Origin of the sequence: Oceanobacillus timonensis, assembly GCF_900166635.1 — a bacterium.
GTDB classification, from domain to species: Bacteria; Bacillota; Bacilli; order Bacillales; family Amphibacillaceae; genus Oceanobacillus; species Oceanobacillus timonensis.
This window is the reverse complement of sequence record NZ_LT800497.1, coordinates 3,732,828-3,848,170: the sequence shown is the minus strand read 5'-3', so window position 1 is coordinate 3,848,170 and position 115,343 is coordinate 3,732,828. Positions and strand designations below refer to the sequence as shown.

Below are 115,343 nucleotides of genomic sequence, written 5' to 3'. Positions count from 1 at the left end.
TAGATAAGGTCATCTGATGACCTTATCTATACATACTATCTGAAAGCGCTTCATTGCATAAGGGGGAATTTGTTTGTACTTGTTTTTGGCATTAGTTGCAATTATTGCACCGTTTATGTTTTTAGTTCTTTTACGCATGTCGGCGATGAAAGGAATGTCATTAAGTGCAGTAATTGTCATTGCCGTAGCGATGATTTTTTGGGGGATGGAAAGCAATGTTATTTTATCGTCCGTTTTTCAAGGGGCGCATAAAACATTAACGATTTTATGGATTTTGTTTGGGGCACTCGTATTACTTAATACACTCCGTAAAACCGGGGCAGTTGATCGAATTAATCAAGGTTTTCAGAGTATTTCAGAAGATATGCGTGTACAGGTAATTATCGTTGCCTTTTTGTTTGGCGGAGTCATTGAAGGAGCAGCTGGTTTTGGGACACCGGCAATGGTAACAGCGCCATTAATGGTGGCTTTGGGTTTCCGGCCGGTTGTTGCAGCAACATTGGCTTTGATTGCTGACAGTGCACAGGTAGCTTTTGGAGCTGTTGGTACACCGTTAGCAGTAGGGCTAAGTAACATACCGGGTGCTGATGCTGCTTTTTTTAATGCAGTCGGTGTACGGATAACATCATTAGATGTTTTTGCAGGGACATTTATACCTTTTATTCTCATTGTTATCATGACCTTATTTTTTGGAGAAAACAGAGGGTTTAAATATGCGCTGCCAATGCTTCCGTGGACGCTTCTGATTGGAGTAACCTATACCTTATCTGCACTGTTTTATGCAGTGGTATTTGGACAGGAATTTATATCTATTCTAGCTTCGTTAACAGGGCTGGTAGTGGCAACCGTTACAGCCAAAAAAGGCTGGCTGCTTCCAAAAACAGCATGGAAAGAAGCGATGCGCCTCGGCTTTAAGGTGAAGACAGATGAGCATACGATGCGTATTGGATCAGCTTGGATGCCTTATGTTATTGTGGTTGCCTTGTTATTAATGACGAGAATTATCCCTTGGCTGCAAGAATTTACACAGACTGCCATTGATTTTACCTGGACAACGATTTTTGGTGTGGAGGGTGTGGATTCCGATTGGGAGTTTTTGCATTCACCGGGAACCATTTTAGTCATTGCAGCAATTATATCGGTATTTATCCATCGCAAATCGATTGGTACTTTTTTCAGTGCATCGAAGGATTCGCTAGCAACGATGCAGACAACTGCGATTTCTTTAGTAGCTACTTTAGCGATGGTACATGTTTTTACAAATTCAGGAATCAATACAGAAGAATTGGTCAGTATGCCGCAGTATATTGCTGAGAGTATGGCAGAACATTTAGGATTCATATGGATGTTTGTAGCTCCATTTTTAGGTGAATTGGGTTCTTTTATTACGGGAAGTGCGACTGTATCTACGTTAACTTTTTCACCAATTCAATACAGTGTGGCAAATCAATTAGGTTTAGATGTTAATACCGTGATGGCTGCTCAAGCAATGGGGGCTGGCGCTGGAAATATGATTTGCGTGCATAATGTCGTTGCAGCAAGCGCTGTCGTAGGTTTAAGCGGTAAAGAAGGAGATATTATCCGAAAAACGCTGATTCCGGCCATTTTCTATGGACTGGCGATAGGCGTTGTTGGGTTTATTGCCATTGCATTTTTTGTCTGATAAAACAAACCTTCATTGATGAGGAAGTTTTACAGCCCGTTTTTTGTGATGGTACAGGAAGACTTTAAAAACCTCTGGGAATGGATTAAAATAGATTCACGAACCAGAGGAGTTGACAAAATGGAGTATAAGCGTATAAAAACTGAAAAAATATATGAACAAGTCGCAGATTCATTGATCAATATGATTAAAGATGGAAAATTGAAGTCAGGCGATAAGCTGGATTCTGTAGAACAGCTGGCCAAAAGTTTTGGAGTGGGGCGTTCTGCAATTAGGGAGGCGCTCAGCGGACTCCGCTCGATGGGGTTAATCGAAATGCATCAAGGTGAGGGGACGTATGTAAAAGCATTTGATGCGGAGCGTTTTACTTTACCTGTCAGCACGGCCTTTTTGATGAAGCAGAATGATGTGAAAGAATTGTATCAGGTCCGTAAAATTTTAGAAGTTGGCACTGCCGCATATGCTGCAGAGAGCCATACAGGCAAGGACCTGGAAAAAATGGAACAGGCGCTACAGATGATGATAGATGCAAAAGGAAATGAACAGCTTGCCGAGCAGGCGGATGCTGATTTTCATATGGCTGTAGCGCAGGCAACGCAAATGAATTTACTGATTCATTTAATGGGGAGTGTTTCCGAATTAATGTCCGAAACGATTCGTGAAACACGACGGGTTTTATTGTACACAAAAGACCGGTCACATATTTTATATGATGAGCATGAACGTATCTATCAAGCAATCAAAAATAGACAAACCAATGAAGCCAGAGAAAAAATGTATGAGCATTTAGAAAATGTAGAACAACTGCTATTTCAAGAACTTGATAAGAAGTAAACCCTCGTTCATGTCATGATTTAATAGAAGAGGTGGAGGAAATGAAAGTATCTTTGTTCATAACATGTGTCAGTGATATTGTTTTTGCAGATGTTGGTAAAAATACCGTGGAATTATTAGAGCGTCTAGGCTGCGAAGTAGATTTTCCAGCAGCACAAACTTGCTGTGGACAACCTGCGTATAACAGCGGTTATTTAAGTGAAGCGAAAAAAGCGATGAAACAGATGATAAAGGCCTTTAAAGATTCGGAGTATGTGGTTGGACCATCCGGTTCTTGCGTTGGCATGCTTCGAGAATATCCAAATGTATTCAAAGGAGATCCGGAATGGGAGCAGCCAGCGATAGCGTTAGCTAATAAATCGTACGAGGTGACGCAGTTTATTGTGGATGTCTTAGGTGTAACGGATGTCGGTTCTACATTTGAGGGAAAAGTGACTTATCATCCTTCCTGTCATATGACTCGTATCTTAGGCGTGAAGGACGCACCAGCTAAGCTGCTTCAAAACGTGAAAGGAATTGACTTTGTAGAACTGCCGATTAAAGAAGACTGTTGTGGGTTTGGCGGTACATTTGCAGTGAAAAACGCAGATATATCAGAGGAAATGGTGAAAGAAAAGTCGCAGCATGTATCGGAAACAGGAGCAGAGTACCTTGTCGGCGGTGATATGGGGTGCTTAATGAATATCGGCGGTCGTATGCGCAGAGAAGGGAAAGACGTGAAAGTCATGCATATCACGGAAATTTTAAATACACATGCCAACGAACAGGGAGGCGTAACAGTATGAGCATAAAAATTAGTGAAACTCCTTATAAGGAACGAATTGATCAAGGGATTGACAACGATTTTATGCGACAAGCCGTTTCCTCTGCACAGGGAAGGTTCCGGGATGGACGTTTAACCCAGGCGGAAGAGCTGGGCAATTGGGAAGATTGGCGCCAGCTCGGTTCGGAAATCCGCTCTCATACATTGGAAAACATTGATTACTATTTATATCAGCTCAGCGAAGAAGTAGAAAAACGCGGCGGGAATGTCTTTTTTGCAGAGACGGCAGAAGAAGCGAATGAATACATTGAGAGTGTAGTGAAAAAGAAAGAAGCGAAAAAGGTAGTTAAAACAAAATCGATGGTTACGGAGGAAATTGGTTTAAATCAAACATTAGAACAAACAGGTGCAGAGGTGGTGGAATCGGATTTAGGAGAATGGATTCTGCAATTGGATGAGGATCCGCCATCCCATATCGTAACCCCTGCCCTGCATAAAAACAGGCAGCAAATTCAAGATACTTTCCGGGGTAAGAAAGGCTATGAGCAATCAGATACACCGGAAGAATTAGCTTCATTTGCCAGAGAACAGCTGCGGCAGGATTTCTTATCCGCGGATGTAGGCATTACCGGCTGTAATTTTGCTATTGCTGAATCCGGTTCCGTGACACTCGTGACGAATGAAGGGAACGCGGAAATGGTGACTTCTTTACCGGATACGCAAATCAGCGTGATGGGAATGGAAAGGCTGGTGCCAACCTGGGAGGATATGGAAGTGTTAGTCAGTTTACTGACGAGAGCGGCTGTCGGCCAAAAGCTGACCAGTTATATTACAACCATCACAGGTGCACGGCTGGAAGAGGAAATTGATGGGCCGGACGATTATCATCTGGTTATTGTTGATAATGGCCGTTCTAAAATTTTAGGAACGGAATTTCAATCGGCGCTTCATTGTATACGCTGTGCAGCTTGTATTAATGTATGTCCTGTGTATCGTCATGTCGGCGGACATGCATATAACTCTATTTATCCGGGGCCGATTGGCGCTGTATTAACGCCGCTTTTGGATGGCTATGAGGATCATAAAGAATTGCCATATGCCTCCTCTTTATGTGCGGCTTGTACGGAAGCATGTCCGGTGAAAATCCCATTACATGAACAATTAATCCGGCATCGTGAAATTATTGTAGAAGAAGAGAAAAAATCTCCTGTTTCCGAAAAAATCATGATGAAAGGCTTTGCGCAATGGGCATCCAATCCAGCAGCGTATAAATTAAGTACGAAAGTCGCAAGAACGGCATTAAAGCCATGGACAAAAGCGGAATATGTAGAACATGGTCCAGGGCCGTTAAAAGGATGGACAGATTCCCGCGACTTCCCGGCACCAGGAAAGCAATCTTTCCGCAGCTGGTGGAACCAACGTCAAAAAGGAGGAGAAGCATAATGGCTATTCAAAATCGAGACTCCTTCCTGAGCAACCTTGCAGCAAATTTGGGCCGACCGCAAAAAAGAGAAGGCGTGAGCCGACCAGAATACAGTGTTCAACCGCAATATGAGGTTTTTAAAGATTATTCTACGGAAGCACTTATTGAAGTGCTTAAAGAGCATTGTAAAGTAATTCATACCGATTTTGTCCGAACAGACAAAAGGAATTTGCAGGATGCATTGAAGAAAATAGTAGATGGCTATGAGGCAACGTCTATTATCGCGTCGAATGATAAGCGTAATCCGGAGTATGGACTGGATAAAGCTTATGAAACTTTTGCGAAAGAGGCAGATGTACACATATGGGATGCAAGTCTTGGCAAAGAAAACCAAGTGATTGCCGAAAGAACAGACGTCGGTATTTCCTTTAGTGATATCACGCTTGCGGAATCAGGAACAGTTGCATTGATGACTAATAAAGATAATGGGCGCTCCATCAGCTTAATGCCGACATGTTATATTGCCATTATTCCGAAAGAAACCATCGTTCCAAGGATGACACAGGCGGCAGAGAAGATTCATCAAGAGAATGAAAAGGGCGTTGTTCCTCCTTCCAGTGTTTGTTTTGTAACCGGACCGAGTAATAGTGCAGATATTGAAATGAATCTGATTGTTGGTGTGCATGGGCCGGTAAAAGTAACCTATGTTGTGGTGGATGATTAAGGCAGGAAATGTTCCTTGTTTCATAGAAAAAGCTTCTTCCGATGGGGAGAAGCTTTTTTCGAAAAGTGCGTGCACCAACCAAGCTGGAAATAACCATGAACGGTATATATCGTTATACCGTCCCGTCTGAAGGTCAATAAGAAAACAACGTGAATCTATTTCTTTCCCTGTATTACTATATTTAAAGAAAGTTGGATAAAAAGTAAAATGACCCTACAAAAATTTTAAAATCACGGTATAATTAGGAAATAAGAGTCCGGTCTAAATGCCTACATTCTGAAGAGATAAAAAAGAAACAGGACGTGGGAAGGTTAAACGGACATTCTCTTATGAATGATTGTGTACTATATCTATCTTTAATAACTGGGAAAGAGGTATCTTTATGAAGGAAAAAGAATACACGGGGTTTTGGGATGGTCAATTATTTGAAATTATCAATGCTGAGGGGAAAAAATATTTCACACAACTGATTCGAAACGAGTCTGAATTAATCATTCAACGACCTGTAAATAAACAAAATGTATCCATGCTTATTGAAAATGGCATGCCTGTGACGGTATATTTTTATGAAGATGAAAAAGGGTTACATAAATTTGACGCTATCATCCATCGTCAACAAAATGGAAAGACTTCTATAACGAAGCCTGACAAGGAAGCAATACAAGTTGTGCAGCGAAGACAGTTTTTCCGGGTGAAAGCGATGGAAGACATGCAGCTGACGTTGCCTCCTGCTGAAGCGTCGGATGAGCATTCCGAGGAAAATGAAAACGAAACAATCACCGTTACAACGCATGATATAAGCGGCGGTGGGGTTGCCTTCCTTACACGTTCTCAATTAGTGGAATTTGGCGATAAGGTTACAGGAACATTATATTTGAAAACAAGAAAGGAATCGCAAATGGTTGCATTTCGTGGTAAAATTGTAAATGTTATGAAACAACCCAATGGTATGTTTAAAAATGCTATCGAGTTTATAGAAATGAGAGAAGGAACACGATCAAAGATTATCCAATTTTGTATTTCCAAACAAATAGAAGTGCGTAATAAATTAAAAGGGTAGTCCGTCTTTTTCTGTAAAATGAGCCGGAATTTATTTTTTTAACTTAAAAGAAGGAATTTTTAATTTTCATGTCGAATATACAAAGAATATAAGGAGGGCTGGTTTATGTCGTTAAAAGTAGGATCAATTAATCAGGAGTTAGATGTCTATATTGCACAAAAGGAAGATATGAAAGCCATACTCCGCTTGTTAAAAGGTGTGACAACATGGTTGAAGAAAAGCCGGCTGAAGCAATGGGAATTTCTAGATCAGGATGAGGAAGATCCGGAAGTAAGACAGTCCGTTGAAGACGGGTCTACTTTTGTTGTGAAAGAAGGCGACGAGATAATTGCCACATTCACCTTAAATGAAATGCAGACCCCTTGGGATAAAAACATTTGGGGCCAATCCAGCGAGGATGCTTTTTATATGCATCGTCTGTCTGTGGATTATGATCACATCGGACGAGGATTGGGAAAACCGATTGTCGAGTGGATGGAAGCTTATACAAAAACACAAGGGATGCGCCGTATCCGATTGGATTGTGTAGAAAGCAATACTAAGCTGAATCAAATATATAGAGGCTTCGGTTACGATTATAAAGGCACAAATCATGAACATTGCAGATACGAAAAGATTTTATGATTTATCATTGCAGTTTTGAACCTCTCCGTCATCTTCTGTTATTTATTTAGAACTATACTATCACCACAAGATATCGTCTGACCGTTTACCTTGTTTTAAATAAGGTTACTGTCAGATACATAGTTTTCAAAGATAAAGCATGTTTTTATAAATATGCTTTTTTCATTAGCTGTTAATTGGAGAAATGAAGGAAGTGATATGTTGAAACAGAATAAATATGATGAGCGCCATTTTTTTCAAGCATATGCTGACATGGACCGTTCTAAGAAAGGGTTGGAAGGTGCTGGAGAATGGCATATATTAAAAGAGATGCTCCCGAGTTTTCAAGGAAAGCATGTCTTAGATGTAGGCTGCGGATTTGGATGGCATTGCCGATATGCGAGGGAACAGGGAGCAGCATCTGTGACAGGGACCGATATATCGGAACGAATGCTTGCCCGTGCGGAAGAATTAACCGATGATTCTGGTATTTTGTATGTACAGCAAGCAATCGAGGATATGGATTTTCCGGAAGCATCATTTGATGTTGTAATCAGTTCGCTTGCATTTCATTATATCGAATCATTATCCGATGTATTTCAAAAGATTCATCGAGTTTTGAAGCCTGGGGGGAGTTTTGTTTTCTCTGCAGAGCATCCGATTTTTACAGCAAGAAAAGAACAAGATTGGATTTATGACCAATCAGGAGAACCTGTTTATTGGCCGGTGGATGATTATCAGATCGAGGGAAAAAGGGAAGCTTCCTTTTTAGATGAAACAGTGGTAAAGTATCATCGTCCTGTGTCGGTATTTATGAATGATTTAATCCGGGCAGGGTTTGATATTTTACGAGTAGAGGAATCCGTGCCATCCGAAGAAATGCTTCAACAGATACCGGAAATGAAGCATGAATGGCGCAGACCGATGTTTTTAATGATTGCAGCAGAGAAGAAAGCTTTTTAACGGGCAAGCAGGAAGAAATGGAAGCAGAAATGATAGGTGATATTTGAATATAAGGTAATGAAATATGAAAGGAGAAGACAGTTCAGATGTCTTCTCCTTTTTGTGGTTCCATTTTTAAATCATGGACATATGCTGATAGGAGATTAAGGAAAGGTAGGTAACAGACCAAATATGTATTATCATCCTTTTTATCAGCAGCAGATGGACCGAATGAATCCAAATGCACATCAAGGAAATCCGCACGATGAACAAACAGCTGCTATCGTAGCGGAAACATTGCAGCGAGAGGTATCGTTGCTCCCGCTATATTTTCAAACAGTGGAGCCATTAAGGCATGACGCATCTGCACAAGGACTTGTATACGCTGTGCAATCCAAAAATCAAATAGCTGCAGGTCTGGAGCGGACTTATCAATATCTTACCGGCCAGCAGCTGGATATAAGACAATCAGAGCCTGCACAAGAGAAAAATGCCAGTATCGAATGGATGTATGAGCAAGCCCTTCAAGGCTATGAGGAAAACTATCGTAAGAGTGAGCAAGTCAATGAACCTTATTCCAAACAGCTGCTTTATCAGCTGGCGATGGCAGATTACCAAATTGCCAACTCTTTAGCAGGGTTTCTAGAAGTGCATCAAGCATATCCAATGTCTTCCCGTGTTACCGATCATGGAGGAAATCCGTTCATTATTGATATTGAAAATGCTGCAGAAAACAATACCAATTATCGAACTGCCTTGTGGACAGGAGAACATTTGCAGGTTACGTTAATGAGTATTCCGGTGGGAAGCGATATCGGCTTAGAGATGCATCCGGATACGGATCAATTTTTACGTGTTGAAGAAGGGGAAGGGACGGTACAAATGGGGAATCGGCAGGATAATCTGACGATTCAGCAGCATGTGGAAGAGGATAGTGCAATCATGGTTCCTGCTGGTACATGGCATAATATTACGAATACAGGGGATGAAGCTTTAAAATTGTATACGGTTTATGCACCGCCGCATCATCCGTTTGGGACGGTGGAAAGAACGAAAGAAGCAGCAATGCAGGCAGAAGGATAGAGATATCTTAGTAAAAGAGCAGACGCGCATGAATACATGTTCGTCTGCTTTTGTGTGTTATCACCCTATCCAAAAGGTGGCCAGCCAAGCTATCAGTGGTATTGTTCCCAAAGCAAGCAATGTGGAAAATACCGATGTAACAACGGCTTCCTGCTCTTTATCTGTATAACGAGAAAAGAGAACAGCAGAAAGCATAAAGGTTGGCATGGAAGCAAGGATGACTAATATATTTTTGAGCAATGTTTCTATTGGCAAGAAAGACAGTATAGCCATGACCAGTACTGGCAGAATGAGCAGTTTCCAGACTAAAGGCATCCATAATTCGCGGAAAAATAACGTCTGTTTGCTGCGGAAAAGATCTGGCAGACTGAATCCGACGTAAAGCATCGCCATGGGACCAGCCAGCGCTGAGAGCATGCCGGCCAAATCTTTCATTAAAACAGGAGCTTCCCAACCGCTGAAAGCAAAAATAAGACCAAAACTGATGGCAATCAACGGCATATTCACCAATGCTTTTAGGTGCCTCCATTCAAATCGGTCTTCACTTTGTAATAAATAGATTCCAAGGGAAAAGACAACAACATCCAGCCCTGCATCAAAAATAGCAGCAAGTAAGCCGCCTATTGGTCCAAAAATGGCAGCGCATAATGGAATACCAATAAAGCCGGAGTTGCCGATAGCGGCAAGTAAAGCAATCTGTTTTGATTTTGTGAGCGAAAAGCCGATAATTTTCGCAAATAAGAAACAAATACCAATAGCAGAAATATTGAAACTGACGCTGAAAATAAACATGAGCACCACTTGATGCAATACGTCATCCGTTAATTCGGTGTTAAAGACCCCATTTAAAATAATAAATGGAACAGCAACGTTAATAATAACGCTCATGAACAGTTGTTTTGCTTCATATGTAATCGTGTTTTTTAAGGCTACCAATGCGCCAATAAATAAAATAATTCCCATCATTATAACTGTTAAGGCAACTGTAGTAACATCCATGGTATTCTCCTTTGAATCTAAAAAAATGGTACACTATATTCATTGTATAATTATTAATATTAGAAGAAACACCAGAAAGAAACAAGCCTATTTGATAATAAGGAAGTGAAAAATATGATTCGTCAGCTACGTAGAGAAGAAGCATTACCTATGGAGTTATTATTGCTCGCCGATCCATCGCAAAGATTCATCCGAGATTATACCTCCCGGGGCACCTGCTATGTATTGGAAAAAGAGGGGAAGGTCATTGGTGTTTACGTTTTGCTGCCGACCAGGCCGGATACGATGGAACTTGTTAATGTCGCTGTAGATGAGACTTCTCATGGACAAGGATGGGGAAAACAACTGGTATTGCATGCTATTCAAGAAGCAAAACAGCAAGGGTACCGTACGCTGGAGATTGGAACGGGAAATTCAGGTGTGAACCAGCTAGCACTGTACCAAAAATGTGGTTTTCGAATGGTTTCCATTGATCGAGACTTCTTTTTGCGTCATTATGAGGAGCCAATTTTTGAAAATGGCATGCAGGTTGTAGACATGGTGAGGCTGGAAATGGATTTGGTGTAGAAAAATACAGAAGGTAAACTTAGGAGGTTTCTCATCAAATTCTCATTTTTCTCTAAGGACATTGTAAGGCGCTACCCAGTAAACTGGTAATTGTAAAGAAATCAAGGAGGTTTGACAAATGAAGACCATTTTACTAACTGCAGCGACGGGAGCATTATTATTTACTGGAGTCTATGCCAACACAGGAGAAGCAGAAGAAATGACAGAAGATAATGAGCCAACGACATTTGAAAAGGAAACAAATGGAAGTGCACAGGAAGAAATGGAAGTAATTCAAAATCAATTGCCATCGGGAAATGATTCAGTACAAGTGATTGAAGATAATCCGTATAAACGTATTTTATTTATTGGTGATGCGGATGAACAGAAAAAATATAAGACGATTTATATCAAGGATACAAATCGCTTAAAAATAATTGATTTAAACGGTGGGCAAATTTTTAATGAAATCATTTAAAACAAGGTAAGTGCAACGAAGGTTGTTAACCAGAAAGGTGGTAACAACCTTCGTTTTCTTATATTATTTAAAAAAGTCTTGACCTTAACGCTGCGTCAATCTCTATAGTAAGAATGGAAAGGAGGGAAAACAATGAAGTATCCCATCAAACAAGTAGCGGACATGTCGAATATCAGTACACGCACACTCCGGTATTATGATCAGATTGATTTATTAAAACCTGCAAGCTATTCCGATGCAGGGTATCGGCTGTATGGAGAAGAAGAAATAAACCGGCTGCAGCAAATTCTTCTTTACCGCTCGATGGGAATGAAACTAGAACAGATTCAAGCGGTGCTGGATGATCCAGCTTTTAATACCTTGGCAGCTTTAGAAGCGCATCAGCGTAAATTAGAAGCGGAAAAGCAAAAAATAAATCAATTGCTGACGACAGTCGAAAAAACCATTCAATATACAAAAGGAGAGATTACGATGACAGCGGAAGAAAAATTTGAAGGATTGAAAAAGGAACGATTGGAGGAAAATGAAAAGTTATATGGCGAGGAAATCAGAGAAAAATATGGGAAGGAAACCGTTGAACAATCAAATAAAAAATTTATGAATCTTAGAGAAGAAGATGTTCAAGAGATGCAAAGGATAGAACGTGCATTATTTACGAAATTGGAACAATTAGCAGAAACAAAAGATCTGGAGGCACCGGAAGCTAAAGAAACGTATGAACTTCATAAAAAATGGCTGATGTATTCCTGGCCAAATTATTCTGCAGAAGCGCATAAAGGATTGGCGCAAATGTATGTAGCGGATGAACGGTTTGCAAAATATTATAATGAAGGTGCCGGAAAAGAAGCGGTTCAACTTCTTCATGATGCCATTGTGAAATATGCGAAAGATTAATCAGAATCCAAACGGAAAGGGGAAACTCTTTCCGTTTTTTGCACTCAAGAGCATAAGGGATTCTAAGAAAGCAAAACACACTTTCAAGGCTCCCTTTAACGAATGCCTTCGTTTTCTTTAGTGTCATGAAACTTTTTTCTTTTCTCCTGCGTAGTAGAAACGATAAAATATAAGAATCACAAAGGAGATAAACGATGCAGGAAACACTTTTGAATTTCCAATGGGAATGGTTTATCGCAGCGGAGATACTTTCGGTTGTGATGCTGTTATTATTTGGAGTTACCCGATACCTGTTGAATAAACGAAATTGGAGTACAGTCTTTATCAGTTTCTTTTTGATCCTGTTTATATTGGAAGCGGTGCTGGCCTTGTATATTTATCGACTTACCGGAGAAATCAGCACATTCCAGATAATCGTTACCATTTTTGTGCTGTATGCATGTACATTTGGAATTGCCGATTTTAAACGTCTGGATCGCCAGATGCGGAAAACAATCGGCAAGTGGCGTGGTGTTTCTCTTTTGACGGAAAAAGATGTCCAGTTGATGAAACGGCAGCAGAATCCCGAATACATTGCCCGGAAGAATCGTATTAGCGCCATGATTCATCTTGCTGTTTTTGTTAGTGTACAGGCAGGATTATGGATTTATGGGGCAGGCGGTATAGAGGGAGCTATATCCTATGTAACGGATTTTTCCTGGGTGGAAGCAGACGATTACCAACAGTCACCTTATCATAGTGAAACAGCATTTGCACTATCTAAACTTTGGGGGCTCATTTTTATCGTTGATTTTATTTATTCCTGGTCGTACACCTTTTTTCCGAACAAATCAAAAGAATAGGTTCTGCCTTATTTGATATTCCTATTTTTTTGGTTATAATATTTTGAAATTATACATTATTTATTGGGTCCGTTTTTGGTTGAATGATATGCGATGGAAAAAACGTTATGTTACCTGATGGATATACAAGTGATCTTGCTGTGTTCTCTATTGTTTCTGAAAAGGATATCTTCGGAACATAAACAAAAAAAGATGAATGCTTTTATTAAACAGACAGGCTAAAATAGACATAGAAGGAAACCCTAAGATAGAAGTTGATAAATGAGCTTGTCCAGCAGGGTTTGTGAAGGCAAAAAGAAGGGAAACAGCATTACAGGGAGTCGCTCGGAATCAAAAGAAGGGGCAGGGGTGACAAATGTTTTGAACCATCTTAGGAAAGCATTCTTTTTTTAGAAAAAGTCGTTAGTCTTCAGGAAATTTGAAGAAAACGAAACGGAGTATACCCTGTCTATCCCAATTATATCGATGGAACGATGTTGTTGTATCTTTATCTATTTGGTAATAAAATAGAAAGCGATAAACTACGGGAGGAAGTCAAAAATGAATTATATCGATGACAGCTTAATGCTGCATACAGACCTTTATCAAATAAATATGGCGGAAACGTATTGGTATGATAATATACATAATCGCAAGGCAGTATTTGATTTATACTTTCGTCAGCTTCCATTTGGCAATGGTTATGGTCTTTACGCCGGTTTAGAAAGGATTATCGAGTATCTGCATAATTTCAATTTTAGTGAATCGGACTTAACTTATTTAAAAGAATTGGGCTATAAAGAAGATTTTCTAGCGTATTTACGCGAACTACGGTTTACAGGTTCTTTGAAATCGATGCGGGAAGGGGAAGTTGTTTTTGCAAACGAGCCGATTATCCGTGTGGAGGCACCATTAGCAGAGGCACAATTGCTGGAGACTGCCCTGTTAAACATTGTGAATTATCAAACGTTAATTGCCACCAAAGCCTCACGTATCCGACAGTTGGTAAGAAACAGCCCGGTAATGGAGTTTGGTACAAGAAGAGCCCAAGAGATGGACGCGGCTGTCTGGGGTACGAGAGCAGCGTACATTGGCGGTTTCAATGCAACAAGCAATGTCCGGGCAGGGAAATTATTCGGAATTCCAGTGTCAGGAACGCATGCACATTCGATGGTACAAGCGTACCGTGATGAATATGTTTCCTTTAAAAAATATGCAGAACGTCATCGGGAGTGTGTATTTTTAGTAGATACTTACGATACCTTGAATTCAGGTGTACCTAATGCAATTAAAGTAGCCAAAGAATTAGGGGATAAAATTGATTTTAAAGGGATTCGGATTGATAGCGGAGACTTGGCTTATTTATCCAAAGAAGCAAGAAGAATGCTTGATGCAGAAGGATTTAAGCATGCGAAAATTTACGTCTCTAATGATTTGGATGAATATACTATTGCCAGCCTGCAAGCCCAGCATGCAAAAATTGATGTGTGGGGAATTGGAACCAAATTGATAACAGCATATGATCAGCCGGCACTTGGTGCAGTATATAAATTGGTATCCATTGAGGATGAACAGGGAGATATGGTGGATACGATTAAACTATCCGGCAATCCGGAAAAGATGACAACACCAGGCAAGAAAAAAGTGTACCGGATTATCAACAGATGTAATCATCATAGTGAAGGCGATTATCTGACGTTAGAAGAGGAGGAACCGGAGAAGGAAGACGAAATTATGCTTTTTCATCCGGTGCATACGTACTATAAGAAAATGGTTTCGAATTTTGACGCAGTGAATTTACATCAGGATATTGTAGTGGATGGAGACATCGTTTACGAATGTCCAAACTTGCTCCATGTACAGAATTATGCCGTAAACCAGCTTCAGCTATTTTGGGATGAGTATAAGCGTACAAACTATCCGGCTGAATATCCTGTCGATTTAAGTGTGAAACTATGGAACAGTAAGATGGAACATATTGAAAAAGTTAAAAAAGAAGTAGGACAAAATCAAACGCGTTAAGTTTTAGGGTGGTGCATGTTGCGTGTACCGCTAAAAGGCCGTTGTACTACAAATAAATGGATATGGTTTTTAATAAAGGAGTGTCTTTAAATGAAAGAATTGCAGCAATCGGTTATTCATACATTACATGTAAAACCGGAAATCGATCCGAAAGAAGAGATTCGCATCCGTATTGATTTCATGAAGGAATATCTGCATAAATTCAGTTTTTCGAAAGGCTTTGTGCTCGGGATATCCGGAGGGCAGGATTCTACATTGCTTTCGAAACTGGCACAATTAGCGATAGATGAATTAAACGAGGAGCAGGAAGCATCACCTTATCAATTTATCGGTGTCGAATTGCCTTATGGAGAGCAGGGCGATGCGGATGACGTGGCTGATGCAATTCAATTTGTCCAGCCTTCAAAGATGCTTACGGTGAATATCAAAGAAGCAGTAGATGCAAGTGTGAAATCATTACGTGATGCAGGTGTCGATATCAGCGATTTTCTAAAAGGAAATGAAAAAGCAAGAGAACGTATGAAGGCGCAATACAGCGTGGCCGGAGTGCATAATTGTTTCGTATTAGGGACCGATCACGCAGCGGAAGCAATTACCGGATTCTTTACCAAGCACGGGGATGGCGCTTGTGACTTGGCACCGCTGGAGGGATTAAATAAGCGTCAAGGAAAGCAAATCTTGAAAGAGCTGGGATGTCCCGAACATCTCTATCTAAAAAAACCGACTGCTGATTTGGAAGATGAACGTCCAGCTTTAGCTGATGAAGAAGCATTAGGGGTCACCTATGATGAACTTGATGATTATTTAGAAGGAAAAGAAGTATCCCAAGAAGCGAGAGAAGTCATTGAAGGTCACTATATTAAGACAATGCATAAGCGGGAACCGATTGCCTCTATCTATAATGATTGGTGGAAATAATAACAGAGGGCGGATAGTGTATTCGTCCTTTTTTGCTCTTTATTGGAGTGAAAACCAGACATATTGAGCTATTGAGGAGAGGATGAACCAGAGATGAAGTATGTTATTGGTGTTGATTTAGGAACGAGTGCTGTGAAACTGCTTTTGATGAACCAGAAAGGGCAGTTGGTTCAAGAGGTAGCTAAAGAATATCCATTAATGCAAGAGAAAGCCGGGCATAGTGAACAAAATCCGGAAGATTGGGTGGAGCAGGCTATTTCTGGTCTTAACGAACTTACGGACAGTTTTACTGGTGATGTGGCGGATATTGAAGGAATCAGCTTTTCCGGACAGATGCATGGCCTGGTTTTATTAGATGACTATAAGGAAGTGATTCGCCCGGCAATTTTATGGAATGATACACGTACAACCGTAGAATGTCAGGAAATCACGGAACGTGTCGGGAAGGACAAACTTCTGCAACTACCTAAAAACATCGCGTTGGAGGGGTTTACATTACCGAAAATGGAATGGGTTAGAAAACATGAACCTGAAAATTATGAACAAGCAAAGCTGTTTTTATTGCCCAAAGACTATTTGCGGTTTCGTTTAACTGGAGAGCTGCATATGGATTATTCTGATGCTGCTGGAACATTGTTATTAGATATGGAGGATCGTTCGTGGAGTAAAGAAATGTGCGAAGCCTTTGATATTCAACCTGATTTTTGTCCTCCGCTGGTTCCTTCTCATGCGATGGTTGGAAATATCAAGAAAGAGATAGCAGAGCAAACCGGTTTATCCGAGCAAATAAAAGTGTTTGCAGGTGGTGCGGATAATGCTTGTAGAGCGATTGGCGCCGGTATCCTGGAAGAAGGGGAGACGATGGCCAGTTTAGGTACTTCCGGTGTTGTTCTATCCTATGAGGATGCTGGAGATAAATCATTTGCAGGAAAGGTACATTACTTAAACCATGCTGCTCCAGATGCGTACTACACGATGGGGGTTACACTTGCTGCTGGTTACAGTTTATCGTGGTTTAAGAATACGTTTGCAAAAGATGTGCCGTTTGATGATTTATTAAATAAAGCAGCAGACGTACCGGTGGGAGCAAATGGACTTTTATTTACGCCTTATCTCGTTGGAGAACGGACACCTCATGTTGATTCCACCATCCGCGGCAGCTTTATTGGTATAGACAGTTCGCATAACATGAAGCATTTTACAAGAGCTGTGATGGAGGGAATTACGTTTTCTTTAAATGAATCGGTAGAAATTTTTAGAGAAAACGGAAAGGTTATTGATCGCATTATTGCCATTGGTGGCGGTGCAAAAAGTGATATATGGCTGCAAATACAGGCAGATATATATAATGCCGCAGTAATTAAGCTGAGCAGTGAACAAGGACCAGGAATGGGGGCTGCGATGCTGGCTGCATATGGATCGGGTTGGTTTTCATCTCTGCAGGAATGTGCTGCTGTTTTTCTGGAAAAAGAAAAAACGGTGGAGCCTATTCCGGAAAATGTAGAGAAGTATAAAGACCTTTTTGCATTATATCAATCTATTTATACATCAACCAATCAAATCAATAAGGATTTAATGAAATATCGAAATAATGATGAAGGATAGTCATTCATCACATGCTTCTCACTTTCTGAATATCCTGTAATGGTATGTGAAAGAGGAAGGTGGAGAGGCATGGATACATTATTTACACTGGCATACGAGATTGGTTCATTGTATATTATTGTAGCAATCGGCTGGTTTATCCGGCGGAAGGGATTTATTTCGGAGGATGGTCAGCGTGCGTTTACCACCCTATTATTATATGTCGCTTTGCCTTGTCTGATTATTAGCTCCATGCATATGCCTTTCCAATATGAACAGGCTTATGGTGCCTTTATTATGTTTGTCCTTTCCATTTATATCATGGGAGGGACTCTTTTTTTAAGCCGGTTTATTACTAAAAAAATGACATTGCCGATGGAACGGAAGGCAGTGTTTGAAAATGTTATTCTGTTTGGAAACCAAGGATTTATCGGTATGGTGATTATTCTGCAACTGTTTGGGCAGGAAGGCGTGCTATTTGCTTCGGTGTTTAACCTGATTTATTTTATTCTGATATGGACCTATGCGATTTATATTATGAATCCAGAAGGGCTTCCGGTTTCCAAAGCGATGTTTATTTTCAAAAATCCCGGTTTTTTAGCAACGGTAGTTGGTTTTATTTTATTTATCTTTCCTATTCCCATTCCTGCTTTTATTATGGGGCCTATAGAAACGATTGGTCAGATGACTGTACCGCTATCGATGATTATGATTGGTATGATGATTTCAAGCGTTACTTTTTCGAAAGCACTGGTGTATATGAAGGATATCTTTGTTTATCTTGCTGTTGTTATTCGATTATTCATTTATCCGCTCCTCTTTTTTCTGCCATTATTATTCTTTCGCATGCCGTTTGAATTATTTATGATTGCTTGTCTGCTTTCTGCTACGCCGAGCCCGGCAACGATAAGCATGTATGCCCAAGTGTATGGAGGGGACGTGGAATTTTCAGCGGTGGTTGTGTTCTTCTCTACACTCTTGTCGGTTGTCAGTATTCCGCTTGTTTACTTGGTGTTTTTGTTTATGATTTAGAAAATGGCTATTACTCCATTTATCATTTCAAACACTAAAAACTTGCAGAGAAAATACCTGCTTTCTCTGCAAGTGGGTGGCGTCTGCTTTTAATATAACGATTGATTTCGTTCTCAGTAAAACCATAGTTAACATGGTTTCCTAACAAACAGGTGAATCGAGTTTAATTCGATACAGGATCCAATATTTATTCCGAGCTAATGTGATAACCATTTTCAAAAAAGTGGGTTAAGGCAACAGCGATTGCTCCAATAATGGTGGAATCTGAACCTAATTCAGAAAATAGAATATCTAACCCTTTATTATGATCAGGTAAAACGCTGGCACGGAGCGTTTCATTCAAAGAAGGTTCTACCCACTCTTTTAGTTTGGTGATATCTCCCCCTATGAGAACATTTTTGGGGTTTAAAACATTAACAAGACTGATGAGACCTATACCTAAATATTGGCCTATTTCTTCTATCTCTTTTATGACGAATTGATTACCTTGACTGGCCAATGATTCTAAGAATTCAACGGAAAGTTGTGAAAAAGGACTTGCATGTAATTGTTCTGTCACTTCAGAAACGCTCGAAAGTTTTTTTAATAAAGCATTGGTCGAAGCATACATTTGCCAACACCCTTTGCTTCCACAAGAGCATTTTTTGCCATTATATTTAACGATAAGATGTCCTGCCTCTCCGGATAATCCATTGTACCCGCGGAATAATTCATTCTTAATCGTGACAGCACTGCCTATGACATTACTAACACTTACATATAAGGTATCCGTTAAAGCGTTATGCTTATCAAACTGTTTTTCTCCAATCAAGCCTACCCTTGCCTCATTATCTACAACACATGGAATTTGAAATGTATCAACAATCATTTGTCTCAAGTCTACATCGTTCCATTTTAAAGATGGTGCTTTTAAAACCGTACCATTCGCATCGACCATACCGGGGAAACCAATACCGATACAAGTAATTTGAAATATACTTTCTTGAACATATTCCTGCATCTCTTTTATGGATTCAATAATCTTTTTTATAATAAACTTAGGTGTTTTACTAGTCAATTCCTTCGTAAAACGTTTGACTATTTTTCCGTTTAGGTCAGCCAATGCTACTTCTAATAATTTCGATTTAACAGTGATACCAATAACAAAGCCAGAATCTCCCTTGATGGTATACATGGTTGGTTTTCTGCCTCCAGATGAAATTCCTTCACCTAATTGTTTAATAATGGAAGCTGCTTCAAGTTCATTAACTAATCGAGATACTGTCCCGCGATTAAGCCCGGATTTAGTGACAATATCAGGCTTTGAAAGAGGAGAGTGTTCTCTTATGATACGTAATATTAATGCTTTATTAATTTTTTTGACTAAATACTGGTCTGCCGTAATAGTTTCCACTTTAAATATCATTCCTTTCAATGTGTTAGAGGCATAATAATGTAATGAATAATGAATCGTTAACAAAATGAACATACGATAATTGGGTAAACAGATTTGATGTAAAGACAGAATGTAAAATTTCATTCCCCTTTTAATAGTGAAATTTTCCTTTTTTTAACATAAAATGAACGGGTGAGCGAAATTTTATTCTTTAATAACAAACATATATATTAGTCTGTATGTACCAATATTAGTATAAAGACGGAAGTATCGTGTTAAACCTACTTTCTCTGCACATGATGACATAGTCTTAGAATGATTATATAGATGTTACATATAAAAGAGTAAAATTCGCTGTATGTTTTGTGTTCATTGTAAATGAATCCATAAGATTTTTAAATTATATTTTAGATGTAACTTTATGTAAAAAATGCAAGATGCATCATTCTATATAACAATTATATGCATTTTTTCGTGGTATTTACAATGAAATGATTTATTCAAACAGACATTTAGACGTTAAAAATACTGTATATAAGCGCCTTAAAAGATAAATTTTAAAATTTTTTTATATAAAATTAGTTCTTCCCATGGAAAAACAAAGTTAGGTGTGTTAGTATTAATCCACTGAACATTTTCGTTCAGATTGTAAGCCTTTTCTTTATTGCTGGCAATCATAGAAGATAAGGCAACTATGTAGTGTCAATAAAATATGAAAACGCTATCTAATTTTTGGAGTTTATCATAAAGTTCTCTATAAGCATGGGTTATGACATAAAAAGATAGCTGTTCCATACGGTGTTAAGCTATATCGTTTATTATATTTGTTACTTAACGTAATGCTTGAATGGGAAACAACGATTTTGATTCCATCATTCGATAGGTTTTCTGAATTCCTTGTACCAAAAACTTATAAAAATAGGAGGACTGCAAATGCGTATTAAATTTGGATGTCATACGTCAACTTGGGAGCTAGATTATGATAAAGAATCAGACTACCTTGATGACGTAATAGATACTGTAAGTAATGCAGGTTTCCAAGGAGTAGATGTTCAAGTTGCCATGCTGGGAAGGTATCAAAACGATCCGGAAAAATTAAAACAAGCATTAGATGAAAGAGGTATTTCTTTAGCGGCATTAACAGTACCTTTCACTTGGGCTAATGATGAAGAAACGCAAGAGGAAAGAGAACGAGCCGATTATTATATTGATTATCTGACAAACTTTCCTGGGGCAGTGATGAATCTGCCATCGCGTGTCGGACCGAATAGAGATCATTTATTGGAACGTCAAAAGCAAATTATCGCTTGTGCAAATGCTGTCGGAAAAAGAGCATATGAAAAAGGCGTACAAGCATCTTTCCATCCGGCTTCTCCAGAAACATCCTATTTCCGAACAAAAGCCGATTACGATGTGTTGTTTGAACTGTTGGATACGTCTTATATGAGTTATACACCGGATGCCGGACATATTAAAGCTGGCGGGATGCGGCCAGAAGATATTATCGAAGACAATCTTTCTATTATCAAACATGTTCATTTTAAAGATCGTTCCAACAATAAAGAGTGGAAGGAAATGGGAACAGGAGATATTGATTTTCCTTATATCGTACAAACACTGAAAGATAGTGGTTATCAAGGGTGGATAATGATTGAAGAGGAAACCGAAGAAGCTGCGGAAGATCCGAATAAGGTTATTTTAAATGTTGGAAAATATGTTGAGGAAAAATTGAAACCGATTGCAAATGGAGTTGAGGAAAATGACTAATCGATTTATCCCTTCTTTGCTAATACCAGAAATTTTCTTTCCGGTAAAAGACAAAGCGGGATTTACAGCAGATATAATGAAACAATTATCAGAGGAAGGTTTTTATCGTGCTTTCGAAATTGGAGATGTATCTCAGGTTGCTGAACGGAAGCAGATTGCTGATTTAGCAACAGAAAATCAATATGAGATAACACAATGGTTAACTTTTTTGATTGATAAAAATGGGTTAGATGTTTCCTCCACTGATTCCAAATTAAGAAAAGAATCCGTGAAACAACTAACAGAAAGCATTTATGGAGCAGCAGAGTGTGGAGCATCCAATATTGCTTTTGTAACGGGAGCAGACCCGGGGGTTAAGTTGCGAAAAGATGCCATGGAAGGCTTATACGAAAGTGTATGTGAAATTTGTGAAGAAGCAGCTGCCTATCATATGAATGTTTTAGTAGAGCCGCTGGATCGTGACGCTCATAAAAAAAGAATAATAGGACCAACAAATGAAGCGGTGGGATTCATTCATCGAGTAGAAAAACAATATAAAAATATTGGTTTGGCATTTGATACCGCACATGCAGCGCTAAATGGCGAAGATATTCATGAAGCTTTGGAAGAAGCAAAGCATGAGACGCATCAAATTCATTTTTCCAATGCCGTTCTGGACAAGAAGAATCATTTATATGGTGATAATCATATGCCGCTTGGAGAACCAGGGTTTTTAACAATCGATAAGATAGCGTCTGCCTTAAGAAAAGCAGACGAACTTGGCATTAAAAAAGAAGAAGGATTACGTGTGGCAGCAGAAGTAAGAGGAAGAGATGCGGATAATTATCTGAATAATGAAAGAGAAACAAGAAAGATATTGAAAAACGCTCTTGATATTGTTCGTGACCAAAATGTAATGCATTAAACGTTACTATATTTTCATTTAAGTTTCTAAAGAAATTTATTATAAAAGAGGCGAGATACATGGAAATAAAGAAATTTTTAGAGCGAATACCTGGTGGAATGATGGTCGTCCCCCTCTTGCTGGGCTCAGTAGTTAATACGGTGGCTCCTAATGCTTTAAGAATAGATGGTTTTACGCAAGCGCTATTTGTAGACGCTGTTCCGGTTTTAGCTGCATTATATCTTGTCTGTGCCGGTGCACAATTGAATCTTCGAAGCTTTGGAACAAGTGTTGCAAAAGGGGTAACGCTCTTAGCGATAAAATGGCTGGTAGCTATCATATTCACTGTAATAGCGATCACATTTGCTGGAGAGTCTGGGCTTTGGTTAGGACTGGCTCCTTTAGCTATCATGGCTGCCATGTCAAATAGTAATGGAGCTATGTATATGGCTGTAGCATCACAGTACGGTAAACAAGACGATAAAGCTGCTTATTCCATATTAGTTTTAAATGATGGTCCACTCTTATCAATGTTAGCTTTTACTGTATTAGGTGTTATGGGATTTGTGGAAGGTATGTTCTCTATTATGCCGTTCATATCTGTTTTAATCCCGTTATTAGTAGGTACGGTATTAGGTAATTTAGATGAAAAAATGAGAGACTTTTTTGTTAGCGGCAGTGATATGATCATACCCTTCCTGGCTTTTGCTTTAGGGATGGGAATAGACTTATCATCAATACTCGAAGGTGGATTAAGCGGAATACTTTTAGGTCTGATGACGTTAGTATTCACTGGCGGCGCTGCTTATTTTGTATTTAAATTATTTAAATGGAATCCCATTGTTGGTGCTGCAGAGGGAACAACCGCTGGAAATGCAGTAATGGTACCAGCGGTAATCGCATCAGCCAATCCGGCTTTTGCTTCTCTTGAAGCTATAGCAACGGTACAAGTAGCAGCTGCTGCGGTAACCACAGCAATATTACTACCAATTGCTCTAACCTTATTAGTGAAGCTTACTGGTGCTCAAAAGAATGTATCGCCAAAAGAGGATGAGGTAACAAATGATATAACTTCTGAAAAAATTAATTAACAATAGAAGAATATAATAAATGAGGAGAGATTGACATGTATACAATGAATTTATCAAACTTAGAGAACTTTATATTAGAATCTTTACAGGCTGTCGGGGTGGACGAAAAGGAAGCTGAAATCTGTGCAAAAAATATTAGCTTTGCAGACAAGCAAGGTACTGATACGCACGGTATTATGCGAGTTCCTGTTTATATTGAACGACTCCAGTCTGGAGCATTTAACGCCAAACCGGATACTAAATGGGCGAAAGAAACAGAAACAATAGGCGTATTAGATGCAGATAACGGCATGGGGCATTATCCAGCTCAGTTAGCGATGGAAAAAGCAATTGAAAAAGCAAAAGAAAAAGGAATTGGTTTTGCAACTTTATATAATGGCAATCATATTGGCGCAGGAGCATGTTATGCACAAATGGCTGCTGAACAAGGGATGATTGGTTTTATTACGACGAATGCGGGATCATTAATGGCTCCTTCAGGAGGAAAAGAAAGGGTTTTAGGAAATAATCCTATATGTTTCTCCATTCCACGCAGAGGGAAAGAACCGATTACACTAGACATTGCAAATAGTGTCGTTGCTGGTGGAAAACTTCAACTAGCCAGTTCAAAAGGAGAAGATATTCCATTAGGCTGGGCTTTAGATACAGAGGGGAATCCAACTACAGATCCCGATAAAGGGCTGGAAGGAACGCTGGTACCTATTGGCGGACATAAAGGGTATGGATTAACGTTAGTCATGGATATTTTAGCTGGTGTATTATCAGGCGCAAATTATAGTAAAAATATATCTCTGTTGGACTATGATAAGCCGAATAAAGTTGGTTGTACGATGATTGCAATAAATATTAATGAGATTATGCCAGTAGATAGATTTTATGATAGATTAGATGACTTCACGGATATGATTGTAAACTCTGAAAAAATTGATGAAAATGGACATATTTACTTGCCGGGTGAAATTGAAACCATGACAAAGAAAAAAAGATTAGAAACAGGAGTAGATATTGCTGACAGTCTTCACGAAGAATTAATTCAACTTTGTAAAGATTTAAACCTGGATAAAGAGAAATATGGGTTGTAAGTTGACTATATGACTTATAACCAGAAATAGAAAGGGCTAAACGGACAGAGAAAAAAGAGCTGCTGCAAAATGCATGATAGGCATTTTGCAGCAGCTCTTTTCCTTTAATGAACACCATATTAAAACTCTTCATAAACAGCCGGATCCTGATCTTTCAAACGTCCATCAGTCTTTGTCAGGCTATTAATCATTGTCATCTCTTCATTATTCAGTTCAAAGTCAAAGATAGAGATATTTTCCTTTTGGCGAACTGGTGATGCTGATTTTGGAATTGCGACCGCGCCCAGTTGATAGTGCCAGCGGAGAATAATTTGCGAAATCGTTTTATGATGCTTTTCGGCAATTTTTTGTAATGTTTCATCTTGCAGCAGGTCACTTGCTCTGGATAGAGGGCTCCATGATTCTGTTACAATACGATGATCCGTGTCCCATTTTAACTGTTCTGCCTGATTGAATCGCGGATGTAATTCAACCTGATTCACCGTTGGCAGGATACCCGTCTCTTTTTCAAGCCGTTCTAAATGTTCCGGTAAGAAGTTGCATACACCGATGGAACGGATATAACCAAATTTTTGGGCATCAATTAATGCCTGCCAAGCTTCCACATAGTTATCCTGAATCGGATTTGGCCAATGAATTAAGTATAGATCATAATAATCCAGATTGGCCCGGAATAGAGATTCCTGGATGGTCACAATCGCATCATCATAGTGATGATAACGTCCAGGCAATTTGGATGTGATCACTAATTCTTCACGCGGAACAGAACTTCTGCGAACTGCTTCGCCGACAGTAGCTTCATTTTCGTAATTATACGCTGTATCGAGTAAGCGATAGCCGTTTGTAATGGCCGTATTAATTGCCTGTGCGCCTTGTTGTCCTTTCAGCTTGTACGTACCAAAGCCGACAGCAGGAATTTGAACACCGTCATGTAATGTGATTTCTGGAATTTGATTTGTCATCTGTATATACTCTCCCTTCGCTTATACTTTAAAGACTACCTTTCTGATGAGGAAAATTCAAACAATTTGATTTTTTGTTTTATATATGAATTCTCTGTTGACTGCTTTAAAGAATTACAGCTAACTCTATGAAAATACTAAAAACACCCGCTAAAAATAGAAAGAGCGTAATCCATTCCAGTTTACCAAACCCTTTCATAGCAACCTTTTTATCAGGAGACCGCGGATTAAAATAAACCTTGCAATACATTCCCAAATTTTTATTGGGAATCACTCCAACTGTCGTCGTTAATGAGTCCATTGATGTGACATAATACATTTCTTCATTGTATTTCAATAAAATTCGGTAATTATAAGTAACCATTCCGTGGGTTCCTCTACCTCCACGGACATAACCTACAATTTTTCCTTCCACTAGTTTACCAGTTAAGACACTCTTTAACCTTAAGAAAATAATAAACATAGCAACAATACAAAATAATAAACCGATAAAAGCCAATCTTTTCTCATCCTTCTTTTAATGTATTTCTAGAAATATGTATCTTCTATTATTGCATTTCTTAATTCATTTGAATAACGAGATGTAAAAAATTGCTTGTGAAAGAAAAAACGCTTACCAGATAAAAGGAAGAGAAGCGCGAAAGGAGGCAGGTATCATTCCAATGCGCTTGGTAAAGCGTGTCGTAAAGGTCCCGATGCTTTGCTGGCCGATTTCAAGACCGATATCGCGGATTGGAAAAGCCGTGTCTAACAATAATGTCATGGCGAGCTGTAGACGTAAACTGGAAATAAAGTACATCGGTGATACGCCAATCTGCCGTTTGAACATACGGGAAAAATGAAATGGACTGTAAGCTGCTTCATCAGCAAGCACGTGGAGTGAAAGATCCTGGTCCAAATTTTGCTGTATAAATACAATGGAATCCTGAACGGTCTTATTCGGGGTCAGCATTTTAAAAGCCTCCTTTTATATTGAGTATAGCTGAAAATAAGAAAATATCTATAAAATATTAGAAATTTAAATCATTTTAAACAGTTTTCCTAATTTTAGTGAGATTGACGATAGATTGCGGGTAACAAAACAACAGACTGGGAAAAGTTGCATGGATCACAAAAATTCTATATAATGAATATAATTTACGAAAGAAACGGAGGTGTAGAGATGTTTTTAGGACTTGAGAAAACGTGCGGAGAATGGATGGAATTCTTATATTACTGCCGTGCGAAATTTGCGCTATTTGCTGCCTGCGGGATACGTATGTCTTCATTTAGCAATTTAATAGCAAATACGAAAGCAAAAAAGCATCTCTGCATCGGGTAAAGTACGGTTAACGGAAATAAAGTGACATCTGAAAGCACACAGGGAGGTATGCTCTTTGTGTGCTTTTTTACTGTCTTTATCTTCGGCAGAGAAGATAAAGGAGAATAAAAATGATTTGTCAATTGAATCAAGTAAAGAAAATGTACGGTGGAAATATTATATTTGAAGATTTGTCGCTGGAAGTAAAAGAAAAGGAACGCATTGGTATTGTTGGAAGAAACGGTGGAGGAAAAACGACGCTGTTGCGATTAATGGCGGGAATTACGAAGCCGGATGAAGGAAATATTCATTGGAAGAAAGCAACAACGATTGGTTATTTAGAGCAAATTCCTGAACAGGGAGAGGGAATGCTTGTATTTGATGTGTTGAAGCAGTCGAACAAAGAGATTGTAGGACTGGAAAAACAAATGAAAAAATCAGAGCAAATGATGGAGCATCCGTCCTTAGAACAGGAGATGATGGAAAACGTCAAGGCTTACGGAGAGGTGCAGGAGCGTTTTACCGTTCTTGGCGGATATGAATTAGAAGCAAATATTAACCGGATTGCGACTGGTTTGCAAATTCATCCATTGCTGCAGATGCCCTTTGACCAAATTAGCGGCGGTGAAAAAACAAAAGTCGGTTTAGCGAAAATCCTTCTCCAAAACCCGGATTTATTGTTATTAGATGAACCGACAAACCATTTAGATTTGCAGGCTGTAGAGTGGCTTGGAGAATTTCTGAATACCTATGAGGGAACGGTGGTCATCATCTCCCATGACCGCTATTTTCTTGATGAAGTTGTGGAGCGGATTTTAGATTTAGAAGATGGAGATCTGGCTGTGTATCATACGAATTTCTCTGGTTATGTGAAGGAAAAGGAAGAGCGGCTGCTCCGGGAGTTTCAGGCTTATGAAGAGCAACAGAAGAAAATCAAAAAGATGAAGGAAGCGATTAAACGTTTGAAAGAGTGGGCAAACCGGGCTAATCCACCCAATGAAGGGTTGCATAAACGGGCAAAAAATATGGAACGTGCTCTGGAACGGATGGAAAAAATAGAAAAACCAGGGTTAAACCGAAAAAAGATGCAAATGGACTTGGATAGCTCGGATCGAAGTGGCAAAGATGTGATTATAATGAAGAATGTTCAAAAGCAATTTGCGGAAAAACTCCTTTTTAGTGATGTAGATATGCACATCCGTTATCAGGATCGAGTTGCCATCATCGGGGAAAATGGAACAGGAAAATCAACACTGATCCAGCTGATGCTCGGTAATGTCCATCCGGATGAGGGGGAAGTCATGATTGGCAGTAATGTAAAGTTCGGATATCTGTCCCAGCATGTGTTTCATGATATTGACCCAAAACAGACGGTGCTTGAAACGTTTCGTGAAGCAATTTCTGTAACAGAAGGAAAGGCAAGACATATCTTGGCAAAGTTTCTTTTCTACGGGGAACATGTTTTTCGGAAAGTAACGCAGCTGAGCGGCGGTGAAAAAATGCGTCTGCGTTTAGCACAGCTGATGCATCAAGACATCAATACGCTCATACTGGATGAACCGACGAATCATTTAGATATTGATTCCAGAGAAGTATTAGAGGAGACGCTGGAAGGATTTGCGGGAAGCCTGATTGCTGTCAGCCACGATCGTTATTTCCTGGATAGGCAATTTGATTATTTATATTGGATAGAAAATAAGCAGATTACAAAATATCCGGGGAATTATTCATGGGCGAAAGAAAAAAGGAAAGAGCAACTAATGGAAAAACAAGAGGAATCGCCTGCATCTCATAAAAAAACGAGTAATCATACGAAAAAATCGTATAGAATCATAGAGAATCCGTCAATAATAATAGAGAAGCTGGAACAGCAAATTGAAACGTTAGAAGCGGAAATTTATGCGATTGAGCTGAAGATGGCAGGGACGGCAGAGATAGAAGAACTACAGCATCTACAGGAGCAGAAAGCGTATCAAGAAGAAGAAAGACAAAAAGCTTATGAAAAGTTGCTAGTTTTAGAGAATAAAGGAAAAAAATGAAGAGCCAGGTAGAGATTCCTGTCGTTTTTTACGATATAATAGAAGTAACTTAGAATTTTTGGAAAAAGAAGGTGCTACATTGAAATCCGTTAACGATAAAATAGACTTATTTAAACGTTTTTTCTTAAACAACCGTTTTGTTGTATTTTTGGTCATCTTATTGTTAATTGGCTTAAACATACTTATTTTCACACATATTTCATTTGTGTTTACGCCATTTGTAGTGCTTTTGAAAACAGTATTGCTGCCAATTATTTTATCAGCTATTTTATATTATTTGCTGAATCCGATTGTGAATTACCTGGAAAAGAAAAATGTGAAGCGAATCTATTCGATTTTTGGATTATATCTGGTTATTATTGGGATTTTAACGATTTTCATCAGCTCTGTCTTTCCTTTTTTAAGAGAACAGATTACGAGTTTCATCATGAGTCTGCCTCCTTTTATTTCTGATATTGAGACGATGGTCAATAACTTTATCGGCGGAAATTTTATAAACCAATTTCAATTAGTAGAATATATTGATTTGCAGGGGTTTGCAACGCAAATATCGGATCGGTCACTGGATATTGTAAATAGTGCTTTTTCCAATATCGGCAACGTGATTGGAGCTGTTACAGATATTGTTTTAGCAGTTGTAACACTGCCATTCATCTTGTTTTATTTATTGAAAGATGGTGAAAAGCTGCCGGGATATTTTATAAAATTTTTACCAGTATCGATGAGAAAACCAACCTTTGTGATTCTGAAGGAAATGAATCATCAAATCAGCAGCTTTATACGTGGACAGATTATTGTCGCCTTCTGTATAGGCGTACTAATGTATATTGGGTTTACCATTATCGGATTGGAATATGCCCCGGTGTTGGCGTTAATTGCTGCTTTTACTAACGTTGTTCCATATCTGGGGCCGGCAATCGCCATCACGCCAGCATTAATTATTGCAATTGTGACTTCCCCGTTTATGGTGATTAAACTGATTATGGTTTGGACGATTGTACAGCTGGTAGAGGGAAAGTTTATCTCTCCGCAAATTATGGGAAGAAATCTGCGCGTTCATCCAATTACGATTATCTTTATTATCCTGACATCCGGAAAGTTATTTGGAATTGTCGGTATTCTATTAGCTGTCCCCGGTTACGCCCTTCTAAAGGTATTTGTGACGCATGTTTTTGAGTTCTTTAAAATTCGAAGTCACTTGTATGAAGAAGATATGGAAGTGGAGAAAGGCATGGAAAACAACACGCAAAAATGAATTGATAATGAACAATAAGCTGTTCGGCAGTTGTTATAAGTTGTTGCAAAATGCCAAAAAACCCTTGGGCTTTAGAAGTCCAGGGGTTTTTAATTTCCAGTAAAATCCGTTTTATGCATATTTAGTTATATATACCAGCAACACATTAACAATCTGAATGACAGGAATTTATAAAAATATAAATAAGAATGGAGCCTTGAAAAATCCTGTAATATCACTATTTCACGGAGGATTTCTCTGTTTAATGAAACCAACCTCCCAGCTAAATAAAAAAATGAAGTTATTGACAGCGTTTTATTTTTGGTATAAGGTGTTTAAAGACAAGTTAAGGGTTGTGTCGGAGATGAAGTTCACACAGTAAATCGTTTTCATGAAAAAGAAAACGTTTCTATCTGTGTGAGCTTTTTTATTTGTCATTTATTCTTAAAATGCTTGTTAAAATCAATAGATTATTCTATTTAGCAAAGGGGATTAGAACATGACTGAATTTTTGGCTGAGTTAATTGGCACAATGATTCTTGTTATCTTAGGTGTCGGTGTTGTTGCCGGGGTAGAATTAAAAAAGTCAAAAGCAGAAGGCGCCGGATGGGTATTGGTTTCTTTAGCCTGGGGGTTAGCCGTAACGATGGGGGTTTATGCCTCAGGAAATGTATCTGATGCTCATCTAAATCCTGCAGTAACATTAGGGTTTGCCGCAATTGGTGATTTCCCGTGGGATAAAGTGCCAGCATATATATCAGGACAGATGATTGGTGCGATTATCGGCGCAATCATTGTTTACTTCCAGTATCTTCCGCATTGGAGAGAGACAGAAGATAAAAGTGCTAAACTGGGTGTGTTTGCGACAGGACCGGCTGTAAGAAGTTATCCTGCCAACTTAGTTAGTGAAATCATTGGAACATTTGTATTGGTACTAGGACTGTTGTTCATCGGTGCAAACGAATTCACAGAAGGATTGAATCCGGCTGTTGTCGGTTTATTAATTGTTGCTATCGGCATGTCTCTGGGCGGCCCTACCGGTTATGCGATTAATCCAGCGAGAGACTTAGGTCCGAGAATTGCACATGCTATTTTGCCGATTATCGGTAAAGGTGATTCAGATTGGAGCTATGCATTAATTCCTATTATTGGTCCAATCGTCGGCGGCGTGTATGGTGCATTTTTCTATAGCGCTATGTTTGAAGGAAACATGGGCGCAGGTTTTTGGATAACGTCTGTTATTGTTATCATTACATTGGTTGTAGCATTCTTAAATGAGCAGCGACGAGATAAGCAGGCTGTTTCATAAAGAAGAATAAAATAAGTTATTTTAGGGTAAGTAATAAATAGAATAAAAACCTGAACTTTGAACAGGAAAAATTTTAAATATAAAAAATGGAGGAATCAGGGATGGCAGAGAAATATATTCTTTCAATTGACCAAGGAACAACCAGTTCACGTGCAATTGTATTTGACAATAAAGGGGAAATTGTCGATACGGCACAAATCGAATTTAAACAGTACTTTGATAAACCAGGCTGGGTAGAGCATGACGCGAATGAGATTTGGACATCTGTGCTTGGTTGTATTGCAGAAGTGCTAAATAAAACAGGTATCGAGGCAAGTCAGATTGAAGGGATTGGCATTACCAACCAGCGCGAGACAGCAGTCGTATGGGATAAAAACACAGGCCGGCCGATTTATAGAGCTGTTGTCTGGCAGTCTCGTCAAACAGAACCTATTTGTAAAGAGTTAAGAGAACAGGGTTACGAGGATACATTCCGGAGTAAGACAGGTCTTTTGATTGACCCGTATTTCTCAGGAACGAAAGTAAAATGGATACTGGATAATGTAGAGGGAGCAAGAGAAAAAGCAGAAGCTGGAGATTTATTATTCGGTACAATTGACTCCTGGCTTATTTATAAGTTTTCCGGTGGGCAAACCCATGTGACCGATTATTCCAATGCTGCAAGAACATTAATGTTTAATATTTATGATCTAAAATGGGATGATGAGCTGTTAGATATTCTAGATGTGCCGAAATCCATGCTTCCAGAGGTGCGCCCGTCTTCGGAAGAATATACAAAAACCGTATCTTATCATTTCTTTGGTGCAGAAGTTCCTGTTGCAGGTGTTGCAGGCGACCAGCAAGCTGCTTTATTTGGTCAGGCTTGTTTTGAACAAGGTATGGCGAAAAACACGTATGGCACAGGCGGTTTCTTATTAATGAATACAGGAGAAAAACCTATAGAGTCTAAGAACGGCCTATTGACTACTATTGCCTGGGGTGTTGATGGAAAAGTTACTTATGCATTGGAAGGAAGTATTTTTGTAGCCGGATCTGCCATTCAGTGGCTGCGTGATGGTTTAAGAATGATTGAATCAAGTCCGGAAAGTGAAGATTTTGCAACACGTGTCGAGTCAACGGATGGTGTGTATGTTGTACCAGCTTTTGTTGGTTTAGGAACACCATATTGGGACAGTGATGCACGAGGTTCTGTATTTGGTTTAACCAGAGGAACGAAAAAAGAGCATTTTATCCGTGCGACATTAGAATCACTCGCTTATCAGACCAGAGATGTTATCGAATCCATGGCTGCAGATGCCGATATGGAATTAAAAACGCTTCGTGTTGATGGCGGCGCGGTGAAAAATGATTTCTTAATGCAGTTCCAAAGCGATATGATGGATGTTGACGTAGAGCGCCCTGTGATTCAGGAAACAACAGCGCTCGGCTCTGCTTATTTGGCTGGATTAGCTGTCGGCTTCTGGGATAGCCAGGAAGAAATTGCTAAGCAATGGAAAGTCGAGAAAACATTCCAAGATAAAATGGACAACGAACAAAGCGATAAATTATATAAAGGATGGCAAAAAGCTGTCGAAGCAACTCGTGTGTTTAAGTTGGAAGACTAATATTTAAAAAGCAGTTCCTTCTTTCTTTTAACAAATGTGTACAGTTTGTGAAAATCAGATGATAACACAGGAATATTCGTTCAGAGCTTTCTTTACTAAAGAAAGCTCTGGACGTTTTTTATGAGCTAAAATCTTTATCTCACAATTGTTCATTGAAAGGATAAAAATATAGGGAAAAATAGAAGCAAAAAAGAAATTATTGAAATAATCTGCTTTTAAAAAATGTATTTAAACGTAATAGATGATAAATAAGAAAATGAGTGACCAGGTGAATTCCTGGTTTTTTATGGTTGAAAAAAGAAAGAAAAGATGATTTAATATGTATATTGTTTATATAGTATATGTACAATTTTGTGTTAGGGGTGAAACATGAAACAATCTTCTAAAAATCGTGCATGGAAAGGCTGGTTAAGTACGGCAACAGGGTTGATTGGTATACAAATCCTGCTTGTTATTTTTGACAGGATAGGCTGGAGTCCGAATCTACGTGATGATAATTCCCTGTTGATGCGAATGAGGGATAGTGTCATGGAGTCAACATGGTTCAATGACTTTTTCCACTTTCACACATCTGATATTTTTAATTTTATTACTCTTCTTAGCGTGGTTATTATTGTGTTGCAAACGATTTTTTTGCTACTTTCCAATGTTTTCAAAAGAGACTGATCCATCAGTTATTCTTAACCTGACTATTTACCGAAATGGAGGAGGAAGCGGATGAAAGCGTGGTTCATTCAGGTTGGATTTTTTATAATTCTCAATTTAATATTGATAATTATGGATGCTACACCTTTTGTTACAGAATTTGAACTCGGTAAATTTTGAAATGAAATGCTGCAGAAAGAGATTTTTACGAAATGGTTTCATTTTTACGAAACATCATTTTTTAATGTAGTTTTACTGTTTGCAACCATTCATATAATATTATTTCCTTTTTACCAAGTTATCTTTAAAGTTCGAAAGGATAAATAAGTATCTGTTTGGGATTTTTTATAAGAAAATTGGCTGGTATGGTGAATAAGATGTATATGAATCTAATTCAAACCAATCATGAAGAATGGATAAAACCAGATGGTCAATGAATGATGAATGTCTAAAACAATGAAAATGATATCGAATATAGCATTTGGAAGACTTTTCATCGCTTTCATTCTGTTTTATTTCCTCTTTATAACTTTAATAATTCTAATTATAGTATGCAGACGATAATTCCTTTTTTCCTTCTCCATTCGACCCGATATTTTCATTGTAGCTTGACGAAATTATCAAATCCTTTTTATACTGTGTATAATGTAGATATACAATCAGAAAAAGAGGTATGGACATGCAAATTATCATATCAAACAGCTCCAAGGAGCCGATCTATGAGCAGATTTTAAAGCAAATTCAAACAGCAATCCTGTCAGGCGATTTGGCGGAAGGGGATGCATTGCCCTCCATCAGACAGCTGGCGAAAGATTTGAAAATAAGTGTGATTACAACAAAACGAGCCTATGAAGAACTGGAAAATGCGGGATTTATTTACTCAATCGTAGGAAAAGGATCGTTTGTAGCGGAACAAAATTTAGATGTGATCCGGGAGAAAAAATTACGAGTGATTGAAGAACAGTTGAGTGCAGTGATTACCAATAGTAAAGAAATTGGCTTGCCTTATGAAGAACTGCAGGAATTATTAAAGCTGTTGTATGAGGAGTGATGGGAATGGAAAATGTAATCGAACTTCACGGTGTAAACAAAGCATTGAAAGCATTCACAATACATAATATGAATTTACAAATAAAGCAGGGCTTTGTAACTGGATTTATTGGTTCTAATGGCGCCGGGAAGTCAACGACGATGAAGCTCATTATGAATCTGCTGCAGCCGGATAATGGAGAAGTAAGTGTATTTGGTCTGGATTATGCCAGGCATGAAAAGGAAATCAAGAATCGTATCGGCTTTGTTTATGACAGCAATATATTCTATGAATCACTGAATTTAAAGGATATCAGCAAGATTGTTGCGCCGGCATATACCCATTGGGATCAAAAGCAGTTTCATTCGTATGTGAAGCAGTTTGAATTACCCTTGAATAAGCCGATGAAGAAATTTTCTAAAGGGATGCAGATGAAAGCATCGATTGCGATGGCTCTTTCGCATGATGCGGAGCTAATTATCATGGACGAGCCGACAGCCGGGCTGGATCCGACATCTCGCCGCGAGCTTTTAGATATTTTCCAGGATGTCATGGTAGATGGAAAGCGTACTATTCTTTTCTCGACACATATCACAAGTGACCTGGACCGGATTGCCGATTATATTGTGTTGATTGATGAAGGGGAGATTCGCTTTGATAAGCCTGTCTACGAACTGCAGGAGCAGTATGCCATTGTGAAGGGAAGCACGGAATTGCTTGATGCGGATACAGAGGGGTTTTTTATAAACATAGAACGTTCGCCTAACGGCTTTCAGGCGTTGACAAAGGATGCGGCGAAAGTGGAAGAAGTATTTGGCGACCACGTTGTGATTGAAAAAGCATCTTTAGAAGAAATCATGTTCTATATGAAAGGAGCAGATAAACGATATGATTAATTTAATCCGGAGAGATTTGATTATACAGAAATTTCAGTTGTATTTATTTTTACCTTGCATTCTTGTCTTTATTTTTGCGGGTTCACACATGTCAGCTTTTGTTATCTTTATATTTGCAGGATTTTTCATTCCGATAAATGCCTATTCGTATGATGAAAAAGTAGAAACCAATATTTTACTGAATTCGTTGCCTTATTCCCGTACACAAATTGTTGCTTCCAGGTATATTGGCGCCATTTTCTATATGGCGGCATGTATTGGAAGCACAACAGCACTTTTTCATGTATTTAACCGTCCTTTTACATGGGCTGATGCAGCAATTGGAGCTGGTATTACACTTATTTTGTTCGCTCTTGCTTTTCCATTGTTCTATTTATTGAAGCCCGGACATATTGGAACAGCAGTGGTGATAGGAATCGTTTTATTAGCTATATTAAGCGGGCCGGCAACCAGATTTATTGGAGAGTATGTTACACCGGTTGCAGATTTCTTCGCTAACACATCGACTGTTACCCTTTATGGAAGCGGTTTGGGGATCATTGCTGTGTTATATGCAGCTTCTTGGTTATGCAGTCACGTTATTTATCAACGGAAAGCTTTTTAAAAATTAAATGAGAGTAGACGCTAATTAGAGATCTCAAGCTTGAAGCTGAGGTCTTTTTTTGTGTGAAAAACATTTTTACGTTGCAAAGATAAGAAAAGCATGTTTTAATAATGTGTATAGTGTTAATATAGTATATATACAATAAACGAAATAAATACAAAATCAAGAAAGGAGTAATACGTGTGGAAAATATTGTTGAATTTAAGAATGTAACCAAACAATTTAAAGATTTTTCCTTGGAAAATATCCATTTACAAATAAAACAAGGACATGTAACAGGGTTTGTCGGGGCAAATGGAGCAGGGAAATCAACCACGATGAAGCTGATGATGAATCTTCTGCGGCCAGATAATGGAGAAGTAAAGGTCTTTGGAATGAATTATTCGGGTAACGAGAAAGCGATTAAAGAGCGTATGGGCTTTGTTTATGACAGCAATGTGTTTTATGAAAGCTTGAATTTAAAAGATATCAAGCGCATTGTTGCGCCGGCTTATAAAAATTGGGATGATCAGACATTCTATCACTATATCAAGTTATTTGAACTGCCTTTAAATAAAGCCATTAAAACATTTTCGAAAGGAATGCAGATGAAAGCTTCTTTGGCAATAGCGTTATCTCATGATGCAGAATTTATTATGATGGATGAGCCGACTGCAGGGTTAGATCCGGTTTTCCGGAGAGAGTTGCTGGATATCCTGCAGCATATGATGGATGACGGAAGACGTACTCTATTCTTTTCGACGCATATTACCAGTGATTTAGAACGGATTGCGGATGATATCGCATTTATTCAGAATGGGAAACTGCTTTTTAATGATTCGTTGGAAGATGTTCAGAAACGGTATGCTTTGGTCAAAGGAAGTATTGATTTGCTGAATCGGGAAACAGAAGATATCTTTATCAAGGTGGAGCGTTCTGCTTATGGTTTTCAAGCTCTAACCGATGATGCAAGAGAGGCTAAAGCGTTACTTGGTGATCGTGTCGAGATTGAAGAAGCTACATTGGAAGATATTATGTATTATGCGAAAGGAGAAGGGCACCAGTATGTTTAATTTAATAAAAAAAGATATTATTATCCAAAAAACGCAGCTTCTCCTATTTGTTCCGCTGATTATTTTCCTTGTTTTCTTTGCTTATAACCTTAGTCCAATTCTTATTTTTCTGCTAGCCAGTACGTTTATACCGGCAAATGCCTATGTTTATGATTCTCTGACTGAATCAAACATGCTTCTTAATTCTTTACCATATACACGTAAGGAGATTGTTGCTTCCAGATATATTGGTGCTGTTGTCTATATGGTTATATCGATTGCGCTGGCGGGAGTAGTGCTATATCTGACTGATTTTGGCTTTGGAATCGAGGATATGGCTATAGCAGCGGGATTATTCTTTACTTTTGCAGCTTTTGCCTTTCCTTTATTTTATATTTTAAAACCTGCTTATATCGGGATAGCAATCTTTATTGGAATGATTGTGTTAGCAATAGGTTTTCAACCCGCTTCCCGTTTCCTAGCAAAGCATCTTACAACAATAACAGATTTTATTGCAAGCTTATCAACAACAACGCTTTATCTGAGCAGTGCAGCTATAGCGCTTGGTTTATACCTCATATCCTGGTTAGCCAGCCAATGGATTTATCAACGTAAAGTATTTTGAATATAAAGGAATAATGTGTATGAAAGAGAGGGAGAAGAAACATGCTTTTACTAGCAGAACAGCTTTTCTTATTATCGATTGATCCAAAAACAAACAAAGCTTATGGACGTGCTTCCTCCGCATTGCCCTATAGTTTAAGCGGTGCTTTGCTGGCAGAACTAATGCTGGAAGGGCAGGTGGAGATGCATCGTTCTAAAATAGAAATCGCTTATACAGAAGCAAAAGTGGAAGACCCGCTCTTAAGAGAAACACTAGAGATGATACAACAAAAAAGTAAAAAAACGCCAAAATATTGGGTTTCTGCATTGAAACGTTCGCACAAAAATATCGCACGTAAAATCGCGAATAAGTTAGATCGAGCTGGAGCAGGTAACATGGAAGAGAATCGGATTTTAGGCATTTTTCCATCTTATACCTACAAGTTTAAGCAGACGGATTTTATCAAAATGATGAAAGAAAGCTTTCAGGAAGTTTTAGAAAAAAGGGATAAGCAGAAGCCTTTAGAAAAAGAAGAAGAGCGGGTAGTTGTCCTTATGTCATTAGTCCATGTCAGCAGCTTGCTCCGTATCGTATTTCCAGATCGGAAAGAAGCAAAGCGGGCAGAAAAACAAATCAAGCAGCTGAGTAAAAATCTGCCTGTTTCCAAATCTGTGAAAGCAACAATTGATTCGATGAATGCAGCTATTTTTGCAGCATCTTCCACTGCTTCTAGGAATTAAGGGAACTGGCTGATATGTAAAAAGCAGGTCTAAGCTTCGAGCTTAGCCTGCTTTCATTAAATTTTAATCATCCACTTCCACATGCAGTTGTTCTCCAGACTCCGCATCAATATAAACATCCACTTCCTGGGATCCCCTATCTTCAAAATTAATTTCGTATACCGGGCTGCCATTTTCAAATTCTAAAGACCAGCTTCTTGCAGTGATGCCTTCTGCTTCGGAAGCTTCTGAAGCTGTAGATAAGGCTTCTTCTGCAGTGATATAATCATCCAGCATTAATTCCTCATAACGGTCATCTGCATCCTGCTGTTCCTGCTCCTCCGCTATGATTTCGCCGGACGGATTGATTTCAGCGGAATATTCCATGGAATCATCGAAACCGTCAATATCGTAGACAAGCTCTCCTCTTTCTTCATCTAATTGAATAGAGGAAACACGTGTATCCGGGAACTTTTCCTGAAAGGCGCTGATCGCATCTTCTACACTTAAAGATACGTTAGTAAGGTCAACAGCATCATTTTCTGATGCACCATTATTATCATCATTGGTGTTGACATCATCCGTATTTTCATCGTCTGTATTCGTATCTTCATTATTATCGTTTGCATTTTCGCTTGTATCTGAATCGTTTGTTGCGTTATTTTCTGTATTGCTGTCATCGCTTGTCCCGCAAGCTGCTAAAGTGATGGAAAGAAGCAGTGTCAGGCAAAGAAGAAATCTTTTTTTCATGATGAGTCATCCTTTCCAATCTCTATGAAAGAGAGTTATTTAACCTCATAATACCCAATTAAAAAAGAATCAAACCAAAAAATAGGTATTTCTATTTTCTTGAATATGTCTATACACTAATTTGTACGAAGACAAATGTTTTATGCATAGAAAAACACCCATTTCTTTTAAAAGAGATGGGTGCGAGAGTAGATAGAAGTATACATATTATTTTGTTGCTGAATTGCGTTTATGCTTGGATATCATACGGTACTCAATTAAAAGCTCTCCGACAATGGCGAATAAGAAAACAGGAAGGGCGTAAAAGATATTCGTCAGAATCCAGATAATAAGAAAAATTCCCAGTGTTCCAATCCATAACGCTCCCGACAGCATTCCGCGTTTTGTTATTTCTTCTGTATCCTTATAATATCCTGCGTAAGCTTCGTGATAGCGTTCATGCTCTTGCATTAACCATGGCTTGAATCGCTTCTTCTCGGTAAGAATTAAAAAGGCGATAATCAATACACCAGGTAATACAAAAGGAATCAACATACCCAGAATAGCGGCGGGGTCGCTACTTTCCATAAAGTATTGTGAACTGGAGATGGATATTCCAAATAAGATGACGCCAACAGCAAGAGCGTAAATAAGTGCCCGTTTCCAATTCATCGGATATTTCGCTGTTGTTTCTGTTGTTAATCCTAAATAAGTTAAGGCAGCTCCAGCAGGTACAACAAATGGAAGAAAGGAGGAAATAGCAATGAATAAATGATTTCCTGTTGAAAAATAAGTGATCATGGCTGTAATAATGCCAAACAATAGCACTCCAACAGAAAGTGTATATCCAATCGCATAGCCTGCAGACAGCTTTGGTTTCGTATCAATATACATTTTCCCAATAATTTCTTTTCGCTTCTCTCTACTTAAATCATCAGCGATAGCTGTAATGTCGCCTAATTCTGAAACGGCCTCTGCAAATGCCTCATCAGATGATTTTCCTTCCTTTTCTAAATCCTGCACCCGGTCTTTTAAATTCATGACGATCTCTTCTTTAAAATCTTCAAGCTCTGGTGTGGTTTCGTATCCTTGAAACAAATCATCAACATAGTGTTTAATCATCATGTTAATCGTCCTCCTTCTTTAATAATCGATTTAAAATACGCTGCGTAAATTCCCAATCGGCAATATTCTGTTTATATTGGGTGCGTCCTCTATCTGTAATCCGGTAATACTTTCTCCGGCCACCCTGGCTTTCATCTCCCCAATAGGCGACAATGCATGCATCCTTTTCCAATCGTTTATAGCTGGAATAAAGGGTGGCTTCTTTTAATTGATATAAGCCATCTGTCCGATCCAAGATTGTTTTATAAATTTGGTATCCATAAGCATCGTTTTCTATTAGAATGCCCAACACAATCGTATCTGTATGTCCGCGTAATAAATCTGCTGAAATTCTTCCTTCCAACAAAATCCCTCCTAGCTTTACAACGAATTATCTTCATTTATTAATATATATTAGGTTTAGTACTATGACAGTCCAAGTAATTGTTAATACAAACATATTACTATGACAGTCATGGTATGTCAATAAAATATTCTATTATAATGACGTATATGCCAATTTTTTTACTTCCAAATCCGAAATAATAGATTTTCGTATTTGGAAGAACACGTTATAATAGGGAAAGAAGGAAGGGAATTATATGATATTTTTATTCCTGAGAACGTTCGCAATAGGCCTCTTGGGAGCTGTTGTCTTTTCGATCTTTGGCCTGCCGCTTCCCTGGCTGCTTGGCCCGATGATTGTGACATTATTGTTTCATTTAAAAGCATCCTGGAAAATGGTATGGGATTCAACTTTTCGTAATATCGGATTGGTTATTGCTGGGTACACAATTGGTTATGCTTTTACATTAGAAGCGCTGCAGGATATGGTAAACTATTTTCCAATGATGATTATCATTAACATTATCTTTTTTGTTTTATTTTTAGGCATCAGTTTTTTGGTTTCAAAATGGGCAAAGCTGGATATTGGGACAGCAATGGCTTGTTGTGCTCCGGGAGGATTACAACAGGTAGTTGTTTTTGCGGAAGAGCAAAAAACGTTGAATATAACCGTAGTAACTTTTTACCAAGTCATGCGATTGCTGGCGATTATTACATTGGTTCCGTTTATTGTTTCCAGTAATAATGGCGGTGCAGCATCTGATAATACAGGAGAAAGTTATTCACTGATTTTATTCGGTTTATTGATTCTATGCTACATAGTGGGAATGGCCTGCAAGTTAATCAAAGTACCTACTGCCTATTTATTAGGACCTGTTTTCTTTATTATGATTTGTAATCTATTATCGATTCAGGTACCGGTGATGCCGGAAAATTTACTACATATTGCTCAACTTTTTATTGGGATTTATGTAGGCTTATTATTGGAGCGGGATAAGCTGAAGAAAATGAAGTCACATATTGCGTATGCTATCGGCTCATGTGTCATTTTAATTAGTGTGGCTTTTTTTATTAGTGAATGGATGGCGCATCAATTTATGGATTTTGCGACCAGCTTTTTAAGTGTTGTGCCGGGCGGTGTGGATCAAATGGGAATTATCGCAGCTTCGATTCAGGCAGAAGTAACGGTAGTGACCTCTTTCCAGTTGTTCCGGATTATATTTTTATCCGTTATTATCATACCGTTTGTTAAATATATGGTCGGGCGCGACCAGAAAAAAGTCAGGGAGCAGTAGTAAAAGAGGTGTTCAGAGTGATTCAAATTGGTTTAACAGGATGGGGAGACCACGATTCTATATATGCAGATGATACAAAAGCACATGAAAAATTACAAGAATACAGCAGTCATTTTCCAGTGGTAGAATTAGACGCCTCCTTCTATGCGGTGCAGCCTATTCGTAATATGGAAAAATGGGCAAAGGAGACACCGGAGAATTTTCAATTTATCGTGAAAGCCTATCAGGGAATGACAGGGCATGATCGGGAGGGAAAGGAAGACCCTTTTAAAACGAAAGCAGAAATGTTCCAGGCTTTCAGAGAATCGATTGAGCCGCTTCAGAGAGCTGGGAAGCTAGGAGCTGTTTTGTTTCAATTTCCACCGTGGTTTGATTGCAGGAAAGAAAATGTACAGTATATCCGTTATTGTAGGCAGCAAATGAAGGATATTCCAGTTGCGTTGGAATTTAGGCAGCGGTCATGGTACGAAGAAAGATTTCAGCAGCAAACTTTGGATTTTATGAAGCAGGAGGGCTGGATTCATACCATTGCTGATGAACCGCAGGCTGGTGAAAAATCAGTGCCATTTGTACCTGTTGTAACCACAAAAGATAAAGCTCTTATCCGATTGCATGGAAGAAATGTTCATGGATGGAATTATTCAGGTAATGCCAATTGGCGAAAAGTCCGTTATTTATATGAATATAATGAGCAGGAATTAACTGCAATGGCTGAAGAAGTGAAAAAACTGGAAAAGCAGTGTAAAGAAGTTATTATTCTATTTAATAATAATTCGGGTGGACATGCGGCTGGTAATGCGAAACAGCTGCAGCAAATGTTAGGCATTGAATTTGATGGATTGGCCTCGCAACAGCTGGGCTTGTTCTAATGAGATTGTTTTAAGAAGATAAAAAGATAATTAAAATAAAAAAGGGATTAACGCATCATAGGTTAGTCCCTTTTTTCATTGAAATAACTTGTGCCGGATCTTTTTTGCGTATTTATGAAAAATACTGCTTTTATCCAGTTTACGTTCTTTGGTTAATGTGTGAAAAGCTTCTTGTTTTTCAGATTGATCCGCTTGCTTTTCGCCGTCTGTTGCAATTTTCATTAAATCCCTGTGCGATATATACTGTTTTTGATTTTCCTGCTCCTCTGATAGATAGCCTGCCCGTTTTAAGATACGGAAAGATTGTTTCACTTCTTCAGGCAATCCTGCAAATTCATCACGCAAATCTAATTGTTCTCCTTTGCCAGGCAAATGATCGAATTCGCCATCATCCACTGCTTTTTTAATTTGCTCTTCTACAAAGTGATACATAATAGTCCTCCCTAAAGCCATTTCATTCCTAAAGCCATTTCATTTTTAGTATGATGGACGTGAGGAAAAAGTTCAACTAAAGATTATTATCGATATGATTGATGATTTGCTGTACAGCTTGTTCTCCTTTGTGTTTCCAGTAATGGAATTCCTCTTCATGGAGGAGGTTTTGAAATAAATTGGAGCCCTGGCAAGCAGTGGATTGAGTGATCTTTGGGTTTCCAAATTCAATATGAGCAGATGGTTGATCCTGTTCTTCTTGCAATAGTTGAAAAGGGAGAGATAAGTACAGTTTTTCTTTTGCCTGACTGGAAAGAACCCCATTAAAAAAGGCATGTTGTTTACTCTCTCTGTCTATATGAAAGCCCAGTTCCTCTAAATGAATCTGTAATTTTCTCAAAATACCTCTTTTTCCAGGCATATTGGTATCTAACGCAATCATTTTTAGCTTCTCCTTTATGATTCTTTTAGAAGCAGTTTTGCCGTAAATGGAGCGAAACATACAGGAAGATAGAAGAAGACCGGGCAGAAATAAATATTTTTTAAGATACAACATCAAGAATCAAAGTCCTTAAATAGAAGAGAGGAAATCAGAAAAAAGAAGCAGAACCTGTATTAGAGGAAGCAGGGGAAGGATATGAAGCGCATGTTGGTAAGAAAAGGGACAGCATGCGCTTTTATTAAAAATGAAATCGCCGTACAATTTCGTTCTTCATTGTTTTCTCTGAAAATAATACCATTCCAATTAATGTTAACAGTGCATATAAAGCGGTGGTTGCACTCGGCCATAATACTGTGGACCAGGAACTTAAGAATAGAATAACGGGAAGAAAGCCGAGAATGACCATGGCTGACATATATCCAATATATTCCCGCCATTTCATTGGTTTTCGCAATACAATAATCGTTACAAGCACGGTGGCAAGCGTAACGAGAAAGGGAATGACATAATGTATGGACCATTTCGAACTTCCGGATGCTGCGTCTAGAATAAATAGCATCACAGAGAGTGCGATAACTTGAAGAACAACCTTGGAACCGATATGAGCTCTGGAAAGAATGGTATGATTTACTGTTAATAAACCATACAATACAGGGCCTAGCACATATAAAAACCATAACCTTTCCGGGTTAGCCAGCAAATTAATAAGTAAACTTATACTGACAGCAGAGATAGCAATAAATAAGACAAGCCTTTGAGCGAAACGGCGTCGTTGGATTTTAGTTTCATAAATAGGATAATATGCATTATCACCAGCTTTATGAGAAAGCTTATGCTTACATAATGGACAGTATTGCTGTCTGGTATAGGTTTTGCAATTTGTGCAATAATGTTGCATTGTTTTCACCTGCTGTCATTGGAGTATACTTCTATCTCCAAATTGTATATCTTTGAAAGTTCTCTGAAAAAAGTACGAATAATATCCGCTTCTTTGATCATTCTCGCAAATGAAATCACAAGTTCATCACCAACAGCTATCATCGCTCCATTCATGGGGCTTTTCTTTGTCGGATATAAAACGAGTTCCATATGAGAAATGTGTGACTTCATAGAATCAGGAAGCTGTACCTTCCCCAGATTTGTCAATGTCATTGTTTTGGTACGTTCACTGAAACTTCTATATCCATAACGGATTGCATGGTATTTTAATGGAAGCGGGATAAATCTTGCTGCCAGTCTTGTCTGCCATTTTACCCGATCATTAATCGTTTGCTGCAAGCTTTCTTTCCGTATTTTTTCCCGTAATTGTTTGGATATTTCTGAGATAATTTCTTCTAAAGTTGTTTGCTCTGTTACAGCCATGCCAATATTGACGACACCAAAAAAATTACGAAGTGTATTGGAAGGGAAGAGATTTCTTAAGTTAACAGGGATAGCAATTTTTATTTCTTCTTGGTAAGCCCGAAATTTAAGTCTTTCCCTATAGATTGCTGCAATAAGCAGTGCAGAAATAAAAGCAGTAATGGTGGTTCCGTGTGCCTTAGCAAGCTGGTGTACCTTTTCCGCACTCATTTTCCCGTGGACAACTACTGTCTGGTCTATTGCTCCGCCGCGAATTTGATAGGAAGATACTTCTTTGAATTTTTCCGGTTTTTCATCTGTTCCATAGTTTTGATAACTGTCGTCTCGCTCGAAATAGCTGGGCTCATCCTGGATATTAATCAGTTTACTCTGATAATTTACATCTTCACCCAAGTGAATGAGATAATGATAAACCAGTGCGTTAACAAATTCGAAAGCACCTGTACCATCAGTAACAGAATGAAAGAATTCAACAGCAATCCTTTTTTTATAATACATCACACGTATTAAGAATCCATTTGTCTCTATAGGATCCATAGGTGCACACGGATATTGATTTTCGTACTGGACAAAAAGTTTCTCCTTATTTTCCACAAGAAAATCCCAAAACACCCCCTTGCTGAGCTTTACTGCAAACATTGGAAGGCGTGTAATGACATCATCAAGTGCAAGTTGCAGCTTATCAGGCTGTATGGTTTCCTTCATGACCGCAGCAAGCCGGAAGACCGAAGAATTTGTCGGTTTGGATACAGCATGAAACATTTTCCCTGCATTATCAAGTTTGTACCATTCAGTCATCTTTTGAACCTCTCTTGCGAATATTTTCCGCGTGTATATTATTTTTACTCAAGTAAAACGACTTTTTTATAAGCTATATTTTTAACTTTAACAGATGGTGTCCTTTTTTTACACTATGAAAAGATTAATTTTGTAAAATAACTTGCAAGTATCTTATTCCTATTTATAGGGGTGTCATGAAAAAGAGGAATCAATACGATATTACTTCCTCTTTTTCATGTCTCTTTAAACCAATGTTATCCTCACACTGCCAATATCTTTGTAGCTGGCGAGGTATTTTCCTGCTTCTGCTTTAAACGGTGGAATAAACGTTCCTGAAGATACTACCATGCCTTTTTGCAATGATTGCTTATGCTCAGCTAATTTCTTTATAAGCCATGTAACAGCATAAACAGGGTTACCTAATACGGCATCAGAGCGGCCGGTATGGGTTGTGTTTCCGTTGAATTGTAAATCCAGTTCAATTGCACTTAGTTTCTCTAATTCAGGGCAAGGTACAGGGTCACCAACAACAATTCTGCCTGTTGCGGTATTGTCAGATAGTAAATCGATTAGTGAAAAATGAGGGAACCAGTCGATATACCTTGCATCTGGAATTTCAATGCCCGGAGCAACGGATGTTTTTTCGATAATTTCCTGTGCATCTGCGTCTTCAGATATGTCTTCATGAATAAAAAACATCAGTTCCGGCTCTATTAAGGGGGAGAATAAGTGTGACAAAGCATATTCAGAATCTCCCTGCAATACTTGCGATGTAAGAATGGTGCCATAGGCAGGTTCATTCGTATCGGCAATTGCTTGTGTCTCCGCACTGGTCATACTGATTTTATAGCCGGCAATTGCATCCCCTTCCTGAATACGTTTCTTAATAAAAGCATGCTGCACATGATAGGCTTCTTCTTCAGTGATAGAATAGGTATCACGGATAAAGGGCACAGGCTGCCTAGTGCGGTAAGCCGTTTCAATATGTGTAAAAATGTCAGAAATAACGCTCATCATTCATATCTCCTTTTCGCTTTCGTTTCTTTCTAAAATAGTTGAAGTTTTTCAATTCGGCGTATGGCTTCACGAATGCGTTCATTTTCAACGAGTAATCCGACCCGGATAAACCCTTCCCCAGCCTTACCGAATCCGTTTCCGGCTGCGACGGCTACATCCGCTTGCTCTAATAGATAATCAGCAAATGCTTCGCTCGTAAAATTTGTTGGAACTGGGAGCCAGGCAAAGAAAGATCCTTTTGGGGCAGTTACATCCCAGCCGATACGTCTGCATTCTTCTATTAATGTGTTTCGACGCTGTTCATAGAGCGCCACAAGAGAGGCTACAGAATGTTGGTCGCCTGATAGAGCTTCTGCAGCAGCTTTTTGAATTGCCGGGAAAAGACTGACAAATAAGTGATCTTGCAGAATTTGAATGGCTTCAATCATATCTTTATTTCCAGCAGCAAAACCGACACGCCAGCCTGCCATATTATAGGTTTTGGACAAGGTGTACAATTCGACACCGACATTTTTTGCACCTTCTGTTTGCAGGAAGCTTACTGGTTTATACCCATCAAAACCAATGGCCCCATAAGCGAAATCATGTACAACGGCAATATCATGTTCTTCCGCTAATGCAACTGTCTCCTCAAAAAAAGCGTTGCTTGCAACTGCTCCGGTCGGGTTATTCGGATAATTCAAATATAACAGCTTAGCAAGTCTCTTTTGCTCATCTGATAATGCGGCATAGTCCGGTAAAAAATGATTTTCTTCTAATAAAGCAAAGGTATCATACGTCACATCTGCTAATGGCACGCCGGATAAGTAATCTGGATAGCCAGGGTCGGGCAACAGCATTAATTCCCCTTTATCCATGACCGCCAAAGGGAGTTCTACCAATCCGATTTTACTCCCAAATAGCACAGCAATTTCGGAATCAGGATCTAAATCAACATGATATTCCCGTTTATAAAATTTGGCGGCTGCTTGTTTGAGTTCATCCGTACCGCGGAAAGGAGAATATTTATGGGTAACAGGATCTTCTGCACTTTCCTGCAGGGCACGGATAATATGCGGTGGCGTGGGCTGATCGGGATTGCCTTGTCCTAAGTTAATAATATCCCTTCCTTCTTTGACAGCAGCAGCTACTTTACTGGCCAGAGATGCAAAGAATTGGGAAGGAAGCTGTTCTACACGACGAGATAATTTCATCATTTATCAACCTCTTTATCCAATTTTGTGAAATTTGTATTTCTTTCAATGGTATAAGCTTGAAAAGAGAATGTCCATAAAAATACAAAGAAGCTTTATTGAGAAGGGCGGTGTTTACAGCCGTACGATCTACAAAACAAAGACTGAGAACTGAGCGTCAAGTCGCACTATCTCTGCACCTTGCATCCAGTTCACACTACGATAATCTAAAATCGCATTGAATCGCTTTTGCAGATTGCATCATTTCTCATTCTTTCCATTGCATTTTATTTTTGAAAGTAGTAAGATAGCTTTTGTGTCAAATTACGTCAAATAATTAGATAATTCCAAGAATTTTTGGTTTGGAGATAGGAGGAATAAAATGAATACCAAACTGCGACCAGGTAATTACTTAGCAATTGCATTTATGTTATTTGCGTTATTTTTTGGAGCAGGAAATTTGATTTTTCCCGCTCAATTGGGGCAATTATCAGGAGATAATATTATTCCAGCTACGGTTGGCTTTTTAATAACCGGAGTAGGACTGCCTTTTCTCGGCATTATGGCAATGGGCTTTTCTGGAAAAAATAATCTTCAGGAGCTTGCAAGCCGTGTTCACCCTGTTTATGGACTTTTATTTACAGCGCTTCTTTATTTAACAATTGGACCATTTTTTGCGGCTCCAAGAACAGGAACGGTTGCTTATGAAGTCGGAATTGGGCCTTACGTAAGTGAAGGTTCACAATCTACGGTTCTATTGATTTTTACAGGCGCATTTTTCTTGATTGCGTTACTTTTTTCATTGTTCCCGTCAAAAATCGCCGATAATCTCGGGAAATTTTTGGCGCCTGTTCTCGTTGTGTTACTGCTTATTTTATTAGCAGTCGCACTTTTTAATCCGATGGGGTCGATCCAATCTCCGGATGCAACATATCAATCATCCGCCTTCTTTAATGGATTTTTAGAGGGGTATAATACGATGGATGCTTTAGCTGCGCTGGTATTTGGAATCATTATTATTAATGTGATAAAAAGTTTTGGTATCACAAATAATAATCAAATTTTGTCCGCTGTTACGAAGATTGGCTTAACGTCAACCGCTTTACTTGTGATTATCTATGTAGGTATCTCTTACTTAGGTGCAACGAGCGTGACAGAATTAGGTGTATTTGATAATGGTGGTCCTGTATTAAGCGGCGCCGCAGCACATTATTTCGGTACATTCGGGTCTATCTTACTGGCAGCAATTATTATTTTAGCTTGTTTGACTACAGCTATAGGATTAATTACCGCAAATGCGGAATATTTCCATTCCTTAATTCCTGCGATTGCTTATAAGCCGTGGGTGTTTTTCTTCGCTATTTTAACATTCGTTGTAGCTAACTTTGGTTTGGAAAATATTATTACATTTTCTACGCCAGTGCTGATGTTCTTGTATCCGCTGGCGATGGTATTAGTGTTATTAACATTTGTATCACCGTTTTTTGATCATTCACGTATCGTATATATTCCAACAATCGCCGTTACGTTCATTTTCGGTATCATCGATGGTCTGGTAGCACTCTTTGAGTCGCTGCAGGCCGATTTACCGGGATGGTTAAATACAGTCTTGGAAGCACTGGATGTCCTGCCGTATTACGCAGAAGGCTTGGGCTGGCTGTTACCGGCAGTTGTTGTGGCAGTTATTATGATTATTGTGACGAAAGTAAAAAAATAAGATGAAACAAAACCTGACTGTCAGATGAAAAATCTTTCAGTCAGGTTTTTTAAACTCTCCATTGCCTGCAATACCATAGAAAAACAGTTTCATTAATTCTTCTGTTAAAGGAACAAGCTGTTCGATAGCATCTTTTACCATGGTTCTGTCTGATTGACCTTTTATTTGTTGAGCTAATGCAACCGCATAGAATATCCTACTAGCGGAGGCGGACCGTTTTGACTCCTGAGGGATTAGCACCATCTGAAGATCCACTTTTGCCAAGTGCTCTTCTTGGCAAAAGTTAGCTGAAGAGCGTGCCCCTAGGAAAGCAAAACGGTCCGCCGTAGCGGTCGCCATACACTTTACCTTCTATTCTTTGCCAACAGACTGTATGAACCCTCGTTCCGATGGAAAGGAAGTTACTTTTTAAAGAGCGAAAGTTGAGTTATGATATAGAAAATATTTCCAAAGTATCTTAAGATTTTTTTCTTAATTTGTCATTTAGTATATAAATTTCTTAGCATAAGTAGTAAAATAACAAAATTAGAATGTTTTTGATACTGCAATCATTTGTAAAATTCCAATTCAAAATAGACTGAAAAATAAATCTGTTTTGTGGTTTTTAGATGAAGAACGTGTCGGATACATTCTAAAACAAGTGACGTAGAGTTTTGTTCCTCTGCTTGCTGCATTTTTAGTGAAAATCTTAGAAAGAAGGTATGGAAATTGACAGAACTACGCAGCGATATGATTAAAAAAGGTGTGGATCGTGCACCGCATCGAAGCCTGCTGCATGCTGCAGGAGTAAAAACAAGAGATTTGGGAAAACCATTTATACTGGTGGTCAACTCGTATATAGACATTGTTCCTGGACATATTCATTTACAAGAATTTGGAAAAATTGTAAAAGAAGCAATTCGTGAAGCGGGTGGCATTCCATTCGAGATGAACACCATTGGTGTGGATGATGGGATTGCAATGGGACATATTGGAATGCGATATTCCTTGCCGAGCCGGGAGCTAATTGCTGATTCAGTAGAAACTGTGGCGAATGCGCACTGGTTTGACGGCATGGTTTGTATTCCCAATTGTGATAAAATTACGCCAGGAATGCTAATGGGAGCGCTGCGGGTGAATATTCCATCTATCTTTGTCAGTGGTGGTCCGATGAAGGCTGGTACAGATAGTGCGGGTAACCCGCTTTCTCTGACCTCTGTTTTTGAAGGAGTAGGAGCTTATCAATCCGGCCAAATTGATGATGCCAGATTGCTAGAGTTAGAACAAAATGCCTGTCCGACATGCGGATCATGTTCCGGGATGTTTACTGCAAACTCAATGAACTGTCTGGCAGAAGGAATTGGATTGGCGCTTCCGGGAAATGGGACCATTCTTGCTGTGGCAGAAGAACGGAAAGAATTTGTGAAACGTTCTGCGAGACAATTAGTAGAATTAATCAAGAAAGATATTAAACCGCGTGATATTGTAACTGAAGAAGCAATTGATAATGCTTTTGCATTGGATATGGCAATGGGCGGATCCACGAATACGGTATTACATACATTAGCTTTAGCACATGAAGCTGGAGTAGATTATCCGCTGGAACGTATTAATGAAGTAGCAAACCGGGTACCGCATTTGGCAAAAGTTGCCCCAGCATCCAATTATCATATTGAAGATGTGGACAGAGCAGGCGGAATCAGTGCGATTATTCATGAATTATTGAAAAAACCGGGTGCATTTCATGGAGACAATCTCAGTGTATCTGCGAAAACGATTCGGGAAAATGTTCAGGATGCGGAAATCTTGGATGAAGATGTGATTCATACGCTGGATAATCCACATTCCGATCGGGGCGGACTTGCTGTGTTATTTGGGAATCTTGCTCCTAATGGTTCTATTGTCAAAGTAGGTGCCATTGATCCGGAAGTCGGCGGCTATTTTAAAGGGCCAGCTATCTGCTTTGACTCACAGGAAGAAGCATTAGAGGGAATTGAATCTGGTAAAGTCGAAGAAGGGCATGTTGTTGTGATTCGTTATGAAGGTCCTAAAGGTGGACCGGGCATGCCGGAGATGCTTGCCCCGACTTCCCAGATTGTAGGACGAGGATTAGGTGCAAAAGTTGGTTTAATTACGGACGGACGTTTCTCGGGGGCATCCAGAGGAATTTCTATTGGTCATATCTCACCAGAGGCTGCGGAAGGCGGTCCCATTGCGTTTGTAGAAGATGGGGACGTGGTTGAATTAGATCTTGAGAATCGTGAAATGAATCTGCTGGTTTCTGAAGAAGCATTTGAAAAACGCAAAGCAAATTGGAAAGGTTTTGAGCCAAAAGTGAAAAAAGGATGGCTTGGCCGTTATTCGAAATTGGTTACTTCTGCGAATACTGGCGGAGTAATGGAAATATAAGAGAAGCAAAAGGGAATGAGAAACGAAGATCGTACATGCGATATTATATTCATTAAAAAGCTGCGTCACAGTTTATTGTTGTGACGCAGCTTTTTCATTGTATATCGTATTAACGATAAACGTCTAACTGGAATAGTATAAATAACCGAATACGATTTGAATCGAGAGGTTGAGGTTATATGGAAGACAAAAAGAATAAGCATTCTATGCATTCAGAACAAGAAGACATTCAAATTTCTTACAGTTTAATATTAGCTTTGGTTGGCGGGCTGCTGGCTACTTTGGGGGATGCTATAAGCACTTATGCTGCGGGGTTAGCGATTGATGAATTTTTACAGGAAACCGAAGAGCAAAATGATAAAGACAGGCAGCTGGAAGAAAGGCTTGCGTCCATAGAAAGGAAATTAGATGCTTTTCAGGACAAAATGGAATAACCGAATGGCGGAGTACAATTGTATACCTTGGGCAGTTAATGTTTATTGTTCCAAATCATGTTCGTCAGAATAGATTATTATTAAATCATCTCAAGGCAGGCAGTTTCATATGAATCATAATCTGAAAGCTTTATTTGGCTCATGGGATGCAGCGATAGGCACCTTTCTCTCTGCTATAGCCAGTACTCCTTCCTTTAAACAAAATGAAGTGCTGCAAATGAATTTGGACTTATTAGGAAATGTCATGCAAGCTACAGGCAGTGCTTTAGCAGCTGATAGTGAAAAAAATCTTACTTTAAATAAAATCGGGAACCAAGTACAAGCAATTGGAAACGCTACCGTGATTAGCGGGATAGCTATCCCATTTAATGAAGAAACAAAAAGAAAAGTAACAATCCAGGGAAATTTATTTCAAGCTGTTGGAAGCAGTATGGCTCTTCCTGATTTATTGGATACAAATGAGATATCTATGGATACACTATATGATATTTACGGGGCGTTCCTTCAAGCAATTGGAAATGCTTTGCAAGGTTTATCAGGTATTATCGAGCTGCAAGGAAAACGAGGAGAAAATATGGACTTTGCCGGCAGTTGGATACAAACTATTGGTGTTTTTATTCAGGCGCTGGTACAAAATAAACATTAAAATATCCACTATGAAATGCCTTTTTCTCTCTTGTGCCATGAATTTGCATCTCTGTAATAGATTCTTTTCTCCATTCCATTATGTCAACACATGATACTGTAAAGATATTCGTAATGAAAAGGGTTAGATATCTATTTTTTTAATTGTTATAGTGGGGAGAAGGAGTATAAAGAATGATTGGATACGCATGTAACGATGGGATAGTAAAAGTGGAACATATGGAAGCTAAGAAAATGTGTATCTGAAAGAGGAAGCTTAAAAAAGGTTATTTGAGGTGTTTAGTAGCTGTATTGTCAATAGTCTTGTATAAATCATGGGAAAAAGTAGTATGTTAATATAAAGAAGTGAATGAAAATCGAATGCATAGAAGGATGATGACAATGATTCCCGCACAACCAGCTATCACCCGAAAAAGTATCGGAATGTTATTACGTCTTATTGCTGTTGTATTTTCCAGTGTAGCAACCATTCTATCAACCATATTGCCGCTTTTATTTTATACAGATTTGTCAGCAGGCGCTGTAATGGGTGTTGCTTCTGTACTATTAATCGGCGCTGTGTGTATTCACGGCATGTTGACGCATACCTTAAATGATATTGCCGATTATCAATCCGGCACCGATCAATATAGTCCAGGCATTCTATCCGGAGGAAGCAGAGTACTACAGACAGGTACCATGTCTGTAGGGATGCTGAAGCAATTAGGGATTTGGATGACAGCTTTTCTGCTGGCGATGGCTGTACTGTTTGCTTTCCTTGGACTTACAGAATTTGCAGTATTGACCTTTATTGGTATTTGGGGCGCCGTATCTTATTCATTAAGGCCATTTCAATTTGCTTATTATCCGTTTGTAGGAGAATGGCTCAGTTTATTTCCAACGATGCTGATGTTGGGAATTGCTGCTCCTTGGATTTTACTTGGACAAGTTCCTGTTTGGGCATGGCAGAACGGGCTTATTAATGCCATCTGGTGTATGGCTTGGGTAATGGTTCATCATATTCCAGATCGGCATGCTGATCGAAAAGCAGTCCCTTTTAAGCAAACCTCCGTTGTCTGGGCAGAGAACATTTTCGGAGCAAGAGGTGCAAAATTACCTGCGATGCTTTACTTTATTATCGTTGGTTTGTTCCTGCTTTGGACAGCTTTAACACGTCCAGTTGGAGCCATTGGTGCTGCCATTCTCCTCGTTTATGCGATCTATCTTATGATTAAAATGGATATTGATGATATAGAGAAAGTAACAAATGATGAGAAAAAGCTGCTATTATCTGCTTTTGCCACTGCTATATGGCTTGGACTGTTTATTTAAAGGAAAGAATAGATCAATCGCTGTTTCACAGTGAAACGAAACAAGTTGTTCTTAAATGGATTTTTTATAAAGATTTCTTTTTAGGTTCATATCGAATTGCTTCATGAACACGATATGGGTAAGGCGCTCCTTCTATATGAAAATATTCAATAATAATTTTATTGAAAATAGGATGAATGTTTCCGTTTTCCTAGTATAATGACATATAAGGAGTGTTTTGGAATGGAAAAGAGGAAATATCATAAAACAGATTTTTATTTTTGGAAAATTACTTTATGCTTAGCAGCGGCTTCTTTTTTTATATTTGCAAGTCTGTATGTGGTTCAACCATTATCGCCGGTTTTTGCCAGAGATTTTAACGTGTCTGTGTCAGAAGCTACTTTGCCTTTATCCATGAACGTTTTTGGATTAATTCTTGGATTAATTATCCTTGGATTTTATTCGGACCGGATTGGCAGGGTTCCGCTTATCAAGTATTCCTTGCTTGTTTCCGTTATTCTGTTTTTTTTCATTGCAATGACAGATTCTTTTGCTTTTTTTATTTTGATGCGATTCATCCAAGGTTTTGCTATGGCTGGTTTGCCTGCAGCATCGCTTGCTTATATCAATGAAGAGATTGACCGTTCAAGTATAGGAATTGCAACAGCCTTATACATAGCTAGCAATGCTTTTGGAGGAATGGTAGGTAGGGTCGTGGCCAGTTATCTCATTGAAGACCTTGCTTGGCAGACGATATTTTATATTTTTGCAGGGGCAGGTGTGTTGATTGCGGCCGTCGTCATCATCTTTCTTCCCAAATCGCAATTCTTTGAATACAGTTATCTTCCATTTCGAAAAGACATCGAAGGAATGGTTTTTCATATCAAAAACCCGGTCATGCTTTTATTTTTCGGTATGGGAATTATTTTTCAAGTTTCGTTTACTTCTGTATGGACGTATTTGCCGTTTTATTTGGAAGGAGACCCATTCTTTCTTTCCCCTCAGGCGATTTCATATACTTTTCTAGCGTATGGATTTGGCGTTGTTGGTGCTCCAACTGCCGGATGGCTTGCCGGTTCGTTAGGGCTGAATAATGTTCGTATTGCTGGAATCATTACATTATCTGCAGGGATTTTCATGACAACCATTGTATCGCTGCCATGGATTATTGCCGGTTTATGTGTGATTTGTCTGGGATTTTTTACCGCTCATTCGTTAACGGCGACATTTGTAACAGAGCAGGCAACGCATCATAAGGGGAGTGCCTCCAGTTTGTATCTTGTGTCCTACTATATTGGTGTAGCGTTTGGCAGTACGGCAGTGGGGCCTATTTGGAATCAAGCGGGATGGCATGCGCTCGTATGGCTTGCGGGGATATTGCCGATAGGTTATTTGATTTTTGTTACACTTGTGCAAAAAGGAATAAGTAAAACAGCCTCCAGTAGTTAATGCACCTTCATTCGATAAATAGAAGAAATAAAGCAGCGCCATTGAAAGTAGAATATGCAGCATGAAAAAACCGGACAAAAATCGAATGTCCGGTTTTTTAGGATTATCTGAAGCTTTCTGGATAACTTCCTATATCAATCCCTAAGAACAAAGGAACCAATACATAAACGGTTAGAGTAACTAAAATAATTCCTAGAATATTTAAGGCAAATCCTGCTTTGGCCATCTCTGGAGTACGCAGATAACCGGATCCGAAAACAACGGCATTTGGCGGCGTTGCTACAGGAAGCATAAATGCACAGGATGCAGCTAATGACGCAGCGAACATTAAGACGAACGGGTGCACATCAATGGCTGCTGCCAGTGCTGCCATAATTGGAAACATCATCGTCGCTGTTGCTGTATTGGATGTAATTTCCGTTAAGAAATTAACAAGGGCAGTTACAGCCAGAACAATAATGATGAGATGGACTCCCTGTAATGCTGTTAATTGTTCTCCGAGCCACTCGGATAGTCCAGATGAAGTGAATCCGGCAGCAATAGACAACCCGCCGCCAAATAGGAGCAAAACACCCCAAGGAAGTTTGGCGGCACTGTTCCAGTCAATTAAATGGTCTCCCTTTTTATTCTTGGCAGGAATTAAAAACAAGATAATGGCAGCTGCCAAGGCAATGATAGCGTCATCAATATTCGGATTAAGTTTATCAAGGAAGAACGAACGGGAAATCCAAGCTAATGCCGTTAAAATAAAAATGACAAAAACAGCTTTTTCTTCATAGGACGCAGATCCGAGTTTCTTCTTTTCATCATCGATTATTTTCTTTCCTTCAGGCAATTTTTTCGTTTTTAAAGGAAAAGCAATTTTTGTTAAATAGTACCAGACAATAAAGATAAATATCCATGCAAATGGTACCCCGAATAACATCCATGAAGCAAAAGATAAATTAACCCCGTACATCGTATTCACAGATCCTGCCAATATGGCATTTGGCGGTGTACCAATTAATGTAGCCATGCCACCAAGAGAAGCAGAATATGCGATACCAAGCATCAATGATTTTCCAAATGCAAAGTTCTTTTTGGAAGATTCCACACCGGTTTCTTGCTTGATTGTATCCGAAACCTGGTAAATAATAGCTAATCCAATCGGCACCATCATCATGGCCGTTGCACTATTGGATATCCACATCGATAAAAACCCTGTGGCAACCATAAAACCAAGAACAATGCGATCGGTATTTGTCCCCATCAAAGAGATGATATTAATAGCGATTCTTCTATGTAGATTCCATTTTTCCATCGCCAGTGCCAATACAAAACCGCCCATAAATAAGAAAATGGTGTCGTCTCCATAAGCAGAAGTTGTTTCTCCGAGGTCCAAACCGTTTGTTAAAGGAAATAAAATAATCGGCAGTAATGCTGTGGCTGGAATCGGTATTGCTTCCGTCATCCACCATATAGCAATCCAAATAGTACTGGCTAAAACAGCCTGTCCTTCTCCGGACAGCCCTTCCGGAGAAACGAATAATAAAATAATCAAAAATAATAGCGGACCAGCTATTAGACCTATAAGTTGTACTGGAGAATAAGTGCGCTTTTCTTTATCCCCGTTGCCATTGTTATCTCCGTTTCCGTTACTTCCTCCACTGGCATCATCAGGCTTGCTCCATTTCTTCTGTTCCGTAATGCTTCCTGGTTTAATGAAAAATCGAAACATATCTTTTATCTGATCATGCTTTTCCCAAAGCCAATTCCAAGTAGTGGTAATCATCCTTTTCACTCCTTTATAGTCTAAATCTACTAAAATTGTAAACGTATTCATTATGAAAATCAATGAATACGAAATGACGTTTTGGACTTCTTAAAACATTTGACAAGAGCCTCCATTATAAAAAGAATTTTGATGCTGATTGGACACCAGAAAGAGAATAATTGCTAGGTGTGTAGACAGAAAATACAATCGTTTTTGACCGTGGTTTTTAAGAAAGTGTTCCCTTAAGTAGTAAAGCCAAGCATACAAAAATAAATGCATTTTAATTTGGTGGATGAATTGACAAAATAGAAAGAACAGGCTATTATAAATAAATATATATATATTGTGAAAAATTTCACAAACTATAATGGATCGGTGTCAGCAACAAATAAAATAGAAAGAAGGGATGGATTGTATGTTAGTTAAACTATTGGAACCTTTACATGTGTCAGAGGCGCTTATTGAGAAGTTAGCGGAGCCTATTAGAGAGAAAGGGCATGAATTTGTCTATTATAATCAGAAAACAACGGATTCGGCAGAATTAGCAAAGCGCAGTGAGGGTGCAGATATAATTATGATTGCGAATAATCCTTATCCAGCAGAAGCAATGGAACAGAATGATCAATTACAGTTAATCAATGTTGCTTTTACAGGTGTTGACCATGTAGAAGTCCCCCAGGGTAGTCAACAGAATTTTATGATTTGCAATGCAGCAGGTTATGCGAATCAGGCAGTTGCGGAATTAACAATCGGCCTTACATTGGACTTGTATCGCCATATCACCCGCGGTGACAAAGAAATTCGCGCTGATCATTTCCCGGGATCATTTCAAGGCAGCGAAATCAAAGGAAAAACAGTTGGTCTGATTGGAACGGGGAAGATTGGTATGATGACTGCACGTCTGTTCAACGCATTTGGTGCTAAATTAATTGCTTCAGACAGCGCGCGAAAAAATCCCGAAGCAGCAACCTTAGACATGGAATATATGGAATTAGACCAATTATTAAAACAATCGGATATTGTTTCATTGCATTTGCCGTTACTACCAAGCACCAAAGGACTCATCTCCAAAGAAAAATTAGAACAAATGAAAGAAACTGCTGTTCTAATCAATTGTGCACGAGGACCAATTGTTGATAATGATGCATTGGCCGAAGCGTTAAATACGGAGAAAATTGCTGGAGCAGGTATCGATGTATTTGATATGGAACCGCCTATTTCAAAAGACTATAAACTATTACATGCTAAGAATGTCATCTTAACGCCGCACGTTGGTTTCTTCACTGATGAAGCGATGGAATTACGTGCTAACATTGCATTTGATAATACAATTGCATTCCTCGAAGGCCGACCTCAAAATAGGATTCAAAGATAGCAGCCGATTGTTTTACGGAAACGAGCTGCTGCCTGTTTTGTTTACAAAATATGATGTGAGATATTGGATAATAATGGATGTGGCATTTTAAAAGCTAAAGGAGAAAATACAATGATATTGAAAAAAAGAGAGCGAGAAGATTTTAACAACCGTATTTTCCATTGGCCGGATATTCAAACTTTCCGAGAAGAAGCAGCGACAAAACAGATTTTCTATGAAACATCTCATACTGTGGGAGCTGTGTGGTGTATGCGCCCCGGGCAGACTTTGCCGATTCATTCGCATGAAAATGCCGATGATATTTGGATTATTATCGAAGGAACCGCTGATTTTTATCCGGAGTGTGGGGAAATGGTTCCAATTAAGGCTGGTGATGTGATTGTTGCACGTGCAGGAGAAAAGCATGGAATGACAAATAACTCAGATGAAGATTTCGTCATGATTGGAATAGCAGGGCCAACACCAATAGGTTTTATTCCACATAACCACGAATAATTTTCGTATCCTATTATGAAGTGGATTTGTTGTTTAGATAAAAAGAGTGGGCCTCTACGGAATAGAATCTGTTTTATACTTCTCATAAAAAATCGGTGAGAAGTATTTTTCTGTTGGGAATAAGTGGAGTTTCCTAAAAGACTTTTTAAAATGTGTGAAATGGGAATAATAAAGTATGCGATAAGGAAGCTGAAACGAACCATTTCAATTTGGAAATCGTGTCTTTTGTCTAAAATGTGTAATGTAACATGTGTTTTTGTCAAAATTGGACAATGTTATTTACCCGTTTATAACCTACAATTTAATTAAGAAATCAAATATATACATTATAAAAAAAGGGAGCGTGTCATATCATGGATAAATCAATGAAACATGATCCAAATTATTACAAAAAGATCATTGTGGCATTGTGTTTAGGGTGGGTAGCTATCTGGATATATCGTACAATCCTTACACCAATATATCCACAGATACAAGCATCACTCGGAGATGTCAGCAATACGCAAATGGGACTTGTTGCTTCTGTTTATTTCTTTGCTTATACAGGAATGCAGATTCCTTCAGGAGCACTTGTTGATAAGTTTGGACAGAAAAAGGTGTTAATTCCTGCATTTATCGTTTTTGCTCTAGCCGCAGTTATCATTGGTACGAGTGCAACGATTATGCAAGTATACATCGGTGCTCTGTTAGCGGGACTTTCTACAGGTTCTTATTACGGTGCAGCCTTTTCCTTATCAGCTAAACATACGCCAAAAGATAAGAAAAGCTTTGCTAATGCGATTATAAATAGTGGTTCCGCATTAGGTATGGTTATTGGGTTGATTGGTGCTTCCGTTTTAGTAGGCGGTCTTGAAATTCAATGGAACTATATGCTTTACATGACTGCTATCATTGCGTTGGCTGTAACATTCGTATTTATTTTGTTTATTAAGCAAGATAAAGCAACCGTCGAAGAAGATGGAGAAGCCGAAGATGAACAAGAAGCTGCTCCGGATGTAGGTTCTGCAACAAATGAAGGTTTATTTTCTCTGAAACAATTGGTTATCTATTTTGTTTATTTTGCAACATGTTACGGTTATTACATGATTGTTACCTGGTTACCATCATTCCTTGTTTCCGAAAAAGGATTTGAACAGGGTTCTGTAGGGTATGTATCTGCATTAGTTGCAGTTGCAGCTGTACCAGGTGCCTTGATATTCACAAAATATATCGACAAAAACGCACATCAACGTTTGCCATTAATTTTATTCTTGCTAATTGCAGCAGCGGCAACCATCAGTTTAACTGTATTTGCGCCAAATCCTATCGTGCTTTATATCGCTTTGATTTTATATGGCTTGTTAGGTAAATTGGCAATTGACCCTGTTTTAATCACGTATGTGTCTGATTCTGTACCTGGAGAGAAAGTTGCCAGAGCGTTGACGCTCTTTAACTTCTTCGGTATGAGTTCATCTGTTATTGCTCCAGCATTGACTGGGTATATCGGTGATGTGACTGGATCACAAGTATTGGCATTCTATATTGCGACAATCCTTCTTGCTTTAGCAGCACTGTTATTCTTCTTAGTGGTTATGTTAAGACAGAAAAAAACATTAGCGAACTAAATAAGATGGAAAAATAAAAAAGGAGAACTGTTATCGGTTCTCCTTTTTCATACACTCTAAAAAGTATCATCGCATTTATAAAGGCAATAACTTCCCTGCCTGCCAAGAATTTTATAACATTATTTTCTCTGAGGCGAATAAAGCCAAGCGAATACCCAAAGATGTGTCAGGGGACTCGACAGACTGGCCTAGTATTTCCTCGCATTTTTTAATGCGGTATTTTACGGTATTACGATGAATGAAAATTTCTTCAGATGTCTTTGTCAGATCGCATTGGTTTTCCATATAGACATTTAATGTATCTTTCAATTCTTTTCCTTTTGTTGTTTTTGGATAGGCTAAAGAACCTAGCGTATACATGATAAATGGCTTTAACTTATTCGCCGGGATAAGTTGTAATAATTCCTCTACACTTTTCGATTTATACAACTCTATAAATTCATGCGCGCCTTTTTCATGTTTATTATCATAGGCTTCATTTGCTTCGAAAAAAGATAATGGCAGCTGAGAAAGTTCGGAAACTTCATTACCGATACCAAAGGAAAGTGTGGTATCAAAGAAATGTTGATATTCTTTTTGAATATATTTACAGTATTCGTAATAGTAGTGATGCCCTGTCTGTAACAGAATTGTAAATCGACGCTGTCCGGTTGACATATATATACTGATGGTGGGATCAATGTTATGAAACATATGCGTCAACCATTCAAATGTCATTTGGTATAACTCATTCAAGTAGACACTGTTTTCTACATCCTTGCCTTTATCGATTCCGCAAATGATTACTTGATAGAAGTCAGAAGATTGGATGTGATATTTTTTTAAAAGATCCGTATGCTGTGTCAACGAAATAAGATTATTTGGTTGTTCTGACATCAATGATGAGAAAAAGTGATCTGTATCCCGCTGTTCTGCTTCTTTAATTTTACTATTTTTGTAAATCTCAAGACTTAGTATGTTTACTGCTTGTTCGATTGTCAATAAGCTAATCGGATAGTTGAGCATATTGATATTGGAAATAATTAAATAGTATGGAAAGTATTTAAATGCGGGAACTTTAAATATAGCGTAATCTTCCTGGAAAACAGTTTTATGACTTGCGTTGCTTTGTTCTGAATTCAAATATCTCCTGAAATAATTAAGATTTTTTTGCACTAATTCAGAGTGCTGGTGAAAGTGCTGGCTCACGGATTCTACTTCGTGAAAAGGATTAAGCAGCATGACGGGAACTTTTATAAGCCTGCTTAAGCGTTCAATCATCATATCCAGATTTAATCCCTGAATCAGCATATCATTTAATTCCTGCTGCGTATCTAATGCAAAATGTAATTTTTCCGTTTCTTCATCCAGGATAAATGACGATATATGGTGCGTGATCGAGCCGAGGTTCCAGCTTTCCGGGATTTCGATGATTGGGAATTGTATTTTGTTAGCAAACGCGATAACTTCATCATCTAATTTTTTTAAAAATCGGGATAATTTGATGCCTAAACCCGCAACTTGTATATCATTCAATTCACGGATAAGACTGATAAGTCCGGATTGATTATCTTTATAATTCATCCCAGTTGTTACAATAAATGAATGCGGCGTGGTAAAATCCCTGATATCGGGTGTTTCTGTAATATCAACCATTTCTACCGTCCGTTCGAGATCACCTTGCTCATTCAGCAATGTTAAATCTGAAAATTGAAGTACAGATAATATATCTTTTAACGTTGTCATAAAAACTGCCTCCTCAACTTTGTTCGAAAAAGATAAAATGAAAATGAAATATGTCAGATGCGACAAGGTTAACCTGCTTCCTTGATAGTACACTATCGTTGAAGGTTATTATACGTATAGTCCTCTAATTGAAAATATTAAAGGAGAATTATTATGCTTGAACAAGGCCAAGGTACGCAACGTGATCCTTCATTTTTTGAAAAGCGTGGCTATAATAAGGATATCATGCCGAAGTCCGTTGAACAAAGAAATACATCTGCATTTAACTTCTTTACATTGTGGATGGGTGCTGTGCATAATATTCCGAATTATACGGCAGTAGGCGGATTTTTACTTCTGGGACTATCACCGTTTCAAGTAATGATTTCTCTTGTTATAAGTTCCTTTATTATTGCCTTATTACTTGTTGTCAATGGCTACGCCGGTTCAAAATACGGTATTCCATTTGCTATGCATTTAAGGCACACTTATGGTGATATTGGTGCCAAACTGCCAGGTGTTTTACGTGGTGTTGTGGCCGGAATTGCCTGGTTTGGATTACAAACGTTTGCCGGATCACAAGCTTTATTGATTTTGATAAATAAACTATTTCCCGGGTTTAGTGAGATTGGGAATGGTACGACCATTTTAGGTATTACGATCCCTGGGTTAATTGCCTTTTTGTTATTTTGGGCTGTTAACTTTGCCATCGGAATTGGTGGCGGGGATACATTAAATAAATTTACTGCTATCTTAAATCCAATGATTTATATTGTTTTTGGAGGAATGGCGATTTGGGGAGTAAACGCCGGCGGTGGACTCGGTAATATCATGAGCTATGAATTAACTGCAGATGGCGGTATTTTATATCCGACCATTTTAGCATTTATTTTGGTGTTTAACTCCTTGCTTGGCGTTTGGGCTGCTCCGGGAGCAAGCGTTTCCGATTTTACACAAAAAGCGAAATCGACCAGAACACAGATTATCGGACAAATTTCCGGTATTGTTGTTGCTCACGCTTTATTTGCTTTTTCAAGTGTAACCATTTTAATTGGCGGATCGATTTACCTGGGACAGCAGGAGTGGAATATACTGAACATTATCAACCAGTGGGATAGTACTTGGACGATTTTCTTTGCGACAGCAGTTCTTCTGTTGACAACCATCTCGACCAATGCAACAAGTAACATTATTCCTGCAGCTTATCAATTAAGCGCATTATTTCCAAAGAAAATTAATTACTACCGCGGTGTATGGATTGCATCCATTGCAAGTATTGTCATTATGCCGTGGAAAATGATGGAGAACAGCGATAGTATCTTTCTGTTTTTAAATATGATTGGTGCGATCCTCGGACCGGTTGCAGGAGTTATGATTGTCCATTTCTTCTTTATCTCGAAATGCCGGATGGACCTTGATGAACTATACTTTGACATGAACAGCAATGAAAAGCCGAAAGTGCGCATCAATATACAAGCTTATATTGCAACCATCGTTGGGGTGGCTGTTTCCTTATTAGGTTTTATCCCAGGGTTCCAGGCTATTTTAGATTTTTCATGGTTTATTGGCTTTTTTGTAGCAGGTATTTTACTCTTATTATTAAATACGCTTAAAAAATAGAGGAGGAAATTTCCAATGAATTTTGATGCAATTATCAAAAACGGATTTGTCATTCTGGAAAATGGAGAACAAGAAGTCGAAGTAGGAATGAAAGACGGTAAAATTGCGGCAATCGGTAATGATTTAGGTACAGATGGAAAAATAATTGATGCAAAGGGAGCTATTGTAGCGCCAGGTATGGTTGATGCGCATGTGCATATCACGGAACCGGGCGGCGGCTATCGAGATGAATGGGAAGGGTATGATACAGGAACCCGTGCCTCTGCTAAAGGCGGTGTCACAACGATCATTGAAATGCCTTTAAATCAAGTGCCGGCTACAGTTGATAGGGAGTCCATCCAGAAAAAGTATGAAGCCGGGGAAGGAAAATTATCTGTCGATGTTGCCAGTTATGGCGGATTAGTACCATTTAATTTAAATGGCGGTATTCAAGAATTAGATGAAAATGGCGTTGTTGCTTATAAATGTTTCCTAGGATCATGCGGTGATCGTTCGATACAAGGCGACTTCATGAACGTAGATGATTATTCTCTGTATGAAGGTATGAAACAAATTGCAAAAACAGGTAAAATATTATCGGTTCATGCTGAAAATGCTCCAATTACAGACAAATTGGGAGAAATAGCAGCTGAAAATGGGGAAACTTCTTTACGTGCTTATGTAGATTCCCGTCCTGTATTTACGGAAGTAGAACCAATCAGAAAAATCATTTTGTTTGCTAAAGAAACAGGGTGTCGTGTACACATTGTTCATGTAGCTTGTGAAGAAGGGGTCAATGAAATTGTAAAAGCGCAGCAGGAAGGTGTTGATATCACTTGTGAAACCTGTACGCATTATTTATATTTTTACAAAGAAGAATTGGACGATATCGGCCCTGTTGTAAAATGCTCTCCGCCAATTCGTGAGCACTCACGTCTAGAAGGAATGTGGCATCGAGTATTTAACGGAGACATTTCATTTGTTACATCAGATCATTCACCCTGCACACCAGATTTAAAAGATACTGATAATGCATTTGAAGCTTGGGGAGGTATCTCCGGGGTACAAAACAATGTGGATGTTTTATTTGATGAAGCGGTACAAAAGCGTCATATGTCTTTAAGCCAATTTGCAGACATTATTGCTGCGAATCCTGCGAAACGTTTTAACCTGGAAACGAAAGGAAGTATCACCGTAGGAAAAGATGCGGACTTCGTATTTATCAAGAAAAATGCTCCATACGAAGTAAAAGCGGAGGACTTGGCCTATCGAAACAAAATCAGCCCATATGTCGGCCGTGAAATTGGTGTACAGGTAGTAAAAACGATTCTTCGCGGCATTGAAATTTATGATCAGGAAAAAGGAATTACCGATGAAAAAACAGGGAAATTCCTGATTTGATTCAAGGAAAATAAGCTACTGCTAAGTTTTAAATTAAGAATCTGATAAACAGGGAGGGGGAGTGGCATTAGCAATGTTGTCAGGTTAAGCCGACCGCTACGGAAAAACACTACGCTTTCAGCGGGCTTGAGCTCAGCCTCCTCGGTAAAGGAGACTTAGCGATTGGCAAGCCGAAAGGCGCAGACAGAGCTAAAGTCGCTCTTATGCCCCGCGGGTAAAAAAAGAAGTTCGCTTTTTTCCTGCGGGGTCTTCCCACTGGGACTGCGCTTACTCGTCCCACCGAAGACATTTGCGCTTTCCCGCAGGAGTCTCCGTGTTTTTCCTGCGCTAGATAGTTTCATTACTATCTACCTGTATCGAATATAATTTTTATAAAATTCATTAACCTGACAACATTGGTGCCATTAGCTCCCTCCCCCCATTCTTTTCATGAATATTCTTTTTACAGAAAAGTCATCTCTGTTCTAATCAGCGAGGTGATAAGCTTTTCTGATTTAGTTATTTAAACTTCTGCCATCCTCTGAGGATGGCAGAAGTTTTTAATTTAATACTATTTGTGAAATATTTCGCAAGCGAAAAGAAAAGAATAGCGGATATGAAAACCAATCAAACATGGAAAGTTCTCAAGCTGTCCGTCAAAAGAATCACAGTCAACTAAAATACGTATAGAAGGAAATGATGACGATGTGGTATCAACAATACAATCCATTTGGAAATGAAATAGCTAGTGGAATCATTGATTTTTTTGCCCATTCTTTTATTTTTGTTGAGTTTAACCATCTTTAAATGAAAAGGCGTTTATGCGGCCGCTTTAACTTTAGGTGTCACCCTTATTATTACAGTGAGCATTTATAAAATGCCAATCAACAAAGCTTTTGGGGCAATCCTGCTTGGTACAGGGAATGCATTGTGGCCGAGCGGTTATATTATTATCATGGCTGTGTGGTTATACAATATTTTTGTTAAAGCAGGGAAATTTGGTATTGTACGTGGCAGCATTGTGAATATTTCTGAAGACCAGCGACTTCAATTACTGCTGATGGCAGCCAATACAGCAGGAGGAAGCATGGCGAAGTTGATTTCGCCACAGTCGATCGCGATTGCGGCGGCAGCTGTTAATCAAATTGGGAAAGAGTCTAATATATTTAAATATACATTAAAATACAGTTTGGAATTGCTTCTGCTCGTATGTTTTTTGACCTTTGTTTTATCCTTTATGTTGGCATGAAAAAACAGGTTAGAAAAGTCAAAAATGGGGAAGTTATTATGTAAGAATGGAATACATCATACCGGGGATTGACTGCGTATAGAATGTTCGTATGTTTAGACAATGCACCCCGGACATAATCAACTTCAACAAATTTTGACACACTGTGGAAAGTGTTTCTGTTTTGGTAGTTAAAATGGATTATATCCTTCGTGTTGAATGGTGGTGTTAATGGAGCGAGTGATTGCTGAACGAATGAAACGATGCGGATAAGCAAACATTTCTGATGTGTTGCCCTGTGTACGATACTTTACGAAAATATGCATTTGTTGATAGTGCATAAAACAAACGCCCAGAATTGTTGTTTATGTCAATGATTGGTTTTGATTAGGATTTTATAATGGGAATAGATAAGAAAAGGGAGTGAACAAGGAATGGATATTCAATCAACCTTTGAAGCGTTAGACAAGAAATTTACAAGTTTTGGCGGGTTGGAACAAGGCGGTATTACTCGTCTATTGTATTCAACCGAGTGGAATGATGCGGTTCGCGAATTGGAATCAACTTTTAAAGAAGAAGGCTTGGAAGTAAATTTCGATGATGTCGGAAACTTAACTGGACGCCTTGCAGGGAGTAAGTATCCGGAAGAAACCATCTTAACAGGTTCACACATTGATACGGTTGTCGAAGGTGGCCACCTAGATGGACAATTCGGTATTTTATCAGCATTGATTGCAGTGAAATACTTGAAAGAAAAATACGGTCAGCCGTTGCGTTCATTGGAAGTATTATCGCTTGCAGAAGAAGAAGGAAGCCGTTTTCCGTATGCATTTTGGGGAAGCAAAAACTTCTTTCATTTAGCTGATAAAGCGGACGTCGAAACGATAGCAGATGCAGAAGGAATTAAATTCGAAGACGCTATGCGTGAATCCGGTTTTGATTATCGTCAAACAGATAAAGTTCGTGATGATATTAAAGCATTTGTGGAAGTGCATATTGAACAAGGAAAAGTCTTGGAAACGGAAAATAAAACCATTGGTGTCGTAAATGGGATTTTCGGCCAAAAACGCTATACAATCAATTTAAAAGGCGAAGCAAACCATGCAGGTACAACACCAATGTCACTACGTAAAGACACAGTTGTTGCATATAGTGAAATCGTAAATGACTTAACAAAACGGGCAAGAGAAATCGGGGAACCGCTTGTATTAACGTTTGGCCATGTCACTCCTGTTCCAAACACGGTAAACGTTGTTCCCGGGGAAATCACTTTTTCCGTAGATACCCGTCATATTGATCAACAGACGTTGAATGATTTTGCAAAAGAAATTGAAGCCAAAATTCAATCTGTAGCAGAAGCAAATGATATGTCTTATGACATTAATTTGTGGATGGATGAAGCACCAACATTAATGGATGAAAAAATTATCAATACAATCGAACAGGCTGCTAAGGATAATGTAGGGGATGCCTATAAAGTGATGCCTTCTGGAGCTGGCCACGATTCACAAATTTTTGCAGATTTTGTTCCGACAGCAATGCTGTTTGTTCCTTCCATTGATGGTGTCAGCCATAACACAAATGAGGAAACGGAAGTAAAAGATCTCGTGAAGGGAATTGAAGTACTGAAAGATGTACTGTATGAATTAGCTTATAAAGAATAATTATTATAGGTACGAGTTCAAAAAGTCTGATAAAAGGACCAAGAAGTTCAAGTCAATGCAGAAATTCGCCGTGTCATTTTTATTGGTCTTTTTGAACATCATCTAAAAAGGAGCTAGATACACTTGAGTTATTTGAATCATAATCAAGGATATAGAGAAGGTTTATTAGAAACACGTTCTGTCATCAAAAAAGACAATTATGCGGTAATCACGCCTGATGGTCTGGTTAATAATGTGGTGCCAGGTTTTGAAGATTGTGACGTAACTATTTTAGGATCACCGCGTTTAGGTGCAAGATTCGTTGACTATCTGGTAACTGTTAAAAACCAAGGCGGAAATAAAACTGGTTTTGCCGGTGACGGTGTACAATCATTTGTCTATGTTGAATATGGCAAAATCAACGCATATGCAGACGGTAAAAAATATGAATTAACACAAGGCGGTTATTTATATGTACCTCCGCATTTACAATTAACTTTTGAAAATAATAATAATGGTGAGGATAGCCGTTTATTTTTATACAAAAAACGCTATCAGCCGCTTGAAGGATATACTCCGGAAATCGTTGTTAACAATGTGAATGATATAAAGCAAGAAGCTTATGAAGGTATGAAAGAAGTATTAATTCAAGACTTATTGCCAAAAGAACTTGCATACGACATGAATATTCATATTCTTTCATTTAAACCTGGAGCTTCCCATGGTTATATTGAAACTCACGTTCAGGAACATGGAGCTTATGTATTAAGCGGCCGTGGAATGTACAACTTAGACAATGAATGGATGCCGGTTGATAAAGGCGATTATATTTTCATGGGTGCTTATGCACCACAGGCAACTTATGCGATTGGCTTGGATGAACCATTTGCATATATTTACTCAAAAGATGCCAACAGAGATATTAATATATAAAAAGGGGTAAGTTTAATGACTGAACCATTAGTGTATGTAGAACGTGATCGCCTCCGGACGCTAATGAAAGATAAATTAGTGAAAGCTGGGTTACCTGAGAAGCAGGCAGATAAAACAGCAGACTTACTCATTTTTGCAGATGAACGGGGTATTCACTCTCATGGTGCAGTAAGAATGCAATACTATTCAGAGCGCATATCAAAAGGTGGATATAACCTGAATCCGGATTTGAAATTTGAACAAACTGGTCCGGCATCCGGTATTTATTACGGAGATAATGCGTCGGGGCATTATGTAAGCTATGAAGCGACAAAAAAAGCCATTGAATTGGCAAAAACATCCGGCATCGGGGTCGTAGGTGTCAAAGAAATAGGGCATAGCGGTGCTATTGGTTATTATGCACGCCAAGCAGCCTTAGAAGGCATGGTGTCATTAACTGTATGCCAATCTGACCCTATGGTAGTGCCGTTTGGCGGCTCTGAACCGTATTTCGGGACAAACCCGATTGCTTTTGGAGCTCCTAGAAAAGATGATGAGCCAATCATCTTTGATATGGCGACAACCGTACAAGCCTGGGGAAAAATTTTAGATGCAAGAAGTAAACACAAACCGATTCCTGATACATGGGCAGTAGATGAAAATGGTGCACCTGCAACAGATCCGTTTAAGGTGAACGCATTATTGCCGGTGGCAGGACCAAAAGGATATGGATTAATGATGATGGTTGATATTCTGGCTGGAAGCTTACTTGGATTGCCGTTTGGTAAACATGTTACTTCCATGTATAAGGACTTAACAGAGTATCGCCGTTTGGGACAATTTCAAATTGTCATTAATCCGGAGTATTTTGGAGGCAAAGAGCAATTCCTTGAAAATATATCCCAAATGGTTGAAGAATTGCATGCGAACCCGCCTGCTGAAGGATTTGATAAAGTGTATTACCCAGGTGAAATTCAAAATGATGTAATGAAGCAGTATCAAGAAAGTGGTATTCCGGTTACAAAGGATATTTTTGATTATTTAGAGTCTGATAAGATTTACTAATCATTTTGATGAAAGGGAGTAGTCAGATGCGTGTAACGAAGCAGGAACTGTTTGATTTAATGAAGCAAAAATTGATAAAAGCTGGATTAAATGAAGAAGCAGCGCATGATGTTTCGGATGTATTGACTTTTGCCGATTATCGGGGCATACATTCTCATGGTGCTGTACGCGTGGAATACTACGCAGAACGAATTGCAAAAGGCGGTATTACAGCAAATCCGAATTACACGTTTGAACAAACAGGGCCGGCATCTGCCGTTTTTGAGGGAGACAACGGACCGGGTCACCAGGCGGCAAAACAGGCGATGGAAAAAGCGATTGAGATGGCGGAATCAACTGGCGTTGCTGTCGTTGGAATGAAGCATATTTCACACAGTGGTGCTCTGGGCTATTTTGTTGAAATGGCCGCAGAAAAAAACATGGTTGGTTTAAGTATGTGTCAATCCGATCCAATGGTAGTGCCGTTTGGAGGGACAGAGCCGTATTTTGGCACGAACCCGATTGCATTCAGTGCACCGTCTTCTGACGAACGCATGATTACATTTGACATGGCTACAACGGTTCAGGCCTGGGGAAAAGTATTGGATGCAAGAAGTAAAGATGCATCCATTCCGGACACTTGGGCGGTAGATGCATCTGGCGCACCGACAACGAATGCAAGAGATGTGCACGCCCTTGTTCCCATTGCCGGACCAAAAGGATACGGATTGATGATGATGGTGGATATTTTATCAGGCAGCCTGCTCGGCGCGCCTCATGGTGTCCATGTATCCTCGATGTATCAAGACTTGGCCAAAGGCAGGGACTTAGGCCAAATTCACATCGTAATCAATCCGGCATATTTCACCGATTTAGATGCTTTTAAGAAACAGGTTTCCACAATGCTTGATGAATTAAAAGCACAGCCGGCAGCAGAAGGCTATGGTGAAATTTTTTATCCGGGCGAGCGTGCTCGATTAAGAAGTGCAAAGTATGAAAAAGATGGTATTGATATCGTGGATGATATTTACAATTATCTGGTATCAGATGATATTCATTACGATCGGTACCATGGGAAAAATAGATTTGCAGAATAATTCAAATGGAGGAACATTATGTTATATACAATTATAAAAGAAAACACGTATCAGGATTCTATTGTGTTAATGCTTTTATCAAACAAATTATCTGCAATGGATGGCGTAAACAAAGTATCCATCATGATGGGGACACCAGCTAACAAAGACATTTTCAAATCATCAGGTTTGGGCACAGATGAGTTAGAAAACGCAAACCCGAATGATATTGCCATTGTTGTAGATACAGACCAAGAAGAGAAAGCGGCTGAGGTAGAAGCAGAAGTTGACGCAGAATTAAAAGGTGATTCATCTTCACAAGAAGCATCAAAAGATCAGGAAGCACTGAACTGGAAACGTGCGATGGAACTTGCTAATAATCCAAATTTAGCATTAATCTCCATTCCTGGACAATATGCAGCATTAGAAGCTGAAAATGCGCTGAATGAAGGACTTCATGCCTTTATCTTCAGTGATAACGTGCCTAAAGAAGATGAAGTAAGATTAAAACAGAAAGCACATGAAAAAGGCCTATTGGTAATGGGACCAGACTGTGGTACCGGAATTATTCACGGTCTTCCGCTTGCTTTTACCAATATCGTAAAAGAAGGAGATATCGGCGTTGTCGGTGCTTCTGGAACAGGAATTCAAGAAGTGACAACCATCGTTGACCGTTACGGTAAAGGAGTAACAAATGCTATCGGAACAGGCGGCCGCGATTTATCAACAGAAGTTGGAGCAATTACGGTTTTAGACGGTATCAAAGCGTTGAATGAAGATCCGAAAGTAAATGTGATTACCGTTATTTCTAAGCCACCTGCAGAAGAAGTGCAGCAAAAAGTGTTAAACGTGTTAAGAAACATTGACAAGCCCGTTGTTACACTATTCTTAGGTGACAAGCCTGCTTTCCAAGAAGAAAATATTTATCATGCTTATACACTGGAAGAAGCAGCAGTTGCGTCTGTTCAATTATCTAATGGTGAAAAACCAAACTTTGAACCGAAATTGGTGGAAGATATCAACGTATCTTTAAAAGATTCACAAGTCGGTATCAAAGGTTATTATTCCGGCGGAACATTGGCATCTGAAGCAGCGATGTTATTGAAAGAAGCATTCAAAGATGAAGTTCCTGAGGAAAAGAAAGAAGCTTATATTCTAAAAACCAAGCATCATGAAATTATTGACTTGGGTGATGATATTTATACGCAAGGCAGACCGCATCCGATGATTGATCCGGAAAAACGTATCGAGATGCTTGAGACATCTGGAAATGATCCGGAAACAGCAGTTATCATGCTTGATAATGTGATCGGCTACGGCAGTCATGACGATATGGCGAATGAATTAGCACCGACGATTAAACGAGTACTTGAAAATGCAAAAGAAGATGGGCGTGAGCTTGCAGTACTTGCAACAGTGGTAGGTACAGAGCAAGACCCTCAAGGTTATCAAAAACAAATTGATACGCTAAAAGAAAGTGGCGCTATCCTTTGTGAAACGAATGATCAAATGGTTCGTACAGCGATCAGCCTTGTAGGCGGTAAAGCAGAACAACCGGTACTTGATGTGCAAAAAGTAGAGCATACACCAGTTGATTTATCCGTAGACGAAAAAATTATGTCCTTAATCAATTCCAACCCTAGTGTTATCAATATTGGGCTGAAAAGCTTCACAGAAGCAGTGAAGGAAAGCGGATCTGAGTGTGTTCAATTTAACTGGCGTCCAATTGCCGGCGGTGATGAGAAGTTAATGAAAGTAATTCAATTTCTAAACTATTATGAAGGAGATACATCTAATGGGTTACAAAACAATTAATGAAGCAAATGAAGCTGTTATCCAGAAGATCGTAGCAGCTGCACCATTCTTAACGGATGTAGTGCCTGCTAAATCTGTTATTCCTGAATTGGAAGAGCATGTGCTGCTGCACGCAGGACCTCCAATTAAGTATGAAAATATGACAGATCCGATGCAAGGTTCTTGTATCGGAGCGATCCTTTTTGAAGGATGGGCAGAAGACGAAGAAGGAGCACGTGAACTGCTGGAAAATGATAAGATTACGTTTATTCCATGTCATCATGTGAATACCGTAGGACCAATGGGCGGTATCACTTCTCCTAACATGCCAGTACTTGTTGTTGTGAACAAGGAGTCTGGAAATGAAGCGTATTGCCAAATGAATGAAGGCATCGGTGCTGTATTGCGCTTTGGTGCTTATAACGATCAAGTAATTAACCGTCTGCACTGGATGAAAGATGTGCTAGGTCCAGTATTAAGTAAAGCATTGAAAACCATGGAAGGCGGCTTAAACGTGAATGTCCTGATTGCGAAATCTATCGCAATGGGAGATGAGTTCCACCAACGTAATATTGCAGCGTCATTGGCATTTTTAAAAGAAGTGACACCAGCTATTTCAGCTTTAGACGATGTTTCAGAAGAAAAAAGAACTGAAGTCATTCAATTCTTAGCTGATACGGATCAATTTTTCTTAAATATTGCGATGGCAACTGGGAAATCCATGATGGATGCGGCAGCAACCATTGAACATGGTACCGTGGTTACAGCATTATGCCGTAACGGTGAAAACTTTGGAATTCGTATTGCGGGTATGGGAGATGAATGGTTTACTGCTCCTGTTAATACACCGCAAGGATTATATTTCACTGGTTATTCAGCAGAAGATGCGAACACAGATATTGGTGACTCCGCGATTACAGAAACAATCGGCGTTGGCGGTGTAGCAATGATTGCTGCTCCTGCAGTAACACGGTTTGTTGGTTCAGGTGGATTTAACGATGCGCTTGAAACAAGTAATCAAATGACAGAAATTTATATTGGTGAAAACCCGAACTTTGCTATTCCAACTTGGGATTTCAAAGGGGCATGCTTAGGTCTTGATGCAAGAAAAGTTGTTGAAACAGGTATTACACCGGTTATCAATACTGGTATTGCGCATAAAGTTGCTGGATTCGGACAAATTGGTGCCGGTACGGTTAACCCGCCAATTGAATGTTTTGAAAAAGCAATTACAGCATATGCTGAAAAATTAGGTTTTACAGAATGATTTTAGAGGCGAGTGCGATTGGTTCAATCGCACTCCAACTCTTGAATGAGGGGAAAAAGTTCACGGTTCATAGTATTTTTAAAAAAGGATTGAATATTGTTGACTCTAACGGTGAATTGATATTCCTTGGTACGGATGAAAACGGGACTTTTCCATTTGGAATTTTACTGAATCCACAAACGAAGCAAACGGTGAAAGCAAGTATTGAAATTGGAGATACCTTCCTAGTCCGCAATAAACATCTTTCCCACAACCGCTTTGACATCACGTTTCATTATGCAAAGGTACTTCCGTTACATACGGATTTCGAGTGTGCCAATATAAATAAATTACAAGAAAATATGCAGCAAATTTCATTTCAGTCGTATGAAAATACGGATTTTGAATTAAAATATGTGTCAGCGTTGATCCAAAAATTACAGGATTCTTCAGAGAAACTGGAAGATGATTTCAGGTACTTTATCGGGCGCGGCCAAGGATTAACCCCAACAGGTGACGATATACTGGTTGGTATATTGTATGGCCATTTTCTCAACCCCTTTATTGCACCCAATCATCTTGAAACGTTGGGAAAACTGATACAAGAACCTTTAACAACGATTGTCAGCCAACGTTTTATAACTTGTGCGCTACAAGGTTTATTTAGTTCAAAAATCACAAATTTACAATATGATTCATCTTTGAAAAGTTTGAACAGCCTGATAGAAGTAGGCTCTTCTTCTGGGAAAGATACATTATACGGAATTTGCATGGCTTTAAATAAGGAGTGAAAATATGGGTGAAAACGTCGTTATTGCATTAGGTGGTAATGCAATTTTACAACCGAATCAAGAAGCAACCTATAATAATCAATTAGACAATGTGGTATCAGCAACAGGTCACATGATCGAAATCAGAGAAGCAGGACACAATATTGTTATTACACATGGGAATGGTCCACAAGTAGGTAATATCATCGTGCAGAATGAAGCTGCGAAAGATACGGTTCCAGCATTTCCAATCGATGTGTGTAATGCCGAATCCCAAGGATTTATCGGCTATATGCTGGAACAATCGCTAAAAAATCATATCAGCAAGCGCCAGATCAGTGCCAATGTGGCTACATTATTAACAATGGTAGAAGTGGACAAGAATGATAAAGCATTCCAAAATCCAACGAAACCAATCGGCGTATTCTTCTCAGAAGAAGAAGCAAAGCAAATGGAAGCAAAAGGCTATACCATGACAGAAGATGCAGGCCGCGGGTATAGAAGAGTTGTTCCTTCTCCAGAGCCAAAAGTAATACATGGCATTGACGAAATTCGCCAGTTAATTGATGAGACGATTGTTATCTCCTCTGGCGGCGGCGGTATCCCTATCTATCGCGATGAACAAGACCAAATCCACGGTGTAGAAGCAGTTATTGACAAAGACCGTTCCGGATTAAAACTTGCTCAACAGGTAGATGCAGATGTTTTCATGATGCTGACAGATGTACCGAATGTGTATATCAATTTCGGAAAAGAAAATGAACAAAAACTGAGCCAGGTTACGATTGAGGAAGCAGAACAATATGTAGCGGAAGATCAATTCCCTGCTGGAAGTATGCTTCCAAAAATTCAAGCAGGAATAGAAATGGCGAAATTAGGTAAAGAAGCGATTATCTGTTCATTGGATCAGGCAGTAGATGCTTTAGAAGGTAAAGCTGGTACACGTATCACAAAATAAGACAGTTAGAGTGGGAGGAAGCAACATATCCTCCCTCTTTTTATAATGATGAAGGAAACTACATATGGAATCACGTAAACACCCAGTCTGATTGAGCAAGCTGGGTGTTTCTTAGATGAAAATAATTTACTTTTAATGGAGATAAGGGTAATCTTAATTCATGCCGTTCATAAAAAATGATTTATTTTTAGTTGAATTAGCCAAAAATTCATATTTAATTCTACAATTATGTTCATGTTTTTCAGAAGCGTTTGTTTTAAAATAAGATTATCATTTGTATATGTGTATCCCATTACAGAATGAAAAGTAAATAAAATCTGATGAAAAAATGAAAAGCAGTGCTCATAGGTTCACATGATGATACTGCCTGGAAACGTAAAAAATAATACAGAACCTTATTGTTATATATATTCCTGTTGCCGTTCATGGTCTTTATGCACATAGCATGTTGCTTGAAATGAATGGATATGCGTACATTTGTAGATTAGGAAATGTATTGTTTAAGAAAAATGATAATAATTGTGAAAGAGTGGACAGACTATGAAAAGGTGCTGAAAATGGGCAAGCCATAGCTGTCTTGAAAAAAGATAATGTTCTATATAAAGGTATGAAATGAATGAGCTTTATGAGGAGGACGAGAGAATGAATAGTTACCCAGAAATGAATACCCCATTACGAACAATTATGACACCAGGGCCGGTTGAGGTGGACCCAAGAGTATTGCGTGTGATGAGCACACCAATTCTTGGACAATTTGATCCAGCTTTTACACAGATGATGAATGAAACGATGGAAATGCTAAGAGATGTTTTTCAAACGAAAAATAAATGGGCTTTCCCGGTAGATGGCACATCCCGTTCTGGAATCGAGGCTTTATTAAGCAGTGTCATTGAACCAGGGGATAAAGTGCTCGTTCCTATTTATGGGAGATTCGGCCATTTACTAACTGAAATTGCTGAAAGAAATAAAGCAGAAGTTCACACCATCCATTGTGAATGGGGAGAGGTTTTTGATCAGGAAGTAATCATTGAAGAAATGAAAAAAATAAAGCCTAAAGTGCTTGCTGTCGTACATGGAGAAACCTCTACAGGGTGTATGCAGCCGTTGGATCAAGTTGGACCAGCGTGCCGGGAAGCGGACGTATTATGTATCGTAGACGCTGTTGCGACAATTGGCGGAACACCGGTAAAAGTAGATGAATGGCAACTGGATGCGGTCATTGGCGGGACGCAAAAATGTCTGTCCGTTCCTTCTGGTATGGCACCAATCACATATAATGAACGTATTGAACGTATCCTTTCATCCCGCAAAAAGGTTGAAAAAGGGATTGCAACAGCTGATGATAATGTTGAAACACGTGAACCGATTCAAAGTAATTATTTTGATTTAAGTCAGTTACAGGATTATTGGGGACCTAGAAGACTGAACCATCATACAGAAGCAACTACGATGCTGTACGGATTACGGGAAGGCGTAAGAATTGTTTTACAGGAAGGGCTGTCCGCTCGGTTTGAACGTCATAAACTGCATGAAAAGGCGCTTATGGAAGGAATAAAAGCCATGGGGCTGGAGCTGTTTAATGATGTTGGCTGGAAACTGCCGATGGTAACTTGTATAAAAATTCCAGATGGTATTGATGGGGATTCTGTCAGAAGAATACTTCTTGAACAATTTGGAATTGAAATCGCAAGTTCCTTTGGTCCTTTACATGGGAAAATATGGCGTATCGGTACGATGGGATACAGCTGCCGGAAAGAAAATGTACTATTTGTTATTTCGGCAATGGAAGGTGTATTAATCCGTCATGGAGTACAGGTGAATGCTGGAAAAGGACTGCAAGCTGCACTTGACGTATACGAGTCTGCCGAGTAATGAAGCTGCGTAAAGATGCGAAAAATGATAGAAAGATTAAATTTAAACTGAAAGAACAGTCTGCAACAGGATTATTGCAGACTGTTCTTTTTAATATGCGAGGAAATTATGAAGCTAATAACGAACCTACTTTCCAAATCAGTTTTTCATTTTCTTGGAAAAAGAAAAACAATTCCTATACTGGTAGGCATGGTGCCCGCCTATTACGATGACAACGTTTATATACGTTCTTGTTCAGATGTGGTAGAATAACAATAGTGCATAATGGGATTTTATGTGCGTACTGGCATGAAAATGATGTCTAAATATAGAACATTGTTGAATTTCTTTCACAGTATAGGAAAATATAAAATTTAGCCAAGAAGTACGTTAACTGCAAAAAATGACAACCAACATGTTGATAAACCAAAAATATTTAAGCAAAAAATTACATATTATCTGTTTACGGAGTATGAAGCATAGACGTAAGCGTATAAATTGGCTTTCCATGTAAATGAAGGAGGATAAAATGTCTGAGCAGAAAGAATCTGAAAATAATCTGAATCCCGATAAACCAAAGAAAAAAAAGTTTACCATGCCTCATATCTATGTTATCCTGTTTACCTTTATCGTCCTGGCATCTATTGCCACTTACTTTATTCCTGCCGGGATGTATGACAGGGTTCCTGGACCAGAGGGAAGGGAAACCATTGATCCCAATTCTTTTCAAAGTGTCGAACAGTCACCAATTGGAATCATTGATTTTATGACTGCTATCCCTAGAGGATTAATTGAAGCTGGAGAAATTGTTTTCTTTACTTTTATTATAGGCGGTTTATTTGCAGTCATTAAAAAGACAGGGCTTATTGAAATTGGAGTAGATAAGCTGACTAGAAGGTTTTCAAGTAACAGTATTATGGTTATTCCGGTTTTATTTATCTTATTTGCAACAATATGCGGTTTAATCGGAACACAGGAGCTGAGCCTGGTGTATGTTCCTGTTATGCTGCCTTTAATGATTGCATTGGGATACGATTCCATTGTTGCTGCAGGTCTTGCTTTGATAGGTACGGCCGCTGGATTTACGACCGGCTTTCTTAACCCGGTGAACACAGGACTGGGCCAAAAAATATCCGGCTTACCGGTTTTTTCAGGCATAGAACTGCGGTTAATCGCTTTTGTGGTATTTGTTGTTATCGGATTGACTTATCTTATCCGTTATGCACAAAAAGTGAAGAAAAATCCAAAAGCCAGTCTGGTATATGAAGACGATGCAGATAAGAGGGAACAATACCTGGAAAAATCAGAAACAGGGAGTCCGCGTAAAGCTACCATCAGGCAAAAAATTGCGTCTGTGTTTATTTTGGTGTTCTTTTGTCTGTTAATATACGGCGTAGTGACGCAAGGATGGTTTATGATCGAAATGGCCGGGTTATTTATTCTCATGGGCGTTGTCGTTGGCAGAATCTCCGGATTAAATTTTACAGAAATCTGTGAGGGTTTCAATGATGGCTTTCGAGAAGTATTAATCGGCGCGTTTATTATTGGTGTTGCCCGAGCGGTTGCTGTCGTCATGGAAGATGGTATGGTAATGGATACTATTGTGAATAGTCTCGGCAGCCTTGTCGGCGAACTGCCATCTGTTTTTGGGGCAATTGGTATGGCAGTTGTGCAAATGCTGTTTAATTTCCTTGTGCCTTCCGGAAGTGGACAAGCTCTAGTGACCATGCCGATTATGGCACCTTTATCAGACTTGATTGGAGTGACACGTCAGACAGCTGTATTAGCTTATCAGTTTGGAGACGGGATTGGAAATCTGTTATACCCTACTTCTGGTTATTTTATGGCGACCATCGCTTTAGCTGGCGTATCATGGGAGAAATGGGTTCGATTTTATTTGCCGCTGTTCTTTATGTGGTTTGGAGCTGCGGTAGTCATTTTAATCATCGCTCAAGTCATGCAGTGGTCTTGATCATATAATCTGGCGAGCATTTATTCTTCGGAGGAAAACAAAGGCTTTGCCGGCCAGTGTAGGATGAACAGCAATACAGAAAAAGACAGGAAGCACGCTGTAAAGGTGTCTTCCTGTCTTTTTCTATACCTGAAGCAAGTTATATATTGAAAGATATAATAAGAAATCAATCAAGCTGCTGCTTCAGAAATTGAATCACTTTTTCAAATGCCTCGATAACTTGCGGATCTTCCATATCTTGATCGAATGAGTGTTTTCCGCCGGATATTGTAATCAGTTGATTAACCACTCCTGCTTCATCCAATACTTGTTTCATATGAACGGATTCTTGATATGGTACATCTTCATCCGCATCGCCATGTAATAATAAAGTCGGGGGATAGTTACTGTCTGCGAGACGGGCAGGACAGTATGCATTTAAGGAAGCTAGATCTTCTTTGGAACTTTTGCCCGTTACATAATCAATCCATTTTCCCTGCTGCCGGCAAAATAGATAGATGGCGTACCTTTTTTCAATTGGCGAACCAGCGATTTCCTTATCCATAATCAGCTGTTTGGCAAGCATTTCCGGAGCAGCAGGCATTTTTGTAAAATGTGGACTAGGCTCTGTATACCAGTCACCAGTGATGTCTCCGTAACCATAGAAGGAAACAATTGCCTTTGGCCGATTTTGGAGTGTCCCGGACATTAATGCCAGATAAGCACCAGCAGAAGAGCCGATGACAGCAATATTTTCTTTATCAAAGTCACATTGTTGGCTTCCTTCTTCTACGAGCCATCCAATCGCATCGCGTATATCTTCTACAATTTCCGGTAATTTCGTTTCCGGGGCCAGTCGATAGTCGATGGAAAATACGTGAAACCCGGCGTTGGTGTACAACTCAATCTGTTTTTTATCCAAATCATCTCTGGTGCCCCAAATTAAACCGCCGCCATGAATATACATGAGCAGCGGCGCTTGTTTTTCTGTCGTTTCATGCAATGTTCCATTTATTTCACATTCACGGCTTACTTTATACGTATATGTTTTCATGTTCGTCACTCGCTTTCATAATGAATATGATATCGGCATGTTATTGTGATGTCAAATGAAACTATACGATTGTATGTGTCAATTTTTTCTCGAAAGGATTTTCCCACCAGTATTTCCGGCCTCATCATTTTGTACACCTATAACTCGGCTAACGCGCTATCGCTTGTTCCCCTTGATGGAAGGTGAACGTTCTACAATTCAAGAACCTTCACCTTTCATCAAGGTATGGTATTTAAAAACTTTTTACTAACTTTCCCATCGCTGTAGAATGCGCTTCGTATAAAGGAATCACACCTTGCTTCACACCAATCGATGGCTGTGTTCGCTGACGTAATAACGAGGCTATTTTGACGGCTTTTTTCACCGCTCGCTGCTTTCGGTTACTACGCTGATGATGCTCTAAATAAGCTGTTCGTAAGGTTTGATTGAATATACCTTGTTTCACCTTTACCATTGCTTCTCCGCCTATTTCACTCCAATGCATCCCGCGTTTCTTCATGCGGAAGGATACATGCCGCTGATTGGATTCCATGGCTCCCAGCTTCCTGGCATCTTCTGGACAGGATGTCACGATTTCTCGCCAATCATAAATACGATCCCAATGACCAAGAATATACGAACGAAATTGCTTGATTTTCTCTATCTGTTTTTCTTCTTCCAAGGTGCTTTCATAGGTGTCTGTCTGAAGCTTGAAAGCATCTAAATCATGTTCTTTCAATGCTTTCCTGACTGCCTGTCTATATGCCTTTTCTGCACTCCCAAAACCACGATTCACAGCTTGGGCGACATGATAAGCATCCAATTGATTTAAAACAGGATGTTTCGACTGGGAAAAGGCTGTCTGAAACTTTTCTGCCGTATATCCTTGGCCACCATCACTATTCGTAACCACCTGAGCGTTTTCTAATGTATAACGACTTGCCGCCATGGCTTGTGTTTCATCCCAGAAAGCATCAGTGGTTTGCGTTGTCATGATAACGGTTGGCTGCTTCAGAGCTACACGTTTGCCATTCTTCTCCCAACCTTCATACATGACGGCGTGGTGTACTTCCATATGGCGTTTCTTCTGAAGTCCTCGAATAAACACTCCATCAGAAGTAGTCCACTTTTTTTCCTTCTGGTAAAGACGCTGCCTCTTCCATTTCTGTTACCATTTCCTGATCGGCTTTTGCCTGTGCTTTCCCTACTGTTTTCACCATATTTCCAACGGTTTGATGACTCAGGTGAACAGGTGTCCATTCTTCCAGCGTATGAGCTACTTCTCTATAAGTGCTTTCACTAGCCATCTCCGCCACCTTTAACTCAATCAATGGACTATATCGTTGGTTTTTGCGTATTCCCATCCATTCGTCAAAGGGATAGATAGACGCTCCTGCGGTATTGATCATCAAGGTATGAGAAAAAGTCACGGTTCCAAACATAAACTGTACGCTCCTGTTGTCTACTCGCTCTTTTTCCATCCTTCTGTAAGCTTTTGCGATACCAGGGCTTCATCTATTTCACTAAATATATCCCCAATGAAAGAAGTGAAGTACTCGTACATCGTCTGGTATGCCTGTTCCTCCATTTCAATGAAATTGGCTGTTTCCTTTATTATTTTATAGAGCTTTGATATAATAGTTTTCATGAGAAGGCCTCTTTCGTAAATGTATTATGCCGTGCAAAGCATACATTTTATGATAGAGTACCTTCTCTTTTTTAGCTATCTGGAAGTTCTTGAACCCTCGAGTATAATTTTACACATACTATACGATTTTCACTTGTCCTTTGCCCCCTATGTTGAGAGAGAGGGTTTAGCTGTGAAAAATGCGTGTTATGCTGCGTTTTGTCTAATAATATTATTTCACTTCCGTTTTCCGAAAGACCAGGAAACTGGCAAGATAGAAAAGGAGTATAAATAACAAACAGATAAGGATACTTTTGGCTATAAATGCACCGCTCATTGCGATTGTTAATTCGGATAAATCAATCCCATAAGGCGTATAAGCCATTATAGAATGAACGGTTTCATTCAAGCTTGAGATAGGTCCAAGGATTAAGCTGGTTATATACGTAGCAGCGATGACTAGAACAGCCTTTTTTAATAGGAACATATAGAAAATGCTGATCATCAGCTGACTTATAAAAAGGAGCAAGGATACACTGCTGGTTAAAAGGATGTTACCAAATAAACCTGCTGTGAATTCCCGGGTAGCTGCTTCTGATAAAATATTTAAAGTTGGTGTCGGGATAAAACCACTGAATGCAGTATTTGAAAAAGCAAAAATCATCGTGATGATTACGTAAGGCAAATACAACAATGCCATTAACATAAAAAAGGAAATCATTTTATTCATCATAATCGCATTTCTGCTGTGTCCGCCAGAAATGGCATTTTCAATGATTTTATTTTCAAAATCGGTCGTCAGGCAAATGCCTGCAGCGATACTTCCCAATAATGCCATCATCTGCGTTTCGGAAAATAGAGACAAGCTGCCTGATGCAGTTTCTAAACTTAAACGGCCTGTCGCTACATAATGGGAGCAGGCAGCAAAAATAATCGCACTGACCATAGCTAACATGAATAGTACCCATGGGGATATCGATTTGCTTAATTTAAAGAAATCGGCTTTTAATAGTTGCATCAGCTCGCACCTCCTATTAACTGAAGGTAATAGCTTTCTAAACTTTCTTCCTGCGTTGCGAAAGTGGTTACGATAATACCATGTTCGATCAAAGTTCGTGATAATTTCTCTTTTTCATTGGTGAAATCGTATAATTTCACGCTTTGATCAGGCTGCACAATAAAATTTTCTGTATGAAGGGATTCTCTCAGCACCTTCTGCAGCTTTTCTGGTTCGTTACAATGAATCAGAAGATGTTTATTAATTTGTTGTTCTAATGTGTCGTGGTTCAGTGTTTTTAGGGTTTTCCCTTCATTCATAATAATGAATTCATCTGCCGTTTGATGAAGCTCTGCTAAATGGTGGCTGGACAGCAGAATCGTCATTTGGTGTTTGGCGGCTAATTCTTTTATAAGCTGTCTCATCTCTGCAATGCCGCTTGGATCGAGCCCATTAACAGGTTCATCAATCATCAATATCTCCGGGTTGCCAAGCAGGGTGATAGCAATCCCTAAGCGCTGGCGCATTCCTAAGGAGAAATCTTTTGCTTTCTTTTTTCCGGTATGCCCTAATCCAACAAGCTCGAGTACTCGCTGTTCTGCATTTTCTTCTTGAATCCCTTTCATGATTTTATGAACGCGGAGATTATCCCGTGCGTTCATGTTGTCGAGGATACTGGGATTTTCAATCATACTGCCCATCTGCTTTCGTGCAGTCTGTAATGCTTTTTGACTGGAATGATGAAATAAATATAGCTCTCCGGAAGTAGGAAAGGACAAGCCGGCAATCATCCGCATGAGCGTTGTTTTACCGGCTCCATTTTGACCAATCAAACCGTAGATTTTTCCTTTTTCCAAAGCTACTGATACATCTTCTAATGCTTGAAAACCGTTATAGGATTTGGAGATGTTTTTTGCTTCCAGAATATAATGCGTCATTTTTTAGTGTCCTTTGTATGATTCAAGATTCCTTGTGCCATGGTCGTAAAAAATTCTGCCGGAACCAAAGCGATACCAATACTTTCCGGATTCTCGTCACCCAACACCATAAAATGGTCACCTGCTTGCATGTGGACCATATTTAAAGCCTTATCCGGCAATTGAACATAACCATCCTTCTCTAATGGAGTTGTGTTAAACATATGCTTCCCCTTTGGAGGGATTGGAAAGCCGCTTTCTTTTTGATCGTAATGAATGAAATTGTCCAAAGAAACATCAAATAAGGAGGCGAGGGCATCACAATGGATAATGTCCGGTAAAGACTCGCCGTTTTCCCACTTTGCAATGGATTGCCTGGTGACACCAATTTTTTCGGCTAATTCTTCTTGAGCGTAGTTATTTTCACTTCTTAAAAAAGAAAGATTTCGTGCTAAAGTAATTTTTTGCATGCTATGCATTCCTTTCATGGTGGTATACTTTTATTTTACCCTTTCATGAAAAGGATACAAGCTATGCAGGATAACCATTTATGTTAATGTCAGTTACGTATCAAAAATAGCTGTGCCTGACGTAACGTGAGGTGGTATGATGAAACTATCCATCGAGAGGGGATTTGGTTGGAAATGAAAAAAGAACGGTTCTCGATCAGTGAATTTGCTAAATCGACAGGCGTATCTGTACGAACACTGCATTATTATGATGAGAAGAACATATTGAAGCCAAAACGGGATGAAGATACGGGACATCGTGTGTATGAAAAAGAGGATATGATTCAGCTGCATAAAATTTTAACGATGAAATTTTTAGGAATGAGCTTAGAGGACATCAAGGATTATATGCAGCCCGATACGTTTGATTTAAGCTTTATTGATACATTACGATTGCAGGAATCAAAGTTGATGAAGGATAAGGAACAGATTGATATTGCATTAGAGGCTATCCAGCGGACGATCCCTCTATTAGAAAATGAAAAGGAGGTAGATCAAGCTGTACTTGTCAGTTTGCTGGCTAATATGCAAAACGAAAAGAAACAGCAGGAGCTGTCAAAAGGAATCATTAAAGAAGATATCATGAAGAAGATGTTTCCGCAGACGGCGAAGGAGAAGATGCTTTTTGAACAGGGAATATTGACATTTTACAAACGGGTCAAGGAGCATTGTGGAAAGCCAGCAGATCATCCAGAGGTGAGACAAATGCTGGGGGATTTTTATCATTTAATCTTAGAGATATTTGAAAAGGATTCTTTAGAAGAATTGTCAGATATTTTTTCTTTAGATATGGAAGACAAAGAGAGTGAAGAACAGCTGGAGGCATATATTCAAGAAATCGAGCGTCTTATCCCGACGCCGATTACGGAAGAGGAAGAGACGTGGCTTCAGCAAGTAACAATGGCTTATTTAAGTCCATTATGGGATGAGGAAGAAGGAGAGGATTAAATGGCATCATCGAAACAATCATCCAGTAATTTTATGAAGTTATTACTATCTACAAGGATACCAAAGCTTGTATTAATATTAGGCTTAATAGGAAGTGTATTGACCACCTTGGTCGGGCTCACGATTCCGCTTCTAACGAGAGAGCTTGTGGACGGATTTTCCATTGCTGATTTAGATTGGCGTTTTATTGTCATTATTATTGGTGTCTTTATTGTGCATGCACTGGTAGACGGATTGTCCGCTTATGCCCTGGCTTATGTCGGACAAAAGGTAGTAGCCAGGCTTCGGGAAATTTTGTGGAAAAAGCTGATTCGCCTGCCGGTTCCTTATTTTCAAAAGCAGCCAAGCGGAGAATCGGTCAGTCGTGTAATTAATGACACGGGGATTGTAAAAGATTTGGTTTCTCAGCATTTTCCGCAATTTATTTCCGGTCTGATTTCGATTATAGGGGCAGTTATCATTTTGCTTTTCATGGACTGGAAAATGACTTTAATCATGTTTATTGCTGTTCCGGTTACGTTAATGGTGATGTTGCCGCTCGGAAGAAAGATGGCAAAAGTATCACGCAGTCTCCAAGACCAGACAGCGAATTTCCAGGGAGAAATTCAGCAGACAGTCAGTGAAATCAAACTGATGAAATCTTCTACCGCAGAACAGCAAGAAGAGAAGCGGGGCTTGCGAGGAATCTTCAAGCTATTGCAGACTGGTTTAAAAGAAGCGAAGATTTTCTCGGTTATTGCTCCGTTTATGTATATGATCGTCATGCTTGTGATTGTGATGATTATTGGCTATGGCGGTATTCGTGTGGAGCAGGGGACCATGACGACAGGGTCGCTTGTTGCTTTTCTCTTGTATTTATTCCAGATTGTGATGCCGCTCACCACCTTTGCGATGTTCTTTACGGAATTGCAAAAGGCAAAGGGAGCGACCGAACGCATTTCAGAAATTTTGCAGGAAGAAGAGGAAGAAGTATTACCTGGTTCTGTAAAACAAATTAGCGAGCTTCCGTTGGCGTTTAACGAAGTCAGCTTTTCTTATGAAGCAGGCGAGCAGGTCTTGCATAACATTTCATTTTCGGCGTCACCGGGAGAAATGGTTGCCTTCGCAGGGCCAAGCGGCGGCGGGAAAAGTACGGTATTTGGCTTGATTGAACGTTACTATGAGCCCAATGAAGGTGTGATTTTGCTTGGCGATGAATCGATTCAGGATATTTCGCTTGTCTCCTGGCGTTCACAACTTGGGTATGTATCACAGGAGAGCTCGATGATGTCAGGAACGATTCGTGATAATCTGACATATGGATTAGAAAATGCAGAAGCAATTGCGGCTGAAAAACTTTGGGAAGTAGCAGAAATGGCTTATGCTGCTCAATTTATTCAAGAGCTCCCAAATGGAATGGATACGCAAGTCGGCGAGCGTGGTACAAAATTATCGGGTGGACAGCGGCAGCGTATTAATATTGCCAGAGCTTTCTTACGTGACCCAAAGATTTTATTGCTGGATGAAGCCACAGCAAGTCTCGACAGTCAATCGGAACAGGTGGTGCAAAAAGCATTACAGCGATTGATGGAAGGAAGAACGACATTTGTGATCGCCCATCGTTTGGCGACGATTATTGATGCAGACCAGATTATCTTTATTGAAAATGGAGAGATCACCGGAAAAGGGACGCATCAGGAATTATTGGAGTCACATGAATTGTACCGTTCTTTTGCAGAACAGCAGTTGACGTGAAAAAGGGGCTGTTGCACAATCAGGAAACTGAGCGTGCAACAGTTTTTTTTGTATACACAAAAAAGCAGACCACAAAGGGTCTGCTCTCGTGTATTATTAACTTATGACTAATAAACAAATAATACAATTCAATTATACGCAAACTTCCGCTAACTATCAATTATATTTACCGATGGACGTGGAAGAAATGATTCCTTTAGATGATTCGGTCCGGCTCCACTGCCTCTTATGTGAAAGGATGGATTATAGAGAACTATTACAGGCATACTCTCCAAAAGGGAGAAAACCGGCAGTCGATCCAGTCATTCTATTTAAAGTCATTACCTACGCAGCTTCCCAAAAAATCTATTCTTCCCGAGGGATAGAAAAAGCTTGCCGCCGGGATATCAATTTTCGCTGGCTTCTTCAGGGGTATGCAGCTCCTGACCATGCGACCATCAGTCGATTCAAGCAAAAATATCTGACCGATACCGTGATGGAACAGCTCTTCTTTCAACAAGTCGTATGGCTCTACGAACAAAAAGCCATTACCGGAGAAACACTCTATATCGATGGCACAAAAATCGAAGCATATGCCAATCGGTATTCTTTCGTATGGAAAAAGGCAATCACCAAACATGAAGCGAAGATGTACGCCAAATGGCAAGCCCTTCTGGAACAGATCAATACGACGTACTGTCAGCTCTTCACAAGCCCCTATGAGACGTTTTTAGAAGATTTGAAAAAAGTGCTTGTTTTCCTGGAGAAAATACAGGAAGAAGAGAACATCACGTTTGTATATGGCAAAGGGAAAAGAAAAAACGTCCTTCAACGTTACCATGAACAAGTAAAGGAAATGCTTCAGCGCAAAGAACAATATGATGCTTCCAACGAAATTATGGGAGAGAAACGAAACAGCTATTCCAAAACAGACCATGATGCCACGTTTATGCGGATGAAAGACGATCATATGCGGAATGGCCAACTCAAGCCAGCTTACAATGTCCAGGCTGCCGTGGATGCGGAATTTATCGTTGGGATCAATGCGTTTTCCGATCGAAACGACACGACAACATTGATTCCGATGCTTCAATATTTAAAGGAGCACCTTCCTTTTACGTATCGCCATATCGTCGCAGATTCTGGATATGAAAGCGAAGAAAATTATGTGTATTTAAAGAAGCAAGAACAGATGGCCTATATCAAGCCGCAAAATCATGAGCGCAAGAAAAAAGCTTCTTTCAAAAAGGATATCAAATATCGGGAAAACATGACTTATGACAAAGGCACAGATACCTATACCTGCGCCAATGACCAGCAATTACATGCCATTCGAAACTACACGCGAACCTCGCAGACAGGCTACCAATCTCAAGTAACGGTGTACGAAAGTGAAGACTGTACAGGGTGCCCGTTCAAAGAAAAATGTACGAAAGCCAAAGGGAATCGCCAACTGCATGTAGCCAAGGAATTTCTGGCTTACCGGGAAACCGCGCAAGAAAATATTCTAACAGAAACAGGCACACTGTACCGTATGAATCGTTCCATTCAAGTGGAAGGAACATTCGGCGTGTTGAAGGAAGATTATCAACTGAAAAAGTTTCGTACGCGAGGAACAGGGAATGTACGAAACGAGCTATTGATTCTGGCATTTGGTTATAATCTTAATAAAATACATACAAAAATCCAAGCTGATCGCCTGAATCTTTATTATCATCCATTAAAGACCGCTTAAAAAATTTTAAAAAAGGTGAAGCTTATTTAACTGCGTCAAAAAACGATTGATTTTCCCTTTATCACCATAAATAAAATAATGAATCTTAAAAAGAGCAATCTCATATAGAAAAAAGAGCTGTCAGCAAATGCATAATATGCATTTTGCGACAGCTCCTTTCTATCATTTTTTAGGAAAATAGTTGTGAAATCATACTTTTATCGTGATATCTTTCATTAAGCGATAATTGGTTCCATAAAGAGCCACAACTAGCACCAGACTTAATGGGATGGTAACAAAGGTTGGTAAATAAAAGACTTGAGAGAAAAAAGAAAAAAGTGTCATTTCCATTAGAATCCCTGTTATTGCTAAAATGAAGAGGCTAAGAACAATTGAAAAAAGTCCATACAGCCAGCCTGAACGGTAAAAGGTTAACCCTATCATCCAGCCGATTAAATAATAAATAAGGTGTACAATGACAAAACTGCCAAAAGTATCAATAAATGCAGAGAAGCTACTAGTGAAATCAACTTCGGGTGCATGTATATTCCATCCTACCCAGCCTGATACAAATTGGATGATAAAAGCTAACAACATGAAGATGATCGTTATTGTCACTGCTAGTAAGACGGTCGATATCAATGTGCCAAAAAAGAAATTTTTTCTGGTAGCGCCTTGCAGCATATAATAATAAAAGAAAGACGACGTTGTCAGAATACCAAGAACGAGCATGTAAATAGATGATGAGCCGTTTGAGAAATTTGCCAAGTCGATAAAACTGGAGTGTGGACCGGTAGCAAAACTTATAACGACAATGTAGATCACAAACATAAAGGAAAGAAACCATGTCGTCCATTTCGCTTGTTCCATAAACAAGAACCTTCCTATTTTTCTCGGTGATAAGATAATAGAATTCATTCTTCTTCCTCCTTCGTCAAATGCACAAACAAATCATGCAGAGAGAGCGGTCCAATTTCAAGTCCAGCTTGATTTGCGGCATTTCTTTGCTGTTCCGTCATTTCCCCGTACACCATAACGGATTTTGTTCCGCCAAGTATTTGACTGTTTAAAATCTCTAACCCTTCAGTAAATGCATCTATTTGTTCCTGTGAACCTGTAATGGAAAATCCTTTAGAAATAATCTGTTCATTGGTGTCCTGCAATAAAACCTTTCCGTTATGAATCATCAGCACCTCATCAAACAGGTAATCTGTTTCCGAAACAAGATGTGTCGAAAAGATAATGGTTCTTGGATGCTCCTCTTGATCATTTAATATTTCGTTATAAAATATTTCTCTTGTCGGCGCATCCATTCCTAAATAAGCTTCATCAAAAATGGTTAAAGGAGCTCTAGTTGCTAAACCAATAATCGCTTGAAACGCTGATTTTTTTCCTTTCGACAGCTGATTCACCTTTTTATTTAAAGGAAGCTTGAACGTTTCAGCTAACTGAAGGGCAAAGGTATCATCAAAATTTGGGCGGAAGTAAGCCATTTCCTTTAATGTTTCGCCAACCTTATCATAGCTGTATTCCAAATCTTTGTGCTGATCAAATAGGAAGATTGTGCCCTGCATAATTCTTGGATTTTCAAAAGGGTCTTCACCATCAATGGTAAGACTTCCTGCATCTGCTTTTCGAAAAGATGCCAAAACAGAGAGCAACGTTGTTTTTCCAGCTCCATTTCTTCCTAATAAACCATGAATTTTTCCAGGTGTGAGCTGAAAACTAATTTGATCGATAGCAGTAAAATCTTTATATTGTACACGGATATTTGAGGCTTCAACTGCATAACTCATGCGTTATCCCCCTTTTTTGCTTTTTTAATTAAATCAATAATTTCATCCTCTGTAATACGAAGCTTCTCTGCTTCCTGGACTAAGCCGATAACGTAATCTTCCATAAAGTCCTGCTTTCGTTTTTGAACGAGTTTTTGTTTTGCTCCTTCTGCGACAAACATGCCGACACCCCGCTTTTTGTATAAAATGCCTTCGTCTACAAGCTGTGTAACGCCTTTGGAAATAGTGGCGTGATTAATTTTATAAAATTGCACCAGCTGATTGGTGGAAGGGGCTTGCTCGCCTTCTTTCAGCTGATCATTGACAATCTGGTCTTCAATCTGTTCCCGGACTTGGAGAAAAATAGGTTTATCACTTCGAAATTGTGTGGACATGATGCGTGTAGCCTCCTTTCTGGCAAGTTTTTATAATCGAATTGGTACGTTTTTGGTCAGACGGTAGTTACAGATAATTAAAATGGCTATCATGATAAAGAAAATAGCATAGGGTCCCATGCTGATAATGTGCGAGTTAGAGGTGAAAAAGTTAATCGTATGTGCAATATCATCCTGATCCTGCAACAATGCGGATATCCCGAAAAATGGAAAGGAAAGAAGGATAAATAATAATCCAATCTTCCAGCGAAACCGATAAAAACCAAGCCCCATAAACCAGCCAATTAAAAGATAGAGAAAATGGCTGACAGAATAATCGGCTATACTTTTTAGAAAAGATAATATGCCACCGCTGCTCAATAAATCTGACCATGGAACAGTAAAACCGAAAGCTGGAACAAGTGTCTCAAATAAACCAATCATGAGGCTCATCGCAAAAGCTAAAATAACGGAAAGCAACACGGATGCGAATAAAGAAGCTTTAAAGAACTTTTTCCGGGAGATCCCTAATTTAAAGTAGTAGTCTAAGAACCCATAAGAATAAAGCAATCCGATAATCAACAAAAATACATTCGAAGTTGTATTGCTAACATCAAGGTTATCCAAGACACCCCAATGATTTGCTATCGTAATTCCAATCGTCAACATAATCATTATGCCGAAAAACCAAGCAGCCCATTTCATCTGTTCTGCGAATAAAGCCCATCCTAATTGCGATTGTTTCATGCTTCTTCACCTTCCTTTGTCAAATGAATAAAGAGATTATTTAAAGATAATGTGCCAATCTCTAAACCAAGCTCAGCTGCTTCTCGCTGCGCTTGTTCCGTCAACGTTCCATACACCATCACAGATTTTGTGCCGCCAAGCGACTTCTCATGAATCACTTTCATTGTTTTTGTAAATGCATTCACATCTTCTTTAGATCCTGTAATAGAGAAGCCTTTTTCCAGAAGCTGCTCACTTGTTTCCTGCAATAAAACCTTGCCATTATTGATCATAAGTACTTCATCAAAGAGGTATTCCATTTCGGAAACAAGGTGGGTAGAAAATAAAATCGTACGCGGATGTCTTTCCTGTTCTAATAAGATTTCTTTATAAAATAACTCTCTTGCCGGTGCATCCATACCCAGATAGGCTTCATCAAAAATCGTAAGCGGCGTTCTGCTTGCCAGACCAATGGTGACCTGTAAAGCGGAATACTGTCCTTTGGATAATTGGTCAGCGCTTTTATCCATCGGAATGTTAAACTTTGCTGCTAAATCTTTGGCATAAGCTTCGTCAAAATTCGGATGAAAATAGAGCATCTCTTTGATTAATTTGGCAATTTTATCGTAGTCATAGGTGTTATCTTTATCATAAATAAAAGATGTTCCCTGCAAGATCCGTTCGTTTTCAAAAGGGTCTTCTCCATCAATGGCAATCGAGCCATGCTTTACTTTGTGAAAGGAAGCAAGGTGCATTAACAAGGTGGTTTTACCAGCGCCGTTTCTTCCTAATATGCCATGAACTTTGCCTGGGGACAGTATAAAGGTTACATCTTCTAACGCTTTAAACTTCTTATAATGTACCGTTAAATGGCGTACTTCAATGGAATAAGGCATATACATTCTCCTTTATATATATTTTTAACACGTATACTGTTATGGTTATATACTTATGTGTATAACCGTAACAGTGTGATGATGAATTGTCAATAAAATATAGAATGCCTTCTGCAAAATAGGCTATAATAGAAAGAAATATTCCTATTTACGAAAATATAAAATAGGCAAAGAAATTTGTTTGAAACGTATGATATATTGGAAAGTAAGTTGAAAACGTAAAAAGAAAATGCCCTAAGAACCTTATGAGATGAAAAGGAAAAGTAAGAGACAGATGAGGAACGAAGGTAGTTCCCATTTAAAATTGGTGGAGAATGGGAGATGTATGTATGATGACAGAAGCATTAACAGTTAAAAATATCGTATTGGGAGAGGGGAAACCGTGTATTTGTATTCCTTTAACTTCTTCCACAAAAGCAGCCCTTATTGAGGAGGCTGCGCGTTACCAGCAGGAGGGAGCAGATGTTGTAGAATGGCGTGCTGATATCTTTGAAGAAGTGGAAAATCATACAGCTGTGGAGCAGGTGTTAAAAGACTTAACGGCAGTTTTAAAAGGAATTCCGCTTATTTTTACCTTCCGCAGCCATCAAGAGGGAGGAGAGAAGGAGCTTTCCACAGCGGATTATGTGGCACTGAATCAATTTGTTATCGAGACTGGTCTGGTCGATTTTGTGGACGTTGAACTCTATCAGGGAGAAGATACAGTTCAGAATCTGATTTCTACAGCTCATCAACAGCATACATATGTGATTGTTTCGAATCATGATTTTCAAAAAACACCGCCTAAATCTGACATTGTCAGTCGTCTAAAACAAGCAGAGGAGCTTGGCGGTGATGTATTAAAAATTGCTGTTATGCCAAAGGAGACAGACGATGTGTTAGCGTTGCTCGCTGCAACAAATGAAATGAAAAAGGATACAAAGAAACCGATGATTACAATGGCAATGGGTCCGCTTGGAGTAGTCAGCCGGTTATCCGGTCAAGTTTTCGGATCTGCTTTAACTTTTGGAGCGGGAGAAAAAGCTTCTGCGCCGGGACAGGTACCGGTTGGAGAGCTGCGGCAAGTGCTGGATGTGCTGGATAAGTCAATGGGTGATTGATAAGGGGTTTAAAAATAAAGCGCACGAAAAAAAAGGATGTTGATATGGCTGTTAGGATAAGCAGCTGCTCATCGAGATCCTTTTTGTTCTTCACGCTTATTCAATAAACACGTCCTAAACCGTCATAGTTATTTTAGGAATCTGACTGTCTCTCTTTTCTCTATTTTCAGCTATATCTATTGCAGCTGCGTAGCCAAACACCATTGATGCTCCAATCGTCGCACCTGGTCTGGGATAGGTTTCTCCCATGACAGAGGCGGTACAATTTCCGGTAGCATATAATCCTGGAATGGATCGACCCTCTTTTGTCAGCACTCTTGCAGATTCATCAATAACAAGTCCGCCTTTGGTGCCAATATCGCCAGGATATATTGGGATGGCATAGTAAGGTGCTTTATCTAGTGATGCCAGATTCGGATTTGCCAATGTCGGGTCGCCATAGTATCTGTCATAAGCACTGTCACCACGATGGTAATCTTCATCTTTTCCATTTGTTGCAAAGGTATTAAATCTGGAAATGGTGTGAGCAAGTTTCTCTGGAGGGACATTGATTTGCTTCGCTAATTCTTCTGGAGTATCTGCTTTTTTAGCATATCCACTTTCAAACCATTCTTTAGGGAGCGGCTGCAATGGCATGATTCCAAAAACGAGATACCGATTTTTAACTCGTTTATCAAAAATCATCCATGATGGTATGGTGGAGCTTTGTTCTGTATTATTTTTATACATTTGATCGACAAATTCATGATATGGAACGGATTCGTTGATATAGCGTTCGCCATTGCTGTTCACAATAATCAATCCAGGTGTAGCGCGCTCCGCAACAGGCATAAATGCCGGGGATCCAGGAGGTGCGGATGTAGGCGTTCCCCACATTTTGTCCATTAAATCCAATTGTGCACCCAGTTTTACTCCTGAAGCAATCACATCACCTGTCTGTTCTTCAGCTGATAATGTCCATTCCGTATTAGTGGGCTGTGGCAAATACTTTTCCCGCAGTTCTTTACTATGAGAAAATCCGCCCGAAGCAAAAACAACACCTTGACGAGCCTGAATGTTGACTTCCTTTCCATTTCTTTCGGCGATAATTCCTGTGACGCGATTATTTTCATAAATCAAGTCTTTAAATGGTGTTTGGAGCCAAACTTCACCGCCTGCTTCTTTGAGAGAGGTATATAGACGGGCAACAACAGCTTCTCCCAAAGTGGTCGGCTTGTATCCGGAAATGAGCGTGCGGATAAGACGCATTCCTACTTTCATTGCCTTTGCCTTTCCAATCCACGTCCTCATAATCATATTCACCTTATGGAATTCACTTGATTTAAGTACCATCCCTTTTGTTGGTAAACCAGATGTACGTAAATACTGCAAATCATCTCCTAATTTTCGAAGGTCGAAAAGCTGCGCTTCAACTGCTCTGCCTGAAGCTAACCCACCAGGTGCTTCTGGATAATAATCGGAATACTTGGGTGTGTATTCCCATCTGAAATGTTCCGTGTTTTCATGTAAATAGGATACCATTTCCGGGCCTTTTGTCAGATAAGCATTTTTTAATGTGTCTGGCACTCGGTCACCGATAGTGGAATCCAAGTATGTTTTTGCCTGCTCATACGTATCCTTGACTCCAGCCTCGTCTAAATAAGGATTATTTGGGATCCAGATGGTTCCACCTGATTTAGAGGTGGAGCCGCCGAATAAGGCTGTTTTTTCAATGACAATGACCGAGAGTCCGCGTAATTTTGCAGTTAAAGCAGTCGTTAATCCTCCAGCACCTGAACCGACGACAACAACATCATAGTGATTATCCCACTGTTTTTCCAAAATTGTGACCTCCCTTTCCATACTTCGAGTTATGTTATAATATACTATGCTCTATTTTAAGTATAATGCTTTTTGTAATCGCTTTCAAAGAATGGAACCTGCCTGTTAATATGGTTAAACAACAGGAGAATGTAATCTGTACAACGATGAAAAGAGATTTGGTAAGGTGGTTAGAAAATGTTCAAAATATCAATATTGGACAAGAAACTAATAAATGAATTCGATTGTTATTGAAGGAGGGAAAATAGATGTTAGCAACGTTAGAACAAGTAGGAAATGAATATATAGCAACATTTGAACGTCATTGGGAAAATACAGTAGAAGAAGTATGGTCTGTTCTTACACAGAATAACAAACTGCAGCAATGGATGCCGAATTTAGAAGTGGTAGACTTGCGTAAGAATGGAACGATGACATTCCATATGAATGATGGGACAGGAAACTCCTTTGGTATTTCTATTTTAGATTTTCAAGCGCAGTCTCATTGGCAATTTGAATGGGGAGATGAATCTGTCCGGTTTGAATTGGAAGCGGAAGAAGAGGGATGTAAGTTCGTATTAAAAGAATATATTCCGATACTAAATGACCATACTCCCAAAGATTTAGCTGGCTGGCATATCTGTTTAGATATGTTTCAGGCAGCGCTGAATGGGGAACCAATAGATTTTCCAGTGGAATCATGGAAAGCGGAGTATGAAGCATATAAAAAGATAGTACAACCATTTTTAGAGGAAGATAAATAAAATAACAGTGCCTCCAAAAGCATCAGCTCTTGAGGCACTGTTGTTGTCTATTAATATGGATCTGCGTCATGTCCGATATCTTCTGCATGTTTCGGAGCCTGTTCGGCATCCGATGCACCTAGTGGGTTTTGGCTGGTGCCATGCTTTTTCGTCTGCTCTAAACCTTCTCGCAGACGGCGTCCGTATTCTTCATCCGCTTCTTCTGCCAATGCAATCATCTTATCCTGGATTTTCTTGTCACAGGTTGATAAATCACCAATCAGGTTGGATAATAATTCATCTTTTTCCCAGTCCTCAAACTGACGGAAGGTTTCGCCGGCCTGTTTCGTGTTGTCATTGCGTTTAATCGATTCACGTACCAGGTTTCCCTCTGCATGAGGTGTATACTCTTTACCAGTTTGTTCTGCCTCTTCCAGACCGCCGAGTACAGATGGTTCATAATTGACATGTGGGTTCTGGCCGGGTGCTTTATCATTTTGCTGACGTAACTGGCCGCCTTCCTGATTGGTTGCCACACGTTTTTTCGCCGCATTAATCGGTACTTGCAAGTAGTTCGCACCGACACGATAACGCTGTGTATCAGAGTAGGAGAAAGTACGACCCTGAAGCATTTTATCATCCGAAAAATCCAGCCCGTCAACTAATACACCGGTACCGAATGACGCCTGCTCTACTTCTGTAAAATAATTCTCCGGATTTTTATTTAATACCATTTTACCGACCGGCAGCCATGGAAATTTATCCTCCGGCCACAGTTTGGTATCATCTAATGGATCAAAATCAAGCTCCGGATGATCATCGTCTGACATGATTTGTACCAGCAGTTCCCATTCCGGATAATCCTCTTTTTCAATGGCATCATATAAATCCTGTGTCGCATGGTTAAAATTCTCGCCTTGAATTTCCGCAGCTTCTTTCATGGTTAAATTTTTAATCCCTTGTTTCGGCTCCCAATGGTACTTCACAAGAACTGCTTCTCCATCTTGATTAACCCATTTGTAGGTATTTACACCAGAACCTTGCATCATGCGGTAATTGGCAGGAATACCCCACGGTGAATAAATAAATGTTACCATATGAAACGATTCTGGCGAGTTGGCGCAAAAATCAAAGAAGCGCTCGGAATCTTGAATATTTGTTACGGGGTCTGGTCGGAAAGCATGAATCATATCTGGGAATTTCATCGCATCACGAATAAAGAAAATCTTGATGTTGTTGCCTACAAGATCCCAGTTGCCATCCTCAGTGTAAAATTTCACTGCAAAACCGCGCGGATCACGGACCGTTTCTGGAGAATGCGTACCATGAACTACTGTTGAGAAGCGGACAAATACAGGTGTCTGTTTGCCTTTATCCTGAAAAACTTTTGCTCTAGTATATTTGGAAGCAGGGTCATCTCCGACGGTTCCATAGGTTTCGAAATAGCCGTGCGCTCCGGCGCCTCGGGCGTGGACAATACGTTCCGGCACTTTTTCACGGTCAAAGTGACTGATTTTTTCAATGAAATCATAGTTCTCTAACGTTGCCGGCCCACGATTACTGACTGTACGGATATTTTGATTATTGGTAACAGGATGGCCTTGACGGGTTGTTAACGTCTTATCATTTTCTATATTGGTTTGATTAGTGGATTTTTCTTTATCAGACATGTGTTCAACCTCATTTCCTTTATAGATTTCTTCTTCATTAGGATAGCCAATTCAGATGAATTTAACCGTGCATAAAGGATATTTGCCAAATAAAAAACGAATGCAGATACGATATCCGCATTCGTTTACATATATATTAAAAAGCAGCTGTCCAGCCGCCATCAGCTGTAATGACTGTTCCATTTACAAAGCTGGATTCATCTGAAGCTAAGAATAAAGCAACCTGTGCAATTTCTTCCGATTGTCCAGACCTTGGCGATAAACCATGTGTTAATTGTGTGCGACTGATTCCAAACTCATTCACATTTGACATCGAAGAGCTAATATTCGTTTCAACGGCACCCGGAGCAATGGCATTGCAGCGAATTCCTTCTTTGGCATACATAAAGCCTGTATTTTTGGTTAAACCAACAACGGCATGTTTCGATGCAACATAAGTAGCTCCGGCATGTGCTCCGTTTAATCCTCCTGTAGAAGCGGTATTAATAATATTTCCTTTGCCTTGTTTCAAGAAGATGGGAATGACTTTTCGGATGGCGCGCATAACACCTTTTGTATTGACATCAAAAATAAGATCCCATTTTTCATCACCAATATCTCCGGCAGCTTCCATGCCATCCATGATGCCAGCATTATTCACTAAGATATCAAGTGTTCCAAATGAAGAAACAGCTGTATCAATCATACTTTCGATATCTTCCAGCTTGGCAACATTTACTTCCAGCGCTTTTGCTGTACCGCCGCTGTTCGTAATTGCTTGGACTGTTTCTTCTGCACCCTCCAAATTCAAGTCTGCAACAATTATTTTAGCGCCTTCTTTTGCATACAATTCTGCAATCGCCTTCCCCATACCGGAAGCTGCTCCAGTTACAACCGCTACTTTGTCTTTTAATTTCATTTTGAGCCCTCCTTAAAAAATTGTGCCCCTCTCTTATCCATCTTATAATAGGGGTAACCTGCTAACAATATGCAAAACGTGTCGATACTGTATGTTTATCAACACTTTCACACTTATTTGTCTATTTACTTCATTTTGGGAGGCATCTGCAAATGTCAAAACCTGAAGATCGACGGATTAACAAATCAAAAAAAGCGATGCGTCATGCGCTTATTCAATTAATTGAGGAGAAGGATTTTAACAAAATTACGGTAACTGATATTGTGGAGTGTGCAGATTTGAACAGGGGGACTTTCTACAGACATTATACGACGCAAACAGATATTTTAAATGAATTGACTGAGGATGTGATGGCAGATTTAATGAAAGCTTATCGCATGCCTTATAAAGAACAGCATATTTTTGTCGTCAATGAGTTGTCTGCTTCAACAATTAAGATTTTTGAGCACGTAGAAAATTATCAGAGTTTCTATGCATTAATGTTTCAGACGGATCGGCTTCCTTCTTTTCAAGCGCAAATTTTTCATGTGTTAAAAGATTTGGCGATTCACGATTTGATGCGTACAAAAAAAGAAGCGGTTCAGCCGGATCCTACAATGCAGGCGAGCTTTTTTGCAAGTGCGATTATTGGTATGATATCGGAATGGGCAGAAAAGGATTTTATTTATAGTGCAGATTATATGGCAGAACAGCTTTTATTCATTTTGCAAAGTATGAGACAAGTACATATCCTGCGTCCCCGAGTATAAATAAACATCTGTCCCTTTTTCTGAAAATAGATGAGAAAGGGTTGACCTTTTTAGAAGAGCGTTTAAAATAGGGATAAACTTATTTTTTAGAAAAGTTCAACCGGATATAAAAAAGCAATACTTCATATTGGGGAAATAATGAAGTTTACAAATAAAAGTGGAGGTTAAATCATGCCAATTAAAATTCCTAGAGAGTTACCGGCAAAAGAAATTCTAGAAGAGGAAAATATCTTTGTGATGGATGAGCAGCGTGCTGCTTCACAGGAAATCCGTCCGCTTAGTATTCTTATTCTGAATTTAATGCCGGAAAAACAAAAAGCAGAAACACAGCTGTTACGCTATTTAGGGAATACGCCGCTGCAAGTGCGGATTTCTTTTTTAAGGATGGCTTCGCATGAATCAAAGACAACCAGTCAGAACCATCTGAATACCTTTTATAAGACGTTTGAAGAAGTGCGGGATAAAACATTTGATGGCATGATTATAACAGGTTCTCCTGTCGAACATCTAGATTTTGCTGATGTGGATTATTGGGAAGAATTGCAGGAAATTATGGATTGGACAAATGACCATGTGACCTCCACGCTCCATATCTGTTGGGGGGCACAGGCAGCTTTATATCATCATTATGGCATTGATAAACACCCACTTTCGAAAAAATGTTTTGGTATCTTTGAGCATGACGTATTGACACCGAAAGAGCGGCTGGTGAGAGGATTTGATGAAGTATTTTTAGCACCGCATTCCCGCTATACAACGGTGTCTGCAGAAGAAATTGAAAACCATCCGGATTTGCAGCTGGTTGCGGAGTCCGAAAAGGCCGGCGTATTCTTGCTTGCTTCCAAGGATGGAAAGCATATTATGGCAACGGGTCATTTAGAATATACAGCGTCAACACTGAAAGAAGAATATGAAAGAGACCATGCCCGCGGGGTGGATACGGAAATACCGGAAAATTATTATCCGGATAATGACCCGGACAAGCGGCCAAAGCATCGGTGGAAAAGCCATTCCAGTCTGTTGTTTTCGAATTGGTTGAATTATTATGTGTATCAGGAAACTCCGTATGTGTGGGGTGGAGAGTGAAAATAGAGGCAAATGTAGTACCATTAAAGATAATGATTTCTTTTGGTTTTGTTGATTGATCTATTGAATGAATTGCGGTGTATTGCTTCGGCTTGCACTTAAGGGGTTCGGATGCGTCCGGCCCTCTTTTAATATGTAAAAATAAGGCAGCGGGCAAGACCTGCCTTATTTTTATGGATCAAACCCGCCAGTAATTATCTCGCGGGTTTGACCCATATCGTTTTTGACAAAACAGAAGCATGTTCATAAGCATCAATTAATCCCTGTTGTTGAATGTCTGTTTTGGAGATGCTTTTGTATTTCAGGACGATGGCGAACACGGATGAAAATGGAAAAGGGTCCATACTAATCGTTTCGGTATCTGCCCAGCTGATAGAAAAAGCAGATGGCAAATCAGAAGCATTGTTGGATATAGCTAATCCATTTTTAAAAAAAGGGTGGAGGTCTTTATCCGCAGCTCCGGCTTCATTTAAACATACAAATAGGGAAAGCGTATCAGAAAACTGCAAAAGCGTATAATCTGCTGCGAACTGCTTCTTGTCAAAATCTTTCATCGTACTGATCAGCGATTCCTGTCGTTCTGCTTCTTGTTGCACAAAGTTTTTTGCTTCCTTCACAGAGACTTCTGCCAGGAAGTGTTTATAATGTTCACTGCAGAGCAATGCTGCATAACTGTCTTGTTCCTGAACTTGATTTATTCCGTGTGTATATAATACCGTTTTTGGAATCACCGGGAAATCCATAAATGAATACGGCTGATTTGCCTTGTCATTCCAAAAAGGCTGCCGGTCAAACGCTTCCCAACCAGAATCATGCTGGTAAGCAGCATAGATAACAGCATCCTGATAAGACGTATGATTGAAATAAACAGGGTCTAACTGTTTCAACATTTCTCCTGATAAAAGCGCATGATCCACTTGCGATATGAATATAAAATGTTCCCCTTGATCTCGGATAATCATCTGAAGCCTTCTTTCCACCATAATGGTCGTTTTTGGTTGCTTAAAGGTTCGGTTCATATGCCATGATAAAGTATGCCTTCCAGTTATAAAAAAGACGATGATTCCCTCACCGTCTTTTTCTATTTTAAATCATTTTATCAAAGTGTATCCGTTTATATAAAGTATAAAAGATGGGGATACCTATTAGTAGTACGATTAATTCACTGGCTGCAGTTGTAAGCCATGTAAATAGGAATGGCAGATGTACGGCAATATTCAACATAAAGGCGATAATAAACATATTAAAACTGAAAATCAACGTATTCAGGAAGAATAATGCCAATGTGTTTTTAATATATTTTTTCAAGAAAATCATGATTCCTAAGGATATAGCAGTGTGTGCTGTTCCGAATAAGAGATCCAGACCGCCTGCCATGGAAAATAAGTTAGAAGCAAATACACCAACTGTAATCCCGAAAAAGTATCGTTTATCAAAGATAATTAAATGGTTAAACATCTCAGATATCCGAAATTGAATCGCTCCGAATGCAACTGGCGAGACCAGCAAAGATACGGCAACATATAATGCTGCAATAATACCGTTAACCACAAGTGTCTTTATATTCATTTGTTGTTTTTCCTCCTAGTTTTTTAGCGTGGGATGGTTACGAACCACGTTCAATTCTGCTTATGATACCAGTGTTTACGGGTGTTTGTAAATAGAAATGTGTAAAATATGTGTAAAACGAATCACATTGTGGAAAAAATACGAGTCGCCTTATCTCTATCGACGTATCTTTTTTCTTTAAGCAGATGAGTGTAAACCCGAATTGTAGTATCGACATCAGAGTGTCCTAGCTGTTCGGAAATATATTGTATAGATACATCCTTGTACAGCAATACCGAGGCATAAGTATGTCTCAACCCGTGTATAGAAACGCCGTCAAGTTCTAATGATTCAAACAATTTTCTTAACGCTTTGTTCACTCCTGTGTTACTGTAAATTTTATATTTTGAGGCCGGATTGAAAAATACGAGCTGGTGTATATTTTCAGGTACTTCTTCAAAGAATTTTTTAAATACCTTCATGGTCCGAGGGTCCATGTTTATGACACGGTTAGAGCTTTCAGTCTTTGTGATTCGCACTCCGTTTTCAGTCGTTGGCAAATAGCCCCACGATTTATTGACATCAATCGTATTATTAACAAAATCAAAGTCTTTTCTGGTTAAGGCCGCCATCTCCGCAAACCGCATGCCCGATGTCAAAGCCAGCAGAATAATATAATAAACCGAACGGTGTTCTTTTTCCAGGTAGTCAAATAGTGCGTGTAATAGCGTTTGACTTTCACTGTATTGCAAGTGCTTCTCTATTGCCCGTTTACCATCTTTTCCCGACAAAACTACTTTACGCGTGAAATCGATATGAATAATCCCATCGTCCATCGCATCGCGCACGCAGGCTCTAATATGAGAATTCACTTTCTTTACCGTTTCTCTAGAATAGCTCTCACCTAACTTGTTAATAAATGCTTGATATTCATTATAATTAATGTGTTGTAGCGGCGTATCTTGAAAATACTCTTTTATATAGTTCAGCGTGTAATCGTATAGTTGTCTTGTCCCTTTTGAAACATGGTTTTTATAAAGGTTAGCCCATTGCTCGAAATATTCATCGATCGGTTCTAATTTTAAATGGACGGGCATCCCTCTGTTCATCTTGTTTTCTATTTCCGCAGCTGCAATTTGAGCTTCTTTTTTTGTTCGGAAGCCACTTTTGCGTATAGGTTTAGATTTACCGTTCACCATTCTACTGATAGTATACTGCCATGTTTTGCCGCGCTTAGTGAAGCTAGCCATCATACCCCTCCTCTTATAGAATATATGTTCTTTCTAAGGGTAAAATTTTTTCTTTAGAAGCTGTTCAGGGATGCCATATTCTTCTGTAGCTTCTTCTATCGTTATCGGATATGGTTCATTTTCATTAAATAACAGCTCTAACATAAATTCGTTAGCTTCTATTTCATACTTATCTGTTATTTGATAAGTATTTGAATTTAAAAAGGCTGCATTAAGTTCTGAATGTAATATAATGTGTCCTAATTCGTGTGCACAAGTCGTTTTTTGTTTTTCGTAAGATAAATCTTCATTTATAAGTATAGCGGCTGTTCTATACAAACGGCTGAAAAAACCCTTTCTTGATTTCCCTAAGGGCATATAAATTATATCGATTCCCATAACCCTACAAATTTCAAATGGATCTCTAGAACCATACTTATCAACTAACTGATTGACTTTCTTTTCTATATTCAAGCAATCATTCCCTTACCGGTATTTCTTTGGTGTAAACTTTTTCTTAGCCATTCTTTTATGCGAACGTATTGCGACCCGCATAGCAGAAACAAACATTTCATAATCTTCCTTGTCGGATTCGTCAGGTACTTCACCATCAAATGCAGCAAATCCAAAGTTGCTCTCGGAGTTTTTAAGAATACGTTCAAGCTCTTCTTCAACTTCTTTTTCATCTTGTTCTGTTAAATCGTAGTAGCGTTTTTTATCTGTACGACCTAATAAGTAATCAGTGGATACGTCAAAAAAGTCTGCTACTTTCGTAAGATTGCTACCTTTGGGAGTATTTTTCTTCCAAGAATATAAAGTGTTTTTGCTTAATCCTATTTTTTCTTCTAATTTATTTACCGATAGTCCTTGTTCATCACAAAGTTTTTTTAAACGATCGAAAGCTGTCATATCAACTTTTCCTTTCATTATTCACCTAACATTTTAAAACTAGTTTTATTTTTGTGTTGACTTTTAAAACTAGATTTAATATACTCTAGGTAAGCTATTTGATTAGCAAAAAAGACAATAAAAAATACGACCTATCTAAATACATTTTTTCGCTGGGGAGCTGACAAAATGTGAAATTACAGGCTTTTTATAATCTTATTTAGCTATGTCTATATATTAAAACTAGTTTTAATATTTGTCAATAACTTTCGCTAGTTAATTAGCTTTTAATTTAAATTAATGCGCTGTGATACCGAGCCGACGACGGTATATTATGTACAGATTAAATAGCTAATAAAGGGAGTGGAGAAGGTGGAGAAAAATTATCTGACAGATGGAATGGAATTCATGTTTAAAGATACAGACCGTAGATTAGCAAATGTTTACCTAAATTCTTATCACTATATCGCAGAAAAAGTTTCTGAAGATATAGAAAATGGTAATTTCGCTGAAGCTGTAGAACTCTATAAGAACCTTACGTTTACGTTAGAGAGGTTGCAAGAATTGAAAGAACATAAAAGAAATAAAGAACTAGCACCGGAGTTAAACAAGAAACGCGAAGTGATTGAAACGGATAAAACAGTATATATCGATGGCTTTGTTGTTGAATATGTTCTAGAAGATTCTGTTAAAACGGAAGCCTTTGGCGAAGATGTTATTGTTACATTCTCATTTCTCGCCAAAGACTTCAAAGATTGTTTAAAAAAATCACCAAAGTAAATTAGAAATCGCTTTAGATACAGATTGCGGATTCAAAGGGAGACCTTCTTCTTTAAGAATAGCTTTTAGTCTTTCCTTGAATTCTGGCTTTTCTACAGCAGATAAATACTGGTGACCGAAAGTTGATAATCCTTTAAACGAATATGGGTCTTCTTCTTTTACCGGTAATTTTTCGCCTTTGATAAGACCGTCATCTAATAAGTTATCAACTGTCTCAAAAATAGACTCAATCAATAAATCATCTGCAATTCCGTTCGAACGCATTTTCTTGATGTATTCGTCATAGGTTAAGGATTTTATCAACTCTTTTCTGTTACCAGGTTTATCATCTCTAACAGATTTTAGAATGGATTGGTAAAGCGCGAAATAATCGATCACATTCTCGCCTCCCTTCGTGGGAGATTGTACCAAAATATATAATTTAATTCAATATATTGAGTTAAAAAGAAAGGTTTCAACTATATGTTGTGGTTTGAGATTGAAGAAATTATGAAAGAAAAAGGGTTTACTCAATATAAGCTAGCAAAAAAGGCTGGTGTAGGAACAAATACAATCACTTATTTGAAGAATGGCAAAATTAAAAAACCTAGTTTTGAATTAGTGTGCAAGATAGCAGATGCATTAGAGGTTTCATTAGAGGATTTAAGAAAGGAGCAATCTAAATGAACGAATTACTAAAAACAGACGTTAAAATGACAAGTTTGGATATTGCGGAGATTGTAGGTAAAGAGCACAAGAATGTGATGCGTGATATTCGTAATGAAATTGAGGACTTGGGGAACGAATCCGCCCAGCTCATTTTTGAGCCCGGCTCTTATAAAGATAAGAATAATCAAAAGAGACCTTATTACGAATTCGGTAAAGATGGAGCTATGCAACTTGCTTTAAAGTATGATGCTAAAACTCGATTCAGAGTCATTAAGCGAATAGAAGAATTAGAAAATGCACAGCAACCTTATAAACTTCCAGGAAATTATAAAGAAGCACTTATTCAATTAGTTGAATCAGAGGAAGAAAAAGAAAAACTAGAAACACAAAACAGTATGCTTGTACAACAAAACAATGAGCTACAGCCTAAAGCGGACTACACAGACAAGATACTGAAAAGTAAAGGAACCGTCACAATCGGTCAGATAGCAAAAGACTATGGGATGTCTGCCCAATCAATGAATAAGAAATTGCATGAATTAAGAATTCAGTATAAACAAGGTGACCAATGGCTTCTTTATAGCAAGTACCAAGACAAAGGATATACTCATTCGAACACAATTGATATTACAAGGAAAGATGGGACACCAGACGTGACCATGAATACAAAGTGGACTCAAAAAGGAAGATTGTTTCTCTATGAATTACTGAAAGAAAACGAAATTATTCCAATTATTGAACAGGAGGTTGAATAAAATGCCAGAGGATTTAAGTATTAGAGTTCGTTCTGAACTCTATAAAAGAAAAATGAAACACGCTGAATTAGCAGAGATGTTGGGGATTTCCGGTCCGTATTTGAGTGACATTCTTAACGGGAAAAGAAACGGCCCGAAAGCTCAAGAACATGTAAAGCATATCCGAAAAATTTTAGGTATTTAAGTGAGGTGGAAAAATGCAACAATTCAACGTTAATCTATCGGTTCCGGTCCCTGATGACCAAGTTGTGATTAGCAAGATTGAATTAGAGAATCTTCAAAACCAATCATTATCTGGAGTGTATTGGACCATGAAAGATTTAGAGGAGAAAGTCGGAAGGAAACAAGTTTGGATAAAAGAGAACATTTTGTATCCGACTCATTTCAAAAAGATTCTCGATGTAGAAAATGGCGGCTTCGTTTATTATCCGAAATCAAAAGGACAAACTTGGAGTTTTCAAGCAAGCAAGATGGCAGATTTCTTGGACAAAAATTTTAAAGATATTTTTAGAGGAGAGTGAACCATGTACACAAATGACATTAACGAAAGATTAAAACAACAAAGTGCATGTTTTATAGATTGTTGCATGTCAGGAATGCAAGCCATTGAAAATGGAGAGTTTGAAAAATCTGATCAATTCTATAAAGATGCACAAAACTCTTTAAACGCACTAAGAAACATTGGAGAGGAAAGCAAGAGTATTGCCGTGCAGTCGTTAATCGACAATATCAATAAGTCGCACGGCGAGTTCCTGAGGTCCCGCATATGAGCGAACGATTTTACAAATGGTTGCACACCATCGGTTTTATCGGAGCAATGACGTTTCTTTATTACATGTTAATTAATGTTTAGGAGGGTGATTATGGAACATTCAATTGAAATTCTTAAATCGGATATGCATTCGGAATTGGAATTGCTTCAAGGTGTCGTATCGCAGGATATTTTATTGGAAAAGATACAGGCTTATGTGGACGCAATTAATATCTTGGAACTGTATATGTATGACAGAAAAGAAACTCATATAGAAGATGTTCTTTACTGATTAAAGGAGGTAATCAAATGAAAATCAAAGCAGGAGCATGGCAGTCATTAAAATACGATCATAAAGAAATTCTTGTAAAACTTTGGTATGACAAAACACAAAGAAAGGGTGCTTAACATGGATTTAGAACATCCGGATATCACAAGAGTAAGACGCACAGGCTCTCCATACAGCGAGCGGAGGCAAATGTACGTTACAGATGGTCTCGGAAATGATGTTCATAGTGGGGATGAGATATTAAAACTTGATGACGAGTTTTATCTTGTGGACGAGTTGTCTGCAGACGCAAGAGAAATATTGGAACAACTTGGAGCAGGGTACGAAATTGCAAAATAGGAGGACTAAACATGCTTACAGGATATTTTGATGGTAATGGAAACGAATTAAAAATCGGAGACAAATGGGAATATCTCAACGTTATTTACACAGTGATTGATGATGGAAACATTTATTTCGAACATCCAAGTCATTCAGCAAGATCTGATGACAATATCGAGATTGAACACTCCTGGAGGGGAGAAGTTGTTGCAAAATAAAAACCTTACTTGTTTTGCAGAACAAATAAGGTCATCAACACAAATTTAATTATGTGCCTATTATACGGCACTCGGGAGGATTTAGCAATGAGCGACACGGTAGATATGATGCTTGAAGGATTTTCATGCGAACAATGCGGCTCTTTAATAGACGGGGAAGAAACAGGATTTCCCCGTAGCTGTGAGGATTGCGAATGAAGGAGGCGAGGATATTTGAGTGATGAGAGGTCTTTGAACCACCTGAAAGCATTCAGAAAGATACACAAACTATCTCAAAAAGACATAGCGGATAAAGTCGGAGTATCAGTTTCGTTTTATTCAAAAATTGAAGGTGGGTTTAAATATCCAAGTTATCAATTTCTGAAGAAGTTAAAAGAAACTTTTGGTGATGAAGTTGATATGAATGATTTCTTTTAAAAACCCTGTCAATACCACTTATATCGACAGGGTGCACGAATTGATAAAAATTGAACCTATAAAGTGGATTAGGCCCCAGTCCTTTCGTTGTACATGCGCCAACGCAAACGCTGGTAGACCAGGTAATCATTCCCTTAAATAGACGTTACCGAGAAAAGTTCCATCCTGTTTGCCCGTTTAGTTCGGTCCCAACTCTATACGTTAGGCTCTGCCCCTAAACGTCGTGACAACAGGCAGTTCTCGCATCCATAACATCTATTACTACTCATTGATTGAACTCAGTTGGAAGCCTCGTTCTCTCGACGGAAGGTTCAGATTATCAAAGATCAGCGTAGTTCAAAAATGTGGACAAAATGACCACTCCCGTCTAAAAGGTTTGAACAACTAAATTATAACAACTTTATCACTATAAGTGAATAACTAATGAAGAATCGGAGGTCTTAAATAATGGCTAAAAACACAATCGAAATGAGCCATCAAGAATGGCTCCAGGAACGAACAAAGGGGATTGGCGGAAGTGATTCCTCTGTCATATTAGGTTTTAATCCTTGGAAATCACCGTTTGAACTATATATGGATAAAACAGGTGGCAGAGTTGAAGAAATTGACAATGAAGCTATCTATTGGGGCAATGCTTTGGAGGATAAAGTAGCTCAACGATTTATGGAATTGACGGGTAAGAAAGTACGGCGGCGCAATCAGATGTTCAAACATCCTGAATATGATTTTATGATGGCAAACATTGATCGTGACGTAATTGGAGAAAAAGCATTGCTTGAGTGTAAAACAACTAACGCATTCAACGCAGAGGCTTGGGAGGGTGAACAAATTCCCCCAGCTTATATCTGTCAATTGCAACATTATATGGCTGTTCTGGATTATGAGAAAGCATATATAGCTGTTTTGATTGGCGGCCAGAAGTTCGTTTGGAAAGAGGTGGACAGGGATGATGACTTCATTGAAATGATGATTGAACAAGAAAAACAGTTCTGGGAGGAACATGTGCTAAAGGAAATTCCGCCAGAGATTGATGGTAGTGAGTCTGCTAGTGAATTGCTTAATAAGATGTACCCGGAAGATAACGGAGAAACAATCATGTTGAAATCTGATAATGCCGAAATGCTTATCGAAGCAATTGAGAGTATCAAAGCAGAGGTAAAGGATAAACAACAGCTGCAGAAAGAGTATGAAAATAAATTAAAACTCATGATGGGGGATGCTCAATTAGGGGTAACTCCAAGATACGAAATAAAATTGAAATCTTTCTCTCAAAATCGATTGGACAGCAAAACATTAAAGAAGGACTTGCCAAAGATTGCTGAAAAGTACACCAATCAAACAACAGGAAGAAGATTAACTATAAAACAAATTGAACAGGAGGCTATTTAAATGGCTACAGCAGAAGAAATGAAAAATCAAATGGCAACAAAGAAAAATAATGGTGGTGCTGTCGCAAAAGACAAGCCCAAAACTATCGAGGATTATCTAAAACAAATGGCTCCAGCGATGTCACAGGCTCTACCTAAACACATGGATGTAGATAGATTATTACGACTGACAATGACAACTATCAGAACGACACCAGAATTAAAACAAGCAGATCCAGGCAGTTTGTTAGGCGGAGTGATGCAAGCGGCGCAATTAGGGCTAGAACCAGGTCTCTTGGGCCAGTGTTATCTGTTGCCTTTCAAAAACAATAAAAAAGGCATCACAGAGGTGCAATTTATTATTGGTTATAAAGGGATGATTGATCTAGCGAGAAGGTCCGGTCATATTCAGTCTATTTATGCACACGCAGTATATGAAAATGATTCCTTTGAATATGAGTTAGGTCTTAATCCAACTTTGAAACACACTCCAACAATGGATGGGGATAAAGGAGATTTCATTGGTTCTTATGCAGTAGCTCATTTCAAAGATGGCGGTTATCAAATGGAATTCATGCCAAAAGCGGAGATTGAAAAACGTCGCACGTCTAGTCCTGGAGGGCGTTCAAAATATAGTCCTTGGAACAATTTTTATGAGGAAATGGCTAATAAAACAGTTATTCGTCACATGTGGAAGTATCTTCCTATTAGCGTAGAGTTGCAACAACAAGTGGCTCATGATGAAGGAACGGCAAAGAGTGCTAAAGACATCACTCCAGAAGATGATATTTTCATTGATGCTCCAGATTATATCAATGCAGAAGCTACAGAAGAAATGGGAGCAGATGAAAGTACAGAAGATAACGGACAAACTGAAGCAAATTTTGATGTAAATGCATAACAAAAGCAACGTATTGCTCCCGGAATCACTCTGGGAGCAATCAAAAAACGAACAGGAGCTAAAACAGCGCATCCTACAGTATATGCAGCGTTATCCCGGATATACCGTTTTAGAAGTAAAAGGCAGATTTGCTATATGCCAGATACCAAGATAGGAGTGATTGGATGGAGAAGGTTAGTTTGACGCAAGAACAATTGGAAAAAATCGAAAGTGAATTAGACGGAACAGCAAGGAGTGAAGTTAAATTATTAGCTAGGCACACCAAATGTGTGGTTGTAGATGATAATGACACATGGATTAACGACTACAAATGCTTAAACAAAATATCCGTAGAAGATATGGCAAAGATTTTATTCGTTCCAGGTAGCTACGAGGTTATACCTCAATTCAAGGTTGGAGAATGGGTTCGTCATGATGATGGTGAAGTAGGAAAAATCACAAAAATAGAAGAATCATCGGGTCAAACTCTGATTTTTATTGATATTGAAGATATTAAGCGAATGTACTTTTGGGAAGAAAAATATATTTGCGATCCGGAACGCTTTTTCAGACACGCCACACCAGAAGAAATCCAACAAGAAAAGAAACGTCGGTTTTGGGACAGAATCGGAAGAAAAGAAGATGAATACAAGGAAGATGATTTTATCGTTGACGAACATGGAGATTACGGATTTATCGAGTCAAAGAAAACTACTGATATTTATAGGGTGAGAATGATTCGATCCAATCAATCTGTAGTAACTCATTTTGAAGAAATGCGTCTGGTGACCAAAGCAGATGAGAGATTAGATAAGTAATTTTAACAAGGAGAAGTGATTGAGAATGGCTAAATTCAGAATGGTTCATACGGAGTTTTGGGATGACCCGAAGGTAGTTGAAGAAATGACGCCAGAAGATAAATATTTCTTCTTGTATCTCTTGACCAATTCAAATACAACGCAGATAGGAATTTATCAGATTACAAAAAAACAGATGGCTTTTGATTTGGGGTATTCCATGGAAAGTGTCAATTCCCTCATGGAACGATTCGTTAATCATCATAGATTGGTTGTTTATAACTCAGATACAAGAGAATTAGCGATTAAAAATTGGGGACGATACAACTTCAACCGCGGAGGAAAACCTGTACTCGATTGTGTTTCTTCTGAATTGAAATTAGTCAAAGATCAATCACTTATTCCTTTTGTGTCTGAGCGTATAGAACGCAGTGAAATCAAGGCTTTATACGATACGCACGACGAGTCGTATAACGATACGTCCACGATAAGGGGACAAGAAGAAGAAAAAGAAGAAGAAGAAGAAAAAGAAAAAGAATATAACCATGTCCGTGCTCTTTTCGAGCACTATCTTTCAAAAAATATCATTCAACATAAAAATATTACAAGCGCAATGAAATCAGCAGTAAACGCTAGATTAAAAGATTACTCTTATGAACAGCTTATTCAAGTAATCGATAATTATGCAACAGTTTATAAAAGCGATGTCCATTGGTTTACGCAAAAATATGCCTTTGCAGATCTTATGAGAGACAAAGATGTTCGCAAGTTTATTGATGAGGCAGAACCATTGAACAACTTTGCTAAAAGGGGAGCGAATTATAATGCAACATCTGGGAACGGCAATACAGGAAGTAATGGCTCGGGCGGAAGCTATGAGCAAGCAAAGCGAGAACTCGAACTCGCAAACAGAGCATTCGGCAGACATTAATTGCCCGGACTGCAACGACACTGGATTCATCATTGAGAAAAAAGAACAGACACAACCTAATGGCGAGGTTGTTCTAAAAGACTTGGGAAGACAATGCCATTGCGTACGAAAAAAAGCTTTAAAGAATGCTTTCAAAAATGCGCTGATTCCAGATGAATTTAAAAACGCCCGGTTTGATAACTACGAAATAAATACAGATGCACAGCAGACGTTATTTGACGCAATTAAAGAGTATTTAAAAGACTTCCCGAACATTATCGAAGATGAATCAGAGCGAAATAGCTTAGGCTTTATTGCTGCATTTGGGGAAACTCGAATCAGATCATTACAAGGTGAAGCGAAATACCAAGCGAAAGAGGACCATAACAATTTTGGTTTAGGGAAGACGCATCTTCAAATGGCGGCTGCGAAATGGATTCTTAACCGTATTCGGGTCCGTGATGACATTGAAATGAATGCAGAGACCAATAAAAGATTTAATTTGGATTTAAATACAAAATCAAAATTCGATAGAGGTTGCCAGGTGCTTTGTGTATCAGACATCACATTCATGGATGATCTAACCAGCGCTAAAATGGCTGGTGATGGTGGCGAGACATTCAAAAATTTGCTGCATAACGCCATTAATGTGGACGTGCTTATCTGGGATGACCTAGGGAAAGCAAAGTATTCCGAATCAAAAGAAGGGCTTTACTACCAAATTATCAATGAGCGGTACTTGCATAAGCGTCCGATTATTTTTAGTTCAAACGAGGATAAGGGTACTTTGAGCGAAAAGATAGGCTATGCAGCATCTAGTAGGTTACTAGGGATGTGCGGAGATAGATTATATGCCGTTGAGGGCGAAGATTATAGATTGCGAAGAGGTGCTTGAATAATGAGTCAGATAAAACCAATAAGAACAGGACAAAATTTAGTTCTTGCGGTTATAGAAAGAAATCTAGCAAAAGGCTACTTCTCGGAAAAAGAAATCAATTGGCTGATAAAAGAACTAAAAAAGACGCAAGAACAATTAGATCGTCAAATACAGCATGAAGAATATTTGCTTGAAGAATTAAAAAAACGAGGTTGGCCAGAAGACATATTTTGAATTGGAGGAATGAGCATGTTTATTGAATTGAATTCCTGGCACACAGGATTAAAAACATTGATTAATTTGAATCTAATAACTGATATAGACTCGGATAAAAACGGAAGAGTGGTTATTACATTTGCAGAAAACAACTTTATTTATATCGAAGATTCCTACGATGAAATCAAAAACATTCTATCGAGAGAGGGCGTGCTGGTATGAACATGAAATCAGTAATGACATTTGACTCAAACGATACGGACGAGCAGACAGTAACCAAATTCATGGACTGGATGCGTGATAATCATAGTGCTGTTGGGGATAAGGCAGTGCCAGGAGTTAAGGAGACGCAAGAATATCTTAGGAGGTATGCGTGATGCGGGAGATTAAGTTTCGTGCTTGGAACAAAGCATTAAACACAATGGCTGACAGTGAAAATATTGGTGGTGCTCTTGGCAGTCTACTAGTAGCAACCAACTATCAAGGAATTGAAGATTTTATATTCATGCAATACACCGGATTGAAGGACAAGAACGGTAAGGAAATTTGTGAAGGGGATATATTAACTGACCATGGAGAAGAAGGTCCGTTATATGTCGAATATTTAAACGATCATGCCTCATTTGTATTCGTTGATAAATTTGACCCTTTCGGAATATCAACTTATACAACAATCCAAATTAGTTATGAGCAATTTGAAGTCATCGGAAACATTTACGAAGACAGTCACTTGCTGGAAGGTGCAACCAATGGGAGCAGT

The 115,343-nt window shown here is 39.0% G+C and carries 119 protein-coding genes, 3 pseudogenes and 1 riboswitch (2 of these 123 cut by a window edge); of the genes and pseudogenes, 86 read left to right on the top strand and 36 right to left on the bottom strand.

The annotated features are described in order from the left end of the window. Positions 1-73: 73 nt before the first annotated feature. The 9 genes from B7E05_RS19005 (at position 74) to B7E05_RS18965 (ending at position 9,095) form a co-directional block, all read left to right on the top strand. Entirely contained in the window at positions 74-1,663 is a 1,590-nt protein-coding gene (locus B7E05_RS19005; RefSeq protein ID WP_080875680.1) for an L-lactate permease, read from the top strand. Between the two features lie 120 nt (positions 1,664-1,783). After that, complete coding sequence (locus B7E05_RS19000) at positions 1,784-2,497, top strand: FadR/GntR family transcriptional regulator (RefSeq protein ID WP_080875679.1); 714 nt, start codon at positions 1,784-1,786, stop codon at positions 2,495-2,497. 41 nt (positions 2,498-2,538) lie between these two features. After that, positions 2,539-3,282, top strand: a complete 744-nt coding sequence (locus tag B7E05_RS18995) for a (Fe-S)-binding protein (RefSeq protein ID WP_080875678.1) — start codon at positions 2,539-2,541, stop codon at positions 3,280-3,282. Further along, the gene (locus tag B7E05_RS18990; protein ID WP_080875677.1) at positions 3,279-4,703 is read left to right on the top strand and encodes a LutB/LldF family L-lactate oxidation iron-sulfur protein; all 1,425 of its coding nucleotides are present in this window, start codon (positions 3,279-3,281) and stop codon (positions 4,701-4,703) included. The genes B7E05_RS18995 and B7E05_RS18990 overlap by 4 nt, the downstream gene beginning before the upstream one ends. Further along, on the top strand, positions 4,703-5,407 hold the full coding sequence (locus tag B7E05_RS18985) for a LutC/YkgG family protein (RefSeq protein WP_080875676.1): 705 nt from the start codon (positions 4,703-4,705) through the stop codon (positions 5,405-5,407). Before B7E05_RS18990 ends, B7E05_RS18985 begins: the two co-directional genes overlap by 1 nt. A 382-nt stretch (positions 5,408-5,789) precedes the next feature. Beyond that, positions 5,790-6,467, top strand: coding sequence for a flagellar brake protein (locus B7E05_RS18980; protein WP_143833260.1), 678 nt, complete (start codon positions 5,790-5,792; stop codon positions 6,465-6,467). 105 nt (positions 6,468-6,572) lie between these two features. Beyond that, positions 6,573-7,091 carry a GNAT family N-acetyltransferase gene (locus B7E05_RS18975; protein ID WP_080875675.1) on the top strand — a complete coding sequence of 173 codons (519 nt, stop codon included), beginning with the start codon at positions 6,573-6,575 and terminating at the stop codon, positions 7,089-7,091. 201 nt (positions 7,092-7,292) lie between these two features. Then, entirely contained in the window at positions 7,293-8,033 is a 741-nt protein-coding gene (locus B7E05_RS18970) for a class I SAM-dependent methyltransferase (protein ID WP_080875674.1), read from the top strand. Between the two features lie 210 nt (positions 8,034-8,243). Further along, positions 8,244-9,095, top strand: coding sequence for a cupin domain-containing protein (locus tag B7E05_RS18965; protein WP_245833172.1), 852 nt, complete (start codon positions 8,244-8,246; stop codon positions 9,093-9,095). A gap of 60 nt (positions 9,096-9,155) precedes the next feature. On the opposite strand, the gene B7E05_RS18960 is transcribed toward B7E05_RS18965, so the two are convergent. Further along, entirely contained in the window at positions 9,156-10,094 is a 939-nt protein-coding gene (locus tag B7E05_RS18960; protein WP_080875673.1) for an AEC family transporter, read from the bottom strand. Positions 10,095-10,208: 114 nt separating this feature from the next. Between B7E05_RS18960 and B7E05_RS18955 the strand changes: the two genes are divergently transcribed. The 8 genes from B7E05_RS18955 to B7E05_RS18920 all read left to right on the top strand — a co-directional run bounded on the left by B7E05_RS18955 (position 10,209) and on the right by B7E05_RS18920 (position 18,389). Then, positions 10,209-10,661, top strand: a complete 453-nt coding sequence (locus tag B7E05_RS18955; RefSeq protein ID WP_080875672.1) for a GNAT family N-acetyltransferase — start codon at positions 10,209-10,211, stop codon at positions 10,659-10,661. Positions 10,662-10,779: 118 nt separating this feature from the next. Continuing rightward, positions 10,780-11,118, top strand: a complete 339-nt coding sequence (locus B7E05_RS18950) for a hypothetical protein (protein ID WP_080875671.1) — start codon at positions 10,780-10,782, stop codon at positions 11,116-11,118. Positions 11,119-11,250: 132 nt separating this feature from the next. Continuing rightward, a complete protein-coding gene (locus B7E05_RS18945; protein WP_080875670.1) occupies positions 11,251-12,012 on the top strand; it encodes a MerR family transcriptional regulator in 762 nt (253 codons plus the stop codon). Positions 12,013-12,206: 194 nt separating this feature from the next. Beyond that, complete coding sequence (locus tag B7E05_RS18940) at positions 12,207-12,854, top strand: hypothetical protein (RefSeq protein ID WP_080875669.1); 648 nt, start codon at positions 12,207-12,209, stop codon at positions 12,852-12,854. A gap of 540 nt (positions 12,855-13,394) precedes the next feature. Then, positions 13,395-14,855: a nicotinate phosphoribosyltransferase gene (locus B7E05_RS18935; RefSeq protein ID WP_080875668.1), complete on the top strand. Its 1,461-nt coding sequence runs from the start codon at positions 13,395-13,397 to the stop codon at positions 14,853-14,855. Between the two features lie 90 nt (positions 14,856-14,945). Beyond that, the gene (nadE, locus tag B7E05_RS18930; RefSeq protein ID WP_080875667.1) at positions 14,946-15,773 is read left to right on the top strand and encodes an ammonia-dependent NAD(+) synthetase; all 828 of its coding nucleotides are present in this window, start codon (positions 14,946-14,948) and stop codon (positions 15,771-15,773) included. Positions 15,774-15,866: 93 nt separating this feature from the next. Next, complete coding sequence (xylB, locus tag B7E05_RS18925) at positions 15,867-17,378, top strand: xylulokinase (protein ID WP_080875666.1); 1,512 nt, start codon at positions 15,867-15,869, stop codon at positions 17,376-17,378. Positions 17,379-17,447: 69 nt separating this feature from the next. Further along, positions 17,448-18,389, top strand: a complete 942-nt coding sequence (locus tag B7E05_RS18920) for an AEC family transporter (protein WP_179134585.1) — start codon at positions 17,448-17,450, stop codon at positions 18,387-18,389. 187 nt (positions 18,390-18,576) lie between these two features. Here B7E05_RS18920 and B7E05_RS18915 read toward each other — a convergent pair whose 3' ends face one another. Further along, positions 18,577-19,908: an ROK family transcriptional regulator gene (locus B7E05_RS18915; RefSeq protein WP_080875664.1), complete on the bottom strand. Its 1,332-nt coding sequence runs from the start codon at positions 19,906-19,908 to the stop codon at positions 18,577-18,579. Between the two features lie 789 nt (positions 19,909-20,697). Here B7E05_RS18915 and B7E05_RS18910 point away from each other — a divergent pair. From B7E05_RS18910 to B7E05_RS18895, 4 genes are read left to right on the top strand one after another with little or no spacing between them, the layout of a single operon-like run. Next, positions 20,698-21,531: a sugar phosphate isomerase/epimerase family protein gene (locus tag B7E05_RS18910; RefSeq protein WP_080875663.1), complete on the top strand. Its 834-nt coding sequence runs from the start codon at positions 20,698-20,700 to the stop codon at positions 21,529-21,531. Further along, positions 21,524-22,435, top strand: coding sequence for a sugar phosphate isomerase/epimerase family protein (locus B7E05_RS18905; RefSeq protein WP_179134584.1), 912 nt, complete (start codon positions 21,524-21,526; stop codon positions 22,433-22,435). Before B7E05_RS18910 ends, B7E05_RS18905 begins: the two co-directional genes overlap by 8 nt. Positions 22,436-22,494: 59 nt before the next feature. Next, positions 22,495-23,505: a 2-keto-3-deoxygluconate permease gene (locus B7E05_RS18900; RefSeq protein ID WP_080875661.1), complete on the top strand. Its 1,011-nt coding sequence runs from the start codon at positions 22,495-22,497 to the stop codon at positions 23,503-23,505. Between the two features lie 35 nt (positions 23,506-23,540). Continuing rightward, on the top strand, positions 23,541-24,587 hold the full coding sequence (locus tag B7E05_RS18895; RefSeq protein WP_080875660.1) for an Ldh family oxidoreductase: 1,047 nt from the start codon (positions 23,541-23,543) through the stop codon (positions 24,585-24,587). 119 nt (positions 24,588-24,706) lie between these two features. On the opposite strand, the gene B7E05_RS18890 is transcribed toward B7E05_RS18895, so the two are convergent. From B7E05_RS18890 to B7E05_RS18880, 3 genes are all read right to left on the bottom strand, one after another. Then, entirely contained in the window at positions 24,707-25,549 is an 843-nt protein-coding gene (locus B7E05_RS18890; protein WP_080875659.1) for an aldo/keto reductase, read from the bottom strand. A 106-nt stretch (positions 25,550-25,655) separates the two neighbouring features. Next, positions 25,656-26,048 (bottom strand): DUF3592 domain-containing protein, encoded by a 393-nt coding sequence (locus B7E05_RS18885; protein WP_080875658.1) that lies wholly within the window; start codon positions 26,046-26,048, stop codon positions 25,656-25,658. Between the two features lie 114 nt (positions 26,049-26,162). Continuing rightward, on the bottom strand, positions 26,163-26,501 hold the full coding sequence (locus tag B7E05_RS18880; protein ID WP_080875657.1) for a helix-turn-helix transcriptional regulator: 339 nt from the start codon (positions 26,499-26,501) through the stop codon (positions 26,163-26,165). 210 nt (positions 26,502-26,711) lie between these two features. Here B7E05_RS18880 and B7E05_RS22250 point away from each other — a divergent pair, with 210 nt between their 5' ends. The 12 genes from B7E05_RS22250 (at position 26,712) to B7E05_RS18825 (ending at position 38,585) form a co-directional block, all read left to right on the top strand. Continuing rightward, positions 26,712-26,870, top strand: a complete 159-nt coding sequence (locus B7E05_RS22250) for an RAxF-45 family protein (protein ID WP_179134583.1) — start codon at positions 26,712-26,714, stop codon at positions 26,868-26,870. A 110-nt stretch (positions 26,871-26,980) separates the two neighbouring features. Next, positions 26,981-28,888, top strand: coding sequence for a ribosomal protection-like ABC-F family protein (abc-f, locus tag B7E05_RS18875; RefSeq protein ID WP_080875656.1), 1,908 nt, complete (start codon positions 26,981-26,983; stop codon positions 28,886-28,888). A 79-nt stretch (positions 28,889-28,967) separates the two neighbouring features. Next, positions 28,968-30,143 (top strand): AI-2E family transporter, encoded by a 1,176-nt coding sequence (locus B7E05_RS18870; RefSeq protein WP_080876369.1) that lies wholly within the window; start codon positions 28,968-28,970, stop codon positions 30,141-30,143. A gap of 478 nt (positions 30,144-30,621) precedes the next feature. Beyond that, positions 30,622-31,431: an MIP/aquaporin family protein gene (locus B7E05_RS18865; RefSeq protein ID WP_080875655.1), complete on the top strand. Its 810-nt coding sequence runs from the start codon at positions 30,622-30,624 to the stop codon at positions 31,429-31,431. Positions 31,432-31,532: 101 nt separating this feature from the next. After that, positions 31,533-33,035 (top strand): glycerol kinase GlpK, encoded by a 1,503-nt coding sequence (glpK, locus tag B7E05_RS18860; RefSeq protein ID WP_080875654.1) that lies wholly within the window; start codon positions 31,533-31,535, stop codon positions 33,033-33,035. 369 nt (positions 33,036-33,404) lie between these two features. Then, the gene (locus B7E05_RS18855; protein ID WP_080875653.1) at positions 33,405-33,701 is read left to right on the top strand and encodes a YfzA family protein; all 297 of its coding nucleotides are present in this window, start codon (positions 33,405-33,407) and stop codon (positions 33,699-33,701) included. 658 nt (positions 33,702-34,359) lie between these two features. Beyond that, positions 34,360-34,731 carry a GntR family transcriptional regulator gene (locus B7E05_RS18850; protein ID WP_080875652.1) on the top strand — a complete coding sequence of 124 codons (372 nt, stop codon included), beginning with the start codon at positions 34,360-34,362 and terminating at the stop codon, positions 34,729-34,731. Positions 34,732-34,736: 5 nt separating this feature from the next. Beyond that, on the top strand, positions 34,737-35,606 hold the full coding sequence (locus B7E05_RS18845; RefSeq protein ID WP_080875651.1) for an ABC transporter ATP-binding protein: 870 nt from the start codon (positions 34,737-34,739) through the stop codon (positions 35,604-35,606). Beyond that, positions 35,599-36,210, top strand: a complete 612-nt coding sequence (locus tag B7E05_RS18840) for an ABC-2 transporter permease (RefSeq protein ID WP_080875650.1) — start codon at positions 35,599-35,601, stop codon at positions 36,208-36,210. Before B7E05_RS18845 ends, B7E05_RS18840 begins: the two co-directional genes overlap by 8 nt. 182 nt (positions 36,211-36,392) lie before the next feature. Further along, positions 36,393-37,262 (top strand): ABC transporter ATP-binding protein, encoded by an 870-nt coding sequence (locus tag B7E05_RS18835; protein ID WP_080875649.1) that lies wholly within the window; start codon positions 36,393-36,395, stop codon positions 37,260-37,262. Then, positions 37,255-37,866, top strand: a complete 612-nt coding sequence (locus B7E05_RS18830) for an ABC-2 transporter permease (RefSeq protein ID WP_080875648.1) — start codon at positions 37,255-37,257, stop codon at positions 37,864-37,866. Before B7E05_RS18835 ends, B7E05_RS18830 begins: the two co-directional genes overlap by 8 nt. Before the next feature lie 41 nt (positions 37,867-37,907). After that, a complete protein-coding gene (locus B7E05_RS18825) occupies positions 37,908-38,585 on the top strand; it encodes a GOLPH3/VPS74 family protein (RefSeq protein WP_080875647.1) in 678 nt (225 codons plus the stop codon). Between the two features lie 63 nt (positions 38,586-38,648). Here B7E05_RS18825 and B7E05_RS18820 read toward each other — a convergent pair whose 3' ends face one another. The 3 genes from B7E05_RS18820 to B7E05_RS18810 all read right to left on the bottom strand — a co-directional run bounded on the left by B7E05_RS18820 (position 38,649) and on the right by B7E05_RS18810 (position 40,764). Beyond that, positions 38,649-39,314: a PepSY domain-containing protein gene (locus B7E05_RS18820; RefSeq protein ID WP_080875646.1), complete on the bottom strand. Its 666-nt coding sequence runs from the start codon at positions 39,312-39,314 to the stop codon at positions 38,649-38,651. A 207-nt stretch (positions 39,315-39,521) separates the two neighbouring features. Further along, positions 39,522-40,418, bottom strand: coding sequence for a permease prefix domain 1-containing protein (locus B7E05_RS18815; protein WP_245833170.1), 897 nt, complete (start codon positions 40,416-40,418; stop codon positions 39,522-39,524). Position 40,419: 1 nt separating this feature from the next. Further along, on the bottom strand, positions 40,420-40,764 hold the full coding sequence (locus B7E05_RS18810) for a PadR family transcriptional regulator (RefSeq protein WP_425435100.1): 345 nt from the start codon (positions 40,762-40,764) through the stop codon (positions 40,420-40,422). Between the two features lie 235 nt (positions 40,765-40,999). Here B7E05_RS18810 and B7E05_RS18805 point away from each other — a divergent pair, with 235 nt between their 5' ends. Together B7E05_RS18805 and B7E05_RS18800 are read left to right on the top strand one after the other, a co-directional pair. Further along, the gene (locus B7E05_RS18805; RefSeq protein ID WP_080875643.1) at positions 41,000-42,037 is read left to right on the top strand and encodes an AbrB family transcriptional regulator; all 1,038 of its coding nucleotides are present in this window, start codon (positions 41,000-41,002) and stop codon (positions 42,035-42,037) included. 17 nt (positions 42,038-42,054) lie between these two features. Continuing rightward, entirely contained in the window at positions 42,055-42,906 is an 852-nt protein-coding gene (locus B7E05_RS18800) for a DUF72 domain-containing protein (RefSeq protein WP_080875642.1), read from the top strand. 75 nt (positions 42,907-42,981) lie between these two features. Here B7E05_RS18800 and B7E05_RS18795 read toward each other — a convergent pair whose 3' ends face one another. The 6 genes from B7E05_RS18795 to B7E05_RS18770 form a co-directional block, all read right to left on the bottom strand. After that, positions 42,982-43,338 carry a DnaJ family domain-containing protein gene (locus B7E05_RS18795; protein WP_080875641.1) on the bottom strand — a complete coding sequence of 119 codons (357 nt, stop codon included), beginning with the start codon at positions 43,336-43,338 and terminating at the stop codon, positions 42,982-42,984. Positions 43,339-43,414: 76 nt separating this feature from the next. After that, positions 43,415-43,780 (bottom strand): YugN family protein, encoded by a 366-nt coding sequence (locus B7E05_RS18790; protein WP_179134582.1) that lies wholly within the window; start codon positions 43,778-43,780, stop codon positions 43,415-43,417. A gap of 238 nt (positions 43,781-44,018) precedes the next feature. After that, the gene (locus tag B7E05_RS18785) at positions 44,019-44,678 is read right to left on the bottom strand and encodes a DUF6320 domain-containing protein (protein ID WP_080875639.1); all 660 of its coding nucleotides are present in this window, start codon (positions 44,676-44,678) and stop codon (positions 44,019-44,021) included. A gap of 5 nt (positions 44,679-44,683) precedes the next feature. Beyond that, positions 44,684-45,940: a phthiocerol/phthiodiolone dimycocerosyl transferase family protein gene (locus B7E05_RS18780; protein WP_080875638.1), complete on the bottom strand. Its 1,257-nt coding sequence runs from the start codon at positions 45,938-45,940 to the stop codon at positions 44,684-44,686. Positions 45,941-46,165: 225 nt separating this feature from the next. Next, positions 46,166-46,939: a 2-keto-4-pentenoate hydratase gene (locus B7E05_RS18775; protein WP_143833258.1), complete on the bottom strand. Its 774-nt coding sequence runs from the start codon at positions 46,937-46,939 to the stop codon at positions 46,166-46,168. Positions 46,940-46,968: 29 nt separating this feature from the next. Continuing rightward, on the bottom strand, positions 46,969-48,132 hold the full coding sequence (locus B7E05_RS18770; protein ID WP_179134633.1) for a pyridoxal phosphate-dependent aminotransferase: 1,164 nt from the start codon (positions 48,130-48,132) through the stop codon (positions 46,969-46,971). A gap of 361 nt (positions 48,133-48,493) precedes the next feature. Here B7E05_RS18770 and brnQ point away from each other — a divergent pair, with 361 nt between their 5' ends. After that, on the top strand, positions 48,494-49,828 hold the full coding sequence (gene brnQ / locus B7E05_RS18765; protein WP_080875635.1) for a branched-chain amino acid transport system II carrier protein: 1,335 nt from the start codon (positions 48,494-48,496) through the stop codon (positions 49,826-49,828). Positions 49,829-49,864: 36 nt separating this feature from the next. Here brnQ and B7E05_RS18760 read toward each other — a convergent pair whose 3' ends face one another. Next, positions 49,865-50,167, bottom strand: coding sequence for a hypothetical protein (locus B7E05_RS18760; RefSeq protein WP_080875634.1), 303 nt, complete (start codon positions 50,165-50,167; stop codon positions 49,865-49,867). Between the two features lie 369 nt (positions 50,168-50,536). Here B7E05_RS18760 and ilvD point away from each other — a divergent pair, with 369 nt between their 5' ends. From ilvD to B7E05_RS18735, 5 genes are all read left to right on the top strand, one after another. Continuing rightward, positions 50,537-52,216, top strand: a complete 1,680-nt coding sequence (gene ilvD / locus B7E05_RS18755) for a dihydroxy-acid dehydratase (RefSeq protein WP_281252486.1) — start codon at positions 50,537-50,539, stop codon at positions 52,214-52,216. Between the two features lie 179 nt (positions 52,217-52,395). Then, positions 52,396-52,650: a hypothetical protein gene (locus B7E05_RS18750; RefSeq protein ID WP_245833167.1), complete on the top strand. Its 255-nt coding sequence runs from the start codon at positions 52,396-52,398 to the stop codon at positions 52,648-52,650. 109 nt (positions 52,651-52,759) lie between these two features. After that, positions 52,760-53,296, top strand: a complete 537-nt coding sequence (locus tag B7E05_RS18745; protein WP_080875633.1) for a DUF6944 family repetitive protein — start codon at positions 52,760-52,762, stop codon at positions 53,294-53,296. A gap of 380 nt (positions 53,297-53,676) precedes the next feature. Further along, positions 53,677-54,606: a prenyltransferase gene (locus B7E05_RS18740; protein WP_143833257.1), complete on the top strand. Its 930-nt coding sequence runs from the start codon at positions 53,677-53,679 to the stop codon at positions 54,604-54,606. A gap of 222 nt (positions 54,607-54,828) precedes the next feature. Beyond that, on the top strand, positions 54,829-56,034 hold the full coding sequence (locus tag B7E05_RS18735) for an MFS transporter (protein ID WP_080875631.1): 1,206 nt from the start codon (positions 54,829-54,831) through the stop codon (positions 56,032-56,034). Between the two features lie 103 nt (positions 56,035-56,137). On the opposite strand, the gene B7E05_RS18730 is transcribed toward B7E05_RS18735, so the two are convergent. Continuing rightward, positions 56,138-57,805: an SLC13 family permease gene (locus B7E05_RS18730; protein ID WP_080875630.1), complete on the bottom strand. Its 1,668-nt coding sequence runs from the start codon at positions 57,803-57,805 to the stop codon at positions 56,138-56,140. A 397-nt stretch (positions 57,806-58,202) separates the two neighbouring features. On the opposite strand from B7E05_RS18730, the gene B7E05_RS18725 reads away from it, so the two are divergent. The 3 genes from B7E05_RS18725 (at position 58,203) to B7E05_RS18715 (ending at position 61,261) form a co-directional block, all read left to right on the top strand. Continuing rightward, positions 58,203-59,162 (top strand): 2-hydroxyacid dehydrogenase, encoded by a 960-nt coding sequence (locus tag B7E05_RS18725; RefSeq protein WP_080875629.1) that lies wholly within the window; start codon positions 58,203-58,205, stop codon positions 59,160-59,162. Positions 59,163-59,273: 111 nt separating this feature from the next. Further along, a complete protein-coding gene (locus B7E05_RS18720) occupies positions 59,274-59,657 on the top strand; it encodes a cupin domain-containing protein (protein WP_080875628.1) in 384 nt (127 codons plus the stop codon). A 353-nt stretch (positions 59,658-60,010) separates the two neighbouring features. After that, positions 60,011-61,261 (top strand): MFS transporter, encoded by a 1,251-nt coding sequence (locus B7E05_RS18715; RefSeq protein ID WP_080875627.1) that lies wholly within the window; start codon positions 60,011-60,013, stop codon positions 61,259-61,261. A gap of 111 nt (positions 61,262-61,372) precedes the next feature. Here the strand turns inward: B7E05_RS18715 and B7E05_RS18710 are convergent, their stop codons facing one another. Next, entirely contained in the window at positions 61,373-62,986 is a 1,614-nt protein-coding gene (locus B7E05_RS18710; protein WP_080875626.1) for a PucR family transcriptional regulator, read from the bottom strand. Between the two features lie 153 nt (positions 62,987-63,139). Between B7E05_RS18710 and allW the strand changes: the two genes are divergently transcribed. The 15 genes and pseudogenes from allW to B7E05_RS18640 all read left to right on the top strand — a co-directional run bounded on the left by allW (position 63,140) and on the right by B7E05_RS18640 (position 80,438). Further along, complete coding sequence (gene allW, locus B7E05_RS18705; protein ID WP_080875625.1) at positions 63,140-64,585, top strand: allantoin permease; 1,446 nt, start codon at positions 63,140-63,142, stop codon at positions 64,583-64,585. Positions 64,586-64,600: 15 nt separating this feature from the next. Further along, positions 64,601-65,965 carry an allantoinase AllB gene (gene allB / locus B7E05_RS18700; RefSeq protein WP_080875624.1) on the top strand — a complete coding sequence of 455 codons (1,365 nt, stop codon included), beginning with the start codon at positions 64,601-64,603 and terminating at the stop codon, positions 65,963-65,965. An 802-nt stretch (positions 65,966-66,767) separates the two neighbouring features. Further along, a pseudogene (locus B7E05_RS22715) lies at positions 66,768-66,998 on the top strand (L-lactate permease); the annotation flags it as partial. After that, a pseudogene (locus tag B7E05_RS22710) lies at positions 66,999-67,193 on the top strand (L-lactate permease); the annotation flags it as partial. A gap of 413 nt (positions 67,194-67,606) precedes the next feature. Then, positions 67,607-68,836 (top strand): allantoate deiminase, encoded by a 1,230-nt coding sequence (gene allC / locus B7E05_RS18690; RefSeq protein ID WP_080875622.1) that lies wholly within the window; start codon positions 67,607-67,609, stop codon positions 68,834-68,836. Positions 68,837-68,959: 123 nt separating this feature from the next. Continuing rightward, positions 68,960-69,748: a (S)-ureidoglycine aminohydrolase gene (allE, locus tag B7E05_RS18685; protein ID WP_080875621.1), complete on the top strand. Its 789-nt coding sequence runs from the start codon at positions 68,960-68,962 to the stop codon at positions 69,746-69,748. A gap of 15 nt (positions 69,749-69,763) precedes the next feature. Continuing rightward, positions 69,764-70,792, top strand: coding sequence for an ureidoglycolate dehydrogenase (gene allD / locus B7E05_RS18680; RefSeq protein ID WP_080875620.1), 1,029 nt, complete (start codon positions 69,764-69,766; stop codon positions 70,790-70,792). Positions 70,793-70,818: 26 nt separating this feature from the next. Then, complete coding sequence (allD, locus tag B7E05_RS18675; RefSeq protein ID WP_080875619.1) at positions 70,819-71,868, top strand: ureidoglycolate dehydrogenase; 1,050 nt, start codon at positions 70,819-70,821, stop codon at positions 71,866-71,868. An 18-nt stretch (positions 71,869-71,886) separates the two neighbouring features. Further along, on the top strand, positions 71,887-73,662 hold the full coding sequence (locus B7E05_RS18670; RefSeq protein WP_080875618.1) for an acyl-CoA synthetase FdrA: 1,776 nt from the start codon (positions 71,887-71,889) through the stop codon (positions 73,660-73,662). Continuing rightward, positions 73,643-74,908: a YlbE family protein gene (locus tag B7E05_RS18665; protein ID WP_080875617.1), complete on the top strand. Its 1,266-nt coding sequence runs from the start codon at positions 73,643-73,645 to the stop codon at positions 74,906-74,908. Before B7E05_RS18670 ends, B7E05_RS18665 begins: the two co-directional genes overlap by 20 nt. Continuing rightward, positions 74,905-75,678, top strand: a complete 774-nt coding sequence (locus B7E05_RS18660; RefSeq protein ID WP_080875616.1) for an oxamate carbamoyltransferase subunit AllH family protein — start codon at positions 74,905-74,907, stop codon at positions 75,676-75,678. The genes B7E05_RS18665 and B7E05_RS18660 overlap by 4 nt, the downstream gene beginning before the upstream one ends. A gap of 4 nt (positions 75,679-75,682) precedes the next feature. After that, positions 75,683-76,615, top strand: coding sequence for a carbamate kinase (arcC, locus tag B7E05_RS18655; protein WP_080875615.1), 933 nt, complete (start codon positions 75,683-75,685; stop codon positions 76,613-76,615). Between the two features lie 642 nt (positions 76,616-77,257). Continuing rightward, positions 77,258-78,487, top strand: coding sequence for a pyridoxal-phosphate-dependent aminotransferase family protein (locus B7E05_RS18650; RefSeq protein WP_080875614.1), 1,230 nt, complete (start codon positions 77,258-77,260; stop codon positions 78,485-78,487). Beyond that, the gene (locus tag B7E05_RS18645) at positions 78,487-78,699 is read left to right on the top strand and encodes a hypothetical protein (RefSeq protein ID WP_080875613.1); all 213 of its coding nucleotides are present in this window, start codon (positions 78,487-78,489) and stop codon (positions 78,697-78,699) included. The genes B7E05_RS18650 and B7E05_RS18645 overlap by 1 nt, the downstream gene beginning before the upstream one ends. 296 nt (positions 78,700-78,995) lie before the next feature. Next, complete coding sequence (locus B7E05_RS18640) at positions 78,996-80,438, top strand: YfcC family protein (protein WP_080875612.1); 1,443 nt, start codon at positions 78,996-78,998, stop codon at positions 80,436-80,438. Between the two features lie 166 nt (positions 80,439-80,604). On the opposite strand, the gene B7E05_RS18635 is transcribed toward B7E05_RS18640, so the two are convergent. From B7E05_RS18635 to B7E05_RS18615, 5 genes and pseudogenes are all read right to left on the bottom strand, one after another. Then, the gene (locus tag B7E05_RS18635) at positions 80,605-81,471 is read right to left on the bottom strand and encodes an alpha/beta hydrolase (protein WP_080875611.1); all 867 of its coding nucleotides are present in this window, start codon (positions 81,469-81,471) and stop codon (positions 80,605-80,607) included. Positions 81,472-81,703: 232 nt separating this feature from the next. Then, a pseudogene (locus tag B7E05_RS18630) lies at positions 81,704-83,098 on the bottom strand (ISLre2 family transposase). A 211-nt stretch (positions 83,099-83,309) separates the two neighbouring features. After that, positions 83,310-84,095, bottom strand: a complete 786-nt coding sequence (locus tag B7E05_RS18625; RefSeq protein WP_080875610.1) for a hypothetical protein — start codon at positions 84,093-84,095, stop codon at positions 83,310-83,312. Continuing rightward, a complete protein-coding gene (locus B7E05_RS18620; RefSeq protein WP_080875609.1) occupies positions 84,095-85,012 on the bottom strand; it encodes an ABC transporter ATP-binding protein in 918 nt (305 codons plus the stop codon). Before B7E05_RS18620 ends, B7E05_RS18625 begins: the two co-directional genes overlap by 1 nt. Further along, positions 85,009-85,461, bottom strand: coding sequence for a helix-turn-helix transcriptional regulator (locus B7E05_RS18615; RefSeq protein WP_080875608.1), 453 nt, complete (start codon positions 85,459-85,461; stop codon positions 85,009-85,011). Before B7E05_RS18615 ends, B7E05_RS18620 begins: the two co-directional genes overlap by 4 nt. Before the next feature lie 174 nt (positions 85,462-85,635). On the opposite strand from B7E05_RS18615, the gene B7E05_RS18610 reads away from it, so the two are divergent. The 3 genes from B7E05_RS18610 (at position 85,636) to B7E05_RS18600 (ending at position 89,896) form a co-directional block, all read left to right on the top strand. Further along, positions 85,636-86,448: a MerR family transcriptional regulator gene (locus tag B7E05_RS18610; RefSeq protein WP_080875607.1), complete on the top strand. Its 813-nt coding sequence runs from the start codon at positions 85,636-85,638 to the stop codon at positions 86,446-86,448. Further along, positions 86,449-88,182 carry an ABC transporter ATP-binding protein gene (locus tag B7E05_RS18605; RefSeq protein WP_080875606.1) on the top strand — a complete coding sequence of 578 codons (1,734 nt, stop codon included), beginning with the start codon at positions 86,449-86,451 and terminating at the stop codon, positions 88,180-88,182. Positions 88,183-88,285: 103 nt separating this feature from the next. Continuing rightward, complete coding sequence (locus tag B7E05_RS18600; RefSeq protein WP_080875605.1) at positions 88,286-89,896, top strand: IS1182 family transposase; 1,611 nt, start codon at positions 88,286-88,288, stop codon at positions 89,894-89,896. 189 nt (positions 89,897-90,085) lie between these two features. Here the strand turns inward: B7E05_RS18600 and B7E05_RS18595 are convergent, their stop codons facing one another. From B7E05_RS18595 to B7E05_RS18575, 5 genes are read right to left on the bottom strand one after another with little or no spacing between them, the layout of a single operon-like run. After that, complete coding sequence (locus tag B7E05_RS18595) at positions 90,086-90,793, bottom strand: hypothetical protein (protein ID WP_080875604.1); 708 nt, start codon at positions 90,791-90,793, stop codon at positions 90,086-90,088. Next, a complete protein-coding gene (locus B7E05_RS18590) occupies positions 90,790-91,671 on the bottom strand; it encodes an ATP-binding cassette domain-containing protein (protein ID WP_080875603.1) in 882 nt (293 codons plus the stop codon). The genes B7E05_RS18595 and B7E05_RS18590 overlap by 4 nt, the downstream gene beginning before the upstream one ends. Continuing rightward, positions 91,668-92,045: a GntR family transcriptional regulator gene (locus B7E05_RS18585; RefSeq protein ID WP_080875602.1), complete on the bottom strand. Its 378-nt coding sequence runs from the start codon at positions 92,043-92,045 to the stop codon at positions 91,668-91,670. Before B7E05_RS18585 ends, B7E05_RS18590 begins: the two co-directional genes overlap by 4 nt. Positions 92,046-92,075: 30 nt before the next feature. Further along, positions 92,076-92,771, bottom strand: a complete 696-nt coding sequence (locus B7E05_RS18580; protein ID WP_080875601.1) for a hypothetical protein — start codon at positions 92,769-92,771, stop codon at positions 92,076-92,078. Next, on the bottom strand, positions 92,768-93,646 hold the full coding sequence (locus B7E05_RS18575) for an ATP-binding cassette domain-containing protein (protein WP_080875600.1): 879 nt from the start codon (positions 93,644-93,646) through the stop codon (positions 92,768-92,770). Before B7E05_RS18575 ends, B7E05_RS18580 begins: the two co-directional genes overlap by 4 nt. Positions 93,647-93,978: 332 nt before the next feature. Between B7E05_RS18575 and aroD the strand changes: the two genes are divergently transcribed. After that, complete coding sequence (gene aroD, locus B7E05_RS18570; protein ID WP_080876366.1) at positions 93,979-94,746, top strand: type I 3-dehydroquinate dehydratase; 768 nt, start codon at positions 93,979-93,981, stop codon at positions 94,744-94,746. A gap of 114 nt (positions 94,747-94,860) precedes the next feature. Here aroD and B7E05_RS18565 read toward each other — a convergent pair whose 3' ends face one another. Further along, on the bottom strand, positions 94,861-96,567 hold the full coding sequence (locus B7E05_RS18565; RefSeq protein WP_218672705.1) for an FAD-dependent oxidoreductase: 1,707 nt from the start codon (positions 96,565-96,567) through the stop codon (positions 94,861-94,863). A gap of 248 nt (positions 96,568-96,815) precedes the next feature. Here B7E05_RS18565 and B7E05_RS18560 point away from each other — a divergent pair, with 248 nt between their 5' ends. Continuing rightward, positions 96,816-97,310 (top strand): SRPBCC family protein, encoded by a 495-nt coding sequence (locus B7E05_RS18560; protein ID WP_080875598.1) that lies wholly within the window; start codon positions 96,816-96,818, stop codon positions 97,308-97,310. 50 nt (positions 97,311-97,360) lie between these two features. On the opposite strand, the gene B7E05_RS18555 is transcribed toward B7E05_RS18560, so the two are convergent. Both B7E05_RS18555 and B7E05_RS18550 read right to left on the bottom strand, forming a co-directional pair. Beyond that, positions 97,361-98,959, bottom strand: coding sequence for a catalase (locus B7E05_RS18555; RefSeq protein WP_080875597.1), 1,599 nt, complete (start codon positions 98,957-98,959; stop codon positions 97,361-97,363). A 136-nt stretch (positions 98,960-99,095) separates the two neighbouring features. Further along, positions 99,096-99,857 (bottom strand): SDR family oxidoreductase, encoded by a 762-nt coding sequence (locus B7E05_RS18550; protein ID WP_080875596.1) that lies wholly within the window; start codon positions 99,855-99,857, stop codon positions 99,096-99,098. Positions 99,858-100,009: 152 nt separating this feature from the next. Here B7E05_RS18550 and B7E05_RS18545 point away from each other — a divergent pair, with 152 nt between their 5' ends. Beyond that, entirely contained in the window at positions 100,010-100,606 is a 597-nt protein-coding gene (locus tag B7E05_RS18545; protein WP_080875595.1) for a TetR/AcrR family transcriptional regulator, read from the top strand. Between the two features lie 171 nt (positions 100,607-100,777). Beyond that, complete coding sequence (metA, locus tag B7E05_RS18540) at positions 100,778-101,692, top strand: homoserine O-acetyltransferase MetA (protein ID WP_080875594.1); 915 nt, start codon at positions 100,778-100,780, stop codon at positions 101,690-101,692. A 194-nt stretch (positions 101,693-101,886) separates the two neighbouring features. Here the strand turns inward: metA and B7E05_RS18535 are convergent, their stop codons facing one another. The 5 genes from B7E05_RS18535 to B7E05_RS18515 form a co-directional block, all read right to left on the bottom strand. Then, positions 101,887-102,654 (bottom strand): DUF3891 family protein, encoded by a 768-nt coding sequence (locus tag B7E05_RS18535; RefSeq protein WP_080875593.1) that lies wholly within the window; start codon positions 102,652-102,654, stop codon positions 101,887-101,889. A gap of 124 nt (positions 102,655-102,778) precedes the next feature. Further along, a complete protein-coding gene (locus B7E05_RS18530) occupies positions 102,779-103,261 on the bottom strand; it encodes a QueT transporter family protein (protein ID WP_080875592.1) in 483 nt (160 codons plus the stop codon). A 9-nt stretch (positions 103,262-103,270) separates the two neighbouring features. Beyond that, positions 103,271-103,315, bottom strand: a riboswitch (PreQ1 riboswitch). Between the two features lie 68 nt (positions 103,316-103,383). After that, positions 103,384-104,490, bottom strand: coding sequence for a site-specific integrase (locus B7E05_RS18525; protein ID WP_080875591.1), 1,107 nt, complete (start codon positions 104,488-104,490; stop codon positions 103,384-103,386). A 33-nt stretch (positions 104,491-104,523) separates the two neighbouring features. Next, complete coding sequence (locus B7E05_RS18520; protein ID WP_080875590.1) at positions 104,524-104,943, bottom strand: ImmA/IrrE family metallo-endopeptidase; 420 nt, start codon at positions 104,941-104,943, stop codon at positions 104,524-104,526. 12 nt (positions 104,944-104,955) lie between these two features. Then, the gene (locus B7E05_RS18515) at positions 104,956-105,378 is read right to left on the bottom strand and encodes a helix-turn-helix domain-containing protein (RefSeq protein WP_179134581.1); all 423 of its coding nucleotides are present in this window, start codon (positions 105,376-105,378) and stop codon (positions 104,956-104,958) included. Positions 105,379-105,729: 351 nt separating this feature from the next. Between B7E05_RS18515 and B7E05_RS22290 the strand changes: the two genes are divergently transcribed. Next, a complete protein-coding gene (locus tag B7E05_RS22290; protein ID WP_080875588.1) occupies positions 105,730-106,137 on the top strand; it encodes a hypothetical protein in 408 nt (135 codons plus the stop codon). Here the strand turns inward: B7E05_RS22290 and B7E05_RS18505 are convergent. Next, positions 106,126-106,515, bottom strand: a complete 390-nt coding sequence (locus tag B7E05_RS18505) for a hypothetical protein (RefSeq protein ID WP_080875587.1) — start codon at positions 106,513-106,515, stop codon at positions 106,126-106,128. The two genes, B7E05_RS22290 and B7E05_RS18505, sit on opposite strands and share 12 nt — an antisense overlap. 84 nt (positions 106,516-106,599) lie before the next feature. Here B7E05_RS18505 and B7E05_RS18500 point away from each other — a divergent pair, with 84 nt between their 5' ends. Further along, positions 106,600-106,803, top strand: a complete 204-nt coding sequence (locus B7E05_RS18500; protein WP_179134580.1) for a helix-turn-helix domain-containing protein — start codon at positions 106,600-106,602, stop codon at positions 106,801-106,803. After that, positions 106,800-107,540: a phage regulatory protein/antirepressor Ant gene (locus tag B7E05_RS18495; protein WP_080875586.1), complete on the top strand. Its 741-nt coding sequence runs from the start codon at positions 106,800-106,802 to the stop codon at positions 107,538-107,540. The genes B7E05_RS18500 and B7E05_RS18495 overlap by 4 nt, the downstream gene beginning before the upstream one ends. 1 nt (position 107,541) lies before the next feature. Further along, positions 107,542-107,724 carry a helix-turn-helix domain-containing protein gene (locus B7E05_RS18490; RefSeq protein ID WP_080875585.1) on the top strand — a complete coding sequence of 61 codons (183 nt, stop codon included), beginning with the start codon at positions 107,542-107,544 and terminating at the stop codon, positions 107,722-107,724. Between the two features lie 13 nt (positions 107,725-107,737). Next, positions 107,738-108,061 (top strand): DUF771 domain-containing protein, encoded by a 324-nt coding sequence (locus B7E05_RS18485; RefSeq protein WP_080875584.1) that lies wholly within the window; start codon positions 107,738-107,740, stop codon positions 108,059-108,061. A gap of 3 nt (positions 108,062-108,064) precedes the next feature. Continuing rightward, a complete protein-coding gene (locus B7E05_RS18480) occupies positions 108,065-108,310 on the top strand; it encodes a hypothetical protein (RefSeq protein ID WP_080875583.1) in 246 nt (81 codons plus the stop codon). 93 nt (positions 108,311-108,403) lie between these two features. Further along, positions 108,404-108,583, top strand: coding sequence for a hypothetical protein (locus B7E05_RS18475; RefSeq protein ID WP_080875582.1), 180 nt, complete (start codon positions 108,404-108,406; stop codon positions 108,581-108,583). A 117-nt stretch (positions 108,584-108,700) separates the two neighbouring features. Further along, on the top strand, positions 108,701-108,919 hold the full coding sequence (locus B7E05_RS18470; RefSeq protein WP_080875581.1) for a hypothetical protein: 219 nt from the start codon (positions 108,701-108,703) through the stop codon (positions 108,917-108,919). Between the two features lie 11 nt (positions 108,920-108,930). Continuing rightward, a complete protein-coding gene (locus tag B7E05_RS18465) occupies positions 108,931-109,119 on the top strand; it encodes a hypothetical protein (protein ID WP_080875580.1) in 189 nt (62 codons plus the stop codon). A gap of 213 nt (positions 109,120-109,332) precedes the next feature. After that, positions 109,333-109,536 carry a helix-turn-helix domain-containing protein gene (locus B7E05_RS18460; RefSeq protein ID WP_218672704.1) on the top strand — a complete coding sequence of 68 codons (204 nt, stop codon included), beginning with the start codon at positions 109,333-109,335 and terminating at the stop codon, positions 109,534-109,536. 447 nt (positions 109,537-109,983) lie between these two features. Continuing rightward, positions 109,984-110,925, top strand: coding sequence for a YqaJ viral recombinase family nuclease (locus B7E05_RS18455; protein ID WP_080875579.1), 942 nt, complete (start codon positions 109,984-109,986; stop codon positions 110,923-110,925). Continuing rightward, positions 110,926-111,804 (top strand): recombination protein RecT, encoded by an 879-nt coding sequence (recT, locus tag B7E05_RS18450; RefSeq protein WP_080875578.1) that lies wholly within the window; start codon positions 110,926-110,928, stop codon positions 111,802-111,804. A gap of 164 nt (positions 111,805-111,968) precedes the next feature. Further along, positions 111,969-112,601: a hypothetical protein gene (locus tag B7E05_RS18445; protein WP_080875577.1), complete on the top strand. Its 633-nt coding sequence runs from the start codon at positions 111,969-111,971 to the stop codon at positions 112,599-112,601. Between the two features lie 25 nt (positions 112,602-112,626). Next, entirely contained in the window at positions 112,627-113,511 is an 885-nt protein-coding gene (locus B7E05_RS18440) for a hypothetical protein (protein ID WP_080875576.1), read from the top strand. Continuing rightward, a complete protein-coding gene (locus B7E05_RS18435) occupies positions 113,405-114,385 on the top strand; it encodes an ATP-binding protein (protein ID WP_245833160.1) in 981 nt (326 codons plus the stop codon). The genes B7E05_RS18440 and B7E05_RS18435 overlap by 107 nt, the downstream gene beginning before the upstream one ends. Before the next feature lie 3 nt (positions 114,386-114,388). After that, a complete protein-coding gene (locus B7E05_RS18430) occupies positions 114,389-114,601 on the top strand; it encodes a hypothetical protein (protein WP_080875574.1) in 213 nt (70 codons plus the stop codon). A gap of 15 nt (positions 114,602-114,616) precedes the next feature. Beyond that, a complete protein-coding gene (locus tag B7E05_RS18425; protein ID WP_080875573.1) occupies positions 114,617-114,805 on the top strand; it encodes a hypothetical protein in 189 nt (62 codons plus the stop codon). 2 nt (positions 114,806-114,807) lie between these two features. Further along, positions 114,808-114,960, top strand: a complete 153-nt coding sequence (locus B7E05_RS22245) for a hypothetical protein (RefSeq protein WP_179134579.1) — start codon at positions 114,808-114,810, stop codon at positions 114,958-114,960. Further along, positions 114,960-115,343, top strand: the 5' portion of a protein-coding gene (locus B7E05_RS18420) for a YopX family protein (protein WP_080875572.1). 3 nt of this gene lie beyond the right edge of the window; the window shows 384 of its 387 coding nt (coding positions 1-384); it begins with the start codon at positions 114,960-114,962; its stop codon lies off the right edge, out of view. Before B7E05_RS22245 ends, B7E05_RS18420 begins: the two co-directional genes overlap by 1 nt. Continuing rightward, positions 115,333-115,343, top strand: partial view of a hypothetical protein gene (locus B7E05_RS18415; RefSeq protein ID WP_080875571.1) — the 5' portion only. The gene runs 250 nt beyond the window's last position; the window shows 11 of its 261 coding nt (coding positions 1-11); the start codon lies at positions 115,333-115,335; its stop codon lies off the right edge, out of view. Before B7E05_RS18420 ends, B7E05_RS18415 begins: the two co-directional genes overlap by 14 nt.

What these genes read in the sequence shown, in the direction of transcription:
- B7E05_RS18445 (WP_080875577.1), top strand. Translation starts at nt 111,969, where the DNA reads ATGGAGAAGGTTAGTTTGACGCAAGAACAATTGGAAAAAATCGAAAGT.
- B7E05_RS18495 (WP_080875586.1), top strand. Translation starts at nt 106,800, where the DNA reads ATGAACGAATTACTAAAAACAGACGTTAAAATGACAAGTTTGGATATT.
- B7E05_RS18890 (WP_080875659.1), bottom strand. Translation starts at nt 25,549, where the DNA reads ATGACAAATCAAATTCCAGAAATCACATTACATGACGGTGTTCAAATT.
- B7E05_RS18900 (WP_080875661.1), top strand. Translation starts at nt 22,495, where the DNA reads ATGGAAATAAAGAAATTTTTAGAGCGAATACCTGGTGGAATGATGGTC.
- B7E05_RS18770 (WP_179134633.1), bottom strand. Translation starts at nt 48,132, where the DNA reads ATGAAATTATCTCGTCGTGTAGAACAGCTTCCTTCCCAATTCTTTGCA.
- B7E05_RS18645 (WP_080875613.1), top strand. Translation starts at nt 78,487, where the DNA reads ATGAAGCTGCGTAAAGATGCGAAAAATGATAGAAAGATTAAATTTAAA.
- B7E05_RS18935 (WP_080875668.1), top strand. Translation starts at nt 13,395, where the DNA reads ATGAATTATATCGATGACAGCTTAATGCTGCATACAGACCTTTATCAA.
- B7E05_RS18640 (WP_080875612.1), top strand. Translation starts at nt 78,996, where the DNA reads ATGTCTGAGCAGAAAGAATCTGAAAATAATCTGAATCCCGATAAACCA.
- B7E05_RS18940 (WP_080875669.1), top strand. Translation starts at nt 12,207, where the DNA reads ATGCAGGAAACACTTTTGAATTTCCAATGGGAATGGTTTATCGCAGCG.
- xylB (WP_080875666.1), top strand. Translation starts at nt 15,867, where the DNA reads ATGAAGTATGTTATTGGTGTTGATTTAGGAACGAGTGCTGTGAAACTG.
- B7E05_RS18905 (WP_179134584.1), top strand. Translation starts at nt 21,524, where the DNA reads ATGACTAATCGATTTATCCCTTCTTTGCTAATACCAGAAATTTTCTTT.
- B7E05_RS18760 (WP_080875634.1), bottom strand. Translation starts at nt 50,167, where the DNA reads ATGGCGACCGCTACGGCGGACCGTTTTGCTTTCCTAGGGGCACGCTCT.
- B7E05_RS18795 (WP_080875641.1), bottom strand. Translation starts at nt 43,338, where the DNA reads ATGTATCACTTTGTAGAAGAGCAAATTAAAAAAGCAGTGGATGATGGC.
- B7E05_RS22245 (WP_179134579.1), top strand. Translation starts at nt 114,808, where the DNA reads ATGAAATCAGTAATGACATTTGACTCAAACGATACGGACGAGCAGACA.
- B7E05_RS19000 (WP_080875679.1), top strand. Translation starts at nt 1,784, where the DNA reads ATGGAGTATAAGCGTATAAAAACTGAAAAAATATATGAACAAGTCGCA.
- B7E05_RS18965 (WP_245833172.1), top strand. Translation starts at nt 8,244, where the DNA reads ATGAATCCAAATGCACATCAAGGAAATCCGCACGATGAACAAACAGCT.
- B7E05_RS18745 (WP_080875633.1), top strand. Translation starts at nt 52,760, where the DNA reads ATGAATCATAATCTGAAAGCTTTATTTGGCTCATGGGATGCAGCGATA.
- glpK (WP_080875654.1), top strand. Translation starts at nt 31,533, where the DNA reads ATGGCAGAGAAATATATTCTTTCAATTGACCAAGGAACAACCAGTTCA.
- B7E05_RS18895 (WP_080875660.1), top strand. Translation starts at nt 23,541, where the DNA reads ATGTATACAATGAATTTATCAAACTTAGAGAACTTTATATTAGAATCT.
- B7E05_RS18475 (WP_080875582.1), top strand. Translation starts at nt 108,404, where the DNA reads ATGGAACATTCAATTGAAATTCTTAAATCGGATATGCATTCGGAATTG.
- B7E05_RS18465 (WP_080875580.1), top strand. Translation starts at nt 108,931, where the DNA reads ATGCTTACAGGATATTTTGATGGTAATGGAAACGAATTAAAAATCGGA.
- B7E05_RS18910 (WP_080875663.1), top strand. Translation starts at nt 20,698, where the DNA reads ATGCGTATTAAATTTGGATGTCATACGTCAACTTGGGAGCTAGATTAT.
- B7E05_RS18975 (WP_080875675.1), top strand. Translation starts at nt 6,573, where the DNA reads ATGTCGTTAAAAGTAGGATCAATTAATCAGGAGTTAGATGTCTATATT.
- abc-f (WP_080875656.1), top strand. Translation starts at nt 26,981, where the DNA reads ATGATTTGTCAATTGAATCAAGTAAAGAAAATGTACGGTGGAAATATT.
- B7E05_RS18790 (WP_179134582.1), bottom strand. Translation starts at nt 43,780, where the DNA reads ATGATTGCGTTAGATACCAATATGCCTGGAAAAAGAGGTATTTTGAGA.
- B7E05_RS18555 (WP_080875597.1), bottom strand. Translation starts at nt 98,959, where the DNA reads ATGTCTGATAAAGAAAAATCCACTAATCAAACCAATATAGAAAATGAT.
- B7E05_RS18455 (WP_080875579.1), top strand. Translation starts at nt 109,984, where the DNA reads ATGGCTAAAAACACAATCGAAATGAGCCATCAAGAATGGCTCCAGGAA.
- B7E05_RS18635 (WP_080875611.1), bottom strand. Translation starts at nt 81,471, where the DNA reads ATGAAAACATATACGTATAAAGTAAGCCGTGAATGTGAAATAAATGGA.
- B7E05_RS18670 (WP_080875618.1), top strand. Translation starts at nt 71,887, where the DNA reads ATGTTATATACAATTATAAAAGAAAACACGTATCAGGATTCTATTGTG.
- B7E05_RS18440 (WP_080875576.1), top strand. Translation starts at nt 112,627, where the DNA reads ATGGCTAAATTCAGAATGGTTCATACGGAGTTTTGGGATGACCCGAAG.
- B7E05_RS18610 (WP_080875607.1), top strand. Translation starts at nt 85,636, where the DNA reads ATGAAAAAAGAACGGTTCTCGATCAGTGAATTTGCTAAATCGACAGGC.
- allC (WP_080875622.1), top strand. Translation starts at nt 67,607, where the DNA reads ATGGATATTCAATCAACCTTTGAAGCGTTAGACAAGAAATTTACAAGT.
- B7E05_RS18485 (WP_080875584.1), top strand. Translation starts at nt 107,738, where the DNA reads ATGCAACAATTCAACGTTAATCTATCGGTTCCGGTCCCTGATGACCAA.
- B7E05_RS18920 (WP_179134585.1), top strand. Translation starts at nt 17,448, where the DNA reads ATGGATACATTATTTACACTGGCATACGAGATTGGTTCATTGTATATT.
- B7E05_RS18600 (WP_080875605.1), top strand. Translation starts at nt 88,286, where the DNA reads ATGACTAATAAACAAATAATACAATTCAATTATACGCAAACTTCCGCT.
- B7E05_RS18665 (WP_080875617.1), top strand. Translation starts at nt 73,643, where the DNA reads ATGGGTTACAAAACAATTAATGAAGCAAATGAAGCTGTTATCCAGAAG.
- B7E05_RS18830 (WP_080875648.1), top strand. Translation starts at nt 37,255, where the DNA reads ATGTTTAATTTAATAAAAAAAGATATTATTATCCAAAAAACGCAGCTT.
- B7E05_RS18825 (WP_080875647.1), top strand. Translation starts at nt 37,908, where the DNA reads ATGCTTTTACTAGCAGAACAGCTTTTCTTATTATCGATTGATCCAAAA.
- B7E05_RS18515 (WP_179134581.1), bottom strand. Translation starts at nt 105,378, where the DNA reads ATGACAGCTTTCGATCGTTTAAAAAAACTTTGTGATGAACAAGGACTA.
- B7E05_RS18625 (WP_080875610.1), bottom strand. Translation starts at nt 84,095, where the DNA reads ATGCAACTATTAAAAGCCGATTTCTTTAAATTAAGCAAATCGATATCC.
- B7E05_RS18775 (WP_143833258.1), bottom strand. Translation starts at nt 46,939, where the DNA reads ATGATGAGCGTTATTTCTGACATTTTTACACATATTGAAACGGCTTAC.
- allD (WP_080875619.1), top strand. Translation starts at nt 70,819, where the DNA reads ATGCGTGTAACGAAGCAGGAACTGTTTGATTTAATGAAGCAAAAATTG.
- B7E05_RS18725 (WP_080875629.1), top strand. Translation starts at nt 58,203, where the DNA reads ATGTTAGTTAAACTATTGGAACCTTTACATGTGTCAGAGGCGCTTATT.
- B7E05_RS18590 (WP_080875603.1), bottom strand. Translation starts at nt 91,671, where the DNA reads ATGAGTTATGCAGTTGAAGCCTCAAATATCCGTGTACAATATAAAGAT.
- B7E05_RS18880 (WP_080875657.1), bottom strand. Translation starts at nt 26,501, where the DNA reads ATGCTGACCCCGAATAAGACCGTTCAGGATTCCATTGTATTTATACAG.
- metA (WP_080875594.1), top strand. Translation starts at nt 100,778, where the DNA reads ATGCCAATTAAAATTCCTAGAGAGTTACCGGCAAAAGAAATTCTAGAA.
- B7E05_RS18500 (WP_179134580.1), top strand. Translation starts at nt 106,600, where the DNA reads ATGTTGTGGTTTGAGATTGAAGAAATTATGAAAGAAAAAGGGTTTACT.
- B7E05_RS18545 (WP_080875595.1), top strand. Translation starts at nt 100,010, where the DNA reads ATGTCAAAACCTGAAGATCGACGGATTAACAAATCAAAAAAAGCGATG.
- B7E05_RS18480 (WP_080875583.1), top strand. Translation starts at nt 108,065, where the DNA reads ATGTACACAAATGACATTAACGAAAGATTAAAACAACAAAGTGCATGT.
- B7E05_RS18425 (WP_080875573.1), top strand. Translation starts at nt 114,617, where the DNA reads ATGTTTATTGAATTGAATTCCTGGCACACAGGATTAAAAACATTGATT.
- allW (WP_080875625.1), top strand. Translation starts at nt 63,140, where the DNA reads ATGCTTGAACAAGGCCAAGGTACGCAACGTGATCCTTCATTTTTTGAA.
- B7E05_RS18820 (WP_080875646.1), bottom strand. Translation starts at nt 39,314, where the DNA reads ATGAAAAAAAGATTTCTTCTTTGCCTGACACTGCTTCTTTCCATCACT.
- brnQ (WP_080875635.1), top strand. Translation starts at nt 48,494, where the DNA reads ATGAATACCAAACTGCGACCAGGTAATTACTTAGCAATTGCATTTATG.
- B7E05_RS18710 (WP_080875626.1), bottom strand. Translation starts at nt 62,986, where the DNA reads ATGACAACGTTAAAAGATATATTATCTGTACTTCAATTTTCAGATTTA.
- B7E05_RS18995 (WP_080875678.1), top strand. Translation starts at nt 2,539, where the DNA reads ATGAAAGTATCTTTGTTCATAACATGTGTCAGTGATATTGTTTTTGCA.
- allD (WP_080875620.1), top strand. Translation starts at nt 69,764, where the DNA reads ATGACTGAACCATTAGTGTATGTAGAACGTGATCGCCTCCGGACGCTA.
- B7E05_RS18525 (WP_080875591.1), bottom strand. Translation starts at nt 104,490, where the DNA reads ATGGCTAGCTTCACTAAGCGCGGCAAAACATGGCAGTATACTATCAGT.
- B7E05_RS18735 (WP_080875631.1), top strand. Translation starts at nt 54,829, where the DNA reads ATGGAAAAGAGGAAATATCATAAAACAGATTTTTATTTTTGGAAAATT.
- B7E05_RS18620 (WP_080875609.1), bottom strand. Translation starts at nt 85,012, where the DNA reads ATGACGCATTATATTCTGGAAGCAAAAAACATCTCCAAATCCTATAAC.
- B7E05_RS18660 (WP_080875616.1), top strand. Translation starts at nt 74,905, where the DNA reads ATGATTTTAGAGGCGAGTGCGATTGGTTCAATCGCACTCCAACTCTTG.
- B7E05_RS18845 (WP_080875651.1), top strand. Translation starts at nt 34,737, where the DNA reads ATGGAAAATGTAATCGAACTTCACGGTGTAAACAAAGCATTGAAAGCA.
- B7E05_RS18785 (WP_080875639.1), bottom strand. Translation starts at nt 44,678, where the DNA reads ATGCAACATTATTGCACAAATTGCAAAACCTATACCAGACAGCAATAC.
- arcC (WP_080875615.1), top strand. Translation starts at nt 75,683, where the DNA reads ATGGGTGAAAACGTCGTTATTGCATTAGGTGGTAATGCAATTTTACAA.
- B7E05_RS18730 (WP_080875630.1), bottom strand. Translation starts at nt 57,805, where the DNA reads ATGATTACCACTACTTGGAATTGGCTTTGGGAAAAGCATGATCAGATA.
- B7E05_RS18720 (WP_080875628.1), top strand. Translation starts at nt 59,274, where the DNA reads ATGATATTGAAAAAAAGAGAGCGAGAAGATTTTAACAACCGTATTTTC.
- B7E05_RS18990 (WP_080875677.1), top strand. Translation starts at nt 3,279, where the DNA reads ATGAGCATAAAAATTAGTGAAACTCCTTATAAGGAACGAATTGATCAA.
- B7E05_RS18650 (WP_080875614.1), top strand. Translation starts at nt 77,258, where the DNA reads ATGAATAGTTACCCAGAAATGAATACCCCATTACGAACAATTATGACA.
- B7E05_RS18815 (WP_245833170.1), bottom strand. Translation starts at nt 40,418, where the DNA reads ATGATGATTAAACACTATGTTGATGATTTGTTTCAAGGATACGAAACC.
- nadE (WP_080875667.1), top strand. Translation starts at nt 14,946, where the DNA reads ATGAAAGAATTGCAGCAATCGGTTATTCATACATTACATGTAAAACCG.
- B7E05_RS18550 (WP_080875596.1), bottom strand. Translation starts at nt 99,857, where the DNA reads ATGAAATTAAAAGACAAAGTAGCGGTTGTAACTGGAGCAGCTTCCGGT.
- B7E05_RS18560 (WP_080875598.1), top strand. Translation starts at nt 96,816, where the DNA reads ATGTTAGCAACGTTAGAACAAGTAGGAAATGAATATATAGCAACATTT.
- B7E05_RS18615 (WP_080875608.1), bottom strand. Translation starts at nt 85,461, where the DNA reads ATGCAAAAAATTACTTTAGCACGAAATCTTTCTTTTTTAAGAAGTGAA.
- B7E05_RS18865 (WP_080875655.1), top strand. Translation starts at nt 30,622, where the DNA reads ATGACTGAATTTTTGGCTGAGTTAATTGGCACAATGATTCTTGTTATC.
- B7E05_RS18980 (WP_143833260.1), top strand. Translation starts at nt 5,790, where the DNA reads ATGAAGGAAAAAGAATACACGGGGTTTTGGGATGGTCAATTATTTGAA.
- B7E05_RS18945 (WP_080875670.1), top strand. Translation starts at nt 11,251, where the DNA reads ATGAAGTATCCCATCAAACAAGTAGCGGACATGTCGAATATCAGTACA.
- B7E05_RS18955 (WP_080875672.1), top strand. Translation starts at nt 10,209, where the DNA reads ATGATTCGTCAGCTACGTAGAGAAGAAGCATTACCTATGGAGTTATTA.
- B7E05_RS18915 (WP_080875664.1), bottom strand. Translation starts at nt 19,908, where the DNA reads ATGAAATTTTACATTCTGTCTTTACATCAAATCTGTTTACCCAATTAT.
- B7E05_RS18985 (WP_080875676.1), top strand. Translation starts at nt 4,703, where the DNA reads ATGGCTATTCAAAATCGAGACTCCTTCCTGAGCAACCTTGCAGCAAAT.
- B7E05_RS18855 (WP_080875653.1), top strand. Translation starts at nt 33,405, where the DNA reads ATGAAACAATCTTCTAAAAATCGTGCATGGAAAGGCTGGTTAAGTACG.
- B7E05_RS18850 (WP_080875652.1), top strand. Translation starts at nt 34,360, where the DNA reads ATGCAAATTATCATATCAAACAGCTCCAAGGAGCCGATCTATGAGCAG.
- B7E05_RS18595 (WP_080875604.1), bottom strand. Translation starts at nt 90,793, where the DNA reads ATGAATTCTATTATCTTATCACCGAGAAAAATAGGAAGGTTCTTGTTT.
- B7E05_RS18950 (WP_080875671.1), top strand. Translation starts at nt 10,780, where the DNA reads ATGAAGACCATTTTACTAACTGCAGCGACGGGAGCATTATTATTTACT.
- B7E05_RS18435 (WP_245833160.1), top strand. Translation starts at nt 113,405, where the DNA reads ATGCAACATCTGGGAACGGCAATACAGGAAGTAATGGCTCGGGCGGAA.
- B7E05_RS18575 (WP_080875600.1), bottom strand. Translation starts at nt 93,646, where the DNA reads ATGCCTTATTCCATTGAAGTACGCCATTTAACGGTACATTATAAGAAG.
- B7E05_RS18430 (WP_080875574.1), top strand. Translation starts at nt 114,389, where the DNA reads ATGAGTCAGATAAAACCAATAAGAACAGGACAAAATTTAGTTCTTGCG.
- B7E05_RS18470 (WP_080875581.1), top strand. Translation starts at nt 108,701, where the DNA reads ATGGATTTAGAACATCCGGATATCACAAGAGTAAGACGCACAGGCTCT.
- B7E05_RS22250 (WP_179134583.1), top strand. Translation starts at nt 26,712, where the DNA reads ATGTTTTTAGGACTTGAGAAAACGTGCGGAGAATGGATGGAATTCTTA.
- B7E05_RS18535 (WP_080875593.1), bottom strand. Translation starts at nt 102,654, where the DNA reads ATGATTATCCGAGATCAAGGGGAACATTTTATATTCATATCGCAAGTG.
- B7E05_RS18715 (WP_080875627.1), top strand. Translation starts at nt 60,011, where the DNA reads ATGGATAAATCAATGAAACATGATCCAAATTATTACAAAAAGATCATT.
- B7E05_RS18840 (WP_080875650.1), top strand. Translation starts at nt 35,599, where the DNA reads ATGATTAATTTAATCCGGAGAGATTTGATTATACAGAAATTTCAGTTG.
- B7E05_RS18805 (WP_080875643.1), top strand. Translation starts at nt 41,000, where the DNA reads ATGATATTTTTATTCCTGAGAACGTTCGCAATAGGCCTCTTGGGAGCT.
- B7E05_RS18750 (WP_245833167.1), top strand. Translation starts at nt 52,396, where the DNA reads ATGGAAGACAAAAAGAATAAGCATTCTATGCATTCAGAACAAGAAGAC.
- B7E05_RS18490 (WP_080875585.1), top strand. Translation starts at nt 107,542, where the DNA reads ATGCCAGAGGATTTAAGTATTAGAGTTCGTTCTGAACTCTATAAAAGA.
- B7E05_RS18740 (WP_143833257.1), top strand. Translation starts at nt 53,677, where the DNA reads ATGATTCCCGCACAACCAGCTATCACCCGAAAAAGTATCGGAATGTTA.
- B7E05_RS18605 (WP_080875606.1), top strand. Translation starts at nt 86,449, where the DNA reads ATGGCATCATCGAAACAATCATCCAGTAATTTTATGAAGTTATTACTA.
- B7E05_RS18960 (WP_080875673.1), bottom strand. Translation starts at nt 10,094, where the DNA reads ATGGATGTTACTACAGTTGCCTTAACAGTTATAATGATGGGAATTATT.
- B7E05_RS18580 (WP_080875601.1), bottom strand. Translation starts at nt 92,771, where the DNA reads ATGAAACAATCGCAATTAGGATGGGCTTTATTCGCAGAACAGATGAAA.
- recT (WP_080875578.1), top strand. Translation starts at nt 110,926, where the DNA reads ATGGCTACAGCAGAAGAAATGAAAAATCAAATGGCAACAAAGAAAAAT.
- allB (WP_080875624.1), top strand. Translation starts at nt 64,601, where the DNA reads ATGAATTTTGATGCAATTATCAAAAACGGATTTGTCATTCTGGAAAAT.
- B7E05_RS18780 (WP_080875638.1), bottom strand. Translation starts at nt 45,940, where the DNA reads ATGACTGAATGGTACAAACTTGATAATGCAGGGAAAATGTTTCATGCT.
- B7E05_RS18585 (WP_080875602.1), bottom strand. Translation starts at nt 92,045, where the DNA reads ATGTCCACACAATTTCGAAGTGATAAACCTATTTTTCTCCAAGTCCGG.
- aroD (WP_080876366.1), top strand. Translation starts at nt 93,979, where the DNA reads ATGACAGAAGCATTAACAGTTAAAAATATCGTATTGGGAGAGGGGAAA.
- B7E05_RS18530 (WP_080875592.1), bottom strand. Translation starts at nt 103,261, where the DNA reads ATGAATATAAAGACACTTGTGGTTAACGGTATTATTGCAGCATTATAT.